The sequence below is a fragment of the Rheinheimera sp. UJ51 genome (genome assembly GCF_020819615.1).
GTDB lineage: Bacteria > Pseudomonadota > Gammaproteobacteria > Enterobacterales > Alteromonadaceae > Alishewanella > Alishewanella maricola.
On record NZ_JAJHOG010000010.1, the window covers coordinates 1 to 115,343 of the forward strand.

Here is a 115,343-nt window from a genome sequence, read left to right on the forward strand (position 1 = left end):
GGTTTCCAGCGCTTGGCTAATATGCATAAAAAAAGCCTACAGAGTTCATTCTGTAGGCCTTTATATACCAACCACTGGATCGGTCAACCGATCTGAAAAGTTCTTAACTGATCGGCATTAGGCTTTCGCCGGTTTTTTTTAGAACAATTCTTCGACTTCTTCGGTTTTTTCAACCGGCTCTTCGCCAAATTGAATTTGCGGTACACTTCCGGAAACGTATTGCGTCGGCTCCGTGCCCAACTTGAAGTATTCAAAGGTACTGCTGTCATCGGTGCGACGGCTTAACAGCCCAGTGGCCTGATCAATACGTACTGAAGAAATACCTACGGGAGTCGGTAAAGACTTTTCAGCATAAGCCGGCAATACGACTCGCATGTAGTTTAGCCAAGCTGGCAGAGCAGTACGAGCGCCAGACTCTGTGCCTGCGCTTTGATTTCTGTCTAAATTGGCATTCCACAAGGCACGGCCTAAGCTGCGGTTAGCATCATCAAAACCGACCCAACTTGTTACAACAAGTTGCGGGGTAAAGCCTGAAAACCAGGTATCTTTAGAGTCGTTGGTGGTACCGGTTTTACCCGCAATATCTCGACGTTTTAGGCTTTGTAATTGCCAAGCCGTACCATTCCAGCCTGTGCCTTGCCGCCAATCGCCACCGCCCCAAACGCTGCTTTTTAAGGCATCGGCGATTAAGAACGCATTTTGGGCAGAAATAACTTGTGGCGCATATTGTTCTGTCGCCATGGCGTTAAGGTCAGTTAATTCATCCACTGTCGCGTCGGTTAGCTCGGTTGAACTGCCAGCATTTTGCTGTTCGCCACAGGCTTGGCAAGCCAATAACGGTTGATGTTGATAAACCACTTTACCTTCGGCATTGATAACTTTATCAACAACATAAGGCTGAACCAAATGGCCACCGTTCGCAAAAACGGCATAGCCGGTAACCACTTCTAATGGCGTTAATGAGGCTGAACCCAGCGCGAGCGTTTCGTTACGTGGTAGGTCACTTTGTGCAAAGCCAAATTTTTGCAAATGGGCAATACTGGCATCAACCCCGATACCGCGCAGTAAGCGGATCGACACCACGTTTTTGGATTTAGCTAAAGCTTCACGGATGCGAATTGGCCCATCATAAACGGCGGGTGAATTCTTCGGCCGCCATGCAATACCTGCGTTATTATCCCATTGATGGATGGGAGCATCATTCATAATGCTGGCTAGGGTATAGTTTTGCTCTAACGCCGCAGAATAGATAAAAGGTTTTACATTTGAGCCGACTTGACGCTTGGCTTGTGTGACGCGATTAAATTGGCTTTGTGAGAAGCTGTAGCCACCAACCAATGAGCGGATAGCACCGTTTTGCGGATCTAATGCCACCAAAGCACTACTCACTGTTGGCACTTGGCTTAAGCGCCAGGCATTATCTTGCTGACGCACTAAAATACTCATGCCGGGGGCTAAGATGCTGGCGGCAGATTTTGGTGCTGTACCTTGGCGATCATCAGCGATAAAATTACGTGCCCATTTTAAGCCATCCCATTCCAAAGTGAGAGTTTGGCCGCCTTTTAAAATCACTTCCGCACTTTGTTGCGCCACGCTCAATACTACCGCTGGCACTAAATCTTCGATGCCCTGTTGTTGCTCAAGAAACTGCGTAAGTGCCGCTTCATCTAAACGCGCGCTTTCGCTAAACACAGGAGACTCATCATCGTTACTGACAAATTCGGCCTGCCACGCTCTGGCAACAGGGCCACGATAACCATGGCGTTCATCGTAATCGTAGATATTTTGCTGTAACGCTTGTTTGGCAGCGGCTTGTTGTTGACTATTGATGGTTGTAAAAACTTTAAAACCATCAGCGTAGGCGACTTCTTCACCAAATAAGTCAACCATTTGTTGCCGAACCATCTCAGCAATATAGGGTGCTGATGCGGTAATTTGTGCACCATGCAAGCGACTGGTCACAGGTGCCGCTATGGCTTTTTCATAAGTTGCTTGATCGATAGCGCCGGTATCGAGCATCCGGCCTAACACCACATTGCGTCTGGCGCGAGCGTTACTGGCAGAGCGTACGGGGTTGAGGATGGAGGGCGCTTTAGGTAAACCCGCGATAATGGCAATTTCGTCAACCGTCAGTTCAGTGACAGACTTACCAAAATACACTTGTGCAGCCGCACCGACACCAAAAGCACGTTGACCTAATTCAATTTTATTTAAATAAAGTTCTAAAATTTCTTGTTTAGTCAGTAGCTGTTCAATGTGGATCGCTAAAAAGATCTCTTTTACTTTACGAATGATTTTTTTCTCACGCGATAAAAAGAAATTTCGAGCTAATTGCTGGGTGATGGTACTGGCACCTTGGCTTAATTCACCCGACGTCGCTACCACACTGGCGGCACGAATAATACCAATAATATCAATACCAGGATGTTCATAAAAACGGGTATCTTCGGTAGCTAGGAAAGCCTCGAGCAATAAGGGGGGCATTTGCTCTAAGGTTAAAGGGATGCGGCGTTGCTCGCCAAACTGTGAGATCAGTTCGCCATCAGCGGTGAATACTTGCATTGGGGTTTGCAGCCGCACATCTTTTAAAGTGGCAACATCAGGTAGATCATCTTTTACAACAACATAGGTAATACCGATAGTGGCGACACCTAAAAATGTCATCAAGACGAACAAAATAAAAAGCTTTTTAACCCACGACACCGTTGGCCCCCAATTTTTAACTCCCAATTTGACAATAACGCTGCTAGTATATATTTATTAGGTTGAGATTAAACGCTTTTTCTTGCCAAAAACCTGTGACTGGGCTAAGAATACCTAAACAAAAATCGATAAATAATAATACGGCTGCAAGGCGCTATGATTAAAAGCCTGTTTAGTAAACAATCACCCATAATGGTGGGCATTGACATCGGTTCTCACACCGTTAAGGCAGTGCTATTAAGTATGCACAGTGGCTACTACAAGGTAGAAGCCTTTGCCGTGGAGCCCATGGTAAAAGGCGCAATGGCGGATCGTGAGATCCAAGACATTGAAGCTGTTGGTAATGTGCTGGCGAAAATTCGTAAAAAAATTCCACGCGGTGTTAAGTTCGCGGCTGCAGCTATTTCTGGTTCTACCGTTATCAGTAAGGTCATTTTCATGGATGTGTCATTAACTGACGCTGAACTTGAAAGCCAAATTGAAGTTGAAGCGGATACCTTAATCCCTTATCCATTAAATGAAGTTAGCCTCGACTTTGAAAAGCTTGATGTTAATGAAGCCGACCCCTCTAAAGTTAACGTGCTATTGAGCGCCGCTCGTACGGAGAGTTTAGAAGCACGAGTCGCTGCCCTAGCCGATGGTGGCTTTACCGCAAAAGTGGTCGATGTTGAAAGCTATGCGTTAAGTCGGTCAGCAGAGTTATGTTTAGGTCAGTTACCTGCGGATGCCGGCAATAAAGTGGTTGCCATGATAGATATTGGCGCAACCATGACGTTATTAAGCATCGTTGAAGGCGGCAAAACACTCTATACCCGTGACCAAGTATTTGGTGGCGAACAATATACTCGCAGTATTTTGTCTTACTACAATAAAAGCTACGATGAAGCTGAAACTGCCAAAGTATCCGGTGATTTACCCCCAAACTATACCTTCGAAGTGTTAGCGCCTTTCCAAACCATGTTATTACAACAAATCCGGCGCGGTATTCAAATGTACTTAACCAGCAGTGGTAAAGAAACACTGGATTACATCGTGGTGTCAGGTGGTTCAGGTATGATTGAAGGTATCGATAAGTTATTAATTGACGAGTTAGGCATTCATACCGTGATTGCTGATCCTTTTAGCAGTATGGAAGTGGCGTCGTCAATTGATCGCGATCTTTTAGATAAGCATGCTCCACAATTAATGGTAGCCAGTGGGTTAGCCTTAAGGAGTTTTTCGCCATGGCACATATAAACCTACTGCCGTGGCGTGATGCGGCTCGAAAGGAACGTCAGAAAAACTATGTGATGGTATTGGCTTTTACCGCATTAATGAGTTTTTTGGTATTTTTCTTAATTAATATGATTTACAACGCCCGTTTAGAAGGCCAAGCGAAGCGTAATCAGTATCTGCAAAGTGAAATTAGCATCTTAGATCAACGTATTGCTGAGATTAAACGTTTAAATGAAACCAAACGCAGCTTGCAACAACGTTTAACATTGATTGAGCAGTTACAAAGCAGCCGAAATTTAGGTACGCAAGTGATGTCTGAAATTGCGACCATCATTCCAAACGGTGTTTATTTGACGCAATTGGAGAAAAAAGGCTCAATGTTACTGTTAGTGGGGAAAAGTGAGTCAAATAACCGACTGTCTAATATGCTGCGTGAAGCGGAGCAGTCAGAATTATTAGCAGAGCCTTACCTCGAGTTTATTCAAGCTGCTAAAGAGCGCTCAAGTTTATTAAGTGATTTTAAAATGCACTTAAAAATTGTCGGCTTTGAAGCCTTAGACAATAGCAACGAAGAGACAAAAACCAATGCTCAGGGAGGCCGGAAATGAGCCTCAACATGAAGTTATCTGATATTGATGTCAATGATTTAGACCTAGACAATATGGGTTCTTGGCCTGTATTGGTCAAAGCGATTTTTGCCGCTATTTTAGCGGCCTTGGTCTCAGTTATCAGTTATTACTTATTAATCGACAGTAAAATTGACGAGTTGGCGAGCGCAAAACAAAAAGAAACCGAGCTGATGCAATTGTATCAAACCCGCTATGCGGTTGCGGTGAACCTAGAAGCGTATCGCGAGCAAATGAAAGAAATGCAAGATTCATTAGCTTTCTTATTAAAACAACTACCTACCACGTCTGAAACGCCTGGTTTGTTGGATGACATTACTTATGTTGGCACCACAAGCGGTTTAGTTTTTTCCAAAATTAACTGGGAGCCGGAAGTCGAAAAAGAATTCTACACCGAGCTGCCAATTAAGATTGATGTAACCGGCGATTACCATCAATTCGGTAACTTTGTCAGCGAAGTGGCTAAATTACCGCGTATTGTCAGTTTGCATGACTTTAATATTCAAGCTGAGAAAGACGGTAAACTACGTTTTAACGTGGTCGCAAAAACCTATCGCTATAAGGAGAACAGCCAATGAGAGCCATACTGCTAGCCGGTACCTCAGTGCTGCTACTCAGCGGTTGTTTTGACAGCGTCGACCATATTCAAGCGCATATGGATAATGTAAAAGCCAATACTCGGCAACGTATTGAACCGTTACCGCAAGTAAAAGAGTTTTCGCATATCAGTTATGCGGCGGCAAATGAGCGCAGTCCTTTTGCAGAGCCTACGCCAGAAGCAATTCAGGAACGACTCTTGCAACAACAAGATTGTTTGTATCCGGATCCTAATCGGCGCAAAGAACTGCTGGAAAGATTTGCGTTGGAAAATCTGACAATGCGCGGTACTTTAGGTGATGGCGATAAACTCTGGGGCTTGATTGAATCTGCTGACAAGTCTTTATACAGAGTAACAATTGATAATTATTTGGGCTTATTCAGCGGCAAAGTAACCAATGTAGAGCCAACTTATATCGATTTACTGGAATTAATTCCTGATGGTTCTGGCTGCTGGGTGGAACGTGAAACACGGATCCAGATGTACGATGCTGCGACTGCAGGTAACTAGGTGTGCGAGTGAATCATGGATAAATTAATAAAAATTAAAAATGTAGGACGCAAAGTTAGCAGACTTGGTTTGTTATCGTGGTTATTGCTTGCTTTACCTGCTAGTGCAGCGCCCTTGCTCTACGAGGTTCGTTTCAATCCATTGCTGAATGGTGAAACTGAGATCGAGTTCGTGTTTGATGAGCCGTTGCTGCAAGAGCCAGACATCAGCTTGTTAAATGAGCCATCTCGTTTAAACGTGCGCTTTGCTGAAGCTGAGCTAGAACAGCGTATTGCCGATGTGGCGATTAATAATGCCGGCGTTAGCCGAGTGAAGTCTACCTTGTCTGAAGGTGGCATTAATGCTGTTATCAGCATGGATTCCTTAAAAGTCTACCGCACCAGACTTGATGGTAATGTCTATGCTGTGCATCTCGCCGATTCACCGCAAATTGTTAAAGCGGGTTCGACATCTGAGCTTAATCCAAGCTTTATTAATAAATTACAGGCGATTGATTTTCGTCGTGGTGATAAAGGCGAAGGCCGAATTTTAGTATTTTTAAAAGAAAATGCAGCGGCCGTTGATGTGCAAGAGCGTCTTGGCAAATTAGAAATCGAATTCTATAACACCGATATTCCCGATGAGTTACTTTATCAGCTTGATGTCGGCGATTTTGCGACTGTCGTTAAAGGTATTGAAACCTTTAAAACTAAAACCTCAACGCGTTTAGTGATTGATGCCACAGATCAGTTCACCTTTAACTATCAGCAAATCGACAATATTTTTACGGTTACTATGCAACGTGATTTGACCAGCCGGAGTATTTTAGGCGGTGGTCGTGATTATAAAGGCCGTGCTATTTCTTTGAACTTCCAAGATATTCCGGTAAGAACCGTACTGCAAATTATTGCCGATTATAACGGCTTTAACTTAGTCACCAGCGATTCTGTTGTTGGCAATATTACTTTGCGCTTAGATGGTACTCCGTGGGATCAGGCCTTAGATATCGTGATGCGTGTTAAAGGCTTAGATAAGCGTATGGAAGGTAACATTCTGTTGGTGGCGCCAACGGAAGAGTTAGCCGCGCGTGAAGCGAAAGAATTAGAAGTATTACAGCGGGTGGAAGAGTTAGAGCCACTGTATTCAGATTTCTTACAAATTAATTATGCAAAAGCCGTTGATTTAGCCCTGTTGCTATCTAACAAAGACGCAACCTTACTTTCACCTCGCGGCAGTGTCGTCGTGGATGAACGCACCAATACCATCTTAATCAAAGATACAGCCCGTAACATTGAAAACGTCCGCAGATTAATTGAACGCTTAGATATTCCTGTACGCCAAGTCTTAATCGAATCGCGTATTGTTACGGTAAATGATAGCGTAACGGATGAGCTTGGTATTCGTTGGGGCTTTAGTGATCAACAAAGCACCAGTGGCGGTGATCGCGGTGTCTCAGGTAATGCCACCGGCGCTAATGGTATTTCAACGGGTGGTTTCCCAGCGTTAGATGATCGTTGGAACGTAAATCTGCCCGTTTCTAGCCCTGCTGGCAGTATTGCCTTTCACGTTGCTCGGTTAGCTGACGGTACTTTGTTAGATCTTGAATTATCGGCGTTAGAGCAAGAGAACAAAGGTGAAGTGATTGCCAGTCCACGCATCACAACCTCTAATCAAAAAGAAGCGAGTATTGAGCAGGGTGTTGAAATCCCATACGTGCAAGCGGCTTCCAGTGGTGCGACAACGGTAGAATTCAAGAAAGCGGTGTTGAGCTTAACGGTGACACCGCAAATCACCCCAGACAACAAGATTATTTTAGACTTAGTCATTACCCAAAATACCCGTGGTGAGACAGTACAAACGCCTACAGGCCCAGCTACGGCTATTGATACACAGCAAATTAAGACGCAAGTGTTAGCCGACAATGGTGAAACTATCGTGTTAGGCGGTATCTACCAGCAGCAAGTGGTATCAACGGTCACTAAAGTGCCGTTACTAGGTGATCTGCCTTACATGGGTGTGTTATTCCGCAACAAAAGCGAACTAAACGAGAAAAGTGAGCTGTTAATTTTCGTTACACCGCGCATTTTGACTGAAGGCCAGCCTTAATTCAGGCACAAGCGATGGTCGCTGACCATCGCTTGTGCTGATGACGCTGTCAGAATTAACTTGCCAATGAAAGGGCATTCCTGACATAATTCAGCGCTTCAAATTTTCGTGGGAGCCTAGTGGTCCTTGAATTCAACTTTTCTTTGAGTTAGCTGATTTAGCAATACGACATATGGCAGAAAAACGTAATATCTTCCTTGTGGGGCCAATGGGTGCAGGTAAAAGCACAATCGGCCGCCATTTAGCAGACATGCTGCATCTTGATTTTTATGATTCTGATCAGGAAATTGAACGACGCACTGGTGCCGATATCGCCTGGGTTTTTGACCTTGAAGGCGAGGAGGGTTTTCGGGTGCGTGAGGAAAATGTCATTCAGGATCTAACTGAATTACAAGGAATAGTATTAGCGACCGGTGGTGGCTCAGTTATCAGTAAAGAAACGCGCAATAGGTTATCTGCCCGCGGTATCGTGGTCTATTTAGAAACACCTATTGAAAAGCAAGTGGCCAGAACACAACGTGATAAAAAGCGGCCATTATTGCAAACAGAAGAAGAGCCAAAAGAAGTTTTAGAACGTCTGGCCGCTGAACGCAACCCGTTATATACGGAGATTGCTGACTTTACTGTTCGTACCGATGAACAAAGCGCCCGCAATGTAGCTAACCAGATTATTGAGCAACTGGGTTTTTAATCGTTAAAGGAGAACTGCATATGCAAGAAGTTGCTGTACAACTTGGCGAGCGCAGTTATCCCATCATCATCTCCGATACCTTTCCTGCATTACTACCTGAGCTAGCGAAAGCGACTCAGGTAGTGATCGTTTCAAATCCTACTGTTGCTGAACCTTATCTGGCCGCTGTCAGCGCGTTATTCCAGCAACCGGTAAAACATTTCCTTTTACCAGATGGTGAAGCCTATAAAACGCTGGCATCGTTTGAGCAAGTGCTATCCTTTTTGTTAGAGCAAAAAATGTCACGGGATGTGGTGCTTGTCGCATTAGGTGGCGGCGTAATTGGTGATATGACCGGTTTTGCTGCAGCGTGTTTCCAACGTGGTGTGCGCTTTGTACAAATTCCGACCACCTTATTGGCGCAAGTTGATTCATCTGTCGGTGGTAAAACCGCAGTTAATCATCCGTTGGGTAAGAATATGATCGGTGCGTTTAAACAGCCCGAGCAAGTGTTAATCAATACCAGTGTGCTTGGCACCTTACCTGATCGTGAATTTGCTGCAGGCATGGCAGAGGTGGTGAAATACGGTTTATTAGGCGATGTTGCTTTTATTCAGTGGTTGTTAGCTAATGCGCCGGCTATTCAACGTAAAGAGCCGCTAGTGTTAGCGCAAATGATTAAACATTGCTGCCAAATGAAAGCCGATATTGTTAGTCGTGATGAAACCGAGCAAGGCGACCGTGCCTTATTAAACCTTGGTCATACTTTTGGTCACGCTATTGAAGCCTTTTTGGGCTACGGCGAGTGGTTGCATGGTGAAGCGGTTGCCGTTGGTATGGTGATGGCGGCTAAACTTGCGCAGAGTCGAGGTTGGTTAAGCGATAACGACCTCACTCAAACCATCGCATTATTGCAGGCTTTTAACTTACCTACTGTTGCACCTGCACAGATGAGCATTGCAGACTTTCTGCCGTATATGAAAACAGATAAAAAAGTGAAAGAGGGCAAGATGCGTTTTATTCTGCCAACGGCGTTAGGTGCCAGTAAAGTGGTTGCGGATGTAACCGAGCACGAACTTAGCCAAGTTTTTGCCTGATGAAAGTACGCGGCCTCCAACAACAGCTGGCCAATTCTGGATATTTGCTGCCCTCGCAACGTGATGTGCTATCGCGCTTATTATTTCAATTAGCCTTTAATGATTTTTCCCGCCTCGCCATTATTGGTGCTTCAGGCAGTGGTAAATCGACATTGGCTCTCGCCTTAGCTGAGTTATTTTCTGAAGCTGAAGAAATCTCGGTCAATGTTGCGATGCTCCAAGCACCGATTGCTGAGGCATTATTAGCTTCGCAGCTCGGTAAGCAATGGTTCGCGACCAGTGATTTAACCGAGCAAAATCTATTGCAGCGTTTGCAAAACGTTGACGCCGATACCCGTTATATTTTAATTACCGATAACCCCGAGCTATTAAGTGCTGAGCAATATGCTTGGATCTTAAGTTTATCGGTGACATTATTTGTCTTCACGACGCAAGCGGATAGTCAGATGCAGCTTAATTTGACGATCCCAGGGCTTACTTTAGCGGATTGCGAGCAGTTGTTACAGGCAGAACAATTAGATCCATTAGCGTTAGCAGAACGCTTTGCCAACTGTCAGAATAACCTGCATAAATTAATTAGCCCAGCGCCTGCACGAACGGCGAGGGCGGCACGTGAGGCCGTGGTCAGCAGACCCAAAGCCCCCTTAATTGCTGCAGGCGTAGGCGCGGCACTGATCTTATTGTTTATCCTCACTAGCTGGTTAAATTCAACACCTTCTGCAGATCAGGCAAAGCCTGCTACAGAGATGGCCATTGTCCCCATGCCGCAAGTGCAATCAGCTACAGCAAGCCCTGAAACGATTGGAGTAGCGAGTGAATCGGCGCAGCTTGACTTACCTAATGACGCCAAGTTGCCAGAGTTAGCTGAAGTAGAAGCCGAAACCGAGCCAGCTATAGTCGCCATGCCCAGCAACGCTGAGAACATTAAGGCTGCTGTTATTGACGAGGCCAAAACGGTAGTTGCAGAACCGACAGTAGCAACCACATTAAATAATGTGCAGCCATTACCCGATAAGTTATTACAAGAATCAGTGCTTACCCCTGAGCCCGAAGTGAAACGCGAACAAGACTCGCCGAAGGTGCATCAGCACGGCGCATTACTTGCCACGCCTGCTCAACACTTTGTTGTGCAAATCGCGGTATTATCGAGTGAAAACGCGTTAAGCCGATTTAAGCGTAACTATCCAAAATTATCGATACAAGTGTATCAACGCAGTTGGCAAGGCCGAGGTCAATGGGTCATCGTCAGCCAAAGTTTCGCCAGCAATACCGCCGCTAAACAGTATGTGCAACAATTACCCAGCGCGCTGAGCTCAGCTGGGCCTTTTATTAAAAGTGTGGGTGCTGTCCAGCAAGAGATCAAAGCTTGGCAACGATTGCATCTGGCCCAAAGTAGTCAGGATAATTAAGTGGTACAGAAAAGAAGTCGTGCCTTTTTAAAGTGGGCGGGTGGTAAATATAATTTAGTCGAGCAATTGCAGCGGCATTTGCCCGCAGCTGATTGTTTGGTTGAGCCTTTTGTCGGTGCGGGCTCCGTTTTTTTGAACACGCATTATCCGTCTTACAAGCTAAACGATATTAATGCTGATCTGATTGAATTATATAAGATTGTTCAGCAGCAGCCGGAGCGTTATATTGCAGACGCCCGTCAACTTTTTGTGCCCAGTGCCAACGAGCGCACGAGCTATATCCGCTTTCGGCAGCAGTTTAATGAGCAACAAGATACCTATCAACGTGCTTTGTTATTTTTGTATTTGAATCGCCATGGTTACAACGGTTTATGTCGTTACAACCTGTCTGGCAAATTCAACGTGCCTTTTGGTAGTTATAAAAAGCCTTATTTCCCAGAGGCTGAGCTGTATTTCTTTGCGGAAAAAGCACAACTCGCCGAGTTTACCTGCAGCAGCTATCAAGATGTCTTTCAGCAGTTAACTGCTGGCGCCTCCGTGTATTGCGATCCTCCTTATGTCCCTTTAAGTAAAACGGCCAGTTTCACCAGCTATGCGCGGCAAGGCTTTACTTTGGATGATCAGGCGCAGTTAGCGATTTTAGCCGAGCAAGCGCAGGCCAATGGGCATAGCGTGTTGATCAGTAATCATGATACGACTTGGACGCGCAAGATTTATCAGCAAGCAGAGCTGCACACCATAAACGTTAGTCGTTCGATCAGTCAAAAGGGCAGTGCCCGGGGTAAGGTTGCAGAATTATTTGCGTTATATCTGGCCGAGCAAAAAAGCAGTTAAGGGACGACGAAGCTAACGATCAATAATAAGACACCCACAAATAGCGCTGCCATCAGAATGCCTGTGACAATGTAAGGTACGGCGCTGTCGCTTTGAAAATCTTGTAAGCGTTGTTTTTCAGACTGTACGCCAATAAAAGCGCCCAGCACGGCTTTGATAATTTGCCATGTACTTGCTTTGGTGTGGCTCATACTAAGAAACTAAGAAGGGTTATTGTTGCTAGGAGACATACGGCTTAAAAGCTCTAGAAAATCAACAAAATGGAACTGTACAGAGCGACTATCGCCAGACAACCAACTCACCCAATTACGTTGAGTTTCTTTACAGCCAGCAAGGTTGTCAGCAGAGCATTGCGACAAACTATCTATTTGCCAAAGCGCAAAAGCAAACAACACGCCACTGATGGCAAGCATTGATTTGCTGGTTTTAGTTAGTTTCATGTTAAATCCTGTTAACGACGCATAACTTCCTTATATTAGTAGATTACACCACCAGATACAAGCTGATTATTTATTAAGCACTGTATCGGTGGCGTAGGCTAGCGATGGAAACGGAAATTAGAAGCTTTTTGATACGCCAAAAATCACACGGCTATCACACAGGTAACAATCTTTAATATCGGTATCGATATAGGCTAATGATAAACCAAGACCCAATACCTCAGTACTGACCGTGACACCGTAGTCTAGGTAGCTTAATGAGCTATCGTCTGAATATTCGTTTTGACCAACATGAAAATCAACAGCCAGATTATCGGTTAATGCTAAGCTGTAACCGGCATAGACATAGTAGTAATTACCACTGTTGCCGTAGTAATCATCGCTGTAAGCCAAACCTAAGCTGAAGTCTTTGTAAGCCACAGAGCCGTATAATTCCCAGAAGTTAGAGCCTTCGAACTCGGTGTTTGGGTAGCCATAACGCATAATACCCACGTCGGCCGACCAACCTTCAGCAATATCACCGCTCCAACCTAACATAACGTCTAGCTCTAAAGTGCCAGTACCACCGAAATCAACGCTTGAGCCCCATACTGATAAATAGATGCCTGACTCATCACTTAAAGTTAAACCACCTTGTAAGGCTGCCGCTTCGTCCGTTTGTGAAATACCACGGAAGGCATAGTCAGAAACAAAGGTGACATCGCCACTCACTTCTACCGCGTGGCTCTGCATGCTGGCCGCGCTCATGGCTACAAATAAGGTGCTATAAGTTGCTACAGATAGTTTTTTTAATAATGTCATTGTTGTTTCCCCTCATATTGGATTCATTTAATTGTTTCCAAGATATATGCCATGTGGGAATTCTCATTAATAAACAGCAGTTTAGTTTTTTTAAGCGATTTAGCTTACTAAGCTTTGCGACATCTTGGTGCAGCTATGCTTGTATTTTGTGCAGCACGGCTTAAGCCGTTGATGCATTCTGTTGAATAATTCAGTAAAGTCGGTGTTTTTCCAAGGAGAACACTGATGCAACCATTTTTAATCGCGCCGTCTATTCTGTCTGCTGACTTTGCTCGCCTAGGTGACGATGTAGCCAAGGTGCTCTCTGCTGGAGCGGATGTGGTGCACTTTGATGTGATGGATAACCATTATGTCCCCAATCTCACCATGGGGCCGATGGTCTGCCAAGCGTTACGAGATTACGGTGTAACGGCCCCCATCGATGTGCATTTGATGGTTGAGCCCGTCGATAGCATGGTGCCGCAGTTTGCTAAAGCCGGCGCCAGTATTATTACTTTTCATCCGGAAGCCTCTCGGCATATCGACCGTACTTTACAGCTGATCAAAGAACACGGTTGCCAAGCCGGCTTGGTGTTTAATCCGGCGACACCGCTTAGTTATCTGGATTACGTCATGGATAAAATTGATGTGGTGTTATTGATGTCGGTGAATCCCGGTTTTGGTGGCCAGAAGTTTATTCCTGCTACGCTCGATAAGTTACAAGAAGCACGGCAACGTATTACGCAAAGTGGTCGGCCAATCCGTTTAGAGGTTGATGGTGGCGTTAATTTAGATAATATCGCTGACATTGCTCGTGCGGGTGCTGATATGTTTGTCGCTGGCTCGGCTATTTTTAACACGCCCGATTACGCGGCAACGATACAAGCGATGCGAGCTGAATTAGCAAAAGTCTGCTGTTAATGGCTTTTTTGCTGCGAGCTTAGCCGACAACAGCGTATAATAACGCGCTTACATGGTTTTAAAACAGGATACTGCAAAGAATGAGTCGTAAACCGATAGTGCTTAGTGGCGCACAACCTTCAGGACAATTGACGATTGGTAATTACCTTGGGGCATTGCGTCAATGGGATGAAATGCAAAATGATTACAATTGCTTGTATTGTATTGTCGATTTGCATGCCATTACGGTGCGTCAAGATCCTACGGCGCTGCGAAGTGCTTCCTTGGATAGTTTGGCACTGTACTTAGCCTGTGGGATCGATCCGGCTCGTTCTGCGGTCTTTATGCAGTCACATGTGCCTGAACATAGCCAATTAGCCTGGGTATTAAATTGTTATACCCAGTTTGGCGAATTAAGCCGTATGACACAGTTTAAAGATAAATCAGAGCGGCATAACAATAACGTTAATGCCGGTTTGTTTACTTACCCGGTGTTAATGGCGGCCGATATTCTGCTGTATCAAGCGAATCAAGTACCTGTAGGTCAAGATCAAAAGCAACATTTAGAATTAGCTCGTGATGTTGCCAGCCGCTTTAATGCGTTGCATGGTGATATTTTTACGGTGCCTGAGCCCTTTATCCCAGCGGTAGCCGCGCGGGTTATGAGCCTACAAGAGCCGCAAAAGAAGATGTCAAAGTCAGATGAAAACCCTTGGAATTTCGTTGGCTTATTAGAAGATCCCAAAGTGATCAGTAAAAAGTTTAAAAAAGCGATGACGGACTCTGAAGATCCACCACGCGTTTACTTTGATCAAGAAAATAAACCTGGTGTAGCAAACTTATTGAATATTCTCAGTGGTGTAACTGGTAAAACGGTAACAACCTTAACCAATGAATACGAAGGTAAGATGTACGGCCATTTAAAAACAGATGTGGCCGATGCCGTGATTGGTTTATTAGAACCGGTACAGCAGCGCTTTAAAGAAATCAGAGCGGATCAAACCTATATGCAGCAAGTCATGCGAGCTGGTGCTGCCAGTGCTCGTGAGCATGCTTGCAAAACGTTAGAGCAGGTGAATGCCGCTGTTGGTTTTGTCACGCCTTAAGTTGGTTTGGGTCTGGAGTTAATCCCCTATGCTGCTGATGATCGACAACTATGATTCTTTTACTTGGAATCTGGTGCAATATTTTGCTGCCTTAGGGCAGCAAGTTGTGGTGCGCCGCAATGATGACATCAATGTCGAACAGATCCGCAGCATGGCTCCGCGTTATCTGGTGATTTCACCGGGGCCGGGTAATCCTAGTCAAGCGGGCATCAGTTTAGCCGCTATTGAGGCTTTTGCCGGTCAGATCCCCATTTTGGGGGTTTGCTTAGGACATCAAGCGATAGCACAAGTATTTGGGGCTAAAGTGGTGCGGGCGCCCCGCGTGATGCACGGTAAAAACTCGATTATTCAACATCAGCACCAGTCGGTGTTTCAGCAGTTACCCTCACCACTGAGTGTGACGCGTTATCATTCGTTGTTGGTAGAGGCCGCAAGCTTACCGGCAAATCTGCAAGTCAGTGCCACAACTATCCCGCTTAATGAAAACGAGCCGCCTGAAATTATGGGCCTGTTCGACCCGGCTTTAGCACTTCATAGTGTGCAATTTCATCCGGAAGCGATTCTCAGTGAGCAGGGACAACGTATGCTTGCAAATTTTTTAGCAGTGACTATTTAAGCTTTTCATAAAAATAACGCGGTTTACCGCTAAGGCAAAGGCTGCTGCATCTCGCCGAGCATTTCGCTTTCATTGAATATTCTTAAGAAGCGCTTGAATATTCATTTCCACTGCAAATCTATCTGTATCCCTTGTTTTTTCAGGTGTTGCTACAGATGTAGATGCAAGACAACGTCAGTTTAATCTGTAATAATGGCGCTATCACGATGTCAATACTGACACCCATACGTGCAAGCTATTCCCTACAAATAAGCAAAAGAGGAACACGAATATGACCGCAGAGATCCAAGTAACCCGAGCTTTGTTCGATGACGTAATGGTACCCAATTATGCTCCGGCAAAATTGATACCGGTAAAAGGGCAAGGCGCTCGCGTTTGGGATCAAGAAGGTCGGGAATATATCGACTTTGCAGGTGGTATTGCGGTCAGTAGCTTAGGTCATTGTCATCCGGCGTTAGTCAATGCGTTAAAAACGCAGGCTGAAAAACTGTGGCATTTAAGTAATGTACTCACTAACGAGCCCGCGCTGCGTTTAGCGAAAAAGTTAGTCGACGCGACCTTCGCCGAAAAAGTGTATTTTTGTAACTCGGGTGCTGAAGCTAACGAAGCGGCCTTTAAATTAGTGCGTCGTTGGGCTTTAGACAATTTTGACGAGAGCAAGCAAGAAATTATCTCGTTTGGAAAGAGTTTCCATGGCCGGACATTCTTCACCGTCACGGTCGGCGGCCAGGCGTCCTACTCTGACGGTTTTGGTCCAAAACCCGGTGCCATTGTGCATGCTGAATTTAATAACTTAGACAGCGTGAAAGCGCTGATCTCGGATAAAACCTGCGCCATCGTTGTTGAGCCCATTCAAGGTGAAGGCGGCATTATTCCCGGCGATGCAGCGTTTTTAAAAGGGTTACGTGAGCTGTGTGATCAGCACAATGCCTTATTAGTTTTTGATGAAGTACAAACAGGCGTTGGTCGTACAGGCCAGTTATATGCGTACATGAACTACGGTGTCACGCCCGATATATTAACCACGGCAAAATCGCTTGGTGGCGGTTTCCCAGTGGGCGCTATGTTAACCACCACGGCGATTGCACAACATTTAAAAGTGGGTACCCATGGTAGTACTTATGGCGGTAACCCCTTAGCTTGCGCCGTTGCTGAAGCCGCAATCGACACCATCAATACCCCTGAAGTATTAGAAGGGGTATTGAAAAACGAAGCCATTTTCCGTGAGTGTTTAGCCACGATCAATGCCGAGCACAAGGTGTTTGCCGAAGTGCGTGGTAAAGGCATGTTGTTAGGTGCGGTATTAAACGAGCAATACAAAGGCCGGTCACGTGAGTTTTTCTTAGCAGCAGCTGAGCATGGTTTATTTGCTTTAGTTGCTGGCACCGATGTTGTGCGCTTTGCACCCTCTCTGGTCATTACCGAAGCTGAAATTCGTGAAGGTATGAAGCGTTTTGCGGCTGCCGTGGCTCAAGTTGTCAAAGGCTAAGCGGTTTACGCGTTTTTGCTTGTCGATAAGCGTTAATTCAACTGCATGCTCAGTCAAACTCGGGGCTTTTAGCCCTGAGTTGCGACCGCGGCCTGTATCAGAATGGAGTAAGCTAGCATGATGGTGATTCGCCCGATCCGAGCGAATGATTACCCCGCACTGTACCAAATGGCGGTAGAGTCAGGACATGGCTTTACCTCGTTGCCGGTTAATGAAGAGCTGCTGATGCGTAAAATCAGCCGTTCAATGGCGTCTTTTAATAAGACCGTCAGTTCGCCCGGAGACGAAGGTTATTTGTTTGTGCTGGAGGATACGTCGAGTGGCCAGGTGTGTGGTACCAGCGCGTTAGAGGCCGCCGTAGGGCTAGAAGATGCGTTCTATCATTATCATCTTGGTAAGGTCGTGCATAGCTCGAAAACCTTAGGCGTGTACAAAACGGTCGATATCTTGACGTTATGTAATGACTACACGGGCGTGAGCGAATTATGTACTTTGTTTTTGCGACCGCCGTTTCGCCAGAAGTTTAATGGCCGCTTGTTGTCTAAAATGCGCTTTTTGTTTTTAGCTGAGTTTGCTGAACGCTTCTCAGATAAAATCATTGCCGAGTTACGTGGCGTATCTGATGCCCAGGGTAACTCACCATTTTGGCAATGGTTACAAGCTCACTTCTTTTCAGTTGATTTTCCAACGGCAGATTACCTAACCGGCATTGGTCAAAAAGAGTTTATTGCCGAACTGATGCCAAAATACCCAATTTATGTCAGTTTGCTGAGCAAAGCCGCACAGCAAGTGATTGGTCAGGTGCACGAACAAACCCGCCCGGCGCTAGCTTTGTTAGAGTCTGAAGGTTTTTCTTGTCGTGGTTACGTCGATATTTTTGATGCAGGCCCAACGGTAGAAGCGCGCATTTCACAGATCAGAGCCATCCGCGACAGCCAGCGTTTGCAAGTGCGCATTGCTGAGGCAACTGGAAGTGGTGAGGCCTATATGATTTGTAATACGACGCTAAGCGAGTTTCGAGCTTGTTGGGCAGAGTTGCAACCGCAGGCCAATAGTACAGAAATTAGTATTCCCGCCGAACTCGCTACTGCCTTGCAGGTCAATGCTGGTGAGTGGGTACGGATCAGCAAATTATAATAATAGGAGAGACAGATGAGCCAAGCAGTGCAGTTTATTAACGGTCAATGGCAGGCAGGTGAAGGTCAAGCTTTTCACTCTATCGATCCCGCAAAAAATAAGGTTATTTGGCAAGGCCAAGCGGCCAGTGCCACGCAAGTTAAGCAAGCGATCCTCGCCGCGCGTCAAGCACAAATTGCTTGGGGAGACTTGGGTTTTGCAGAGCGTGTGGTGTTCGTCAAACAGTTCGCCGCCCAACTAAGCAGCCATAAAGAACAACTGGCGGCCTGTATTGCTGAAGATACCGGTAAAGCGTTATGGGAAAGCCTAACCGAAGTGGGCGCCATGATCGGTAAAATAGACATTTCAGTGCGCGCCTATGAAGAACGCACCGGCACCAAAGAAAACCCGATGCCACAAGGACGAGCGTTTTTACGTCATAAACCACATGGTGTTGTGGCGGTATTTGGCCCGTATAACTTTCCTGGCCACTTGCCTAATGGCCACATTGTACCTGCACTTCTCGCAGGTAATACCGTGGTGTTTAAACCGTCGGAATTAACGCCAAAAGTAGCAGAATTAACCGTTAAATTATGGCAACAAGCCGAACTTCCCGCCGGTGTGTTAAACCTAGTGCAAGGTGAAGTTGATACAGGTAAAGCCTTGGCCAGTGATGATGGCATTGATGGTTTGTTCTTTACCGGGAGTTCTCGCACCGGCCATTATTTACATCAACAGTTTGCCGGCCGACCAGAAAAAATTCTGGCACTGGAAATGGGCGGAAATAACCCCTTAATCGTGCAAGATGTGGCAAATATTGATGCTGCGGTGCACGATATTGTGCAATCGGCCTTTATTACCTCAGGCCAGCGCTGTACTTGTGCTCGTAAGTTATTTTTACCTGTAGGCGTTAAAGGTGATGCGATTTTACAGCGCTTGTTAGAGGTGAGCCGCAACATTCAAGTGGGTGAATACGATGCCCAGCCGCAGCCATTTATGGGGGCCATGATCTCCGTCCAAGCGGCGAAAGGGATGTTAGCCGCGCAGCAGCAGCTGGTGGCGTTAGGCGGTGAGATCTTACTGCCGTTAAGCCAACCTTATGCCGATAAAGCCTTGGTCACGCCAGGTATTATTGAGTGTACGAACATTAGTGATTTTCCAGATGAAGAGCACTTTGGTCCTTTGTTAAAAGTGTTCCGCTTTAGCGATTTTGATGCCGCCATTGCTGCTGCGAATAACACTAGCTTTGGTTTGTCAGCGGGCTTGTTAAGCGACAGTCATGAACTCTATCAACACTTCTACAAGCATATTCGTGCGGGTATTGTAAACTGGAACCGGCCTATCACAGGTGCCAGCTCAGCGGCGCCTTTTGGTGGTATAGGTAAAAGTGGTAATCATCGTGCTAGCGCTTACTATGCCGCCGATTATTGCGCTTATCCCGTGGCGTCGGTGGAGTTAGAGCAAGTGGTGTTACCTGAACAATTGTCACCCGGCTTACAGTTTTAAGTGAGTCAGTTCATCGGCGCTTCGGCGCCGATTTGTTTTTCATGACATTGTTTGCTTAAATAAAGAGAGCTGATAACACAACATTTTGGCTGTTTATCAGCAAAACTCGCCGCACTATGACAATATAGGTACAGTATGGTTATTGATAAAGTCGGTTATGAGCATCTTATTCAGTTTTTAACTGAACATTTAGATTTATTTACAACTCAAGGCCCCGCAGATGCGTCGGGTAAATCGATAGGCGCTTTATTAGAAGAGCATATTGCAGAGCAAATTATTACCTTATGCACGCAACATCAAGAACTCGAAATGAATCATCGCGCACTGATTATCCGTGAGGTTGACGGTATCATGTATGATTTCCAAGAAATTCTTGCCTCGGTATTAGACAATCCCGCCACGCCACAACAAGTCGAATTAATTAACGAGATCGCGCTGTTAATTAAAAATTTATTTGATAACGCCATTGCCGCATTATTTGATTAACAATTGCTGATATTGCCCGCGCAAAGGTTATGGCTGCTTGGCAGCCAATGTGCGATTTTACTGGCGGCACACGGGGCTTTTACGTAGAATATCCACCCTTATTTTCAAGCTGAGATACGATGATGAAAGCCAAGGTCAGTTGGGTCAACGGGTTAACCTTTTTAGGTCAATCTGAGAGTGGTCATGCCGTAGTATTCGATGCCGATCGGGACAGTAATACTGCACCGACACCCATGGAAATGCTATTGATGTCAGCCGGCGCATGTTCTTCGGTTGATGTGGTCAGTATTTTAGAAAAAGCACGTCAGCAAGTGTCTGCTTGCCGGGTTGAATTATCCGGTGTGCGCGCTGAGACCGTGCCTAAAGTCTTTACTGAGCTGCATTTACATTTTGTTGTTAGCGGTAAAGCCTTAAGCGAAAAGCACGTAGAGCGAGCCGTGAGCTTGTCTGCTGAGAAGTATTGCTCAGTGTCTATTATGTTATCGCAAAGCGTAAAAGTAACTCACTCATTTAGTGTTGAAGACGCTGAGTGAATCAATTGTCTGCACGGTCGGGCTGAAAGTTAACTACGGCGTATTTGGGCGTCGTTAGCGGAGAGCAAAGAATTGGTTAAGCCTTTTGAAAAACTGAAACTGCACGGATTTAATAACCTGACTAAAAGCTTAAGTTTTAGCATTTATGATATTTGTTATGCAAAAACAGAACAGCATCGTCAAGAATATATTGAGTATATCGATGAGCAATACAACGCTGATCGTTTAACCGATATTTTGACCGAGGTGGTGGATATTATTGGCGCCAATGTTTTGAATATTGCCCGGCAAGATTATGATCCTCAAGGTGCCAGCGTGACCATTTTGGTCAGTGAAGAGCCGGTACTGGTTGATCCGGACAATACTGAAAACCCTGGGCCATTACCTGAAGCGGTGGTTGCGCATTTGGATAAGAGCCATATTTGTGTGCATACTTATCCTGAAGTACACCCGCATGCCGGTATTTGTACGTTTCGAGCTGATATTGAAGTATCAACCTGTGGCATTATTTCACCGTTAAAAGCGCTGAATTATTTGATCCACAGTTTTGAATCGGATGTGGTGACCATCGATTATCGCGTGCGGGGTTTTACGCGTGATATTAGTGGTACTAAACATTACATCGACCATCCGATCACGTCGATCCAAAACTTTATGGATCACGATACCAAGAAAGCCTTCCAAATGATTGATGTCAACGTTTATCAGGAAAATCTATTCCACACCAAGATGATGCTAAAAGAAGGTGATTTAAACAATTACTTATTTGGTATGGGCACGGATTCGATGACCGCCGATGAACAAAAAGACATCAGTAGTAAGGTGTTTCGCGAAATCCGTGAAATTTTCTACGGTCGCAATTTGCCAGAAGTAAAATAACGGCAATGTCAGACAGTACGGGCAACAGCAGAGGGGGCGCTGTTACCCGTACCGCTGTGTTACTTGGCTTTCGGTCTTACCGCAATCACTTCAATTTCCACTAACATACCTGGTCGCACTAAGCTGGCAATTTGTACCGTTGAGCGCGCAGGTAAATTAGGTTGTTTCGCGGCTTCACCAAAATAGCGGGTATAACCGCGCATAAAACCCTCGAAATCCATTTTGCCTTCTAACGCTGGATCACCGACTAAAAATGCGGTCATTTTCACGATATCAGCAATACCCATACCTTTAGATTCCAGAGAGTCTTTAATACGCTCCATCACGCTGATGGTTTGTGCTTCGGTATCACCCCAGTACGCGGCGCTAAATTTTTCAGCATTCACATCTTTTGGCTCAGGCACCTTGCCGCTTTCATAGACAATACCATCTACTTCTACTGCCGCTGCAATCGGAAAGCTACCGCCGCCATAACGTGTGATCTCTGCGGCTAACGTAGTATTACTTAAACCGAGTAAAAGTGAGGAGATTAACAAAGTCTTTTTCATGGTGTATTCCTTATGAAACATGATTAAAGGTTAACGGTATTCAAACTATTTATGTAACTAATGACATCTAACATATCTTGTTCTGTGGTCAGCAAGGCCACGCTTTGACGCATCAACTGGCCTGAACTATCGTCTTTAGCCGCGCCGCGTTGGCCTTGTTTAAAGCTGATTAACTGTTTATGCAAATACCAATCATTCTGACCAAGCAGTGGCGGTGCTTTTAAACTGGCGTTACCTTCAGCTTGTTGGCCATGACAGGCGGCACAGGCTTGATATAACTGCTTGCCATGCTCTTTGTTGCCGGCCAGCCTTGGCTGGGCTTGTTTTGGCGGTAAGTTTTTAATAAAGCGAATGGCCATTTCGATATCTTGCTCATTCATACTATTGGCAATCATCTGCATTTCTGAGCTGTAACTATCTTGGGGGTGTTTACCGCGCCAGCCATGTTGAAAGCCTTGCAGCTGAGCCCGTAAATACCAATCGGGTAGTACTGATAAGTTCGGGCCGCCAATCACCTCACTGCCTTGGGCATGACCACCGTGGCAGACCAAGCAATAACGGCCATCAGGTTGATTATTGCTGGTTGAGGCCGCAATGCTGACGGCGCTCTGTAAGCCTAAAACAATCAATCCTAACGTTTTAAGTAAGTGTTTCATGCGTTTTTAGCCTCCGTTTCACGACGTTGAATATCATTTAAAGCAAACCATGCTGATTGCACGGCGCCTTCTTGCCAACCTGAGTGATAACTGATCTGATCGCCTATCATGTAGTGACGCCCTGCGGGTGCTTGGATTAATTTAAAGTTGGCATCGCGATCTTCTTCAGGTAAGCCCGCGCTACAGCCAAGCATATGGTTCATGCGGTGCCAGCAGACTCCGACACCGTTTTCAATTTGCTCAGGATAGTTGGGGTGAATGGCTTTACCTTGTTCAATAGCGAGCGCGACACGCTGCTCGTTATTTAATGCCGATAAGGTTTCACCTTGCTCTCTAGAGTAGGTGTAGGCACTGAGTAACACACCTTTCGCTTTAAACACGCCATGACCGGGATACCAGATTTGGGTAATCAGCTGTGTGGTCCAACTGATACCGGCATAAATATTTTCTTGTTCCCAAAAGCGCGTTTTCGCCTGCAGGCCAATTTTCGATAAATAGCCACGTCGAAATTTAGTCAGGACATTTTTATATGCCGCCGGAAAATTATTTTCGATGCCTGGCATCAGCTGAGCGGGGATACAGTTTAAGCAATAATCTGCGGTAGCGGTTTGTTGCTGACCTTGGTGTAAGTAAGTTACTGTCACCTTGGAGGGGTCTTGCTGGATCTTGGTGACCTGAGCATTTAACAGCACAGCATCTTCTAAATGCTGCATAAAGCCACTGACAATTTTGTCCATGCCGCCTACTGGGGTAAACATGGCAGGGGCTTGGTCAACGCTATATTGAAAATGCATAGCTTGGCGCCAGTAACGGCTTTGGATCAGTTCGGTCAAATCGCGTGGTTTTTTCAGTTCACCATGCGTTAAAAAACCACCACTTAAATAGCCCGCGCGATCAGAGCCTTGGTATTGATAATTATCATCTAAATCACCCAATCCTTTAATAAGTTGTAATAATTGCTCTTGTGATAATGGCGCAGCAATCTCAGGCTGGGATAATACGCTTTTGGCGAAGATTTCTTGAATAAAGCCGTGTAAGTCGGTTTCAAATTCTTTGATCCGCACCGGTTTACCGGCAAAAGCATTAACATCATGGGTATAGCAATTGCGGTTGTAATTACAAAACTGCTCTAGCTCAACACCGAGTTCTTGGCAATAATGCATAATACTCGTGTGTTCTGCTGGCAGTCGAGCTGGGCCAGCATTGAAATATAAATGCGGTTCGTTATCAAATTTACAGTAATGCGGATTGCCTAATTCATCAATAAAATCACCATGACGAATAGTAATATTACGCCCTCCCGCTCGGTGCGAGGCTTCTAAGATTTTGACATGGTAACCGGCTTTACGTAACTCATAGGCGGCGGTTAAACCGGCGATACCGGCTCCTAAGATCAGGACTGTTTTTCCGGTTTTTGCGGTGGGTTTAAGTTTTAATGTTTCTGCTTGTACATGTGCCGTACTTAATCCCAGCAAGCCAGCGGCATGCATCACTGCGGTCAAGCCGCCCGCTTTGCCAGCAAGTTGTAAAAATTGGCGACGGTTAAGTGATGGTAACGGTATCTTTGGCATTCGGTGTTAACTCCAGTACTTTTTTACATACTCAAAAGAGCAGCCTGCGCGCTCAGGCGCAGGCTGCTTTGCCTTAAAACGTGGCGGAGAAACGCATATAGTAGTAACCACCTTGCCAGTCGACGACGGTGGCAGAGGAGTAAACACGGCCACAACAGGCATCGTATTCACTCTTTTGTGGGTAGTTATCAAAGATATTGCGTGCGCCAACGGCCATCGTCACGATATCGGTGATGGGATAAGACAGCTCTAAATCGAAAAACCATTCTGGGTCGAACTTTTGAACCGCGTAAATGACACCACCACTGGCATCCGAGTTGTAATAAGAGCCATAGTAATTAGCACGCGCTAAGATAGTGAGGTCGGCTACCGTGTGTTTAGCGGAAAACACGCCTCGCACCCGCGGGGTTCCTCGCTCGTAGTCATATCGATCTTCTGCACTGGTCAGGTATTGGCTGGGATCTGAATCAAATTCAGTTTTGTTGTAGTTAAACGAGCCGGTAAGCGTTGTTAAGCCCCCATCCCATGGCAAGCTGTAGTTACCAACAATGTCCACACCGGTTGTGATCGAGTCAAAAGCGTTTTGGAAGTAGTAAACGCCACCGATATTTCGAGCATCCACTTCTGGTAAGCCCGCGCCTAATAATTTGAGGTAATTGTCATAACCTGACGCCCCGGCAACGGAAGACACATTCATGGTAGAGATGCTGTAGAACAGATCTTGTAACTCGATACGGTAAAAATCGGTGGTTAAGGTAAAGCTGCCGTAATTTGCGGTAACCCCAAGGGTGTAGTTCGTCGATAACTCTGGTTTCAGCTCTTCTGCTCCGAGCGCCTGTGCAATAGCGCTAGAGGCTGGGAATAAGCCCGTAGCGACCGGAAAGCCGTTTGGTAAGCGTGTTGAAACGTTAGTCGTGCCTTGCTGTCCTGGGGTGGGTGCCCGGAAACCGGTGCCAATAGAGCCCCGTACGGCGTAAGTGTCGGTTAAGTCATATTTAAATGCGCCTTTCCAAACTAATTCAGAACCAAAATCTGAATAGTCTTCGAAACGTAAAGCACCTTGTAAAAATAGCGCTTCGGTAACGTGTGAGCTCACATCAACATAAACGCCGTAAGAATCACGGGTATATTTAGATGAGTTCGCTGGCGCGTAACCCGGAAAGCCGTTAGATCCCACACCCACAGTGCGATAAACCGGATCGGCTGAGTTATTACAATCTAAGCCGTTGGCGATGGCATTAGCGAGGTTAACTGCAGAAGCCGCTGTACCGGTCCAGCTTCCGATACCACAGAATCCCCACGGATCGGGCAGCGCATAAGGGCCTTGTGAATATGAGCTTTCATCGGCAGCCGCTACGATTTCGTAGCTTTCGTCCAGATAACTGGCACCAAAGGCGAGCACTAATGGGCTGTCTAAACCGCTGATGGTGAAATCTTTAACAAAGTCGGCTTGCAGTTGAAATTCTTCGTTAATTAAGTCACCCGGTTTGAATGAAGTAGGCGAGGCTGAACCCAATGACGGGTTAATGGTGTTATTCAGGCTGTACTGAATTTCACTATGGCCCATACGTGCCGTAACATCGTAAGAAATGTCATTTGCCAACATGCCTTCTAGGCCGGTGGTGAACGAGTAGTCGTAAACTTCACCGGTAAAACGTGGGGTAAATCCGCCGGGGAACTTTTCTAAAGGTGAGTAAATTGTGCCATCTTCTTCCCTGAGGTTTTCAATAGTACCGTTGCCTGGGTAGCGATAGAAAAATACCCCTGTGGCTTCACTTTTTGAGTAGTTACCAAAGGCATAAATCTTGGTGTCATCATTGATATCATAGCCAGAGTTAAAAAAGATGCGGGTGGCTTCTGATTCAGGTTGGCCCCAAGGTTGAACCACACCTAAACCGGCTTCATTTGCCGCGGCAACGCCAGCTAAAAAAGCGGGGTCGTTTAAATACTGTGCATAACTGGCGTTAGGGTTAAAAACAGGGTTGTCGGTATCTAAACAAAAATAACTTTCACAGTATTGCTCTGAACGACTGGTGGCGTCGGCATTAGCCAGCTCTGCTGATAAGCTAAAAAAGCCTTTATCGCCTAAAGAAAAACCGATGTTGCCGGCAACCGTGATACTTTCACCATCTCCCTCAAAGTATTGGCCATAGTCAACCGACAGACTGCCACCTTCGCTATTGTCTTTTAAACGAAAGTTGATCACACCCGCAATCGCATCTGAACCGTATTGTGCCGCTGCGCCATCGCGCAATACTTCAACACCTTTTAAAGCAGAAACGGGGATCGTTGCGATATCAGGGCCTTGTGTGCCTGAGCCACCGGTTGATACTACGGCAGAGCGATGTCGTCTTTTGCTGTTCACTAGCACTAGCGTTTTATCTGTGGGCAAACCGCGCAGTGATGCGGGTCTAACAAAGGTGCCACCATCAGAGATCGGCTGACGTGACAAAGAATAAGACGGTACCAGTGTTTTTAACACATCGTTGGTATCGGTAAAGGCAACGCCGCTCAGATCCTCTTCTGAAAACACGTCAATAGGTACAGGTGAATCGGCTACCGTCCTTGGTGCACCCCGAACGCCGGTCACAATCAGTTTTTCAATTGGTGCACTTTGCATGGCAACCGCCACCACACTTTCGTCGGCATAAGCGGCATGATTAAAACTGATGGACAAGAAAGTTGCACTGGCCGTAACGGGCAAGGCAATTCGAATGGCACGAGTTATTTTATTAAACATTGTCATGGTAGCACCCCAGATATCATGTTATGGCGTAAGTAAAACGGTGCTGCAGGGCAGCCTTATCTGTCTGGAATGTCTAAAAAAATGTCAGCATCTATTGTTTTTATTGTGTTCGTTTTTGTACTTTTTATCGGAACGAACTGTGCTAACTCATTTCATCCTAACGAATGAATTTTCGCTGCGGAAACATTTAAAATATGGAGGGGGTATAGCATTTTCTTATAGCTCATGCTGGGTAACATTATGGTTTAACTGTGTTTTTTAGGTAACGAATTGTTAATAACCTGCTGAAGGCGATTGCACCAAGATAGCGCTTAATTAGCTGGGCCTGAAATTTGCATATTTAGGGTACAACGCATGATGAGCGGAAAAGTGTATGGCAAAACCAGCCTTATTTGCACACATGCAGTGAACTTGCGAAAGAGAGAAAAGCAGTGAACCTGAAGCAACTTCGCTATTTTATCGTCACTGCCGATTACGGCAGCATTGCCAGTGCCGCTCGCGCGCTTGATGTAGCGCAGCCCGCTGTCAGCCAACAATTAGCTAATTTAGAGCATGAGTTAAAATCCACTTTATTGATGCGCAACTATCGCGGCGTAACGCTAACCGCGAGCGGTCAGGTGTTTTATGACTATGCCACTGAAGTACTACAGCAATTTAATAGCGTGCGCTTACAAATTCATGAATTAGAGCAGAATTTACGTGGTGCTATTGTCATCGGCATGACTCAGGCGGTGTGTAATATCCTTGCCGCGCCGTTACAGCTGGCTTTGCAGCAGCATAATCCTGATATTGAGCTCATTATTAATACGGCACAATCTAGCACGTTACAACGCTGGTTAGAGCAAGGCGAAGTGGATTTAGTTATCAGTTATCCAGCCTTAGATAATCACAAAAGTTGCCGAACGGTGCCGTTGCTTGAAGAGCGGTTCTTTTTGGTGTTCAGTGGCCAAGTTAAAGCGCAGCACCGTTTTTTAGCCCGCAATAAACTGCTACCGTTTCAACGCTTGGCTGAATTTGAAATCTCTGTGCCGAACCAACGTAGTGCATTATGGGAGATATTGCACAGATATGAAGCAGAAACAGGTGTTAAACTTATGTATAAAAATTCGGTTGGCCAACTGATTACCGGCTTGCCACAGATGATTGAACAAGGGCAAGTGTTCATCCTACCTTCACCGGCGTTCTATCAGTTAGTGGGTAAACAGCTGCTGTATGCCTTGCCCATAGCCGATCCTGACGTGACCGCAACCATTGCGCTGCTCAGTTCATTAAATCGGCCTTTCACTCCGATCATGGAGCAAGTGCAGCAATTGATCGTCACCGAAGTAAAAAATTTACACAATAAGGGGCACTGGCAGGGCAACTTGCTATGCTAAAGCCGCATTAAGCGGCAAGTTTTAGTACAAAAATTGTGAATTACGGCGCTTTTGCATCAACGCTTCAATCAGCGGCGTTAATATTAACTCCATCGCTAAGCCCATTTTGCCGCCTGGCACCACTAAGGTGTTAACCCGAGACATAAAAGAGCCATCAATCATTTTCAAATAATAGGGAAAGTCGACATGTTTGATACCGCGAAAGCGGATGACCACGAAGCTTTCATCTAATGATGGGATATCTTTGGCACTAAAGGGGTTAGACGTATCAACCGTCGGCACGCGTTGAAAGTTAATGTGGGTGCGAGAAAACTGCGGAGTAATGTGGTTAAAATAATCTTCCATACTCCGCACGATACTGGCTTGTACTGCTTCGCGGCTGTGCCCACGTTCGGATGTATCGCGAATAATTTTCTGGATCCACTCTAAATTAACGATCGGTACCATGCCGATCAGCAAATCGACATGCTGGGCGACATTCTGTTGTTCGGTGACGGCACCACCATGCAGCCCTTCGTAAAATAACAGATCGGTATTCGCGCGTAACTCTTGCCACGGCGTAAAAGTGCCTGGCAGTTGGTTATAGGGCACCGCCTCATCGAAGGTATGTAAATAGTGGCGAATTCGTCCGGTACCGGTTTCAGCATAGCTAGCGAAAAAGCTCTCTAAAGCCGCAAAATCGTTGGCTTCTGGGCCAAAATAGCTAATGTGTCGGCCATCTTCACGTGCTTTACGTACCGCTAAATCCATTTCAGGTCGGCTAAAACGATGAAAGCAATCACCTTCAACAAAGGCCGCATCGATACCCAGTGTCCGGAAAATATGTTTAAAGGCATTGGTCGTAGTCGACGTGCCTGCACCCGACGAACCGGTAACCGCAATAATAGGATTTTTGTGCGACATAGTGTCACCCTGTAACTTAAATTAGCCTCACCTTATCGGATTTGGCCCTAGCGGCGCAACTATTATCCATTCAGGTTTGTGTCGCATGACCGTTTAAACTTTTGGGCTTTGCTGCGGTTAAGCTAGGCAAAGGCAGCGTACCGCTCGGGCAAGCGACTGGGTTATGTTAAGTGCCGCAAATAAGCAACGGCGCGAGATTTAACTGATCCGAAATGAGCTGAACGAGTACAAAGCCACAGTAGGTTTAATACGATATTTTTGGAGAATGCCATGGCAGATATGCTGCTAACCTTATTAATTGTTGCGGTGATGCCTTATTTAGCCAAGGCGCCTTTGGTGTGGGCAATGCAACAAGCCGGGGGCTATGACAATCATTATCCTCGGCGGCAACAAGCATTATTAAAAGACTTTGGGGAACGTTGCACTGCGGCGCATTACAACAGTTTTGAAGCCTTAGGGTTATATATTGCGGCGATGGTATTTGTGGTTGCCGCGGGGAACGTCACAAGCTCAATGCTCATCGCTGCCTGGTTGTTTGTGGTTTGTCGGCTGGGCTATTTATTATGCTACTGGTTAAATTGGGCGGCCGCGCGCAGTTTAATTTGGCTTGGCTCGATAGCGGCAGCCATCAGCTTAATGCTGATGGCGTTAGCCGAATTACCTTAAAAGCGGAAGGTAGCAATAATCGGATCGTGGTCAGAAGAGCGATAGGGTGTTGGCGCATATAATTGTTGCTGCTGCGCCGCTGATTTAAAGCGTAAGCTGTAATCCAATAACACCGGTTCATCCGCATTAATGGGCCAGTGCTGAAAATGGCTCAGCTGTTGTGCCAAGGCTGGGCTAGCTAACATGTGATCTAAGGATCCGGCTCGGCCTCTGAATACAAATGAGTAGGAGGCGTGTTTATTCTCATCTAAATATTGCCAGCCTTGCTGTTCTAAATAGGTAATCGGATCTTCAAAACGATAGGCATTTAAATCACCTAGCACCACTTGATAGGGTGTGGCCATGCCAGTGGGCGTGGTCGTTAACCATTGCTGTAGCGCGGTCACGGCTTCTACTCGAGCCGCATTCCAACACGCTTGTCCATCAGCTTGATCTTTTTGCAGTGCATAATCACTGGCATTGGCGCGAGGACAACTGCCTTTCGATTTTAAATGTCCCAAGGCTAACGTGACTTGCTGGTTTGAGGCGATATGCCGAAAACTTTGCGCTAGCGGTGGCCGATGTAAACGGGTAAATGGCGCTGCGGTATTAACTGCGGTTTGTCCAATGGCTTCAATACGCTCTGAGCGGTAAAACATACCCACTTTGATGGCATCTGAGCCGGGTGCAACTGCCGTGGTGATCATCTGGTAAGGTGAGGCACTGCGCGCATTAACAGCGGCTAATAACGTCGCAATAGCGCTGCCCTCGTCGTAGCCGTTATTTTCTAGCTCAAGCAGGCCAATAATATCAGCATCTAGCGCGACTAATGCTTCAACCAGTTTGGCTTGTTGTCTGGCTAACTCAGCGGGTGAACGAGCTCCTCGGCGTGTTGGGAAAGGCTTATCTTGGCCATGGCCGGTAAAGAAATTCAGCACATTATAACTGGCAATTCGCAGTTCGTTCTGTTGCACCGGCGTCGGTGCAGCAGGCCGCGGATTAGCACTGACAAACTGCGCTTGTGACGTGGGCAAAATGCGATAGCCGCGCTCATCTTGATGTACTATACCGGCAACATTTAATACCTGATCGCCAATACGCAAAGTGCTGTTGGCGCTTAAGCCGGTATTAGGATACGGCAGAGGGTCGGGGTTTTGTTGCCAATGGCCATCATCTAACCAGATTTCTTGGCGGTATTGTTGCTCTGCCAGTTTTGCGGCCGCCTCACCCGGAGTGACCACTTGCGTCGGCACCATTAAACGTTCATTCGCCAGTAAAATTTCGCCATAACGACCTAAAGGATAGGTATCGGCGACTAACAGCGGTTGGCTAAATGCCACCCACATCCCTTCATAAGCTTCCCAACTTTGCTCTGCTGCCAGCGGTAAGCTCAAGGCTAAAGGCTGTGTGCTGCTCTGGCCGCAGGTGTTAAGCACGGTAGCATCCACTAGGCTGGTCTGCTGTTCAATTTCAGCGACTGTGCCTTGTACCGTTAAGATCTGCCCGACTTGATAATTTGCCGCATCCGCGAGGCTGAGTAAAATCCCTTCAGCGGTAAGTGGATCATTATCAGGCTCGACACTTTGTAACATGAGCCCTGGCATAGGCCCATCGAGGTAGACGGGGGCTAATACCACACCTTGCAGTGTAACGTGTTGTCCAAGCAGTGGGCTGATTTCTGCCGTGCCTTGAACTTGCGCAATGCTATGAGTGGTTTCACCACAAGCGGTGAGCGGTTGCTGACATGCTGCTAGACATAAACTGATAAAACCGAGTGCAATAATTCGCATAATCTATCCTATGAAAGCCGATAAAAAAGGTGCCGAAGCACCTTTTAACACCCTTTAATTCGGGCAAAGCTAATTAGCCTACTGGCTAATAAAAGCGTTAAGCTTGTTGCTCACGCGCAATCGCGCGATAGCCAATATCATGGCGATAATACACATTATCCCAATGAATTTTTGTCACAAGCTGATAAGCCGCTTGTTGTGCCTCGGTAACGCTGTTACCCAATGCGGTGGCACATAACACGCGGCCACCATTCGTCACGACATCGTTGCCAACCAGTTCGGTACCGGCATGAAACACTTTACCCGCAAGGGCTGCGGCATCGTCTAAACCATGGATCACGGTGCCTTTAGCATAGGCATCAGGGTAACCCCCAGCAGCCATCACCACACCTACTGCCGCTTTAGGGCTAAATTGAATGTCGGTTTGGGCTAATTGACCTTGCACCGCACTTTGACATAAAGCCACTAAATCTGACTCTAAGCGCAGCATAATCGGTTGTGTTTCTGGATCACCAAAGCGGCAGTTAAACTCTAGCACTTTAGCCGAGCCATCCGGTGCAATCATTAAACCTGCATATAAAAAGCCGGTAAATACATTACCTTCAGCGGCCATACCTTTAACGGTAGGCGCAATCACCTGCTGCATAACCCAATCATGCACCGCAGGGGTGACTACGGGAGCAGGAGAATAGGCACCCATACCACCCGTATTTGGGCCTTTATCGCCGTTATCACGCGCTTTATGATCCTGCGAAGAGGCAAAAGCCAAGGCATGGCTGCCATCCACCATCACAATAAACGAGGCTTCTTCACCGGTCAGGAATTCTTCAATGACCACGCGACTGCCAGCATCACCAAATTTATTACCCGCCAGCATATCGTCGATAGCAGCAAAAGCCTCTGCCTCGGTTTGCGCGATAATGACACCTTTACCTGCGGCTAAGCCGTCGGCTTTGATCACTATCGGCGTGCCGAGGCTTTTTACATAGGCTTTTGCCGGCGCAATTTCAGTAAAGTTTTGGTAAGCGGCGGTAGGGATGTTGTGCCGTGCCAAAAAGTCTTTGGCAAAAGCTTTTGAGCTTTCTAATTGTGCCGCAGCTTGAGTTGGGCCAAAAATGGCTAAACCTGCTGCACGAAAGCGATCGACTACGCCTTTGGCTAAAGGCGCTTCAGGGCCAACAATCGTCAGATCAATCTGTTGTTGTTGGGCAAAAGCCAGTAAACCTGCCACATCATCGGCAGCAATAGCGACATTTTGCAACGCCGCTTCGCGAGCGGTGCCCGCGTTGCCTGGTGCGACAAATACTTCGGTTGCCAGTGGAGATTGTGCTGCTTTCCACGCTAGGGCGTGTTCACGACCACCGCCGCCAATTACCAATACTTTCATCAGTTTGTCCGTTTGCTCAGTTAGTTAAGGGGTTTGCGGAATTTTAACGTCATGCGATCGCTTTCGCCGATAGCTTGATATTTTGCTCTATCTTGTTCACCTAAACGTAAAGTGGGTGGCAAAGTCCACACACCAGAAGGGTGGTTGGCAGTATCTTTGGCGTTGGCATTGATTTCGCTGCTGCCTTCAAATACAAAACCCGCTTGCTCGGCCAAACGCACCGCCATGCTTTGTGGCATGTAACCGCTGCGTGTCCATTCGGTGTTTAATTGGCTTTCAGGTAAGCGGTGTTCAACCACACCTAATACGCCACCAGGTTTGAGTGCAGTAAAAAATTGCTTATAGGCTGCAACCAGTGCGTCTTCACCACCGCCAATATACCAATTGTGTAAATTACGGAAGGTTAATACCACATCGGCTGAGTTAGCAGGAGCAATGGTAACACCGCCAGCAGCGGAAAACTCGGTGACCTGAACTTTACTGTATTGTGGTTGGCTCGCCATTTTTTCGATAAAGGCTGTGCGGCTACGCTGACCATATTCTGACGAGTTGGCTGGAAAATGTGCCGCATAGTACATGCCTTTTTCAGCAACGAGTGGCGCGATAATTTCCGTGTACCAACCGCCGCCGGGAGAGATTTCAACAACGGTGCTTTGTGGCGTAACGTCAAAAAAGGCCAAGGTAGCGACCGGATTGCGGTATTGATCACGCTGTATATATTCAGGTGTACGTAGCGGATTTTTTACGGCGGTTTCTAAAGCTTCATTTGCGGCAAGTGGCAAGCTGCATAATAAAGCAGTCAGGCTTAATATTTTGCTGAAACGTAACATAATGGTGAGCTCCTTTTAGGGGTGGCTGTAGTTTAGCAAAGCAACTGCAGAATTGCAGCGTCTTTCGTTGCCCAATAAATAGGCACTTTTGTTTTTTTAGGTGGCTAGACTGCTAATTTTCAAGCTACAATCTGCCGTGGCTATGCTAGAATAGCCACCTTTTTTAGTGTGGGTTGCATTATGTTAGATCAGATTAAAGTGGTATTGGTGGGCACGACACATACGGGTAACATGGGTTCGGTTGCTCGAGCTATGAAAACGATGGGTTTGTCACAGCTTTGTCTGGTTGCACCGAAAACCGCCCCTGACGGCCAAGCCTATGCCTTAGCTGCGGGCGCCAGTGAAATTTTAGCTAACGCGCAAACGTTTGAATCTTTAGCCGAAGCCGTGGCCGATTGCAGTTTAGTGGTCGGCAGTAGTGCGCGTTCTCGCACCTTAAGTTGGCCCATGTTATCACCGCGTGAATGTGGCTTAAAAGCGGTAGCAGAAGCTACGGCAGCGCCGGTGGCGTTAGTGTTTGGCCGAGAAAGCAGCGGCTTAAGTAATGAAGAGCTGCAACTGTGTCAGTACCATGTGTGTATTGATGCCAATCCAGAGTACAGCTCGCTTAACTTGGCGATGGCCGTACAGATTATTTGTTACGAAGTGCGAATGGCGCATTTAGCGGCCAAGCCGGTACCTGAGGTCGCGGATGATGAAAAATACCCAAGCTCAGCGCAGATGGAAAACTTTTATCAACACCTAGAAACCGCCTTGCAGCACACGGGCTTTATTATTAAGCAGCATCCGGGTGTGGTGATGACAAAACTGAAGCGCTTGTTTACCCGCGCTCGACCTGAAGAGGCGGAATACAACATTTTACGCGGCATTTTAACCTCGATGCAGCGTCTTGAAAAAATTGATCACACGAGTCACAAGGAATAATAGGCATGTTCTCCGGCATCAAAGAAGATATCCGAAGTGTATTTGAGCGCGATCCGGCAGCACGCAGTGCCTTTGAAGTTCTCACAACTTACCCTGGCCTACATGCCATTTGGTTACATCGCTTAAGTCATCGTTTATGGCGTGCACAGTGGCGTTGGTTAGCACGTTGGCTCAGCACCCTCGGCCGCTGGCTAACGGGGGTGGAAATTCACCCCGGCGCTAAAATTGGCAGACGGTTTTTTATCGATCATGGTATGGGCGTGGTCATAGGTGAAACGGCTGAAATTGGCGATGATTGTACGCTGTACCATGGCGTGACCTTGGGCGGTACGAGCTGGAATCCGGGTAAACGGCATCCTACTTTAGGAAATGGCGTGGTCATTGGTGCCGGTGCCAAAGTACTCGGGCCGTTAATGGTGGGCGACAATGCCCGTATCGGTTCCAACGCGGTCGTGGTTAAAGATGTGCCGAAGGCAGCAACGGTTATCGGTATTCCAGGGCGCGTTGTATCTAAGCCCGATGCCGATGTATCCAAACAGCGACAACATTTAGCCAAGAAATATGGCTTTGATGCCTACGCGGTAGCGGCAGATAACCCGGATCCGGTTGCCAATGCGATTGGCAGTTTGTTGGATCATATCCAAGTGCTCGACAATAAGGTCGCTGAACTCTGTCACAGTGTTAATGCGCTGGGGGGCAATGTGTGTGAAGAAGTGCCCACGGTCAATATTGAAGAAAGTGATTTTCGGGAAGCAGAGCAACGCGCTGCCGAGCAGCGCTGTAAAGATGAAGAAGTGTTTGATCCGCGGGTCTAACGGCTAAACGCGAATACCGATAAGTTTAGGCTTTAGCATGACGCGGTTTGCTCAGCTTAATACGCCTTGAATCATCCCTGAGGCGCGATGATGAACTGCATTGCCGCAGTTCACCCTTAGCCTGTAAAGGTTGATTTAGAGCAAACAAGCCATGCTGAAAGGCGGGTGTTCGGTTAATACCTGACTAAAACACTAGGGTTAATACTTGACTAAAATAGTCAGGAATGTAAAATGGACCCCATTCTGAAATGGGAGCCAATTATGCGATTAACTTCAAAAGGCCGTTATGCCGTGACTGCAATGTTAGACGTTGCTTTACACGCAGTACAGGGACCTGTACCTCTTGCAGATATATCAGAGCGACAAGGGATCTCACTTTCTTATCTTGAACAATTATTCGCTCGTTTACGCAAGCACGGGCTAGTAAGCAGTGTACGTGGCCCCGGCGGCGGTTACCAATTGGGTATGGCAGCAGCGGCAATCTCTATCTCTGCCGTGATCGCTGCGGTAGATGAGTCCGTAGATGCCACACGCTGCCAAGGCAAATCAGATTGCCACGGCGGAACTCGCTGCTTAACCCATACGCTGTGGAGTAATTTAAGCCACCGTATAGAAGACTTTCTGACCAATATTTCGTTAGAAGAACTGGTCAATCAACAAGAAGTGCGGCAAACCGCTCAGCAACAAAGCCGTAAGTTAAAGAATCCTGCCACTGATATCGACGTCAGTTGTCAGCTGTAAGCGCAACGGAGCAAACCATGAAGCTACCAATATATTTAGACTATGCTGCAACAACCCCGGTTGACCCGCGGGTTGCAGAAAAGATGATGCAATTTTTGACAATGGATGGCCAGTTTGGTAACCCAGCGTCACGCTCGCATCGTTTTGGCTGGCAAGCTGAAGAGGCGGTAGAAATTGCACGCAGTCAGATCGCCGACTTAGTCAATGCTGATCCACGTGAGATCGTGTTTACCTCTGGTGCCACTGAATCAAATAATCTAGCCATTAAAGGTGCGGCCGAGTTTTACCATAAAAAAGGTAAACACCTGATCACGGTCAAAACAGAACACAAAGCGGTATTAGATACTATGCGCCAATTGGAGCGCGATGGCTTTGAAGTGACCTATCTAGATGTTGAAGCTAACGGTTTAGTCGATTTAGCGAAGCTAGAACAAGCCATCCGCCCTGACACCACACTCATCAGCATTATGTTTGTCAACAACGAAATTGGTGTGGTGCAAGATATTGCGGCTATCGGTGAATTATGTCGCAGTAAAGGCATTATTTTCCATGTTGACGCGGCGCAAGCAACCGGCAAAGTAGCGATCGATTTACAAACCTTAAAAGTCGATTTAATGGCCTTCTCTGGTCATAAAACTTACGGCCCGAAAGGCATTGGTGCTTTGTATGTGCGGCGCAAACCACGCATTCGTTTAGAAGCACAAACGCACGGTGGTGGTCATGAGCGTGGTATGCGTTCTGGTACTTTAGCCACGCACCAAATCGTCGCGATGGGCGAGTCTTTCCGCATTGCTAAAGAAGAAATGGCTTCTGAAAATATCCGGATCACCGCGTTACGTGATCGCTTATGGAATGGCATTAAAGATATTGAACAAGTTTTCTTAAATGGCGATGCGGAACATCGTGTGCCAGGGATCACTAACATCAGCTTTAACTATGTTGAAGGTGAGTCTTTAATCATGGCATTAAAAGACATTGCGGTATCGTCAGGTTCTGCCTGTACGTCGGCCAGTTTAGAGCCATCTTATGTGCTGCGTGCACTGGGCTTAACTGACGAACTGGCGCACAGTTCAATTCGTTTTAGTATCGGCCGTTTCACTACGGAAGAGCAAGTTGACCACACTATTAAGATCGTGCATGCCGCTATCGATAAATTACGTGAAATGTCGCCGTTATGGGATATGTATAAAGACGGTATCGATTTAAACACTGTGGCCTGGGTGGCGCACTAAACACTAGGCGCTATCGCCACAACAGAGGGTATTAACATGGCTTACAGCAATAAAGTTATTGATCACTACGAAAATCCACGCAACGTTGGCGCTTTTGCTAAAGATGATCCAACCGTTGCCACCGGCATGGTGGGTGCGCCGGCTTGTGGTGACGTAATGAAACTACAAATCAAAGTCAATGAGCAAGGCATCATCGAAGATGCGAAGTTCAAAACGTATGGTTGTGGTAGTGCTATCGCTTCAAGCTCACTGGTTACTGAGTGGGTAAAAGGTAAAACCTTAGACGAAGCACAGCTAATTAAAAACACCGATATTGCGCAGGAACTCGCTTTACCACCGGTAAAAATTCACTGCTCAATTTTAGCTGAAGATGCTATTAAAGCCGCTATCGCAGATTACAAACAAAAGCACGGAGGCTAATGCCCGATGGCGATTTCAATGACAGCAGCGGCGGCCGAGCGGGTCAGTAGTTATCTGCATAATCGCGGTAAAGGTGTTGGCCTGCGCGTAGGGATAAAAACCACCGGCTGTTCTGGATTGGCATATGTACTGGAATTTGTTGATGAGTTGAACGACGATGATCAGGTGTTTGAAGATCATGGTTTAAAACTTATTGTGGATGGCAAAAGCTTGGTATATATCGACGGCACGCAGCTTGATTTTGTTAAAGAAGGCCTGAATGAAGGTTTTCAATTTAACAATCCGAACGTCAACGGCGAATGCGGTTGTGGCGAAAGCTTTACAGTGTAATGCAGACCCTGAGGTAGCATGAATTACTTTCGGTTGTTTGATTTACCTGAGACATTTGAACTGGATCTAACCGAATTAGGTTCGCGTTATTTGTCGTTGCAAAAGCGTTTTCACCCCGATAATTTTGCGGCCGGCTCTGAGCGTGATCGCTTGATGTCGGTGCAGCAAACGGCCAACATTAACGATGCTTATCACAGCTTAAAGCAGCCTTTGCTGCGGGCTGAGCATATGTTAGCGTTACGTGGTTTGAAAATTAGCAATGAACAGCGCAGTTTTACCGACCCGCTGTTTTTAATGCAGCAAATGGAATTGCGCGAGCAACTAGCAGAATTACAAGACGAGGCCGATCCAGAAGCGGCCTTGTTTGCTATTGAGCAACAGATCCAGCAGCAACGCAAACAGCTGTTAAAGGCGTTAAGCGAAGCCCTCGTTGAGCAGAGCGCTGAACAAGATCAGCTCGCCGCCGAGTTGGTACGTAAATTAAAATTCTTTTATAAACTGCAGCAAGAGCTGGAGTTAATCGAACAGCAACTACAAGACTAATTTCACTATGGCTTTACTACAAATTGCAGAGCCGGGCCAAAGTGCGGCCCCGCATAAACATCGGTTGGCCGCAGGCATTGATCTGGGCACCACTAATTCCTTAGTTGCAACAGTACGCAGTGGTGAAGCAAAAACTTTGCTGAACCAAGCGGGCGAAGCGATGGTTCCTTCCGTGGTTCGTTACACTAAAGACGGTGTGCAAGTCGGTAGTGCTGCCGAAGCCGCTGCCGTTAGCGATGCTGAAAATACGATTGTTTCGGTTAAGCGTTTAATGGGCAAGGGCTATCAAGAAACCGTGGCTTTAGCCAATGCGCTACCTTACCGCTTAGTGGAGCAAACCGGCTTAGTCGCTATCGAAACGGTACAGGGTATCAAAAACCCGGTAGAGATCTCTGCTGAAATTCTGGCTACTTTAGCGAATACCGCCAGTGAAACACTTGGTGGCGAACTGAATGGCGTAGTCATTACCGTACCGGCTTATTTTGATGATGCTCAGCGCCAGGCAACCAAAGATGCCGCTAAGTTAGCCGGTTTAACCGTGCTGCGCTTATTAAATGAGCCAACAGCGGCAGCCTTAGCTTATGGCCTCGACAGTGGCCAAGAGGGCGTCATTGCCGTTTACGATTTAGGCGGCGGTACCTTTGATATCTCCATCTTACGTTTGCGTCGCGGCGTGTTTGAAGTACTGGCGACCGGAGGGGACTCAGCACTCGGTGGTGACGATTTTGATCAAGCCATTGTTAACGAATTAAAAGAACGTAGCGGCCAAACTGATTTATCCTTTAGTGCGCAGCGCCAATATCAGCAGCAAGCTCGGGCCTTGAAAGAAGCATTAACCGATAAGGCTCGTTGCGATTATCATTTTACTGCCGATCAACAAGAGGTGAAGGGAACTTTAACCCGTACTGAGTTAGATCAGTTAATCCTGACGTTGGTGAAAAAAACCATCCGGGCTTGCCGTCAAACCCTTCGCGATGCTGACTTGACCACCGATGAAGTGTTAAAAGTGGTCATGGTTGGTGGGTCTACCCGAGTCCCCCTTGTCAGGCAGCAAGTGGCAGAGTTTTTTAATACCGAGCCATTAACCAGTATCGACCCTGATAAAGTGGTGGCCTTAGGCGCGGCTATTCAAGCCAATGTGCTGGTGGGTAATAAAGCAGACAATGAAACCTTGTTGCTTGATGTGATCCCACTGTCGTTAGGCATTGAGACCATGGGCGGGTTAACCGAAAAAATTATTCCACGCAATACGGTGATCCCGGTGTCGCGTGCCCAAGAGTTTACCACCTTCAAAGATGGTCAAACGGCGATGGCGATTCATGTCGTGCAAGGTGAGCGCGAATTAGTCGAAGATTGCCGTTCTTTAGCACGCTTTGAATTACGCGGTATTCCTCCGATGCCTGCCGGTGGCGCTCATATTCGCGTAACCTTTCAGGTTGATGCCGATGGTTTACTCAATGTTAGTGCCGAAGAAAAATCGACCGGTGTGCAAGCCAGTATTCAAGTGAAGCCGTCTTATGGTTTAAGTGATGATCAAATTGCTAGTATGATCAGTGGCTCGATGCAGCACGCCAGACAAGATATGCAGCAGCGCTTGTTGCGTGAACAGCAAGTTGAAGCAGAACGAGTCATTGAAGCCGTTAGTGTAGCGTTAGCCTCTGATGCGGCGTTACTTGATGAGCAGAAGCAAGCCGACATTAAGCAAGCGTTAGCCACCTTAAGTGAGTTACGTCAGCAACAAGATACCGCGGCCATTAAAGCTGCCATAGAACATACCAACCAGTTAACAGATGAATTTGCAGCTCTTCGCATGGATAAATCTATTCGTTTAGCGCTGCAAGGTCATAAGGTAGATGAGGTCTAAGTTATGCCACAAATCGTATTTTTACCCCATGCCGAATTATGCCCTGAAGGCGCGGCTCTCGACGCTAAAAGTGGCGAAACGGTATTAGATGTTGCACTGCGCAACGGTATTGCCATTGAACATGCTTGTGAAAAGTCTTGTGCCTGTACTACCTGCCATATTGTGGTACGTGAAGGTTTTTACTCGTTAAACGAAAGTGACGAGTTAGAAGAAGACATGCTGGACAAGGCTTGGGGTCTAGAGCCGGAATCTCGCTTAGGTTGTCAGGCGCGAATTGCCAATGACGACTTAGTGGTTGAGATCCCGAAATATACCCTGAATATGGTCAGCGAAGGGCATTAAGCCCCGCTAGCGCTCTGCGCTGCCTAGTCGCAGCACAGAGCGCAGTAAGTGTGTTACCTCCCTAGGCAATCTTTTCTTCAAGCTAGGTTTTTTATAACTTTTAGCGTATAATTTGCCGCCCAAATTTTTTAACCCTTTATTAGATTAATAGGAGCCAGACATGGCCTTAGAACGTACTTTCTCTATCGTAAAACCTGATGCCGTAGCCAAGAACCACATCGGTGCTATCTACAGCCGTTTCGAATCTGCAGGTTTACGCATTGTTGCTGCCAAGATGTTACACTTAAGCCAAGAACAGGCTGAAGGTTTCTACGCTGAGCACAAAGAGCGTCCATTCTTCAATGCATTAGTTTCTTTCATGACCTCTGGCCCAGTAATGGTTCAAGTGTTAGAAGGTGAAGATGCCGTTCGTAAAAACCGTGAAATCATGGGTGCTACTAACCCGAAAGATGCTTTCGCGGGTACTTTACGTGCAGATTTCGCTGCTAGCATTGACGAGAACGCGGTACACGGTTCTGACGCTGCGGCTTCTGCTGCGCGTGAAATCGCTTACTTTTTCACTGAAGCTGAGTTGTGCAGCCGCACACGTTAATTTTCAGCGTTAAGTGAATAAACAAAGGGGGCGCGAGCCCCTTTTGTGCATTAATGCCCTCACTGCGGTGAGCATGACGACAATAGCGTAAGTTATTGTTCTGAATAGATAGTTATATTGGTTAGCAGGAGTATCCTGGAATGAGTAGCTCATCCACTTTAGTTAATTTGTTAGATCTTACCCGATCGCAGATGCAGGAATTTTTTGTCACGCTTGGCGAAAAACCGTTTCGTGCCGATCAGGTAATGAAGTGGATATACCATTACTGTGTCGATGATTTCGACAAGATGACCAATATTAACAAAAAGCTACGCGATGTTTTAAAAACGCGCTGCGAAATTAAAGCCCCAGTCGTGGCGACGCGGCAAGATAGTGCCGATGGCACCATCAAGTTTGTGATGGCCTTAGCGGGTGGTCAAGAAGTTGAAACCGTTTGGATCCCCGAAAAAGATCGCCGTACACTTTGTGTTTCTTCACAGGTGGGTTGTGCGCTAGATTGTTCATTTTGCTCTACTGCGCAGCAAGGGTTTAACCGTAATTTATCTGTCTCAGAAATCATCGGTCAGGTTTGGCGTGTTTGCCAAATTATCGGCAGCTATGGCGATACTGGTGTAAAACCCGTTACCAATGTGGTGATGATGGGCATGGGCGAGCCACTGCTAAATTTGAATAACGTTGTGCCTGCGATGGAACTGATGATGGAAGACTTCGGTTTTGGTTTATCTAAACGTCGTGTCACTTTAAGCACCTCGGGTGTTGTGCCCGCGTTAGATTTATTACGTGAGCGTATTGATGTCGCTTTGGCCATTTCGTTACACGCCCCCAATAATGCTTTACGGGATCAGTTGGTTCCAGTCAACAAAAAGTACCCCATGGAAGAGTTTTTAGCGGCTTCGCGGCGCTATGTTGCGCAATCAAAAGCCAACGATAAAGTCACCGTAGAGTACGTTATGCTCGATGGCATCAATGACAGCATGGAGCAAGCGCATCAACTGGCTCTCGCTTTAAAAGAAACCCCTGCTAAGATTAACTTAATTCCATTTAATCCTTACCCTGGATCGCCTTATAAGCGTTCGAGCAATTCTAGGATTGATCGTTTTAACAAGGTCTTACAAGAACATGGTTTTACTGTTATGGTACGTAAAACCCGAGGCGATGATATTGATGCGGCTTGCGGGCAGCTGGTTGGTGATGTTATCGACCGAACTAAACGTTTAATGAAAAAGCAGCAGAAAGGTGAGTCAATCACAATAAAAGAGCTGCAATAACAAAAGGGAACGCCAGTGGTAATGCAGAGATTTCCTGTTGTCACCGCGCTTACGGCATTGTTAATACTCTCAGGATGTGTTTCTGAGAGCACTTATGTTGCGAATGAGCGCCAGGTTAGCCAGCGCAGTGTGGATAACACCGAAGCTGCTAGAACCCGAATTTCGCTAGGTTTAAACTATTTGCGTCGTGGCGATACGACGCAAGCGCTTTATAATCTTGAGCGTGCCAAAACGATGGCACCTAATTTGCCAGAAGTGTTTAACGCCCTGGCTTATTACTACCAAACGGTGGGCGAACATACTCAGGCTGAAAACGCTTACAAGCAAGCCATTGCTAAAGATTCAAACAATGCGGATGCTTACAATAATTATGGTGCTTTTCTTTGCCAAATAGGAAAGTACGCCGAGGCTGAACAGCTGTTGTTATCGGCCATTTCCAAGCCCGGTTATATCCGCGTGGCGGAAAGTTACGAAAATTTAGCCCTGTGTCAGTTAGAACAAAACGGTTTTGAACAAGCCCGAACCTATTTAGGGTCTTCTATCTCACACAATGGCACGCGGATTAGTGCCTTAATCAACAGTGCTTCGGTTAATTATGCCATGGGTAACTTAATTGATGCCAAAGCTGATTTGCAGCGCATTCAACGTGTAGGTCGTGTCTCTGCGCGCAGCACTTTATTAAATTATTTGGTGTCTGAAAAGCAGGGTGATATGGCAACCATGCGCCATGCCGAGCAGCTATTGCTGACACTGTATATTGATACGGCTGAAGCCAAATTGCTGTTACAGCAACGCACATTGGATAGCGAGTTTGAGCAGTTGCGTGAACGCTACAAGCAAAAACTTCTGGCTAGCATTCAACCTGTGGTTACTGATACACCTGCCGCCAAACAACAGCGGCAACCGGTGGCTAACCCGCAGTTGCGGATACGACGCAAATCGACCGAAGCCGAGCCGGTTAACGATACGCCTGTAGCGAATACGCCTGCTGCTGCGCTAAGCCATAACCCTACACCGTCCACTGCGGCGGTACCGCGTCAGCCAGAGCCGACGCATTCGGTGGTGGATATTGCTAACAGCTTTAGTGCGCAACAAACCAAGCCGGCTGAACTTCCACCGGCTTTACCGGTTGAGCATGTGCTGTTAAACGACGAAACCGTGAATGCTGCCAACAATACAGCGGCTGCCACAGCAGAAGAACTCAGTGCTCAAGCTGCGCTCATCACACAAAATGAGCTCAGCAACAAGACCATAACACAGCGCAGCGACGCGGCGCTGCAAGCAACAAAACCGCAAAGCGCCGTTACAGCGCAACAAAGGCTAAGCCCTGTTACAACCACCAGCGCTGCACCTGAAGCGCAACTTACCGCTGTGTCTAATACCCCCACCGCGAGCACCCAGCTAACGGCACAAGAGCCGTCAGCGGTTACGCCTGCGCTTGAGACCAAGAAGGCATTAGAAGCATTAACAACAGCAGCTGTGGATAGCGCTGCGCCCAGCATGATGTCAACTGAACCAGCCGCCGCGCTGACCGTTCAGCCTGAGCCTTTAACCAGACAAACCGTGGCAAATACTGCAGAAGCCGCCGTTACAGCGAATTTACCTGCCGGGCCTGATGCTGTTGCGCCAGGGCAACCTATCTCTTCTGCAAAGCCAACCATAACGATGCCACAAAGCAATAACGAGCTTATTGCTGATATCAGTGATGTGCCTTTTCATAAAGTCGCCGAGGGCGAATCACTTCACAGCATCTCGGTAAATTACAATATTTTATTAACCCGCCTGCAAGAGTGGAACGCCTTAACGCCAACCTCTAAATTGCGGGTAGGACAAAAAATCTGGTTAGCTCCGAGTGATGCCCCGCCAGATTCGGGTGCACCGCCAGTGCGATTGGCCAATGCGCAGCCAGTCGATGAATATTTTCATCTGGTTGCTGAAGGTGACACTATGTTTGCCATTTCGTACCGCTATAATATTCGTTTAGAGCGGTTCATGGCCTGGAATGCGTTAACGGAACAAAGCCGTTTAACCATCGGGCAAAAACTTTACATTGTGGATCCGGCATCAATTAATCATGACTAATGACGAACAACTTGAAGCGAGCTCAGCACCAGAATTGACGGTCGGTCAGATCTTACGGCAAACACGTGAGAAACGCGGCTTATCTTTAAAGGATGTGGCACAACAGCTAAATTTAAAAGCGGAAGTGTTGCAATGCATTGAAGCCGATGAACCTGATAAAAACATCCTGCCGACCTTTATGCGTGGTTATGTTCGTGCCTATGCGCGGTATTTAAAATTACCTGAGTTGCCACTACTGAAACAGTTTGAACAGGCGCACCATGTCAATAGTGCGCCGGTTAAAACCATGAAAACCTTTTCTAATCGGCAGGCCAAGCAGCAAACTGAAGCTCGTTTTATGTGGCTGACTTATTTGATTGCCGCTATTTTACTGGCTTCGTTAGCCATTTGGTTTTGGCAGGGCTCGCGTGATTTTGTCACTAGCGATAGCCTACCGACCAGCAGCACAACGCCCGCGCTGACAGAATCAAGCGGGACTATTCCACTTACGCAAACCGTTACACAGCCTAGCAGCTGGGAGTCACCACCAGCGGCCAATAACACAGCAGATAACAGCAATGAGCCAGCAAGCTCAGTGAGCGAGTCGGTAACGCAAAGCAATTCGTCTGCATTACCCAGCAGTGTGCCCGTGGTTGAGTTGCCAGCGCCAAGTACTGACACGCTGCTTGCCCCAGAAAACAGCGAACTGACCACAGAATCTTTTGGCGACAGTAACGACAGTGGTTTAGATCGGTTAAAAATGACGTTTGCCGAAAACTGCTGGATTGATGTCGTGGATGCCAGTGGCGAACGAGTCGCTTATGGCACCAAGCAAGCTGGCTACATTATGGAACTGAATGCCAAGGCACCGTTTGTGATTACCTTAGGCAACCCCAGCGTGGTCGCCATCGAATTAAACCAACAGCCTTATGATATGTCGAAATATCCTGGAGGCCGTGTTGCCAAATTTACTTTGTCAGGACAGAACGAATAATGTTTGCAGAAAATCCGATTAAACGTCGGCAATCTACTCAAATTAAAGTAGGAAATGTATTAATTGGCGGTGATGCGCCAATCGCCGTACAGTCAATGACCAATACTCGCACCACGGATGTTGACGCGACCGTCGCACAAATTCGCGCCATTGCAGCTGCTGGTGCTGATTTAGTGCGTGTTTCAGTGCCAACCATGGAAGCTGCCGAAGCCTTTAAGCTGATTAAACAGCAATCGCCAGTACCTTTAGTTGCCGATATACATTTTGATTATCGAATCGCTTTAAAAGTGGCTGAGTATGGTGTTGATTGTTTGCGCATTAATCCGGGTAACATTGGCAAAGAAGATCGTATTCGCGCGGTGGTCGATGCTGCTAAAGATTACAATATTCCCATCCGTATTGGTGTGAATGGCGGTTCCTTAGAAGCGGATATTCAAGAGAAATACCGTGAGCCAACGCCCGAAGCGCTAGTAGAATCAGCCATGCGGCACGTCGATATTCTGGATCGCTTTAACTTCGACAATTTTAAAGTCAGCGTAAAAGCCTCCGACGTGTTCTTAGCCGTCGGCGCTTATCGTTTACTGGCAAAGCAAATTAAACAACCACTGCATTTAGGCATTACCGAAGCAGGTGGCGCAAGAGCCGGCGCAGTAAAATCGGCTATTGGTTTAGGGATGTTATTGGCAGAAGGTATCGGCGATACACTGCGCATTTCATTAGCGGCCGATCCGGTTGAAGAAGTTAAAGTGGCGTTTGATATTTTGAAATCACTGCGGATCCGCTCGCGTGGTGTTAATTTTATTGCCTGCCCCAGTTGTTCACGCCAAGAATTCGACGTGATTAAAACCATGAATGAGTTAGAGCAACGTTTAGAAGATATTGTTGATCCTTTAACGGTGTCCGTGATTGGTTGTGTCGTCAATGGCCCGGGTGAAGCGTTAATTTCAGATCTGGGTGTGGCCGGCGCCAATCGTAAAAGTGGCTTTTATATCAACGGCGAGCGGCAAAAGTTGCGGTTGGATAACGGGCAAATTGCTGAACAACTCGAGTTTCAAGTACGGCAGTATTTGCAACAACGTATCGCAGTAAAACAACTCTAAGAGTAGGATGCTTGGTGTTTTGCGGCGCAGGCTCTATAATCCCTGCTTTTGCAGACACCTTAGCGGTGCTCTTTGCGTAATAGTTAAACGGAAGCATTATTTTGGCTAAGCAAATTCAGGCAATTCGTGGCATGAACGATTGCCTGCCGCAGGATTCTGGTCTGTGGCAATATGTAGAACAAGTCCTTCGCGACACCGCGGCTAGCTATGGTTACAGTGAAATTCGCTTTCCCATTGTGGAGATGACCGAGCTGTTCAAACGCTCTATTGGCGAAGTTACCGATATCGTTGAAAAAGAAATGTACAGTTTCAATGATCGCAATGGCGACAGCTTAACCTTACGACCAGAAGGCACTGCCTGCTGTGTGCGTGCGGGTAATGAGCACGGCTTACTGTATAACCAAGAACAACGCCTGTGGTACACCGGCCCAATGTTTCGCCATGAACGGCCGCAGAAAGGCCGCTATCGCCAATTTCACCAATTTGGCTTAGAAGCTTTTGGTATTGGCAGTGCTGATATTGATGCGGAAGTGATCATATTAAGTGCGCGTTTATGGCAAAAGCTGGGTTTAACCCCTTATGTGAGCTTAGAGCTGAACTCATTAGGCTCGAATGACGCGCGCGCGGCCTATCGTGATACCTTGGTAGCCTATTTAGAACAGCATAAAGATCTGCTGGACGAAGACAGCTTGCGCCGTTTGTACAGCAACCCTTTACGGGTGCTGGATAGCAAAAACCCTGCTATGGCCGAGATGCTGGCCGCTGCACCAAAGCTAGCCGATCATTTAGATGCCGAGTCAACAGCGCATTTTAATCAATTACAAGCACGCTTAACCGCGGCGGGCATTAGTTTTACCATTAATCCACGCCTTGTGCGCGGCTTAGACTATTACAATCGTACCGTGTTTGAGTGGGTAACCACAGAGCTGGGTTCGCAAGGTACAGTGTGTGCCGGTGGCCGTTACGATGGTTTAGTCGAACAGCTTGGCGGCAAACCTACGCCGGCCGTTGGTTTTGCTTTAGGCTTAGAGCGCTTGATTTTATTACTGCAAACATTAGAGTTAGCGCCAGTATTAGCCCCAACCGCAGATATTTATCTGATGGCAATGGGTGAGTCTGCGGAACTTGCAGCCGTTAGCGTTGCCGAAAGGCTGCGTAGCGATTTGCCGACCAAACGTGTTATCTTGCATTGCGGTGGCGGCAATCTAAAAAAACAATTTAAAAGGGCTGATAAATCAGGTGCCGAATTAGCACTGATTTTAGGCGATGAAGAACTGGCCCGTGGCGAAATCACCTTAAAATGGTTACGTCAGGATCAGCCACAACAAACCTTGAAACTGAGCGAATTGGCTCAGCATCTGGCCTGAGAGCATAACGGAGTAGTTAGGTGGAAATTTACACAGACGAAGAACAACAGGTTGAAGCCCTTAAACGGTTTTGGAATGAATACGGCAAAGCCATCTTAGGCGGTGTGGTGATCGGTTTAGGTTCCCTGTATGGCTGGCGCTTTTATCAGGCTGAACAGCGAGCGAGTGCTGAAGCATTATCTAACAGTTATGCTCAATTGGTGCAAAAGCAAGCCAGTGAGGATGATTTCTTAGCAGAAGCGCAAGCTTTTATTAGCGAGCAAGGCAATAATAATTATGCCGTGTTCGCGGCGTTATTAGCGGCGAAAGATGCGGTGACCGCTGAGAATTTTGCCGAAGCGATTAAGCAGTTAAGCTGGGTGCAGCAAAACAGCAAAGACGCTAGCGTTAAGGCGATTGCTCAGTTACGTTTAGCACGTGTACAACGTCAAACAGGTGACTATACCGGCGCTTTAGCAACCTTAGAGCAAGCTGTACCATCAAGTTTTGTTGGGCAACAAGCAGAGCTGAAAGGCGATGTGTTACAAGCCACGGGTGATTTAGTTGCGGCGAAAGCGGCTTATCAAGTCGCCTTTAGCAACGCCGGCCAAAATACGCAATTATTGCAGATTAAACTTGATGAGCTGGCGCACATCACCGCTGCGAATTAAGGGGCCGATATGAAATTTGCCTTAAAACATGCGGCGTTAGCGTTGATTTCGCTAACGTTGATTGCTTGTTCTAGCAAAGAAAAATTAGTACTGCCCGATATCGAAAATCGAATTAGCCCGAAGAAAGTGTGGTCGATGCAAGTCGGTGACGGCGTGGGCCATTACGAATCAGGCTTAAAACCCCTGATTTTAGATGACAAAGTGTTTATGGCCAGCCGTGAAGGCATTGTGGTGGCAGCAGATCTGGCCACAGGCAAGCGCTTATGGACCTTTGATTTACGCCAAGACGCGCAAGTGTCTGCTTGGCAAAAATTAAACTTAAGCTGGTCTGAAGGTAATGCCCGCATTGCTGGTGGTATTAGCCAAGGTTACGGTAAGCTTTTTTTAGGTACTGAAAATGGCGAAGTGGTTGCGCTCGATGCGGTCACGGGCACTTTAGTTTGGCGTGCGCAAGTGCCGGGTGAAGTGTTAGTGAGCCCTGCGGTCGGCGATGGCTTTGTGGTAGTTAAATTAGGTACCGGTACGCTTTTGGCATTAAGCCCCGATGATGGCGAGCAGCGTTGGGTGTTTGAAAACGAACAGCCTCCTTTAACGATCCGCGGTGTCAGCGAGCCGGTTATTGAAAGCGGCGGCGTTATATACGGTACAGCGAATGGTCGTGTCGGCGTATTGTTAGTCGATCGTGGTTTCCAAGCTTGGGAAGAAACGGTTGCGACACCAAAAGGCAGTACCGACTTATCACGTTTGGTCGATGTGGATGCTAAGCCATTGGTCGTTGGGGGCACAGTTTATACTATCGCCTTTAACGGTGAGTTATTTGCATTAGATCTGCGTTCGGGTCAGCAATCTTGGAAGCGCGATTACGCCAGTTTCCGCAATATGGCGATCAGCGGCTCAGTGATTTATCTGGTCGATTCTGAAGGTCGTATTTATGCGGTAGACCGTCGTAACGGCTCGGAGATCTGGAGTCAAACCGGTTTACATAAACACTTTTTAACGGGCCCTACCGTGTATAAAGACTACCTGGTTATCGGTGATAGCAAAGGTAATTTGCATTGGTTTGATCGCAACACCGGTGACTTTGTTGCCAGACAAAGCTTTGATGATTCAGGCTTTTATCGTGAAGCTGTTGCCAATAATGACTATATAGTCGTCACAACTCGTGATGGTGAGCTAGTATTATTACAAACGCCTTAAACTGCGTATTAATCTACTTAACAGAAAACAGGCCTAAACTGAGGCCTGTTTTCTTATTTTTGAGGTTGACTAAATGTTACCTGTAGTGGCCCTGGTTGGGCGCGCCAATGTTGGCAAATCAACACTGTTTAACCGTTTAACCCGCACCCGCGATGCGCTTGTTGCCGACTTTCCGGGATTAACACGTGATCGCAAATATGGCTCGGTCAACTTCGAAGGCATGGAGTTTATTGTGGTGGATACCGGTGGTATCGACGGCAATGAGCACGGTATTGAAGTCGAAATGGCCGATCAATCGTTAAAAGCCATTGCTGAAGCCGATGTTGTGCTGTTCCTTGTCGATGCACGCGCCGGTTCAACGGTGGGCGATCAAGCGATTGCGGCTCATATTCGTCGGGTGGAAAAGCCCGTCTTTTTGGTCGCCAATAAAACCGATGGTCTAGACGCAGATACCGCCGTTGCCGACTTTTACAGTTTGGGCATAGGCGAAGTTTACCCCATCGCGGCCGCACATGGCCGGGGAGTCTCTTCTTTGTTGCAACATGCCTTATTGCCGTTCTTGCAACAACAAAAAGACGAAACAGCTAGCGAAGATTCCGTGATCAGCGATTACACGGATGTCTCTGAAGAGGACGCTGCCGCAGAAGCGGCCAGACTGCGCTCTGAACATATCAAGTTAGCCATTGTTGGCCGGCCTAATGTGGGTAAATCGACACTGACCAATCGTATTCTGGGTGAAGAGCGGGTAGTGGTGTTCGATATGCCGGGTACCACTCGTGACTCAGTGTATATTCCGATGCAGCGTAATGAGCGTGATTACACCTTGATTGACACTGCGGGTGTTCGTCGTCGCGGCAAGATTGATGATATGGTCGAGAAGTTCTCGGTTGTTAAAACATTGCAAGCGATTGAAGATGCCAACGTAGTCATTTTGGTATTGGATGCCCGTTTAGGCATTTCAGATCAAGATTTGAGTATCTTGGGCTTCGTATTGAATGCTGGGCGTTCCTTAGTGTTAGCGGTGAACAAATGGGATGGCTTAAACGACGGTGTGAAAGACGAAATTAAACGCGAGTTAGATCGTCGCCTTGGTTTTATCGACTTTGCCCGCTTACATTTTATTTCTGCTCTGCATGGTTCTGGCGTGGGTAATCTATTCGACTCGGTTGAAGAAGCCTTTGATTCTGCCACGAAACGCGTTAGTACCTCGTTATTAACCCGCATCATGAAAATGGCGCAAGAAGATCACCAGCCACCGATGGTGCATGGTCGTCGCGTTAAATTGAAATATGCGCATGCCGGTGGTTATAACCCACCGATTATCGTCATTCACGGTAACCAAGTGAAAGATTTGCCAGACTCGTATAAGCGTTATTTGATGAACTACTACCGAAAAGCGCTGCAAATGATGGGTACGCCAGTGCGTATTGAATTCCGTGAGGGTGAGAACCCCTATACGCCCACCAAGAAAAATACTGAGACTGCGCTGCAAAAGTACAAGCGTGAGCGCTTAATGAAAGCCCGTCAAAAAGTGGCTAAAAAAGATTAACAGCAAGGACTAACAGATGAAATTCCGTTTTCCGGTTATTGTAATAGACGAAGATTTCCGCTCAGAAAATATTTCAGGTTCGGGGATTCGTGATCTCGCCCAAGCGATTGGTGGCCATGGTTTTGAAGTCGTGGGTTACACCAGCTATGTCGATTTAACCGCTTTTGCCCAACAAGCGAGCCGCGCATCTTGTTTTATTTTGTCGATTGATGACGAAGAGTTTGGCAGTGGCAGCAACGATGATGTGAATAAAGCGCTGATTGAGCTGCGTGCTTTCGTCAAAGAAGTGCGTAAGCGCAATGCCGATATTCCGATTTTTTTGTACGGTGAAACCCGAACCAGTCGGCATATACCGAATGATATTTTGCGCGAGCTACATGGTTTTATTCATATGTTCGAAGATACGCCTGAGTTTGTCGCGCGGCATATTATTCGTGAAGCCCGTAAATATTTAGACGCCTTAGCGCCACCATTTTTCAATGCGCTGATGGATTATGCCCAAGACAGTTCATACTCATGGCACTGCCCAGGTCACTCTGGTGGTGTGGCATTCTTAAAAAGCCCGGTGGGCCAAATGTTTCACCAATTCTTTGGTGAAAACATGCTTCGGGCTGATGTGTGTAACTCGGTAGATGAATTAGGCCAACTGCTTGATCACACTGGGCCTGTGGCCGAAAGTGAAGCGAATGCGGCGCGTATCTTTAATGCCGATCATTTATTCTTTGTGACAAACGGGACCTCCACCTCGAATAAGATGGTGTGGCACTCTGTGGTGGCACCCGGTGATATCGTGGTGGTGGACCGTAACTGCCATAAATCGATTTTACACTCGATCATTATGACCGGTGCTATTCCCGTGTTTTTAATGCCCACCCGTAACCATTACGGCATTATTGGGCCTATTCCGAAAAGTGAGTTTTCGCCCGAAGCCATTGCCAAAAAGATTGAAGCCAATCCGTTTGCTCGCAATGCCAAGAACAAAAAGCCGCGTATTTTAACCATTACTCAAAGTACCTATGACGGTATTTTGTATAACGTGGAAGAAATTAAGCAAGAGCTAGGCTCAACAATCGACACCTTGCACTTTGATGAAGCGTGGTTACCGCATGCCAGCTTCCATGAGTTTTATCATGAAATGCATGCTATTGGTAAAGATCGGCCGCGCTCGGAAGAAACGCTGGTATTTGCTACGCAATCTACCCATAAATTGTTAGCTGGTTTATCTCAAGCTTCGCAAATTTTGGTACAAAATGCCGAAAAGCGTAATTTAGATACCCACCGCTTTAATGAATCTTATTTGATGCACAGCTCGACTAGCCCGCAATATGCCATTATTGCCAGCTGTGACGTGGCTGCGGCGATGATGGAAGCACCCGGCGGCACGGCGCTGGTGGAGGAGTCGTTGTTGGAAGCCATCGATTTTCGTCGGGCGATGCGCAAAGTCGATGACGAATTTGGCGATGATGATTGGTGGTTTAAAGTATGGGGCCCCGATATTCTGCCAGACGAAGGCATTGGCCATCGCGAAAAGTGGGTATTACATGCTACTGATAGCTGGCACGGTTTTGGTGATATCGAGTCAGGCTTTAATATGCTGGACCCCATCAAAGCCACTATCATCACACCGGGGATGAACTTGCATGGCCAGTTTGATGAAACCGGGATCCCGGCGGCGATTGTCAGTAAATACTTGTCTGAGCACGGTATTATTATCGAGAAAACCGGTCTGTATTCGTTCTTTATTATGTTTACCATTGGTATTACCAAAGGTCGTTGGAACTCTATGGTGACCGAGTTACAGCAGTTTAAAGACGATTACGACCAAAACTTGCCGTTATGGCGCGTCATGCCAGAGTTTGCGGGTAAGAACAAGCGTTACGAAAAAGTCGGTTTACGCGATCTGTGTCAGCGCATTCATAATATGTATCGCAAGTATGACGTGGCCAAAGTGACCACCGAAATGTACTTGTCGCAAATTGAGACGGCGATGACACCGGCTGATGCTTGGGCGAAAATGGCTCACCGTGAAATTGAGCGAGTGTCGATAGATGAAATCGAAGGGCGGGTAACGGCCATGTTAGTGACGCCATATCCACCAGGTATTCCACTGATGGTGCCAGGCGAACGTTTCAATAAAACCATTATCAACTACCTGAAGTTTACCCGTGCGTTCAATGGCGAGTTCCCCGGTTTTGAAACCGACGTGCACGGTTTAGTGCGTGAGTTGGTCGACGGTGAAGTGAAGTACTTTATTGATGTGGTAAAAGAAGCTTAAGCAAAACCGCTATTGCGTTATTTAAATCAAAGGTCGCCTAGTGCGACCTTTTTTACGCGTTTGATTTAAACTCGCAGGTTTATGTTAATACATGGTATCTCACGCTAGCAGGTTTAACAGTTCTCGCTCTATCGCAAATACATGCTCATCATGTTCACCCAACTCACGAAGTGCTGCGGCCAGTTGCAGTAAATACTCGCTATTCGGGCCACTTGGACCAGCACTTACCGCAATATGTGCCGCAATGGCCGCATCACTGTCTGGGCCTAGATAAGCTTCATTATCGGCGCTGGCTAAATATACCAAGCCCGCCGTTTGGCCGGGCTCATCTTGCCAATGTAATTCAGTAAAAAAGCGCAGATAACCATTCTTTTCACGATGGTCTAAGTGAGTAAAAGTTTGAGGTGTCACCTGATAGGCCATACCGGCACAGCGCTCACCAGGGGCTTCAATTAGCGTTAAAACACGACCAGGTGCCTCTGGTGTACCACGATGATCATGTGAGCCTTGCCAAAAACGGCGCTGCCAGCCATAAATACAGGCAGGCTTGCGCTGTAGATAAGGAAAATCCGCCTTATAAATCAACGAGCCATAGCCAAACAGCCACACCGAGTCGAGGTGATCAAGCGGTTGGCGTTGCTGATTTAAAGCGATGGTATTGTGTGACATAGCACTCCGTACAGCTGAAATTTAAAATGATTCTTAATCATTAAGCGTAACAATACGCCGCTCATAAAATGATAATGAGTATTCAAGAATATCACAAAGCAGCCTGCTTCGAGTTTTTGTCAGAAAGTCGTTTTTGGATTGCACCCTGCAATAAAATGGATTTTAGTGAAAAATAAGTAAATTTATTTAATTATTTTATTCTTTATGGTTGCCATTTTGGGTTTTAGAGCCTAATGTTTAATCAGGTTTTTTATTGATAAGGATTGAAGATGAAGAATTTTAATAAGCATTTATTATTAACCGGCTTAGTGGTTTTGCCTTTTTTGTTTCCCTTACAAGTGCATTCAAATACTCAGGTTTCAACTCACTTACTGTGTAGCGATGATCAGTGTGAAAGTGAAATTGTTAAACTACATAAAATGGCGCGTCACAATAACTACCCTGCAATGACATTACTCAGTATGATCTACGCGACAGGCGACGGCCGTGAGGTTGATCACAAAAAAGCGTTAAGCTACTTAGAGCGTGCAGCGGCGAGTCAACACCCGATGGCCGTGTTTACCTTATCGGAATGGTATCGAGAAGGGTTTGTTGTAGAACAAAATTTAGCACAAGCTGATGCATTATTAGCGCAAGCGGTATCACTTGGACACGTGTCTGCACAGTATAAAAAGACTTTATTGTTATTACAGCAGGCTGATGCCGCCAATGCCGATGAAGCCAACGTTTTTGCAGATGAAGCTATCAAATTATTACAACAAGCCAGTGACCAGCGTTCCGTTGAAGCGATGTTTTTGCTAGCGAGGTTGAAACAGCAAGGTCTCTTTACCCAACTTGATTTAGAAGGCGCTGCTCAGCTTTTTAAACGCCTAATGATATCGGGCCATGAAGCCTCTAGACCTTTTTTACAAGAAACGATTGCCATGCTGGCAACGAAACCCGACACCGCAGGGTTAGTGGCCGATTTACAGCAAGCTTATGCAGTAGAGGTGATTAAGGTATCAACCAATGACCACAATCCCGATTCCATATTATCTGATGTGATTGCACAACTTCAGCGTAAAGGTGTTTACTCTAAAGGCAGTGCATCAATGGTGACTACCGCTTGTGGTGTAAGTTTTAGCTGTAATACTTTTGCCGCAGAAATGGGGCCTAAGTTAACTAATCAAGTTATAACCGGTGAACCGAAGCGTTAACGTTTTCGCCGTTGGCGAGGTACTTCCTTTTGCGTCGCCAAAAGAAAATACCTAAAGAAAACGCGACCACTTCCGCTCGAAAGCCCGGCTGCTCCTGCTATAGCCCAAGGCGAAAACGTTACTCGTGCGGCGCAGCAACGCCGCACTCAAACATCCGTTAAGACCTTGACCAAGGATGTACAGTCGGCTCGCTGCAGACGGGGGAAACCTTTGAGGTCAGATACAAATCTTTTCGCAAGGGTTGCCCGGCTTGTAAACTAATGGGATTAACAGCAATAAACTGTGATGGCTTTTGAAATACATTTGGGTTGGAACTGAACGAGTTAACAGCGAAGTCAACGTTGGCTGGGGACGTCTTTTTCATGGATGAAAAAGAGGAGCGTACAGGGACGTATTTACCGCGTGCTCCAGCCGACGATTTACGCAGCGTTTAACGTTTTGTAAGCTTCAAACTTTAAGTCAGATACCGAAATACTTCGTTTTCGCCATTGGCGAGGCACTTTCTTTTGCTGTTCTAGATGAATATTTCTTTAAAACAAAGAGCATAAGTGAAACTTCTTAATAATTTGGTCAATTTAATAACTAATTATCTTTTCAATATGTTGATTTTCGGTAAACTCCTAAGTATAAATTTATTTAGCCTTTTGGATGCAGCTAAGAGGTCTACTTAATAGCAGTTAGGCATTTAAAAGGAACTTAAAGAAATGAGATGTTTATTAATAATTTTTTCGTTAGCCATATTCACAGGGTGTGCCACATCACCAGCATTAACCACATCCGACACGATGCAAATAATACAAGCCGCTGCAGACTCTGCCCCAGCTGGCGTTTATGGAAAATACACCTTATTAATTCAATCTACTGGCACGCAAATTGGCGATGATCGAATCTTTCTAAACACAGAATTAGATTACAGAGACCAAAGAAATATCACTATTGCTCTGTCCCATGATGCTGTAAAAGAATTAAATGACCATACTGGGCAAGCTGCTATTGAGCTTTTTAAAGGAAAACAGATTCAGGTTATTGGTGATGCGAACCGGGTTAGAATTGACTTTACATCAAGGGGGCAACCTACAGGTAAATACTATTACCAGACGCATATTCGTGTAACTCAAGCGTCTCAAATTAAAGTGTTATAAAGCCATGCCTAACAAGGCGCTGTTGTCGCTGCTACCATGGCTTGGACGGCTTACGCTGCGTTCCTGCCGCCCCAAGGCTTTGCGCAACGAATAAAAGGAGTAAGTAGATGGGCCAACTTAAAAATAGAGCAATCGCTGTTGTGCTGGGTATTGCACTAGCTTACGCGTCAATTGTTATTGCTGGGATTGGTGCCGCGGCAGCCATACCTGCTGACATTCTTAAACCTGTGGCACAAGTATCAGGCTTGCTTGCATTTACACTGGTCGACTTATTCACCATTGCGGTGCCGTTGGCGGCAGCTTTTTTAGTGTTCGCTTTCGCCAGTAAGGTCGTAATCAGAAAGCCAGATATCACTATCTATGCTTTGTTGCTCGCGCCTCTAGTGTTATTGCAGCTTTATTTTGTGGTGCAGACAAAGCCAGAGGTACTCCATAGCTTAGTCACAACCTTACCGCGTTACCTATTGTTAGCCGTGTGTTTTTACTTATTAGCTCGAAGTACAAAGCCGGCCAATGCCTAACAAATACATATTATCGTCAGCAAAAAACGCTTGTTTTGATGTCAATATACTGTGCGGCTTTCCACGCTAGATTTGGGCGTTAAACTCAAAGGTAACTCATGCGTAATCGATTCATATTCAGGTTAGCAGTAATTGGGCTTTTGCTGTTTGAGATAGCTATTTTTGCTGCATTGTACTTTTTTGATAATGGCGCTTTAGCGCCAGCTCGGAATGTATTGCCAGAAACAGTTGATTGGCAAACGTATTTTGACTTAAGTCCTGTGTTTTGTGGTGCAATAGGTTTATTACTGATAATACTCATTTTTGCCTCGGTGGTTGGCGTTTTATTGTTCCGTAACTGGGGCCGATGGCTGTATTTAATCGTTTCATTGCTCATTTTACCGGTATCGGTATTTACAGGGCCTGCAATATATTATGGCTGGGAAACGGCTTTGTGGGATATGCTCCAAATGGCAAATGGCGCGGTTATGTTAGCTATGTTTCTACCTCCAATTAGTAATGAATTTAACACGTTTAGCCAGCAGAACGCAGAAAGCTGTGCCGCTATTTAAAGTGTTGCTAATAAAGACCAATTAAAACAAGTTGTTGAAGATGGCTTATCTTCCCCTTATTTGTGAATCACTTCTGTCACCGTTGCCATAAAGCAGCCCTCTGCTAAACGCGTACTGATAGTATCGCCTAACTTTAGTTGTGAGCTGCTGGTAATGGCTTGCTCTGCGGCATTAAAACTTATGCTGTATCCACGAGCTAGGGTGGCGAGTGGGCTAACGGTGTGTAGTTGCGCACTAAGTTTAGCCAGTTTTTGTTGTTGCTGTTTTACCTGTTGTTGCTGCGCGTGCTGCAAGCGGCGTTGAAGTTGCTGCAACAGGTTGTGTTGTTGCTTCAAGGTTTTAGCGGGCGAGAGATGCAGCAAGCTTTGTTGTAAATAGCTGTGTTGGCGTTTAGCTTGCTTTAACTGTAGCTGCATCACCCGTTGTAAGCGCAGTTGTAACTCATCTAGGCGCTGTTGCTGTTGTTCTAAACGGCGTTGTGGGTGCAGTTGTTGTAAGCGTAGCTGTAACTGACTGAGCTTGGGTGTCAGCCTTTGCAAAAACAAGCGTTGGGCTCGAACTAAGCGGCTCGACAGTTGTTGCAGTTGCAACACAAAATGGCTTTGATCGGGTGACACCAGTTCAGCCGCCGCGGAAGGGGTTGCCGCCCGCACATCTGCTACAAAATCGGTGAGTGCAAAATCAATTTCATGCCCCACGGCACTGACAATCGGAATAGGGCACTGCGCCACGGCTCTGGCCAAGGCTTCGTCGTTAAAACACCACAAGTCTTCTAACGAACCACCACCACGGCCAATAATTAATACGTCAACCTCATCACGCTGAATGGCAGTACTGAGCATTTGCCGTAGCTGCCCAGCAGCGCTGTCACCTTGCACTTGGCATGGGTAAACGATCACCTTAATACCGGGAGCACGGCGTTGCAGCACAGTAATAATATCGCGCACGGCGGCACCGGTGGGTGAGGTAATCACGCCGACGGTGCGCGGATTAGCCGGTAGCGCTTTTTTGCGCTCGGCTGCAAATAAACCCTCGGCAGCCAGTTTATTTTTTAACTGTTCAAATTGTTGTTTTAATAAACCATCGCCGGCGGGCTCAATAAAGTCGGCTAATAATTGATACTCGCCGCGCGGTTCATAGACACTAATCCGGGCGCGTAATAAAACCTGCTGGCCATTTTGCGGCCGGATCAGTGCATTGCGGTTGGCTTGCTTAAACATCGCTACTTTTACCTGCGCTGCCTGATCTTTTAAACTGAAATACCAATGCCCGGACGCGGCCGCCACAAAATTCGACACTTCACCGCTTAACCACAATTGCTGAAACTGTAATTCGAGGGTAAGGCGTACTTCGCTATTTAAACGGGAAACGGTATAAATCTCAGACTGCTGCATGATTAACTCAACGACTTGTTCATGCCCTTAGTGTACGTTATCAAACCTTATCCTGACAAAAAGAAAAAAGCGTTTGTTCTGTTGCACTATTTCCGCTAAAATTGCACCGCAACATTCCCTATCTTTTCATCCACACAGCGAGATTGTTGCAATGCTCAGGATCATTAAAGAAGCTTTAACCTTTGACGACGTGTTATTGGTTCCGGCGCACTCAAATGTGCTACCCCACACCGCTGATTTACGCACTCAGTTAACCAAAACAATCACGCTTAGCATTCCTATGGTTTCCGCTTCAATGGACACTGTAACGGAAGCACGCCTTGCTATTGCTTTAGCGCAAGAAGGCGGCCTTGGTTTTATTCATAAGAATATGACCATCGAAGAGCAAGCAGCCAATGTACGCAAAGTCAAAAAATACGAAAGTGGCGTAGTATCCGATCCGGTTACCGCACTAGCGGATATGACGGTGCGTGATGTTCAAGCCTTAGCCGAACAACATGGCTTTTCAGGTTTCCCCGTTTTAGACAAACAAGGCGAGTTAGTCGGTATTGTTACCGGTCGCGACATGAGCTTTGAAGCAAATTTGCAAGCCAAAGTAACTGCGGTGATGACGCCACGGGAAAAACTGGTCACGGTAAATGAAAACGCGCCACGGGAAGATGCCTTAAAACTGATGCACCAACATCGGATTGAAAAGGTGTTAGTGGTCGATGATCATTTCAAATTAAAAGGCTTAATTACGGTTCGTGATTATTACAAAGCAGCCAGTAAGCCTAATGCTTGTAAAGACGAATTAGGTCGTTTACGCGTGGGTGCTGCGGTCGGTGTAGGCCCAGGTACAGATGAGCGCATCGCGGCGTTAGTTGAAGCCGGTGTGGATATTCTATTAATTGATACCTCGCACGGTCACTCTGAAGGTGTGTTAGAGCGCGTAAGACAAACGCGTGCTCAGTATCCCGATCTTCAAATCGTGGCAGGTAATGTCGCAACAGCTGAAGGCGCTAAGGCGTTAGCTGAAGCGGGTGCTAATGCTGTTAAAGTGGGTATCGGCCCAGGCTCAATTTGTACTACGCGCATTGTTACTGGCTGTGGTGTACCACAAATTACCGCTATCTCTGATGCCGTTGAAGGTGTGCAAGGTTTAGATGTGTGCATTATTGCCGATGGCGGTATTCGCTTCTCTGGTGATATCGCCAAAGCCTTAGTGGCTGGTGCAAACTGCGTGATGGTGGGCTCTATGTTTGCCGGTACTGAAGAAGCACCAGGCGAAGTTGAGCTATATCAAGGGCGTTATTACAAATCTTACCGTGGTATGGGCTCATTAGGCGCAATGGCGCAGCGCAATGGTTCATCAGACCGTTATTTCCAAGGCAGCAATAATGCCGAAAAACTGGTACCCGAGGGTATTGAAGGTCGAGTGGCTTACAAAGGCCCAATCGAAACCATCATTCACCAGCAAATGGGTGGTTTACGCTCTGCCATGGGCTTAACCGGAAGCCCAGATATCAACACGCTACGCACCAAGCCACAGTTCGTTAAAGTGACGTCTGCAGGTATGGGTGAATCGCACGTGCATGATGTGCAAATCACAAAAGAAGCACCAAACTACCGTTTAGGGTAACTGTTTTTTGCTATCAGGGCTGACTTAGGTCAGCCCCTGTACTTTTTAAAAGGTTAGTATGAACAAGAATATTCATCATCATCGCATTCTGATCCTCGATTTCGGTTCTCAATATACCCAGCTGATTGCCCGCCGCGTGCGTGAAATTGGTGTTTATTGCGAGTTGTGGGCGTGGGATGTTACTGAAGCACAAATTCGTGAATTTAATCCAACCGGTATTATTCTATCGGGTGGCCCAGAAAGCGTGACTGAGCAAAACTCGCCACGTGCCCCGCAATATGTGTTTGAAGCGGGCGTGCCCGTGTTGGGCATCTGTTACGGCATGCAAACCATGGCTGAGCAGTTAGGCGGCAAGGTGCAAGGCTCTGATCTACGTGAATTTGGTTATGCTCAGGTTGAAGTGGTTGCTCCGAATGATTTATTCGCCAAGATTGAAGATCACATTGGCGCTAACGGTAATGCCTTATTAGATGTTTGGATGAGCCACGGTGATAAAGTGGTTGAAATCCCAGCCGGTTTTGAAACTTGTGCCAGCACGGCCACTTGCCCACATGCCGGTATGGTGGATGAGGCGCGTCAGTTTTACGGTGTGCAGTTCCACCCAGAAGTCACGCATACTCGCCAAGGCCTGCGGATGTTACAGCACTTTGTTGTAGACATATGTGGTTGTGACCGCCTTTGGACACCCGCGACCATTATTGAAGATGCGGTGATCCGTTTAAAGCAGCAAATTGGTGATGACCAAGTTATTTTAGGTTTATCCGGTGGCGTCGACAGTTCTGTAGTAGCTATGTTGCTGCACCGCGCTATTGGTAAAAATTTGACCTGTGTCTTTGTTGATAACGGCTTGTTGCGTTTAAACGAAGGCAAGCAAGTGATGGATATGTTTGGTGATCACTTTGGCTTAAATATCATTAAAGTAGACGCCGAAGATCGTTTCCTAGACGCCTTAGCCGGTGAAAACGAGCCAGAAGCTAAACGTAAAATTATCGGCCGTGTGTTTGTTGAAGTGTTCGATGAACAATCACAAAAACTGGAAAACGCCAAGTGGCTAGCGCAAGGCACTATTTACCCTGACGTTATTGAATCTGCTGGCTCTGCCACCGGTAAAGCCCATGTGATTAAATCGCACCATAACGTCGGTGGCTTACCGGCGCATATGAAGTTGGGCTTAGTTGAGCCGTTGCGTGAATTATTTAAAGATGAAGTGCGTAAAGTCGGTTTAGAGCTGGGTTTACCTTATGACATGTTGTACCGCCATCCGTTCCCAGGCCCAGGTTTAGGGGTTCGGGTATTGGGCGAAGTGAAAAAAGAATACTGCGACCTACTGCGCCGTGCTGATGCGATCTTTATTGAAGAGCTGCATAAAGCCGACCTATACAACAAAGTCAGCCAAGCCTTTACGGTTTTCTTGCCGGTAAAATCGGTGGGTGTGATGGGTGATGCGCGTAAGTACGATTGGGTGGTATCACTGCGTGCGGTTGAAACCATCGACTTTATGACTGCGCATTGGGCGCATTTACCTTATGATTTACTGGGTAAAGTGTCTAACCGTATTATCAATGAAATCAACGGTATTTCTCGTGTGGTGTATGATATCAGTGGTAAGCCACCCGCGACGATTGAGTGGGAATAAGTTTTATCGTTTAAACTCTTCAGTTTAAATGGTTTAAAAGGCGCTGCGGCGCCTTTTTTGTTGGTGACAGTTTAGTGGATTGAACGTTTTCGCTGTTTGCGAGGTACTTTCTTTTGCCGATGGGGTCAGGCCTTGAGTTTTTCATACCTTTGGGGTGAGATACCGAGCTCCATGAGATCTTTACCGCGCGTTCTAGCTGAAGTTTTAAGCAGAGCAAAGCTTAACGTTTTCGCCGTTGGCGAGGTACTTTCTTTTGTTTCGCCAAAAGAAAGTACCCAAAGAAAATTCGATGTATGAGTTATAAACATAGGTAACACTTTGTTATCGATACATGGGTAACACTTTTCAGAGCCTATTCGGGGTCTGATAGCAATACTCTATTTTGTAACGATTAACGTTTTCGCCGTTGGCGAGATACTTTCTTTTGCGTCGCCAAAAGAAAGTATCCAAAGAAAATGCGACCCCACTTCCGCTCGAAAGCCCGGCTGATCATGCGTTGTCCAAGGCGAAAACGTAACTCGCGCGGCGCTACCGTCGCCGCACTCAAACACCCGTTTTCTTAAAACCTTGGTCAACGATGATCAGTCGGCTCGCTCTAAGGGGAGCTCATATTCTAAGCGGTATTCGCTTAGTTGAGCAGTTTGTATCAATTGCAACAGTGAGATTATCAGCATCATTTTTGCTGTAGTGGCAAATCAGGTTGAACGAGTTGACAGCGAAGTAAACTTTGGCTTAAGACGTCTTTTTCAGGGATGAAAAAGAGGAGCGTACACGGATGTATTTACAGCGTGCTCCAGCCTAAGCTTTACGCAGCGTTTAACGTTTTCGCCGTTGGCGAGGTACTTTCTTTTGCGTCGCCAAAAGAAAAGTACCCAAAGAAAATGCGACCCTACTTCCGCTCGAAAGCCCGGCTGATCATGCGTTGTCCAAGGCGAAAACGTAACTCGCGCTATGCTTCGTCGCCGCACTCAAACACCCGTTTTCTTAAAACCGTGGTCAACGATGATCAGTCGGCTCGCTACAAAGGGGGAATGAATATCCAAAGCGAAGATCTAGGTTCGGAGTAAAGCGAGTTAATAGCGAAGTAAACGTTGGCTTAAGACGTCTTTTTCAGGGATGAAAAAGAGGAGCGTACAGGGAGGTATTTACCGCGTGCTCCAGCCGAAGCTTTACGCAGCGTTTAACGTTTTCGCCGTGGGCGAGGTGCTTTCTTTTGTTTCGCCAAAATAAAGTGCTCAAAGAAAATGCGACGCCTACTTTAAGGTGAAAGCCCTGCTCAACCTTAGCTAGCTTACAACGTCATTGGAAAAAGGGAAATCGCTACTGTGCAAAGCTTTCATGGTATTGCAGAGAAAGGCCTTTTGCGTCATGGTATTGCTTCTGATAACCATTGGCGGTTTAACATGAAAACGATAGGTTTAATTGGCGGGATGAGTTGGGAGTCAACCATACCGTATTATCGGTTGCTTAATCAGGGTGTTAAGCAACAGCTGGGTGGGCTGCATTCGGCTAAATGTATCTTATACAGTGTCGATTTTCAGCAGATTGAACGTTTACAACATGCGGGTGATTGGCAAGGCGCTGGTGAGGTATTAGCTGAAGCGGCTGTTGCCTTGGCTGCAGCAGGTGCAGAGGTTATTGTACTTTGTACCAATACCATGCATAAGGTTGCTGCTCAAATTGAAGCTGCAGTGGCTATCCCGCTGTTACATATTGCCGATGCCACCGCAACCGCCTTGAAGCAAGCTCATTGTAGCCGTGTTGGTTTGCTGGGAACTAAATTCACCATGGAGCAGCCTTTTTATCGAGAGCGCTTAAGTGAAAAGTACGGTGTCACTGTGCTGTTACCCACTGAAGCTGAGCGGGATAGTTTGCATCAGATTATTTATCAAGAGCTCTGTCAGGGAATACTTAAACCGGAATCAAAGCAGTTAGTGCGGCGGATGATGGCCGGTTTAGCCTTGCAAGGTGCTGAGGGAATTATCTTGGGTTGCACTGAAATAGGTTTATTGGTTAGCCAAGCCGATGCCGCTGTGCCGTTGTTTGATACCACGGTACTGCATGCAAAAGCGGCTGTAGCATTCGCGTTAGCCGATACGGTGAGTTAAGCTGATAACACTACGCGGCTACTAGGTCGAACCACATAAAAAATAGACAGTATGAATTACCTGTTTGCCATAATTCTGCTTTGCTTTAGCGCGCTATTACAGGCTAAAGAGTGCGTGATTTTATTACATGGCTTAGCGCGTAGTGCTGATGCCATGCAGGTGTTAGAAAAACGCTTACAGCAGGCCGGTTATGTGGTCAGTAATGTCGATTATCCCTCAACACAATACCCTATTGAGCAATTAGCAGCTTTGGCCATTGAGCAGGGGCTGCGTTATTGCCAGCAGCAATCCGCACAGCCAGTGCATTTTGTTACGCATTCGCTAGGTGGCATCCTCGTGAGATACTATTTAACGCAGCAACCTATCGCTCATCTTGGCCGCGTTGTCATGCTTGGTCCCCCTAATCAAGGCAGTGAGGTCGTGGATAATTTAAAAGATGTGCCCGGGTTTGAATTACTTAATGGCCCCGCGGGTCAGCAGCTTGGTACGGATGAAGCGAGTGTGCCTAGGCGCTTAGGTCCGGTCGATTTTGAGTTAGGCGTGATTGCCGGCACGCAAAGTATCAATTTATTGCTCTCGACCCTGTTGCCCAACCCAGATGATGGCAAAGTGTCACTGGAGTCAACTAAAGTTAAGGGCATGACGGATTTTATTGCCTTACCGACTACACATCCGTTTATGATGAAAAACGATGCGGTGATCGCGCAAACGCTGTATTTTTTGCAACACGGCGAGTTTGAAGCGCTTGAATCAAAATGACGGTTTTTTAACTGATTAAATACGTGCTTAACGTTTTCGCCGTTGGCGAGGTACTTTCTTTTGCGTCGCCAAAAGAAAGTACCCAAAGAAAATGCGACCCCACTTCCGCTCGAAAGCCCGGCTGATCATGCGTTGTCCAAGGCGAAAACGTAACTCGTGCGGCGCTAGCGTCGCCGCACTCAAACACCCGTTTTCTTAAAACCTTGGTCAACGATGATCAGTCGGCTCGCTACAAAGGGGGAATGAATATCCAAAGCGAAGATCTAGGTTCGGAGTAAAGCGAGTTAATAGCGAAGTAAACTTTGGCTGGAGACGTCTTTTTCAGGGATGAAAAAGAGGAGCGTACACGGATGTATTTACAGCGTGCTCCAGCCTAAGCTTTACGCAGCGTTTAACGTTTTCGCCGTTGGCGAGGTACTTTCTTTTGTTTCGCCAAAAGAAAGTACCCAAAGAAAATGCGACCCCACTTCCGCTCGAAAGCCCGGCTGATCATGCGTTGTCCAAGGCGAAAACGTAACTCGCGCTATGCTTCGTCGCCGCACTCAAACACCCGTTTTCTTAAAACCTTGGTCAACGATGATCAGTCGGCTCGCTACAAAGGGGGAATGAATATCCAAAGCGAAGATCTAGGTTCGGAGTAAAGCGAGTTAATAGCGAAGTAAACTTTGGCTGGAGACGTCTTTTTCAGGGATGAAAAAGAGGAGCGTACACGGATGTATTTACAGCGTGCTCCAGCCTAAGCTTTACGCAGCGTTTAACGTTTTCGCCGTTGGCGAGGTACTTTCTTTTGCGTCGCCAAAAGAAAGTATCCAAAGAAAATGCGACCCCACTTCCGCTCGAAAGCCCGGCTGTTCATGCGTTGTCCAAGGCGAAAACGTAACTCGTGCTATGCTTCGTCGCCGCACTCAAACACCCATTTTCTTAAAACCTTGGTCAACGATGATCAGTCGGCTCGCTCTAAGGGGAGCTCATATTCTAAGCGGTATTCGCTTAGTTGAGCAGTTTGTATCAATTGCAACAGTGAGATTATCAGCATCATTTTTGCTGTAGTGGCAAATCAGGTTGAACGAGTTGGCAGCGAAGTAAACTTTGGCTTAAGACGTCTTTTTCAGGGATGAAAAAGAGGAGCGTACACGGAGGTGTTTACAGCGTGCTCCAGCCGAAGCTTTACGGAGCGTTTAACCTTTTAGCCGCGGTCGAGAGGCTTTCTTTTTTTCGATAAAAAAATATCTCACTACAAGGCCAGATCTTTACTCGCCGGTGAGACTGCTAGGAATGACCCTAGCAGTCAGCTTGTTCGGTTAGCTTTGAAATACCGGCTCGAGTAAGCGTAGGGTGCCGGCATTGGCATCCAGTTCTACTTTTGCGCCTACCGGCAGAATAAATTGCTTGGGAATATGGCCAATCATCGCGCCGCGATAAGCTGGAATACCTAGTGGTTTAATAAAGTCGGCAAAAATCTCATCCAGCGTTAAGCTGCCCCAGCCATTGCCTGGGGTGCAGCGGTTACAATCGCCAAACACAAAGCCTTTGATTTTATCCAGCGCACCCATCAATTTTAGCGTGCTCATCATGCGGTCAATGCGGTAGGGCTGCTCTTCAATGTCTTCTAAAAAAAGAATTTTATCTTGAAAATCTGGTAGGTAAGGCGTGCCAGCCAAGGAGGTCAAAACCGTTAAGTTACCGCCCATCAGCTCGCCTTGCGCCTGACCTGGGGTAATCACGCGGATACGGTTTTCGCGGTTAACCAGTTCACCTTTGCTTTCTTGTTCGTTTTGGTAAGTGAGCAATTCTTGTTGGAAAAACACTCGTTCGAATTGATCCACATTAAAGGCATTCCAACTACCAATACCATTGGGGCCATGAAAACTCACTAAACCGGCTTTAGCCAGCAAGGCATTATGCAGCGCAGTGATATCGGAATAACCGAGTAACGGCTTAGGGTTGCGCCGGATCATCTCATAATCAAGCAGCGGCAGAATACGCGCGGCACCTGAACCACCACGGGCACAGATAATGGCTTTTACCTCGGGATCGGCAAACATGGCGTTCAGATCGCTGGCGCGATCCGCATCACGGCCAGCTAAATGACCATGACGCTTTGTATAAAAACGGCCGGCTTTAACGTTAAAGCCCAGCGCCTGCAGTACTTCAGTGGCGATAACTAAATCTTCTTGGTCGGCAACGGCGGCGGACGAGGCAATTAAGCCAACGGTATCGCCTTTTTGTAACCGTTTCGGCAAGATACGGCCATTAGTGGCTAAGGTTGTGCTGGCCGCTTGTGCCGTGAGGCTACAACCGACTAATGGCAATACGCTAAGTGCGGCTGCACTGCTTTTTAGAAATTGACGTTTATCCACCGACCGCTCCGCTAATAATAATTTATTCCTATTGATAGCATGCTTTTGGAATAATTACAGCGGATTTGACTAAAATTTGCGTTGATGCGTTGGGCTAAAAAGATAAAAGAGAGTGGGGCAACGAACCTGGTGTTAAAAAGTATTGAGCGAGGGGAAGAAGGCCAATAAGTGCGATTACCTATTGGCCAGAAACAACGTAGCTATTATTTTTTAGGCGCTTTTTTTGCCAGTTTTTTGGCCGCTAATTTACCTGGCTTTTTCTTTTTACTTGCGACTTTCGCTTCTTTATTTTTGGCGCGAAGCCCTTCAATGTTTCGACGTTTAAGTTTTTGCTCAGTATAACGTTCTACTTTGGCAACAATACTCATATCGTGTGCTTCGACTAGCGAGATCGCCGTCCCTTTTTTACCGGCGCGACCTGTGCGGCCAATACGGTGCACATACACATCGGCGCTACGTGGCATATCAAAGTTAATCACATGGCTGATGTCGTCAATATCCAAACCGCGCGCCGCTACGTCAGTCGCCACTAAGATGCGTACTTGGTTATTGGTAAAACGCGCTAAAGCTTGCAGCCGTTTATCTTGTGGCATTTCACCTTGTAACCAGCAACAGCGTAAACCGGCCGTTTCTAATTGCCCCGACAACGTGGCTAAACGCTCACGGGTTTTCACAAAAACGATCGCCTTGGTCACGTCTTCTTGCTGCAAAATATGAATTAACATGGCGAGCTTGTGGTTAATGTCATCGGCTAAATGACACCATTGCAGTATTTTGGCTTTTTCTTTGCGCGATGGGTGCGCTTCAATCCGCTCTGGCTCTTTTAACGAATGACTGGCGAAGCGCTCTAACGTGGCGCCTTCTAAAGTAGCAGAAAACAGCATCGTTTGCCGGCGGCGGCGCGCTTCTAACACGATACGGTTCATCTCGCCAACAAAGCCCATATCGAGCATCCGATCCGCTTCATCGAGGATCAGCACTTCCACTTCATCCGCTTGAAAGCTTTCTTCATCGAGATATTCAATCAGTCGCCCAGGGGTGGCGACTAAGATGTCATTGTTTTTTTCAAGCGTATCTTTATGGCTACCATAGTTCACACCGCCGGTAATTAAACCGATGTTCAGAGTAGTATGTTGGCTGAACTGACGGAATTCATCATACACTTGGTAAGCGAGTTCGCGGGTAGGCGTCATCACTAATACCCTTGCAAAACCGGGATCGCGGCGCGAGAAATCTAATAAATATTGAATAGCGGGTAACACAAACGCCAACGTTTTACCCGTGCCGGTAGGGGCAGACGCCATAATATCGCGGCCTTCTAACGCCAGTGGCAGCGCCAGTTGTTGGATCTGAGTGGGCTCGCTAAAACCGGCCGTTTCGAGTGCGCGATTAAGGGCGTCGTCGAGTTGAAACTCGGCAAATGACATGGGTAGTACCTCAAAGTTATGCTGTTTCCTTATGACATCGGCTGGCACTCAGGCTAAACTGGCGCGCGGAGGACGTATGTCAGCAGGTTTTCAATGTAAACAATTTACTATTGCGCATCAGCATTGTGCGATGAAAGTCGGCACTGACGCGCTGCTATTAGGGGCCTGGGCCCGGCTGCCAGCCAAGGGTGCTATGTTAGACATTGGCGCGGGCAGCGGTATTCTTAGTTTAATGTTAGCGCAGCGCAGCCAGGGTAAACAGGCAATTACTGCCATCGAGCTGGATGCTGCCGCGGCGGCACAGGCTGCAGATAATGTGCAACACAGTCCGTGGCCATCGGCCATCACGGTGATAAAGGGCGATATTCTAACCTATCAACGCGCGCAACGTTACGCTTTAATCGTGTCTAACCCACCTTTTTTTCAAGCGGCTTTGCCCAGTATAGATCCATTACGACAACAAGCCCGACATACCGATAGCTTGCCCTTTAGTGCCTTGTTACAACAAGCGGCAACGTTATTAATCCCCGAGGGGGAATTTTGTTTAGTGTTACCTGCGGTAAGTCAGCCGGCTTTTGATGCGGCAGCAACAGCGGGAGGCTGGCATTGCTTGCGCCGCTGTGCCGTGCAAAGTAAAGCGAACAAGCCGGTCAGTCGTTACTTACAAAGCTGGCGCTTTGCTGGTGAGAGGCAAGCGGTTGAGCTAAGCAGCTTACTGATCCACGCTGAAAACGGCGCTTATTCAGCTGAATATCGCGCTTTGTTGCGGGATTTTTATTTGAAGTTTTAACCCGATGCTTAGCCAATGGTGGCGATTTCGGTTAACACCTGTTCGACCCAGCTTTGCAGCCGGGTATCTGTTAACTCATACTGATTTTCATCATCCAGTGCTAAGCCATAAAACCATTCGCCATCTGGCGTAAGCGCTTTTGAGGCGATAAATTCATAACCACTGTTTGGCCAGAAACCTACTCGGGTGATGGCTTGTGGTGCCAGTGCCTCATGTAACATGCCCAGCGCATCTTGAAACCATTCGGCATAACCAATTTGGTCGCCCATACCGTAAAGGGCGATTATTTTTCCGCTTAAATCAACTTGGCTGATCTCAGGCCAGCGTGCTTCCCAGTCTTCTTGAATTTCGCCGAAGTCCCAAGTCGATAGGCCTAATATCAAGATGTCGTAATCTTGCATGGCGGCCAAACCGGTATCTTTTAAGTTGTGTAACGTCACCAACTCGGGGCCGAGTAGGGCTTGAATTTTCTCTGCCACCATTTCGGTGTAGCAGGTGGTAGAACCATAAAAAAGACCAATGTTCATCTGATAGCACGTGTAGTGAAACATGGCGGTATATTATCAGACTTGCCTGCGCTCGCCCATACACTATGCCTTGATGGCTAAATCCGCTACTATTGGCACACCTGAGATCGTTAAGCTTGCTATGAGCCAAACAATACATGCTGCCTTGACAGCCGATACGCAGCAGCGTATTCAACAATTTTTGGATCAGCTTTATTTAGAGCAAGATGCCAGCCCGCACACGTTAAGTGCTTACGGCTCGGATCTGCGGCATTTTGCGCTGTTTTGTCAGCAGCAAAATATCGAACTGCTCAGTGTTAGCGGTGATGATGTGAATGCGTATTTAGCCACACGCTACGATCACGGGATCAGCCCGCGTTCTGCCTCTCGGGTGTTAAGTAGTTTACGGCGTTTTTATCGTTACTGGCAGCAGTTGGCGTTGATAAGTACGAATCCGCTGGAGCATTTATTAAATCCAAAAATTGGCAGTAGCTTACCGAAAACCCTATCAGAAGCCGATGTTGATGCTTTGCTAGGTGCACCCGATTTAAGCGAGCTGATCCAATTTCGTGATAAAGCCATGTTAGAGTTATTATATGCCACCGGCTTACGCGTGACCGAGTTGGTTAGCTTAACCATGCAGCAACTGTCTGTGCAACAAGGTGTGGTGCGGGTGCTGGGTAAAGGTCGTAAGGAACGCTTAGTGCCTATGGGGGAAGAAGCACAGCATTGGCTAAGTCGTTATTTACGCGAAGCACGGCCACAGCTGTTAGGGAGTGCGCAAGATGTGCTGTTTCCGAGTAATCGACAACAAATGATGACCCGACAGACCTTCTGGCACCGTATCAAATTTTATGCAACAGTGGCGGGCATTAAGGTAACCTTGTCACCTCATACTTTACGACATGCGTTTGCCACGCATTTACTGAACCATGGGGCCGACTTAAGGGTCGTACAGATGTTATTGGGCCACAGTGATCTGTCGACAACACAAATTTACACGCATGTTGCGCAAGTACGCTTGCAGCAACTGCATCAACAACATCATCCGCGGGGTTAGTGCGGAACAAGGAACACTATGACATTCGGTTTAAAAACTTTAGCGGCATTATTTATCGCCAGTAGCCTACCGCTGACCGCTTTAGCAAATGAGGCTAAAATTACTGAATCGTTGGCCCAAGTTGGGCTAACGGTGCAACAAGTCAGCCCTTCGCCAATGACTGGCGTATCGCAAGTACTGACCGATCGTGGTTTGTTCTTTATGTCAGACGATGGCCGGTTTTTGGTTGCCGGTAATGTGCTGGATATGCAAAATTGGCAGCAAGTTCGTGGTCAACAAGTACCGACTAACTTAAAAGAACAGTTAATGGCTCCGATAATTGTTAAAAAGCTGGCCGAGCAAAAAGACAACGTTATTGAATATAAAGCCCCGAAAGAAAAATATGTGGTGCATGTGTTCACCGATCCCAGTTGTGGTTATTGCCGCAAATTACACTCAGAAATGAAAGAGTATTTAAAAGCCGGTATTACGGTGCGTTACTTGGCCTATCCCCGTGCTGGTGTTGCTTCAGAAGTGGGTTTACAAATGCAGCACATCTGGTGTGCCAAAGATCAACGCGGTGCCATGGACAATGCCAAGGTGGATAAATCGGTGGCTAAAGCCATGTGTCAAAACCCTGTAGCCACGCATTACGAGCTGGGACAGTTTATCGGTGTTACCGGCACTCCTGCGGTGATCCTGCCTGATGGTCAGTTGATCCCAGGTTATATGCCCGCAGAAGCCATGATTAAAGAACTTAGCGCAGGTTAGAGCAAAATTAGCCATTACTTAGCAGATATTGTGCGCTATGGGTTGCCCAACACGGCAACCCCCCTAGCAAAGGTCAACACGCTCTAGGAGTTACGCTTGCAGCAAAAACAGATCCTGCGCCGCGCCTTACCCACGGTAGCAGCCGAATTAGATAGCAGTTTGCATCCGGTGTTACGTCGGTTGTATTTAGGCCGAGGGGTACAGCATGCCGATGAATTGCAACGGCATGCCGCTGCCCTGTTGCCGTTTAATTTATTAAAGGGTATCGATACTGCTGCTGCACTGTTAATTGAAGCACTTGTCCAGCAACAACGTATTGTTATTGTCGGTGACTTTGATGCCGATGGTGCTACCAGTACGGCAGTGCTGATGAGCGGTTTAAAAGCGTTTGGCTTTAAATACCTCGAGTATATGGTGCCGAATCGCTTTGAATACGGCTATGGTTTAACGCCAGAGCTGGCTGAGATCGTGGTGGCGCAGGGCGCAGAGCTGATCATTACCGTCGACAACGGTATTTCGGCAATAGAGGGCGTTGCCTTAGCTAAAAAAGCCGGTGTGAAAGTGCTCGTCACCGATCACCATTTACCCGGTGCCGAATTGCCCCAAGCGGATGCGATTGTTAATCCGAATCAACCTGGCTGTACTTTCCCCAGTAAAGCGTTGGCCGGTGTCGGCGTGGCCTTTTACTTATTGTTGGCCCTGCGCGCGACCTTACGGCAACAAGGTTATTTTCAACAACAGGGCTTAACGGAACCGAATGTGGCGGAACTGCTGGATTTAGTTGCCTTAGGTACGGTGGCCGATGTGGTGCCACTAGATACCAATAATCGTATTTTGGTGCATCAAGGCTTAATGCGCATCCGTGCCGGTAAATGTCGGCCGGGTATCCAAGCGTTAATTGATGTGGCCAATCGCACGGCCTTAAAACTTACAGCAGCAGATTTTGGTTTTGCGCTAGGGCCGCGCTTAAATGCCGCCGGGCGTTTAGATGATATGGCGTTGGGTATCAGCTGTTTACTGGCGCCGTCGATTGGTTTAGCCCGGCAATATGCGGCAGAGCTAGACGCGTTAAATGCTGAGCGACGCAACATTGAACAAAGCATGCAGCAAGAAGCGCAGGCGTTTTTAAGCCAGCTGTCTTTTGATGGTAGCGAGTTACCAGAGTGTTTATGTTTATACCGCGCCGATTGGCATCAGGGCGTGATCGGTATTTTAGCCGGCCGCATTAAAGAGCAATTTAACCGGCCAACCATCGCTTTTGCTCAAGGTGATAACGGTGAATTAAAAGGCTCGGCGCGTTCGATACCCGGCTTACATATGCGCGATTTATTAGAAGAAATTGCCAGCCAGTACCCTGGGTTAATTAAAAAATTTGGTGGCCATGCCATGGCCGCCGGTTTAACTATTGCTGAAGAGCGTTTAGACACCTTTAAGGTGGCGCTGAGTTTTACCGCGAAAAAATATTTAACACCCGAGCAGTTAACCGCCGTGATCATGAGTGATGGCGAATTAGAACGTGATTGCTTTGAGCTCGATTTTGCGCAGTTACTGCAAAATGCCGGGCCTTGGGGCCAGGCCTTTCCTGAGCCGGTCTTTGATGGTGAATTTAAACTGCTCAGTCAAAAGATGTTAGCCGACCGCCATTTAAAAATGCTGCTGCAAGGCCCCGGCGGCAAGTTAGTGGATGCCATTTGGTTTAATGCCGATAACAAGGCGTGGCCCAATGTGAATATTCAGCAGGTACGCTTGGCTTATCAGTTAGATATTAACGAATATCGCGAGCAACAAAACTTGCAATTAATTGTGCGGCATATGGATGCCGTAAGCTAAGTTGCAGCTTGTTAAGCGCTTACGCTAATTTTCCAGATAATAACTGCCCTAAGTGGCAGTTTTTTTGTTATAATCCGCGCCAATTTTTTGGTCGAATTACAGGTTTAACCACAGCATGTTTGAAGTAAATCCGGTTTATAACAGTATTAAAGATCTGACTGAACGCACTAATGTGCTTCGGGGGTATCTTTGACTACGATGGCAAAAAAGAACGCTTAGAGGAAGTCTCGCGCGAACTGGAAGACTCTGCCATTTGGAACACACCGGATAAAGCTCAAGCATTAGGTAAAGAACGCTCGGCACTGGAGCAGGTGGTGGGCACTATCGACAGGCTAGATCAAGGCTTAGAAGATGTCGCGGGTTTAGTGGAATTAGCGGTAGAAGCTGAAGATCAAGCGACCTTTGATGAAGCGATAGGCGAATTAGCCGACTTAGAAAAACAATTGGCCTTACTAGAATTTCGCCGGATGTTTTCAGGTAAAAACGATGAGAACCATTGTTACCTCGACATTCAATCAGGTTCTGGTGGTACGGAAGCGCAAGATTGGGCCAGCATTCTCATGCGTATGTATTTACGTTGGGGTGAAGATAAAGGCTTTAAACCTGAACTTTATGAAGTGACCGATGGCGATGTGGCCGGTATCAAAGGGTGTACCATTAAATTTACCGGTGATTATGCTTATGGATGGTTACGTACCGAAACGGGTGTACACCGTTTAGTGCGTAAAAGCCCATTCGACTCGGGTAATCGCCGCCATACGTCGTTCGCTTCGGTGTTTGTGTCGCCGGAAATTGATGATGATATTGAAATCGATATCAACCCAGCCGATTTACGCATTGATACCTATCGCGCCTCGGGTGCGGGTGGTCAGCACGTTAACCGTACCGATTCTGCCGTACGGATCACGCACTTACCGACCAATATTGTGGTGCAGTGTCAAAACGATCGCTCGCAACATAAAAACCGTGACAACGCCTATAAGCAATTACGCGCTAAGTTGTACGAGTTTGAACTACAAAAACAAAATGCCGAGAAACAAGCACTCGAAGACACTAAGTCGGATATCGGCTGGGGCAGCCAGATCCGCTCTTATGTGTTAGATGACTCGCGCATTAAAGATTTACGCACCGGCATTGAAACGCGTAATACGCAAGCCGTGCTAGACGGCGATCTGGATAAATTTATCGAAGCCAGCCTAAAAGCTGGTTTATAAACTATAACTGACTTATTTATAAACTCACTCAGGAATCAAAAAATGTCTGAACAGCATACTCAACATGAAGAAATTCAGGATGTTAACAAACTGATTGCTGAGCGAAAACAGAAGTTGGCTGCGATCCGCGAGCAAGGTAATCCCTTTCCTAACGATTTTCGTCGCGCCCATATTTCTGATGAAATTCATGCTAAATATGATGCGTTAAGCAAAGAAGAGTTAGAAGCGGCCAAGGTTGAAGTGAGCCTTGCCGGTCGTATTATGACGCGCCGTATTATGGGTAAAGCCAGTTTTTGTACGCTGCAAGATATGGGCGGCAAGTTTCAGGTGTATGTGGCGCGTGATAGCCTGCCAGAGGGGCTGTACAACGAGCAATTTAAAAAGTGGGATTTGGGCGATATCGTTGGCGTAAAAGGCCATTTATTTAAAACGCAAACGGGCGAGTTAACCGTGTGGTTAAGCGAAATTCGCTTGCTGACGAAAGCGTTACGTCCGCTACCAGATAAATTTCACGGTTTAACCGACAACGAAGCGCGTTACCGCCAGCGTTATTTAGATCTGATCTCGAACGATCAATCTCGTAAAACCTTTTTAGTGCGTAGCAAAACGGTGTCTTATATCCGCCGTTTCTTTAATGAAGAAGGCTTCTTAGAAGTTGAAACACCGATGCTACAAGCCATCCCTGGTGGTGCCTCGGCACGGCCATTCGAAACACACCACAATGCTTTAGATATGCAGATGTTTTTGCGTATCGCCCCAGAGTTGTATTTAAAGCGCTTAGTGGTCGGTGGTTTTGAAAAAGTATTCGAGTTAAACCGTAACTTCCGTAACGAAGGCGTTTCAACGCGGCATAACCCAGAATTCACTATGTTAGAATTTTACTGGGCCTATGCTGATTACAACGATTTAATGGATTTAACGGAGAAGCTATTCCGTGGTTTAGCATTGGATGTACTGGGTAGCACCGAAGTGCCGTATCAAGGTGAAGTATTCGATTTTGGTAAGCCGTTTGCGCGTATGTCGGTTACCGAGTCTATTTTACATTACAATCCAGAGCTGACGCTTGAGCAGTTAACCACGCGTGAAGCGGTAGCTGAGTTAGCGAAGTCGCTGAAAATTGACGTTAAACCTAACTACGGTCACGGTCGTATTTTGATGGAAGTGTTTGACGAATTAGTTGAAACCAAACTGCGTCATCCTACTTTTATCACCGAATACCCCGCAGAAATATCGCCACTGGCGCGCCGTAACGACGACAATCCAGAAATTACCGATCGTTTTGAGTTCTTTATTGGTGGTCGCGAATTAGGTAACGGTTTTAGCGAGTTAAATGACGCTGAAGATCAAGCCGAACGTTTCCGTGAGCAAGTCGCACAAAAAGACGCCGGTGATGATGAAGCGATGTTCTACGACGAAGACTTTGTGACTGCGTTAGAGCACGGTTTACCGCCTACAGCAGGCCAAGGCATTGGTATTGACCGCTTGGTGATGTTACTGGCCGATGCCGCGTCTATCCGTGATGTGATCCTGTTCCCGCATATGCGGTTACATCACGAAAAGTAAGCGCAAGATACACAATAACGATAAGCCAGGTTAAGCCTGGCTTTTTTATGCGTTGAACAAGGACTTCCTTGCGTTAAATCCCCCCTGAGCTAAGCAAACTAACTGCTAAGCTAAAGCGTAACTTATCATTGAAAGCTTCGGCTGATGTCGCACTGTGCTCAAAGGTACATTGCAGTAGCCTGTCGCGAGCTGTTGCCCTGAGGTAACACTGCAAATAAGAATAACCTTTATCTACAGGAGAGCCTTATGCCTCGTTTAACCGCGGCCGATTTCAGCCCCGAATTGCTAGAACTGTATGATTTTTATGTGCATGGCCAATTAACCCGGCGTGATTTTCTAGAAAAAGCCACCAAATATGCTATTGGCGGTATGACAGCCTTAAGCATTTTATCGGCACTCACGCCTAATTATGCGCTGGCCGAGCAAATCTCCTTTAACGATCCAGAAATTAAAGGCAGCAACATTACTTACCCATCACCTAACGGCCACGGCTCAGTGCGCGGTTATATGGTGGTGCCTGCAAATCATAGTAAACCAGTAGGCGGCGTTTTAGTGGTACATGAAAACCGCGGTTTAAACCCTTACATTGAGGATGTGGCAAGGCGCTTAGCCAAGGCGGGTTTTGTCGCGCTGGCGCCAGATGGTTTAAGCTCGGTGGGCGGTTATCCGGGAAACGATGAAGTGGGACGCGAGTTACAGCGCCAAGTTGATCCAGAAAAGCTGATGAATGACTTCTTTGCCGGTATTGAGTTTTTGCGTGACAGCGCACTCACCACCAAAAAAATTGGCATCACCGGTTTTTGTTACGGTGGAGGTGTCTCAAATGCTGCTGCAGTGGCTTACCCAGAATTAGCGGCGGCGGTGCCATTTTATGGGCGGCAAGCACGCCCAGAAGATGTGCCTGCTATTCAAGCGCCGTTGCAGCTACACTTTGCTGAAACCGATCCACGGATTAATGAAACCTGGCCGGCCTATGAAGCCGCATTAAAAGCCGCGGGCAAAATCTATGAAGGGCATTTTTACCCTGGCACAAACCATGGTTTTCATAACGACTCAACACCACGTTATGACGAAGCCGCTGCTAATTTAGCGTGGCAGCGCACCCTAGGCTGGTTTAACCGCTATTTAGCTGATTAGTTCGGTCAAAATACTGGCAATAAAAAACGCGATTGGCATCCTGGCTAATCGCGTTTTTATCTTGTTTTATGTTAGCGCTGTGAGTTTAGTAAGCGCCGGCACTGTAGATTAATTCATAGCTGTGGCTATAAATTTCTAAAATATTCCCAAACGGGTCTTCCATATAGATCATGCGATACGGCTTTTCGCCCGGATAGTAATAACGTGGCTTCGGCATGCGCTTTTTACCCCCAGCTGCAACAATACGTTCTGCCAATTCTTCAACGTTTGGATCTTGCACACAAAAATGGAAAATACCGGTTTTCCAGTATTCAAAGTTGTTTTCCGGGTTTTGCTGATTGGTGAATTGAAATAACTCTACGCCAATGCGATCGCCGGTGGCTAAATGGGCGATGCGAAAACTGCCCCAGCCGGCACCAAACACGTCAGTACACATTTCACCAATGGCACTCGTGTCTTCTGTGATCTCAGTGGGCGTCATAATCAGATACCAGCCGAGTACCTCAGTGTAAAACTTTACTGCCGCTTCCAGATCAGGCACTGAAATACCGATATGTGAAAAATTTCTTGGATAAGTATTGCTCATCATTTAGCTCCTTTTTAACAGTGATCACAGTATATAAAGGCGCTATAATTATTTGAAATTATCATTTTTAATTAAAATAAGTATAAAACGTAATGATTAATCCGCAATGGTTACGCAGTTTTTGTACCCTAGTTGAAGTAGGGCACTTTACCCAAACCGCACAACGCTTGCATATGACGCAATCGGGTGTGAGCCAGCATATGCATAAATTAGAACAACAGCTTGGCGTGACGCTGTTAGATCGCCATGGTAAACAATTTACCTTAACGGATGCGGGGGAACGGCTGTATGTTGAGGCGCGTGAGTTGGTCGCGGCTTTGTCGAGTTTGCCGCAGCGCTTGGGGCATGATCCCGCTTTTCAGGGGGAAGTGAGACTGATGTCGCCGGGCAGCGTGGGCTTAAAGCTGTATCCGCATTTACTGAGCTTACAACAGCAGCATCGACAACTGATAATTGATTACCGTTTTGCGCCTAATCGCAGTATTGAACAGGCAGTCGCCAATGGCGAAACCGATATCGGCATTATGAGTTGTGCCGCCACACTCAGCAACGTTAGTTATGAAACCTTAACCACGGAGCCATTATTGTTGGTCACTCCGGCAGGTTGTACTGATCTTAGCTGGTCCCATTTGCAACAACTTGGTTTTATTGATCATCCCGATGGCGCTCACCATGCGGCGCTGTTACTTTCGGCTAATTACCCAGAGTTTCAAGGCGTATCATTTATTGCAAAACACGGCTTTTCCAATCAAATTGCTCTGATTTTAGAGCCTGTCAGTCGGGGGTTAGGCTTTACAGTATTACCGGCTTATGCAGTAGAAATGTTTGCGCAGCAAAGCCTCATTCAAGTTCACTCCCTGCCGCAGCCAGTCAGTGAAACCTTGTATTTAGCCACCCGTGCTCAGCAACCGTTGGCGAATAGAGTGCATACGGTAATCAAAGCGACTCAGGCAGGTTTAACCTGTCCATAGCGTGAATGTAAAGTCGTGATGTGAAGCGCCAGCGTGTATCATGCGCTCAGATCTTTAATTTAGCCTCATTCGGGCATTGCAGGGGCAACTGTTAGTAGTAAAAAATAAGCTCTGCATTTTAGACCTGATGTAGCGATGCGATCGCTAGATGGCGTCTCAGGTACGGCAAGCGTACCGGAGACGGGAGCGTTGTAGAGGGAGAGATCAAGGGAGTAGGTCTTGCTTTGGCTGCTCAAAGCATTTTTATCGCGTGCCTAACAATGAAGACTATCCCTTGAAGAGGCATCGTAATTAACGGATTACTTAGAACGATTGTGGCTGGCGCTTATCACGCACTAACCACCATACCAAATAGCCTAAAATCAGCAGGGGTAATACGGTGACGGCTAAGCTAATACCAATACCGATAATGGCAGCGATAACACCCACGACAACAGTAAATACCGTGGCTAAGATAGCGAGCAATGTAGGTAAGCAGTAAATACCGATAGCAATAATTAGTATGGTCGCGAGTGTTCTGTTCATGAGTCATTCCTTTTGATTAAGTGGTTTACCGCTGGGTTCAGCATGTTCCTTGTATAACAATCAAAAGTTATGCCAGAAAATAAATTAATTTATTTCAATGACTTATAATTTAAGGTTGGAGGTTGTGACAGGTTAATCATACAGATGTAGTGATTTTGACTAAGAGTTGGTCAAAAATTTAAACGCTAAAATATTAGCTCAAACAAAAACGCCGATAATCATATCGGCGAGTGAACTAGTGCTGGCAACATGCACCTTTACCTTTGGGGGCGGGTGCTAGAGTTTATTGATTTTTTCTTTTAACTGATAGCTAGGCTCGGTGACAATACTTTCGAGGGTGGCCACGCGATTTTTTAGTTTAGCAATCTCATTTTGTAACGCGCTAACATCTTCGTTGTTATGTTTTGCTTTGCCTTCCATATAGGTTTTATAGCCGGAAACGGCACAGCCACAAACGATAGCGATGGCGGCAATTTCAAAAGGTCCCATTAGTCACTCCTTTAACGATTTAAACGATTAATTTCTTCACTTAACTGATATTTCTTATCAGTGACGATACTTTCTAACGCGGCAAGCCTAGCTTTAACATGTTGTAGCTCTTCACGTATTTCTTTATCACCTTTGCCTGATGCTAAATGTTGATACTTGTAACGCATTTTCATTGCATCATAAAAGCAGCCACCGACAATCGCGACGACGACAATAACCACCACTCCGATATCCACTTTTTTGTTCTCCTATGCGTTTGCCTAAGCTTTATGTTAACGAGGCTAATCTGTTGACTGATTCATTGGCTGTGTAAAAAACTAAAAACATTGCAAACAAAATGCCAAAGTTTAAATTGTTTAATATCAATGTGTTATGTTTTGTTATTTTGCAAGGGTAGTGTATTCCCCAAAATAATGGTCAGCCTGACTTCAGTCTAGTGGTAAAATTCGCCAACGATAGCAAAACTTTGTAAAACTTTATGACTGATGAAGATTGGATGCGCCACGCCTTAATGTTAGCCGCTCGAGCAGAAGCCGCAGGCGAAGTACCGGTGGGGGCCGTGCTGGTTAAAGATCAGCAAGTGGTTGCTGAAGGCTGGAATCAGATGATCAGTTCACACGATCCGTCGGCACATGCTGAAATGTTAGCCGTGCGCCAAGCGGGCCAATTACTGCAAAACTATCGGCTACCAGCGTGTACCTTGTATGTCACGCTAGAGCCGTGCAGCATGTGCGCCGGTATGTTGGTGCATAGTCGTATTAAACGGCTGGTGTTTGGTGCCAGCGATTATAAGACGGGAGCGGCCGGCTCGATCATGGATTTGGTGTGTCATCCCAAGTTAAACCATCAATTAGAGGTGACCGCTGGGGTGTTGGCTGAAGAGTGTTCGATGATGTTATCGACGTTTTTCCAGCGGCGTCGCGCTGAGCAAAAGAGGCTTAAACAGCAGAAGGGGCCGTTGGGAATTGTTGAAAAGACGTTTGGTAATGACGGCGACGTCGATTTAACTTAACGGTCTTCACACTGCGTTTTAGGCGTCGCCGACTTGACGAGACGGTCAGTAAACGCCGCCGCCGTTTTAGCGACGGTCTTTTTTTATTTAGCATAGGGTTACCTAAAGTGTTTACGATTTTGTTAATAGTATGACTGCGTAAGCTCAGTTACAAGCAGCCGGTATGAATTTATTATGAAGAGGGTGGTGCTAAGGCAGACGACTCTTCAGATCCATTCGTTTCTTCGACCAGTTTTTGACGTTGTTGTTCCATTCTATCTTCCAGTTGCTGCCGTTCGTCCACGCCCACAAGGGTGTCGTAATAGCGACGAATATTTTCGACATACATTACCGCTTCATCACCGCGGGCAAAGCCAAAACGCGTATGTTGATACACCGATTTTTTGCGTAATAAAGGTAAGCGCTGTTTCACTTCAAGCCATTTATCCGGATCGGCGCCATCTCTCTGGGTTAAACGTCGCGCATCTTCAACATGACCCCAGCCAATGTTATATGAGGCTAAGGCAAACCATAAACGGTCTGGCATCGGGATCCGCTCTGGGATACGCGTTAATAACAGTTGCAGATAACGACTGCCCCCATCAATGCTATCTTGTGGGTCTAGCCGACTGTCTACGCCCATTTGCCGAGCCGTGGGCATGGTTAGCATCATTAAGCCGCGCACACCCGTGGGGCTGCGGGCTTTCGGGTTCCAGTGCGATTCTTGATAGCTTAACGCTGCCAATAAACGCCAATCCAATTCACCGGCATGTTGAAGAAACAGTGGTTTGAACTTCGGTAAGGTGTGGTCAATAGCCTGAATAAATTTAATGGTATCAACGTAATCAAACAGCTCAACATGGCCAAAATAACGATCCTCTAATGTCACTAAGTCGCCATTTTGATAAACGTGACCAAAATATTCGATCAAGACACTGTATAGGCTGTCATCTTGGCCTTTTTGAAGTAGCCAACCCACCGGCAAATTTTCATTGAGAGTAAAGGCAATACTGAGTTGCGGAAACAAACGGCGGTTTACCGCCAGTTGGTTTGAATCGGTCAGGGTATAGTTGATACTGCCGTCGATGACTTTTTGCAGTAATTCATCGGCATCTAATTCGGGATCTTCTACATACTGAAAGTCAGCGTTTTCTTGTTGTAAAATGGCCAGGCTTTCGGCATGGCTACTGGCTTTCATCACCACAACCGGCCCGGCTAGATCGGCAAATTCACGCGGCCAAGTTGCTCCTTGTCGGTACACCACTACTTCATTGATCCAGCGATAAGGCGGTGCGGCACGAAAGCGTTCAGTACGTGAGGGCGTTAAGGTTAGACCTCCGGCGATAAAGTCAACTTGGCCGGTTTCCAGTTTATCGAGTAACTCATCCAGGTGAAAACTGGGGGCTAAACTCAGCTCGACACCGAGGCGGTCGGCCAGTGCTTTGGCCAGTTCGTATTCAAACCCAGTAGGGCCATCTACCCCAATATAATAACTTGTCGGGCCATGTAAAATACCCACTCTCAAGCTGTTGCGCTGATAAATGTCGGCCAATTGCCCGGTTGTCTCGACCGCCGGTGGCGTGCAAGCAAACAGTAAGCAACAGCAGAGTAATAACAGCGTTTTGTGCATAATGGCGGTCCAACCTCTTTGATGAATGGCTGTTATAGCAAACTTCTTGCCGTCAGTCAGGTTTTTCGCATATCCCTCGACGCGAATTTTCTTTATAATATGCCGCCTTTTAGGGTGTAAACGCCCTAGGTTCCACTGTCGTTCAACCAACGGAAATAAGCCTATGTTGATCCTGCGTGGTGCGCCTGCACTGTCCGAATTCAGAATTCAAAAGTTACTCGATCTTTGTGCCCAGCAAAATTTACCGGTAAGCGGAATTTATGCTGAATATATGCATTTTGCTGATCTTGCTGCACCGTTAAGTGCAGAGCAACAGGACACATTAGATAAATTATTGAGTTACGGCCCCACGGTCACCAGTCATCAACCGACCGGTCAGTTGTTACTCGTGACGCCGCGGCCGGGTACCATTTCGCCATGGTCATCAAAAGCGACCGATATTGCCCATAACTGTAACTTACCGCAGGTTAAACGCCTGGAGCGCGGTGTGGCGTATTATCTCCTAGCTGAGGCCTTAACTGCAACGCAGTTAACGCAGGTCCAAGCCTTATTGCATGATCGGATGATGGAAACCGTGTTTACTGAGCTTCAGCACGCAGAGGCATTGTTTGCTAAAGCTGCGCCAGCGGAGATGAGCTCAGTTGATATTTTAGCCGGTGGTCGCGAAGCGTTAGTGCTAGCCAATCAGCAAATGGGTTTAGCGCTGGCGGAAGATGAAATTGACTATCTGGTCACTAACTTTCAGCAATTAGGCCGCAATCCGAACGACATTGAGCTGTATATGTTTGCTCAGGCTAACTCAGAGCATTGCCGGCACAAAATTTTTAACGCTGATTGGACTATCGACGGCGTAGCACAGCCTAAATCGCTGTTTAAAATGATTAAGAACACTTTCGAGCATTCGCCAGATTTCGTGTTATCGGCATACAAAGATAACGCGGCAGTGATGGTCGGTTCAGAAGCGGGGCGCTTCTTCCCGCAAGCGGGTAGTAATGAATACCAGTATCACCATGAACCGATCCATATTTTGATGAAAGTTGAAACGCATAACCACCCAACGGCAATCTCTCCTTACCCCGGCGCGGCAACCGGCTCGGGTGGCGAAATTCGTGATGAAGGTGCTACCGGTGTCGGCTCAAAACCCAAAGCGGGCTTAGTGGGTTTCTCGGTATCTAACTTGCGTATCCCTGGCTTTGAACAGCCTTGGGAAACCGATTTTGGTAAGCCAGACCGTATTGTTAGTGCACTCGATATTATGCTGGAAGGGCCACTGGGTGGCGCAGCCTTTAATAACGAATTTGGTCGCCCAGCGATCAACGGTTATTTCCGTACTTATGAAGAGCAAGTACACAGCCATAACGGTTTAGAAGTACGTGGTTATCACAAGCCGATAATGATTGCCGGTGGTTTAGGTAATATCCGTGAAGATCATGTACAAAAAGGCGATTTAGCACCTGGTTCTAAACTGGTGGTGCTAGGTGGCCCGGCCATGAACATTGGTTTAGGCGGCAGTGCGGCTTCATCAATGACCTCAGGACAATCGAACGAAGATTTAGATTTTGCTTCCGTACAGCGCGAAAACCCAGAAATTGAACGTCGTTGCCAAGAGGTGATCGACCGCTGCTGGCAGTTAGGCGCCGATAACCCTATTTGCTTTATCCACGATGTGGGTGCCGGTGGTTTATCCAATGCTTTCCCTGAATTAGTGAGCGATGGTGGTGTGGGCGGTAAGTTTGAGCTACGTAACGTACCGAACGACGAGCTGAGCATGTCGCCATTACAAATTTGGTGTAATGAGTCGCAAGAGCGCTATGTGATGGCCATTCCGGCTGACAAACTCGCGGTGTTTGAAGAGATTTGTAAGCGCGAGCGCGCACCTTATGCAGTCGTCGGTGAAGCCACTGCAGATAAACACTTAACCTTAAGCGATAAGTATTTTGGTAATACGCCAATCGACTTGCCGTTAAATGTGTTACTGGGTAAAGCACCGAAAATGCACCGTGACGTGCAAAGCTTACAAGCCGTTGGCAAACCGCTCGATCGCAGTGCCATTACCATTGCCGATGCAGCCGAGCGTTTACTGCGTTTACCTACCATTGCCGAGAAAACCTTTTTAGTGACCATTGGCGATCGCACGGTAACCGGCTTGGTAGCGCGTGATCAGATGGTTGGCCCATGGCAAGTGCCGGTGGCTAACTGCGCAGTTACCGCAGCAAGCTATGATACTTATCACGGTGAAGCGATGGCGATGGGTGAGCGTACGCCAGTGGCACTGCTTGATTTTGCCGCCTCTGCCCGTTTAGCGGTAGCGGAAGCCATTACCAATATCGCAGCCACTGATATTGGCGATTTAAACCGGATTAAATTATCAGCAAACTGGATGGCCGCGGCCGGTCACCCAGGTGAAGATGCCGGTTTATACGCCGCAGTTAAGGCGGTAGGCGAAGAGTTATGCCCAGCATTAAACGTGACCATCCCAGTCGGTAAAGACTCGATGTCGATGAAAACGCGCTGGCAGCAAGACGGTGAAGAAAAAGCCGTCACTGCGCCATTGTCGTTGGTCATTACCGCTTTTGCTCGCGTTGAAGATATTCGTAAAACCGTTACGCCACAGCTTCGCACTGATTTGGGTGACAGCAGCTTGTTGTTAGTCGATTTGGGCCAAGGGGCCAACCGTTTAGGTGGTTCTTGTTTAGCGCAAGTGTATAAGCAATTAGGCGATACCGCGGCGGATTTAGATAGCCCAGAGTTATTGCTGAATTTCTTCCAGGCGATGCAGCAATTAACCCGTGAGCAAAAACTGCTGGCCTATCATGACCGTTCAGACGGCGGTTTATTGGTTACGCTGGCGGAAATGGCCTTTGCCGGTAAAGCCGGTCTGCAAGCAGATATTAGCGGCTTAGGCGCTGATGCGCTTGCTGCACTATACAGCGAAGAGCTCGGTGCGGTGATTCAGGTAAAAACCGCGGATTTAGCTTATGTACAGCAAGTGTTAGCAAAGCATAACTTAGCGCCGTTAAGCCACTTATTAGGTGCAGTCAGTGCCAGCGATGAGTTTGTGATCACGCAGCAAGGTAAAACGGTCTTTAGCGATAGCCGCAGTCGCTTACGCCGCATTTGGGCGGAAACCACCTATCAGATGCAAGCGCTGCGCGATAACCCAGCTGGTGCTGAGCAAGAAATGGCGGCGAAAGCCGACCAACAGGATCCGGGCTTAAATGTAAAATTAAGCTTTGATGCTAACGTTGATGTTGCCGCGCCTTTTATTTTAAAAGGTGCTGCACCGAAGATCGCTATTCTGCGTGAGCAGGGCGTGAACTCGCAACAAGAAATGGCCGCGGCGTTTAACCGTGCCGGCTTTAATGCGGTTGACGTGCACATGAGTGATATTTTAGCTGGTCGCGTGAAGTTAGCTGACTTTAACGGTTTAGCTGCCTGTGGCGGTTTCTCGTACGGTGACGTATTAGGCGCCGGTGAAGGTTGGGCCAAGTCGATTTTGTTTAATGCGCAAGCACGGGAACAGTTCCAAGCCTTCTTCGAACGGCAATCAACGTTTGCTTTGGGTGTCTGTAATGGTTGTCAGATGATGTCGAATCTGAAGAGCTTGATCCCCGGTGCTGAGCACTGGCCGCACTTTGTCCGTAATAAGTCTGAGCGGTTTGAAGCACGTTTTAGCTTAGTGGAAGTGCAGCAAAGCCCGTCGTTGTTCTTTAGCGGTATGGCCGGTTCACGTATGCCAATTGCGGTATCGCACGGTGAAGGCCATGCGGAATTTGCCAGCGCTGCGGCCTTTGCTGCGGCCAATCAAAGTGGCAATGTGGCGATGCGTTTTGTCGATAACTACGGTCAGGTAACAGAGCAGTATCCGGCAAACCCGAACGGTTCGCCTGCCGGTATTACAGCCCTGACCACCACCGATGGTCGCGTGAGTATTATGATGCCGCACCCTGAGCGAGTATTCCGTACCGTGGCGAACTCGTGGCATCCTGATGACTGGCAAGAAGATAGCCCATGGATGCGTATGTTCCGTAATGCGCGAGTGTGGTTAGGTTAACCTTTCGCTAAATGGAAAAAACGCCAGCAAAACGTGCTGGCGTTTTTGTTTCAAGTGATGACATTTTACGATATGTGCACCCGGCGTTGCTAACTCCGTGCGACGTTATAAGCCTTAGACCCACCCAATGTAGCTTTATCTTTAGCTTCCCGGCAAAAGACGCCTCCAGCCAAAGTGTGCTCAGTACTGGCCTAAATGTTAGGTGTCGCTGCTGTTTTGCTAGTTACATCATCCCTTTTAAAAAAGCCACCACACTGCGGCCGAGGGCGCTAAGTGCATAGCCGCCCTCTAGCATGGCGACAATGCGGCCTTCGCAATGCTTATCCGCCAGTTGTTTTAACTCGGTGCCGATCCACTGGTAATCGTCTTCGCGCAACATAAAGTGCGCCATTTCATCTTCGGCATGACCATCGAAACCCGCAGACACTAAAATGAGCTGTGGCGCGAACGCATCAATAGCCGGTATCCAATGCTCAGAGACTTGATCGCGCCATTGCTGGCTACGACAGCCACCGGCAAAAGGTAAATTGATGATGTGCTCATTCTCGGTATCCGCCCCGGTATATGGATAAAGCGGATGTTCAAAAGAGGAGCAAAACAGTACCCGTGGTTCGTGCTGGAAAATATCTTCGGTGCCATTACCGTGGTGGACATCAAAATCGACAATGGCTATGCGGGATAAACCATAGTGATTGAGTGCATGTTCAGCGGCAACCGCAATATTGTTAATTAAACAAAAGCCCATGGCTTGCTCACGGGTGGCATGATGGCCGGGTGGACGTACGGCACAAAATGCTTGTTCATTATTGCCCGCCATAACACGGTCGACCGCATTGATACCACTTCCTGCGGCATGCATGGCGGCTTCAAGGCTTTTCGGGCTCATCACGGTGTCAGGATCTAACCAAATATGCCCCTCGGTCGGCGCTTTGGCAAAGAGTTCATCCACATAATGTTTACCATGGGCTAAATACAAACTTTCACGACTGGCTGGGGTGGCATCAAACTGCATAACCACATATTCCATTCCCGAGCGGATGATTTGATCATTAATGGCCGACAGCCGTTCACCACACTCGGGGTGTTCGACGCCGTTGTCATGGTAATAGCAACTTGGATGACTAAAAATGGTAATAGCCATCAGTTTTCTCCTTTACCTAGGATGGTTAATTTTAAATAGACTTCTGTGGGGTCGTCACTTTTTAAACGCACAAAACCGGCATTTTCAAACACTTTTAGCATGGGTTTATTTTCAGAACGAACAAAAGCCTGCATGGAGTTAAGGCCTCGGCTGGTTGCAATATTGATCATCTCGGCCAATAAGCGTTTAGCCATACCGCGGCCTTGTAATACTTCGCGAGTCACGAAGGCCACTTCGCAGCTATTTTCATTTGGGATCAAGTAATAACGTCCCACCGCTTGGATCTCCACCACCGAGCCTTTTTGTTTCACAATACACAGAGCCAAGTCTTTTGATTGATCAACGCTCACTAAGGTACAGGATTTTTCTCTGCTCATTTGTGTTGGCACAGAGTTGTAGCGCATTTGCAGCGTTTCTTTGGTGTGTGAATAAAAGAACTCTTGCAAACGCCGTTCATCAGACGGGTTTAGCGGCCGAATATCAAATTTTTCGCCATTAAAGGTTAACTCTTTAAAGCCGACTGGGCCAAGCTCAGGCACATCAACCGGTGTTTGTAATTGATAATGCGGGACCCAATAATTTTTGCGAACTTCGGCTAATAACTGATTCCGAAACTTTGGGTGTGCCACTCGAATTAACTCAAGCGCGCGCTCACGAATACTTTTACCGCGCAGTGAAGCAACGCCAAACTCGGTGACCACATAATGCACATGCGCACGGGTGGTAACTACGCCGGCGCCTTCTTTGATATGTGGCACTATGCGCGAAATGGTGCCGTTTTTCGCGGTAGAGGGCAGGGCAATAATTGGTTTACCGCCTTGGCTCATGGAAGCACCGCGGCTAAAATCGACCTGCCCACCGACGCCACTGTAAAACATATGGCCAATCGAATCAGAAACAATCTGACCGGTCAGATCCACTTCAATCGCGCTGTTAATCGATACCATGCGATCGTTGCGGGCAATATTAATCGGTGAGTTAACATATTCGCTGGGATAAAAACCGATATGAGGGTTTTTATCGACAAAGTCGTATAACCTTTTTGTGCCCATACAAAAGCTGGTGACGCTTTTGCCCGGGTGAAAGGTTTTACGCCGATTATTAATCACGCCTTTTTTAATCAAATCTAAAGCGCCATCAGTTAATAACTCGGTATGTAAGCCTAAATCTTTGTGATTGCTTAAATAACGTGTGACCGCCGCGCAAATTTTGCCGACACCAATTTGAATGGTGGCGCCATCTTCGACCAGTAGTGATACATATTGGCCGATCCGCTCGGTGCGCGCATCTAATTCGGGTGGTTCGATTTCCGGTAAGGCTTGTTCGGCATAGAAGAACGCATCAATGTCATCTTTATGAATAAAGGATTGGCCATAGGTTGTTGGCATCGCTGGGTTAACTTGCGCGATGACTATTTTGGCGGCTTTCGCTGCCGCCGAAATGACATCGACTGCCACCCCTAACGAGTGATAACCGTGCTCATCAGCAGGGCTGACCATAATTAATGCCGCATCTAAAGGTAAAATACCGTCCGTGAACAACGCCGGGATGTCTGTCATAAAGCAGGGGGTATAATCGGCACGCCCTTCTGCGACCGCTTGGCGAATAGTATGACCGCCGATAAATAGGGTATTTACTTTGAACAGATGCTGAAATTCGGGAGAGGCCCAACGGTTGTCAGAGAAGGTCACCAATTGCACAATTTCAATATCGTGCAGACTTTTGGCATTAGCAATTAAGTCATCAATTAATAACGTGGGGACAGCAGCATGCGAGCCAATAAAAATACGGCTGCCAGATTTTAATAACTGTTGCCAATTCAATGAAATGGTTTTTTGCGCCATGTGAACTCCGCAGCGAAAATGCTAGACCTTACTGTAGTCTAGATTGTGCAGCGGGAACAGACCCAACTTTGGTCGGATGCAGCTGGCTGCAGCCTTTGGTAAACCTGCTGGCAAGCGCCAGCAGGAGAGATTTAGCGCTTGAAAGTATTATAAGGTCCAGCGTAAGCCAATCATCGCAACAAAGGGATCAATATTGACATCCACTTGTTGAATGGTATTACCTTGTACTCGAACTTGCGCATCGGTATCGATGTCCATTTTACTGATCATCAGATGCAGCCCTAAGTTTTCGGAGAACTTGACATTAACGCCGGCTTGCGCCGCTAAACCCCAAGAGTTTTTCAGTTTGATGGTTACCGCATCACCACTGTTCGCTGCACCTAAAGCCACCAAGGTTGACACTAATTGTTGATCGGCTTCGGTATTAAAAAAGTTAGTGTAATTTACCCCTAAACCAACAAAGGGTTGAATGTGATCGCTACCTATATCAAAGTGATATTGCGCTAATAGCGTCGGGGGTAAATGTTTGGTTTTACCAATGTTTAGACCGTCTAAGGCGCCATCACCGCTGATTTTATGTGTAAAAGGCGTAGCCGCAATCAGTTGCACTGCCCAATTGCTTTCAAAGGTATAATCGAACGTTAAGCCAAGTTGGGTATTGTTGTTAACTTTAACGCCGGTAGAGCCTGCAGGTAAACCGGCAACGCTTTCCACAACATCAAGATGGCTGCTGCTATCTTTTGGCTGCACGCTAATTGCACCCAGATTGACAGAAAAATCAGCTAAGGCGGTGCCACTAAACAGGGTTAAACTTAAGGCTGCTGCGGTAAAGATTGCTTTCATGGTGTTCTCCAGATAATTAACTGGCGCCATTGTGCGCTGTTCGTCTGCAGATACTTTGGGCTGGATCAAAAAAGCCTGTCGGTAGACAGGCTTTTTGGTTGGCAGTTTGTTTTAAATCAATAAAAAGGCCGCCGCTAGTTAAGTTGTTGTTGACGAGATGAATTGGCCTCCACTCGGGCAGACTGATTAGTATCTGGGCGCTGCCGGATCCGTTGTTCTTGCACGGGCCGTGCGCGTTGTTCTTGCGCTGGACGTGTTACAGGTTGAACACGCTGCTCTGGCGCATTGCGATTAACCGATTGCATACGTTGTTCTTGCACTGGACGTGTCACCGGTTGTACGCGTTGCTCAGGTGCATTGCGATTAACGGATTGCATACGTTGTTCTTGCACTGGACGCGTCACCGGTTGTACGCGTTGCTCTGGCGCATTGCGATTAACCGATTGCATACGTTGCTCTTGCGCTTGACGCGTCACCGGTTGAACGCGTTGCTCTGGCGCATTGCGATTAACCGATGGCATACGTTGTTCTTGCACTTGGCGTGTTATCGGCTGTACCCGTTGTTCTGGCGCGTTGCGGCTTAAGACACTTTTAATGCGTTGTTCCTGTTCAGCGCGGTTAACGGGCGGGATGCGTTGCTCAGGTGCATTTCGGCTCATCGATTGCGGCTGTTGTACGGTAGATGTGGCACGCTCAATCGGTTGGATCCGCTGTTCGCTTTGGCGATTAAAGGGTTGTATGCGTTCAGAGCCGACTCTGTCTTGCTGGCCTTTGTCCTGAGAGGTCACAGGCGCAGGGATCGGTTGGGTCCGTTGCTCATTCTCTGCCCACTTCTCAGCAATCCGGCCAGTGTTGCGTTCTCGCTCATTCGGTCGGGTTGTCGACGCATTGCTGCGCTGCGCTTGTCGAGCCGCTTCTTGTTCACGTCTTACATTACTTTGACGTAAACGACTGTCGGCAGGGATAAAGCTTCCGCTGTTGCGTTCAGGCTGTACATTCGGACGATTCGAATGCTTACGCTCGTCACGCCAGTGGTTATTGCGGTGTACGATCTGGGGTTGACGATAATACACACCCCGGCGATGGTATTGATCATGTTGCCAGCGGGGGGCTTGGTGGAAATGCTGGCGCTTAGGGTAATAGCGTGGCGGTTGATAATAGTAATTATGTTGCACTACGACATGGCGATGCTGCCAATCGAAGATGCTGAAATAAAATGATGGCCGGATCCGAAAACCCGAGCCCCAGTAAAAGCTCACTTGATTACGGTATGCAGCAGGGCCATGCCAATAGACCGGTGGATGGGTAGGCCACCACCAGTTACCATAGACAACGCGGGTGTCGTAGTAGGGCACATAAATCACTTCGCGCCGCGCCGGTTCAATCACAATCACCTCACGCTGACGTTCTACGATGACATGTTCACTATTACGCAGTGAACCTTGCGCATAGGCGCGTTCACGTAAACGTTGGATACTGGCTAATAAGGCTGCTTCGTCGGTTAAAAAGGCTTCACCAAGTTGCTGTGTCCACTGCAGATCTTCATTTAAGCGGTTTAGCAATTGAGGAAAGGCCGTTAACGCTTGAACGCTAGGATCCCAATCTTGTAAGCTCGCCGCTTCAACCGCCATTTCTGCCGTAAGGTTGGGGTTTTGTTCTAACCAACGTGCCGCTTGCACCACTTCTAATGGATAGGTGGCGGCGATCAGCACATGCGTCAGTACACTGTCGGGATACAGGGCCACTGGGGCCAGCATTTGATCAAATTCTGCATCACTGATTTGTACAGTGGCATTGTTACTTTGCGTTTGCGAAGCACAGCCGGTGCTCACTAATAGCAGGGTGAGCAATAACACCGATTGCAAAGCTCGATAGACTTGCATAATTCCTCCTCAGTGCTGCGTTTGGCAACTGGCCCACAACACTCTTTGGTGTAGCATACACTCAGGTTATAAAGGAGGATGGCTGAATCTTGGCTGAACTTTACACAATCTTGGCACTAGTCTAGATAGCGAGCGCGTTTAGTTGCTGTTACTAAGGATAAATCGACTAACACTAAGCCATCAACACAATTGGCAAACTCAGGATCAACGCCAAAAGCTAAAAACGTTGTGCCACCCGGGGTGCAAAGCTCACTGTATTGCTTATAAAGCGTAGGTACACTGACTTTCATATTCGCTAGTAAATGTTTTAATTGGCTAAAGTCTGCAGCATAGTCGTTACCTGTAAAATGTTGGGCTAATTGCTGCACCGTTGGCGCCGCTAATGGGTAAGGGCGTTTTGCTTCAGCGCTTGGCATAGCCGACCCAAAATACAAACCATAGAAATACACTAATAAATCTCTGGCCGGTACGGGATAGCTATTTGACAAACTCACGCCGCCAAATAAATAACGCACCTGCGGATTTTGTTTTAAATAGGCACCAATGCCATACCATAAATATTCTAGGCTGCGCTTACCCCAATAGCGTGGTTGCACAAAACTTCGACCTAACTCTAAACCCTGAGCTAAGTAAGGCTGCATGGACGGAGAAAACTGAAATAAGGTTTGGGTATATAAGCCTGTTGGCCCTTGTTCTGCTAATACCTTGTTAGTATCAGCCAAGCGGTAAGCGCCTACAATTTCTAAATCTTCGTTATCCCATAACAGTAAATGAGCATAGTGGCTGTCAAAGCGATCAATATCTCGGCGTTGCCCGGTGCCTTCCCCGACGGCTCGAAAAGCTAGCTCTCTTAAGCGTCCTATTTCCCGCATGATGGGCGAGCTTTGTTGATGTTGATATAAGTAAATTAATTTCCCATCACGGGTTTCACCCAACCGTTGGCACTGACTCATTGCTTTTTTTAATACCGCTCTTGGTTCAGGCCGCGCTATTGCGGTTTGCGTGATGAAAAGTGAGGGGCGATCGGTAGCAAGCCGGTATAGCTGCTTTTTGAACAGTTTTACTTTTACTGGGACCGGCAATGATAACTGGCTAAAGCTGTTACAGGGGATTTGTTCGCCAATACGAACCGCCATGGTTCTCCCTTTTTGTTTAAACATCTCTCTTACCAGTAACATGCTGGCTAGGGGTTTGTATAAAGCTGAGGCAGCATAAAAAACCCATGAATTTCGTGCGGTCAGATGCAGTGGGACTATTGGTGCATTAGCCTGGCTGGCTAAGCGTAAAAAGCCACTGTGCCATTTACCATCGCGAACACCTTGCGGGCGTAAGCGTGATACTTCGCCAGCGGGGAATATTATCAAGGCCCCAGCTGCGGCTAGATGCTGTTGAATCGCCTCAAGCTTGTGCCGTTCTGTACCTCCGTTAAGGTTATTAACGGGCAACAATAAGTTTTGCATTGGCGCTAAGCTCATCAGCAGTTGATTGGCCATGATTTTCAGATCTGGGCGCAACCCACTGACCAGTTTTAACAGGGCTAAACCGTCTAACGATCCTATTGGGTGATTAGCAATCAGCAACACTGGGCCGGTCGAAGGGATATGATCTAGCTCATCATCACGCACGCTATAGCTAAACTGAAAGTATTCTAATACTTGCTCAACAAACTCCATGCCTTGTAAATGTGGATAGCGAGCGGCAAAAGCTTGGAATTCCTGCTCGTGCAATAAATAGCTGAGGAGCATTTTGCCGGGGCGATACCACCAGGGCTTTGGCTGATTGGACATGAAGTGCTGTTCTAATAGTTGCTCTACGTTAAGCATGGTTTATTCCCAAGGCAAGATAGACTGGCGATCTAGACGAATCCTTGTAGACTACTCATCGCAGATGACAAATAAGTGGCAGTTTTGTGGCAGTTTTGACACAGTAAACACATGAAATGCTGTAGCTGTTTTCGCAGTGAATGGGGATATTTAAGCGCTATCTTAGCGACCCATTTAACAGTGCTATGCTAAGATAAAACATTAATAACAAGTAGCATTATAGGGGTTGTTTTGAGTATTGCGCTGATTATTCCCGATAGAAAACTAGATGATTTACAGCAACGTTTGCAGCAAGCCTTACCCACAACGCCAATTGAAATTTGGCCCGATATCGCACAGCCAGAACACGTGACGTTTGCCGTGGTATGGAAGCAACCCGCAGGCTCGGTGGCCAGCTTGCCGAATCTTAAAGCTTTACAAAGTTTTGGTGCCGGTGTTGATGGGATCCTCAGTGATGCCAGCTTACCGCGTTTACCTTTGGCTCGGATTGTCGATCCGGCGTTAACCGAGGCCATGCTCAGTTATCTGGCGGGCATTGAAGCGTATTACCGTTTAAGGCTCGATCTGTTTCAGCAACAACAGCAACAAGCCTTGTGGCGACCGAAAAGTCCGCGGCGTTTAAGCACATTGTGTGTACTTGGCTTAGGTGAACTGGGTACGGCCACGGCATTGCATTTTAAAGCTCAAGGTTATCAAGTGAACGGTTGGTCGCGCCGCCCACAACAATTAGCTGGTGTTCATTGTTTTGCGGGTACCGAGCAATTGGCTGCTGCCGTCGGCTCAGCGGATTTGCTGATCTGTTTATTGCCTTTAACTGCACAAACTGAAAACCTGTTAAATGCTGACTTTTTTGCCATGATCAAGCCTGGTGCCATTCTGATTAATGTGGCGCGAGGCGCCATCGTCGATGAGCAGGCGCTGCTCGCCGCGTTAGACAGTGGGCAACTAGCGGCCGCCTGTTTAGATGTGTTCCGTCAAGAACCCCTTGTAGCGGAGCATGCGTTTTGGCGGCATCCTGCCATTATGATTACACCGCATATTTCTGCGGTGACTAAAGTGGAGACCGTGGTGGCGCAAATTGCGGAAAACTACCAACGCAGTTGTCAGGGGCAACCGTTAGTCAATGAAGTCGATTTACAACAAGGCTATTAACCCTATTGATAATAATGACTTGAATAGTAGTATTATCTTTATTAGACTGATTCTGCTAAAGAGATTTTGCAGTACTTAGTAAAAATAGAGAATAAGAAAAAGTAATTTGAGGTTTATTATGAGTAAAGCGTCCAATCGTGGTTTTGGCTTTACCACACTCGCTATTGCCGTGGTCCTTATGGCGTTGACAGCGTTTTTTACCAAAGCTGAAGCATTCAGTTGGTTGATCTAAAAAAAACAGGGCTGGTTATCCAGCCCTGTTTTTTTATACCTGATGATCTTATCAATTCGACGCGTCGCTATTTAGTATGCCGTTCACGGTTCTCGCGCTTTTGCTCCGCATTTTTTTGCAATAACACATAGGTAGCACTGTAACCCCCATGCTGGCGCTGCGCGGTATGAGCGGCTAATACGGGGGTAAAACTGGGTAACCACTTAAAAACATAGCTGCGCAAAATAGCAGGGTGTGGCTTACTGTTTCGGCCCATACCATGCTGGATCAATAAAGTTCTGACGCCACGTTTATGGCAGTCGGTAATAAATTGCAGTAACTGACTACGGGCTTCTTGCAAGCTTTTACCAAGCAGGTTAAGCGTAGCATCTAATTGATACTTGCCTAAGCGCAGATTGCGATACACACCTTGTTGTACGCCATCTTTACAATAGGCAAATACGTCGTCGGGCTTAACTAAATCAACGTATTCCATGCTCAAATAGTGCGGATCGTACTCCATCTCTTGTTCAGCGGCTTTGCGTCTGGCCTGCTGCGCTAAGGTAGGACTGAATTCGCCATTTTGTTGAAGTACCGCATCTTGCGGTAGGGGTTTAACATCGGCCATTTCGCTCAGAAACAGCTCAAATTCGTCTTGTGACATGCCTGACTCCGATGCTTACTGCTAAGGGCCGAGTATAGCCTGTCAGGCTGCTGGAAAAAAGCCGCTTATTTTGTTTGCGCTTGTAACTCAATATTCGCCAGATCATTGGCAGTTGCTTCGGCGGCTTGGGCTTTTTTACGGGCAGCAGCAAAACGCAGCAGGTAATAAGCATTGATCAATAAAACTAATAAGTTGGAAATCACCCCTTGCGGAATGGCGATGTGGCTGTAATACACAAACAATAAGCTGCAACCGATTAATGTAGCTAATCGAAGCCAGAACACATCTTTAATAAAAAAAGCGCCGATACAAATTGTTAGGCCAATCCAGCTGATAATGTCGTAGAACAGGTTTTCCATGTTAATGCTCCGGCATAGTGTGCGCAATGGCGCGCATTATGAGCAGAGTCGAGCGATTACTCAACTAAGATAAATTACATTTTTCAGATTAGTTTATGTAATGGATTTTTTGCTGGGTTTGCCAAAGGCGATAACGCGAGTACAAAAGGAACAGCGCCGCAGCGAGCGGCGCTGATGTCACGAATTACTGACGTAAATTAACCTGACTATTGGCAATTTCACGCGTCATAATTAACCATGCTTCGAGGTTTTGCCGCAATGCAGTGGGATCAATTTTATCCAGTGTATCATTTGGGGTATGGTGATAATCAAAGTAATCCGTTCCATCCTGCATCAGGCTAGCAACGGGTACGCCTTGTGCTTTTAACATCGACACATCTGGCCCCCCTGACGCGGTGTTCGGCCCCATAGCGATACCCAGCGGTGCTAACTTTTTCTGCAGTTCACTGGCAAAGGCTAATGCTTGTTCACCCATACCGGTGTCAAAGCGCCAAATACGACCCGCGCCAAAGTCTGATTCTGAAGCAAACACATGGGTGTGTAATTGCTGATGGTGTTTAGCGGCATAAGCGCGGGCGCCAATTAAACCGCCTTCCTCATTACCAAATAACACCACGCGAATGGTACGCTCAGGTTTCTCTTGCTTTAATAAAGCGGCTGTTGCCATCACGATACCCACACCGGCGCCATCATCTAATGCGCCAGTACCTTCATCCCAAGAATCTAAGTGTGCACTGATTAGCACGATTTCATCGGGGCGTTTGCTACCCTTGATCTCGGCAATCACATTGTGGCTGGTCACAGTACCTGGGAGATTATTACTCATTTGCATGTTTAGCGTGAGCTCTGGGTTAATCGTCAGCATCTTGCTCAATTGCTGCGCATCGGGTACGGAAATGGCTGCCGCAGGAATACGTTCAATGCCTTCTTCGTAACGCATTTGACCGGTGTGGGCAAAACGGTTATTGCTGCTACCGACTGAGCGGATCACTAAGGCTTTTGCACCAAGTTTTGCCGCTTCAACTGCACCCGTGGCGCGTGCCCCCACGACTTGGCCATAAAAACCACCGCGAATATCTTTCTCTAAAGCATGATTAATAAAAACAATACGATCTTTCACTTTAGAGGCGTCCGCTTTTTTAAGCTCTTCTAAGGTATTAAACATGACAACTTGGCTGTTGATGCCATCAAACGGAGTACCGACTGAACCACCTAAAGCGGTGACCACTAAAGATTGATGAAAAGGAGCTGCCACTTTTAAGCTAGCTTGCCCACGCTCCCAGTACAGCATATCAAAGGGTTCGCGCCAGACTTTATCAAAACCCAGTTCGGTAAATTTTTGCTCTGCCCACAGCACCGAGCGCATATCGGCTTCACTGCCGGCTAAGCGCGGGCCCACTTCCACCGTTAACGATTCAACTAATTTGTAAGCTAAATCTTTATCAATAGTTACATTTTGGGCATGCACATTTAGGCTAAAAGCTGCTAGTATTGTTGTTATCCACACTTTCATGGTTTGTTCCCGCTGTTTGGTTTTGACTGATGTGGAAACGTTATCATGTTTTACGGATGAAACCTATGTAACTCGCTGGACGTCAGTTTTTGCTCGACCAGCCGAAAAATGGAGACGCTGCAAGGATGCAAGCATTTATTCAAACCTGCTATAACCCCACTCCTGTAACCCAACAGTTAACGGCGCTTGTTGTTGATGATACGGTGGCTGTGCGTGCTTACCTTAAAAGTATCTTGCAGCAACTTGGTGTAACTAAGGTGCTAGAGGCAGCCGACGGCGCCAAAGGCGAAGCCTTGTTTATGCAGCATCAACCACAATTAGTTTTTTTGGATATTCAGCTACCAGACATAAACGGTAAGGTATTGTTGCAACGTTTCAGGTGTGTTGACCAGCAATCACATATATTTATGATCTCGGCTTATTCCAGTGTCGATAACTTGAAAGCAGCTGTAGCAGGCGGAGCAAAAGCTTTTGTAGTGAAACCTTTTACTGCAGAAAGAATCTCAAGTCTGGTTCAACCCTTATTGTCGTGTAGTGTCTGATCTGGACTAGCATTATTTTGTCGTAATGAGATCAGGCTAGTATTAGTTTAATGAGCGGTGCAAAACATGAATTTAGAAGATATGCTGAAAAATTCAGCGGAAGCAGTGAAGTTACTGAAAGCGGTGTCGAATGAGCGCCGTTTAATTATTTTATGCCATTTGTTGCAAGGCGAGCTGTCGGTAGGTGAATTAAACAGCAAGTTGGATTTAAGCCAATCTGCACTTTCACAGCATCTCGCGTTATTGCGCAAAAATAAATTGGTGAAAACGCGTAAAGAATCGCAAACGGTGTTTTATCGGATCTCTAGCGATGAAGTAACCGAGGTTATTGCACTATTACACAAACTGTATTGCGCTGAGTAATTTGTCGCGCTGTGCACTGATTGTCGGCGGCTTTGTGTGGCCGAAATGAACTTACAAAAAAACCAGCCGAAGCTGGTTTTTTTGTTTTACATCGCCAATTAGGCTGCTTTTAACGCTTTTACATGGGCGTTTAAGCGAGACTTATGACGAGCTGCTTTGTTCTTATGGATCAGACCTTTGGCTGCCATACGATCAATAACAGGGACCATCTTGTTGAACGCTTCCTGAGAAGCTACTGCGTCAGCAGTTAATACTGCTGCGTAGGTTTTCTTGATGAAAGTACGCATCATAGAACGTTGACTGGCGTTTTGCTGACGACGTTTTTCTGATTGTATTGCGCGCTTCTTAGCAGACTTGATGTTAGCCAAGGTAACACTCCTAAAAACTTAAAACCGGACTCTTTAAAGGCCGCATAATATGCCTATTTACTGGCCCATTGTCAAATGCTTTAAACGAAAAGGCCCGTAATTAAATTGCAGTGAGCACTGGTAATTGATCTCAGTAACAGGTGAAAATAGCGCCGCAGCAAATAAAGGAGTCTCCTGTGTCAGGAAAATTACTAAAGTCAGGGCTGATTGTCAGCTTTATGACGTTGATTTCAAGAGTGTTAGGCCTGGTGCGGGATGTGGTGGTTGCCAATTTTGTTGGTGCGGGTGCTGCTGCTGACGTGTTTTTCTTTGCTAACCGTATTCCGAATTTTTTACGTCGACTCTTTGCCGAGGGCGCTTTTTCTCAAGCCTTTGTGCCGGTGTTAAGTGAAGTTAAAGCTAAACATGGTGATGATGCGGTTCGAGAATTAGTGGCCAAGGTGGCGGGAACGCTGGGTGTTATTGTCACTCTAGTGACGCTGGTGGGGGTGGTCGGCTCGCCGCTGATTGCTTTGCTGTTTGGTATGGGCTGGTTTATCGAATGGCTGAATGACGGGCCTGACGCGCACAAGTTTGAAATGGCCAGTGTGATGTTAAAAATTACCTTTCCTTACCTTTGGTTTATTTCTTTAGTCGCGTTATCGGGCGCGGTGCTAAATACCTATAACCGTTTTGCGGTAGCGGCCTTTACGCCCGTTTTCTTAAATATTGCGATTATAGGCTCGGCGCTGTATCTGGCCCCTGAGTTGGATGAACCCGCCATGGCATTGGCTTGGGGCGTGTTTATTGGCGGTATTGTACAGTTATTATTTCAATTACCGTTTTTAGCTAAAGCCGGTTTGCTGGTGCTGCCAAGATGGCATTGGCAAGATGAAAACGTGACAAAGATCCGTACTTTGATGCTACCAGCGCTGTTTGGTGTTTCTGTAAGCCAAATCAATCTGCTGCTCGATACCGTGATTGCCTCGTTTTTACTAACCGGGGCCGTAAGCTGGTTATATTACTCGGATCGGTTAATTGAATTTCCACTGGGCTTATTCGGAATTGCCATTGCCACGGTGATCCTGCCGAACTTATCGCGGCATCATGCCACGGCAGATACTGCGCGCTTTGCTCACACGCTGGATTGGTCAGTGCGCTTTGTGGCAATGTTTGGTTTACCGGCGATGCTGGCGTTAATGGTGCTGGCACAACCGATTATCACGGTGCTGTTTATGCGCGGTGAATTTACCCAGCAAGATGTGTTAATGGTGTCTTACAGCTTATTGGCCTATTGCTGTGGCTTGTTAAGTTATATGCTGATCAAGGTGTTAGCACCTGGCTATTATGCGCGGCAAGACATTAAAACGCCGGTGCGAATTGGCATTATCGCTATGGTGGCCAATATGGTGTTCAATCTGATGTTGGCCCCCTTTTTAAGTTATGTAGGCTTGGCTTTAGCTACGGCGATGTCGGCAAGTTTAAATGCATTTTTATTGTATCGAGGTTTAAAGCTCGCTGGGGTATATCAATTAAGCCGTTTTAGTATTGTGATGCTAGCTAAATTTGTTTTGGCCAGTGTATTGATGGCCTCAGCGCTCTATGTCGTTAGCCCAAGCTTAAGTGTCTGGGTGGCGCTGCCTTTAACGTCGCAAATTGTGCAATTATCCAGTTTGTGTCTGTTGGCTGTAATAGCGTACTTTGCCTTGCTGTTCCTGTTTGGGGTGCGTTTGGCTGATTTTAAAGCAAAAACTGTTGCTGAAAGCCAACGGTGATCGGGTTATAATCGTCAGTTGACAAGCAACCGCAGGCATAATGTAAGGCAGGCATGGAGTTAATTCGCGGCATCCACAACATATTACCGCAGCATAAAGGCTGTGTGTTAACCATCGGCAATTTTGACGGTGTGCACTTGGGGCACCAAGCCGTGTTAGCTCAAGTTAAACAACTGGCACAGTCGAAGCAGTTGCCGTCTTGCGTAATGGTGTTTGAACCCCAACCTCTGGAATTATTCGCGGGCAGTGATGCGCCGGCTCGGATCTCTCGCTTTCGTGAAAAGTATTTAGCGTTGGCGGAATTAGGCATCGACCGATTACTCTGCGTTGGCTTTAATCGTGCTTTTGCGGCACAAGCTCCAGAACAGTTTATTGAAGATTTACTGCTTGCTAAGTTAGGCGTACAGCATTTGATAGTGGGTGATGACTTTCATTTTGGCCAAGCCCGTAGCGGTAATTACGCATTATTAGAACGTGCCGCCTCAAAGTATGGTTTTGGTTTAAACAGCACCTCAAGTTTAAAACTGGAGCAGCAACGGGTCAGCAGTACGTTGATCCGCAGTGCCTTACAAGCCGACCAACTGCATTTAGCTGAAACGATGCTAGGGCGGCCTTTTGCTTTAACTGGGCGAGTAAGACATGGTCGTAAGTTAGGCCGAAACCTTGGCTTTCCCACTGCGAATGTCTGGTTGTACCGTAAAAAATTACCGGTATCAGGCGTTTATGCCATCACTGCCCGCACCTGTTTTGGGGTGTTTCAAGGGGTGGCTAATATTGGTAATCGGCCAACCGTACAGGGTGTGCGTGAACAACTAGAAGCACATTTATTTGATTTTAATCAAGATTTATATGGTAGTCAGATTGAAGTGGTGCTGCGGCACAAACTTCGAGCCGAACAGCGGTTCGACAATCTGGATGCATTGAAACAGCAAATCGCCGTCGATGAAGCGGCAGCGAAACAGTATTTTAGTCAGCAGCCTGCGCTACTGAACTCACTAACTTAACGGAATTTAAACGGATGAGCGATTACAAGCATACCCTGAATTTACCAGAAACGGCTTTTGCTATGCGCGGCAATCTGGCACAACGTGAGCCACAAATGTTGGCAAAATGGACCGAAGCCGATTTATATGGTCAGATCCGTGAGGCCAAAAAGGGTAAAAAAACCTTCATTCTGCACGATGGCCCCCCTTATGCGAACGGTAATATTCACATCGGCCATGCTGTTAATAAGATCCTTAAAGACATTATTGTTAAAGCAAAAACGTTATCTGACTTTGATGCACCCTATGTGCCGGGTTGGGATTGTCATGGTTTACCGATTGAATTGGTGGTGGAGAAAAAATACGGCAAGCCCGGACAAAAATTAACGCCTGCCGAATTTCGTGAGAAGTGTCGTGAATATGCGTTAACGCAGATTGATGCGCAGCGCACTGACTTTATCCGCTTGGGCGTATTGGGGGATTGGTATAAGCCATATCGCACCATGGACTTTCAAACCGAAGCCAATATTATCCGCAGCTTAGGTAAAATTATTGAAAACGGCCATTTGTTGCAAGGGTTCAAACCCGTGCATTGGTGTACCGATTGTGGCTCGGCCTTAGCCGAAGCGGAAGTGGAATACCAAGACAAGATTTCACCAGCCATTGATGTGCGCTTTAAGGTCGTGGATGAAACAGTCGTCGATCGCTTTGATCATCCCGAAGCGCATCGGGGGCATGGCCCGTTGGCCGTGGTGATCTGGACCACCACACCTTGGACCATTCCAGCCAACCGCGCCGTGGCGCTTAATGCCGAGCTGAGCTATTCACTGGTGCAGGTTGAGCAAGGACCACAAGGTGCTGAGCGCTTGATTATCGCCACTGATCTGGTGAAAGAGGTGATGGCGCGCGCTAATATTGAACATTATCACGCCTTGGGGTTCTGCCAAGGCAAGCAGCTAGACTTAGTCAAGTTGCAGCATCCGTTATACGATTTCCAAGTGCCGGTGGTACTGGGTGAACATGTTACGACTGAATCGGGCACAGGATGTGTGCACACGGCACCAGGGCACGGCCAAGAAGACTTTGTTGTCGGTCAAAAATACCATTTAGAAGTGGCGAACCCCGTCGGTGCCAATGGCGTTTATCTGCCGGATACACCGATGTTTGCTGGCCAGCACGTTTTTAAAGCCAATGACACTATCGTTGAAGCATTAAAGGCGGCTGGCGCTTTGTTATTGCACAAAGCATATAAGCACAGTTATCCCCATTGCTGGCGTCATAAAACACCCATTATCTTTCGCGCTACGCCGCAATGGTTTATTAGCATGGAGCAGCAAGGGCTGCGCCAACAGTCATTAGCCGAAATTGCCAAAACCCGCTGGATCCCAGATTGGGGTCAACAACGTATTGAAAACATGGTAGCAGGCCGGCCCGATTGGTGTATTTCACGGCAGCGTACCTGGGGTGTACCTATTGCGTTGTTTGTGGATAAAGATACCGGCGCCTTACATCCAAAAACCGCCAGTTTAATTGAACTGGTGGCGAAACAAGTTGAGTTGGGCGGCATTCAAGCCTGGTTTGATCTGGATGCTTCACAGTTGCTTGGCGATGACAGTGAGCGTTACACCAAAGTGACTGACACGCTCGATGTTTGGTTTGACTCGGGGATTACCCATGCTGCGGTGGTGGATGCGCGCCCAGAGTTTCATCAGCCTGAGCAGATTGATTTGTATTTAGAAGGCTCAGATCAGCATCGCGGTTGGTTTATGTCATCCTTAATGACGGGCGTAAGCATGAAACAGCGCGCACCGTATAAACAGGTATTAACCCATGGTTTTACCGTTGATGGTGAAGGCCGCAAGATGTCAAAGTCGTTAGGTAATGTGGTATCACCGCAAGATGTGATGAACAAACTGGGTGCAGACATTTTACGCTTGTGGGTAGCAACGACGGATTACACCTCAGAGATGACGGTTTCTGATGAGATCCTTAATCGTGCGGCCGATAAATATCGCCGCATTCGAAATACTGCGCGTTTCTTGTTAGCAAACCTAAACGGTTTTAACCCAGAAACTGATGCTCTGCCATTTAACCAATTGGTCGAGTTAGATTTGTGGGTGGTTAATCGTGCTGCGCAGTTACAGCAAGAGATCATCGATGCCTACGACAACTATCAGTTCCATCAGGTTAGTCAAAAGTTGATGAATTTCTGTACTGTTGAACTGGGTAGTTTCTACCTAGACGTGATTAAAGATCGTCAGTATACCGCTCACAAAGACAGCCAAGCGCGTCGTAGCTGCCAAACTGCGCTTTATCATATTGTGCAGGCAATGGTGCGCTGGATGGCACCTATCATGAGCTTTACGGCACAAGAAATCTGGGAAGCTTTACCGGGTCAACAACACGCGTTTGTGTTCACGGATGTGTGGTACAGCGGTTTCACCGAGTTACCCGCAGGGCGTTTCAGTAATGCTTATTGGCAGCAACTGCTGCAGGTGCGGGACGAGGTGAACAAAGTGTTAGAAGCGGCACGTCGGGAAGAGCGGATTGGTGCCTCTTTGCAAGCCGAAGTCACCTTGTTTGCCGAGCCCAGTTTAGCAGCAGCCTTACAGCAGTTAGGTGACGAATTACGCTTTGTACTGATCACTTCTACGGCAACCGTTAGTGCACAAGCGCCGAGCGCTGACGCGATTGCTACGGCAATTCCGGGGCTAAGTGTATTGGTCACAGCGTCTAGCGCGGCGAAGTGTGAGCGTTGTTGGCATCACCGACATGATGTGGGTATTGATCCGGCGCAGCCGGGGATCTGTGGTCGCTGTGTTGATAACGTCAGTGGCCAAGGTGAAACACGGGAATTTGCCTAATGCGTTTATTTCAAGAAACTGCATGGCGTTGGTGGTGGTTAATTGCGCTGCTGATCCTATTGGATCAGCTGACTAAGCAGTTAGTGCACCAACAAATGGCCCTATTTGATTCAATTGAGTTGTTGCCTTTTTTTAACCTTACCTATGTACGAAATTATGGTGCAGCATTCTCCTTTTTAAGTGATGCGGGAGGATGGCAGCGCTGGTTCTTCACCGGTATTGCTATCGGGATCAGTGTGGTCATTGCCGTTTGGATGAGCCGATTAAAACGCCATGAAATCAAACTAAGTTTGGCATTAAGTTTGGTGTTGGCCGGCGCCATAGGTAATTTAATTGATCGTAGCATTTATGGTTATGTGATTGATTTCTTTCATTTGTATTATCAGGATTGGCATTACCCCGCATTTAATATTGCCGACTCAGTGATCTGTATTGGCGCTGCACTGTTAATTTGGGATAGTTTTAGCAGTGATTCTGGAGCAAAAAAATGAGTATGATTACCTCAAGCAGCACCGTGGTGTTTCATTTTGATATCAAATTGACCGACGGCTCTGCCGCTGAAAGCACCCGAGTGCACAATAAACCGGCTAAAACCCAACTGGGTGATGGCAGTTTATCTCCGGCGTTTGAAGCACAATTATTAGGCTTACAGGCCGGTGATAAAAAAACCTTTACCCTAGCGCCAGAAGACGCTTATGGTACGCCAAACCCTGATAATATTTATTATGTTGACCGTAGTAAGTTTTCGGCAGACGCTCCAGCCAAGGTTGGCTCTATTATTGGTTTCGCCATGCCAGATGGCTCTGAGTTACCGGGGCTTGTGCGTGAAGTGGTGGGCGACTCGGTGACGATTGATTTTAATCATCCACTGGCTGGCCAAACCCTAACTTTTAATATCGAAATTGTACAAGTGAGCTGAAATGGACATTTTGTTAGCTAATCCTCGTGGTTTTTGTGCCGGTGTTGATCGGGCGATCAGTATTGTAGAGCGTGCGTTAGAGTTGTACGAGCATCCGATCTATGTACGACACGAAGTGGTGCATAACAAATTTGTAGTTGATGGCTTACGTCGCAGCGGCGCCGTGTTTGTCGATGAGCTAGATGAAGTACCCGATGGCCATATCGTTATTTTTAGTGCGCACGGTGTATCGCAAGCGGTGCGCGAGCGGGCTAAACAGCGTGGCTTAAAAGTATTCGACGCGACTTGCCCACTGGTGACTAAAGTGCATATGGAAGTCACCCGTGCCAGTCGTAAAGGCATCGAGTGTATTCTGATTGGGCATGCTGGCCATCCTGAAGTTGAAGGCACCATGGGCCAGTATGACAACGCCGATGGCGGCATTTACTTGGTCGAATCGGTAGAAGATGTCTATACGCTGCAAGTTAAAAATCCCGCCTTGCTTTGCTACAGCAGCCAAACCACCTTATCGGTAGACGATACTGCGGATGTGATTGATGCCCTAAGAACACGCTTCCCAGACATTGAAGGGCCACGCAAAGATGACATTTGCTATGCCACGCAAAATCGTCAAGATGCCGTGCGCGAGTTGGCATCAAAAGCGCAGTTAATGTTAGTGGTGGGAGCCAAAAACAGCAGCAATTCTAATCGCTTACGCGAGTTAGCTGAAAAACTAGGTTGTACTGCCTATTTAATTGATACCGCCAACGACATTCAACAAAGCTGGTTAGACGGTGTCACTAAAGTGGCGGTAACGGCCGGCGCGTCTGCACCAGAAGTTCTGGTGCGAGATGTGATTGCCCAATTAAAAATGTGGGGCGGCAACACTGTCACGGAAACGCAAGGTCGCGAAGAAGGGGTGGTGTTTGCTATTCCTGCTGAGCTGCGCTGAGTTAGGTTAAAGATGCATAACGCTGTCAAACACTCTTACCGACAGCCTTATCAAATACCCTCTCTATGCCGGGGTAAGATGTTATTCCGGCTACTTATTTTAGCGCAAGCTATCGCCATTCTTTTGGCTTTTTCGCCAGGCATTTCTTCTGATCCTTGGTTTAGGCTGGGGATTATATCGTTATATGTTCATTGGATCGCATTGTTAAGCCTTGCGGTACTTTGCCCACTGTTGCCCCAAATGGTGAGCCAATCGTTGGTTGTCAGATGGCTGGTCATCTGTTTAGTGTTACTGTTAATCACTGCAGGGGTATCCTTAATGGCTTGGCATTTTTCTGCAGATGTCTTAATTTATTATCATTCGGCTACTAATTTTGTTTTAGCAAACTTAGCGCTAGCGTTGGTTGTTAGCTTGTTAGTAGGGCAGTTGATGTTAATGCATGCAGAGCGCGCTCGCTTATTGGCAGCACAAAGCTCAGCTGAGTTACAGGCTTTTCAAGCCCGCATTCAACCCCATTTTTTGTTCAATAGCCTGAATGCGTTGGCCGAGTTGGTGCATCAATCACCACAGGATGCTGAACAAGCATTACTGGATTTGGCTGATTTGTTTCGTGCTGCTATGCATGCCGGCAGCTTGCTGACGTTAGAGCAAGAGTTGGAATTAGCACGCAAATACCTTGCTTTAGAACGTTGGCGATTAGGAGATCGTTTACAAGTAGCATGGCAGTTGCCAGCAGTATTGCCTGCGGTAAAGCTACCTGCCTTAACGTTACAGCCATTATTGGAAAACGCCGTGCGCTATGGCGTTGAGCCGAGTCTTGAACCCGTAACCATTACCGTTGAAGTCTCCGTGGGTAAAAAACAGTTAGCAATAATTCTTACCAATCCGCTTAACGCGCAAAATGCGCGACAGCGTGAACAAAATGGTATTGCCCTGCAAAATATTCAAGCACGTTTAGAACTACTGTTTGCCGACAAACAACAATTTTCTTGTCGCCAAGTGCAGGATACATTTCGAGTAAAGTTGGTATTACCGTTACTGGAGGGAAGTGAATCGCCATGAAAGCACTGATTGTCGATGATGAGCCTTTAGCGCGCGCGCGCTTGTTTCGTTTACTCACAGATTTACAGCAATTTAGCGAGATATTGCAAGCCGCCAATGCTGATGAAGCCTTACGATTAAATGCCGCGGCGCAACCAGAGGTGGTATTTCTTGATATTGCGATGCCTGGTTTGAATGGCCTGCAATTGGCAGAACGTTTAGCAACTCAAACACTGCCCCCTGCGGTGATTTATGTTACCGCTCACCCTGAGCATGCATTGGATGCTTACAATACTGCACCAATGGATTATTTGTTAAAGCCCGTCAGTAGTGTCCGTTTAGCCCAAGCGGTGGCTCGCCTGCATAAACCCACACTTACCGATCCGTTGCGTGGGCGAGATAGCGCTGGGGTATTGTCTTACCAGCAAGCCGGTGTGCAGCGGCAATTAGCGGTTACCCAAGTATTATATTTTCAAGCCGAAGATAAATATGTGAAGGCGGTAACAACAGAAGATGAAATATTACTAGAGCTGAGTTTACAGCAATTGCAAGAAAGCTTTCCACAATATCTCATTCGTATCCATCGCAGCACATTGATTAATAAATTGTTTTTTGACAGCATTCAACAAAAAGAACAACGGCACTTTGTCACATTAAGGCAATGTCCTGTTCAGCTTGAAGTGAGTCGTCGCTTATTAACACCATTGCGCAATGCTTTAGGTCTGTAAATCCACCGTTTTTAACAGTAAAGTCCTTCTTGCCAACCGTTTATCAGTAAAATTAACCACTAATCAGATAGTACTGTTATTGCACGGTAATTACATTAAAGTGATAGTAAGCATTTTATTTATAGGTTTGCTATGAATTCACGTTCATTTTTATCTCTTAGAAAAGCCGCCGGTTTAACCTTGGTTGAATTAATGGTCACTGTTGCGGTGTTGGCAATAGTCGTATCGATTGCCATTCCTTCTTTTAACGGTATTGTTGCCTCAAATCAACTCACTGGGCCGGCGAATGAGGTCTTTTCAATGATGCATTTTGCCCGCAGTGAGGCTATACGATTAAACCAAAATATTGAATTTTGTAAAAGCAATGCTGATGGCACTGCTTGTAATACCAGCAATGGTAAATGGCCTGGTGTTTTAGTTATGCGTCCCAATACATCAGGTACGCCAACGCTACTTAGGCAATTAATGTTTGATACTACATTCAATGTTAATAGTACGCATCCACTGCTGGTATTTAATTCGCAAGGTTTTATTCGTTCTTCAGCCAATGCCGCGATTTCTGGCACCTTACGCGTTTGCTCTTCGTCTTCATCTTTAAAAGATAATAGCCGTGATTTGGCGTTTGTTTCAGGCGGACGTGTCAGTATCAGTAAAAATAACGTAACGGGCTGTACTGAGCCTTCGCAATAGTAATGAGATTATCTAGCTAGATTTTAGAACTTATAGAGTGAAACAAATGATGAATAGACAACAGCAAAGCGGTTTTACCTTGCTCGAAGTATTAATTACCGTATTGATATTAGGCATAGGTTTATTAGGGCTTGCGGCCTTACAGAATGCCAGCGTTAAAAGTAATCAAAGTGCTTATGATCGTACTCAAGCCGTTATTTTTATGGACTCAATGCAAGAAACGATGCGCGCTTTTCGTCCGCAGGCAAGGACTGGGGTGTTCAACAAAAGCTGCACGGGGAGTATGCCAAGTTCAGGTATTGCTGGCACTGAAATGAGCTTATGGCATGCTCAATTGCAGCAAAAGTTAGGCCCAAGCGCCTGTGGTGCAATTAATTGTAATGGCAATATTTGTGAAGTCAGTATCAGATGGGATGACAGTCGAGGTTTACAAGGCAGTGAAACCATGACCATGAACACGAGGTTTTTCATATGAGTTTAGAACCTATCAAATTGCACCAAGGCTTGTCTTTAGTGGAACTGATGATTGCTATGACGTTGGGCTTGTTGGTTACCGGCGGTGTGCTGGGGATCTTTATGGCGAATCAACAAACATATCAAGTTAATCAAACTATTTCGGCTATTCAAGAAAACTCTAGAGCAGTGTTCCAGTTGATGGCACGAGATATTCGCAGTGCCGGTTTTAGTGGTTGCACTAACAGTACTGTGATGGCAAATACGCTAAATAGTAACCCTAATACAGATTGGTGGGCCAGTTGGAATAACGGTATTCGGGGTTTTGATGACGGTCAACCCACTAGTTTTAATCCGGCTCGTGTGCCAGGCACGGATGCAATACAAGTGATGTATGGCGGCGGCAGAAGTATCAATGTGGAAGCGCATACTGCAAATTCTGCCAATTTTAAAGTGAATAAAGATAATCACGGTATTAAAGAGGGTGACATCATCGTAGCTTGTGATTCTGCGCATACAGCCATTTTTCAAGTTACCAATGCCAATCAAAACAATGGCACTATAGTTCACAACACCGGTAAAGGCACGCCGGGCAACTGTACAAAATTATTGGGCTTTCCGGTTTTGTGTGACGGTACTGGTTTAAAAGGCACCCCTTATGAATTTACTTCTAATGCCATGATGATGTCATTGCAATCACAAGCTTGGTATGTCGGTGTAAATCCACGTAATACAAATTCTTTATATCGTGTAGACATTCAAGATGGTAATCCAATTTACGAAGAAATTATCGATGGTGTTGAGGAATTAAATTTCCGTTATTTACGCTCAGGCAATACGGCTTATCAAACTGCAAATGATATCAATAACATCGGTGTAGATGAATGGGCTAATGTGATTGCAGTAGAAATTGAATTAATTCTGTTAGATGACCCTAAAATTAAGTTGCTCAAAGATATGCGACGAATGCGTCAGGTTGTCGCTATTCGGAATAGGGTGGAGTAGCCGTTATGCAAAAATCTTTTCGAACACAACAAGGTGTTGCTTTAATTGTGGGTTTGCTTTTGTTGTTAGCCATTACCTTATTGGCGATATCGAGTATGCGTGGTACTGCTTTACAAGAAAAAATGGCCGCCAATTTGTATGACCGTGAACTGGTGTTTCAACTTGCTGAAGCAGGGATTAGAGATGCAGAAGCGATTTTGGAGGGCGCGGCAAGTGTCAATGCTTTGTTGGCGCTACCGGGCTTTTATCCTGTGCCCGTTGCAAGCAACACTGAGCGTTGGTTAGATCCTCAAACAATATGGGCAACTTCATCAATGAATTTACAGCAAATGGGAGGAGGTAGTCCGCAATATATCGTTGAATATATGGGCTTTAGCCCTTCGCCTCCAGGCTGTGACCGTGCGACAACGATCCCACAAAACTGTTTAGCTGAAACTTTTCGCGTAACATCTCGAGTTAATCTTACAGACCGAGCCAATGTTACGATTCAAACCCTTTACCGGCGTTGAGGTTGGTATGAACAAAATGATGATGAAAAAAACGAAATTAAAGTTGTTTTTACTGGCGTTAACTTTTGGTATTGCTTCTGCTGAAGCGGCGGTGAACTTAGGTAATGTGCCGCTGCAAACCGGCAGTTCAGTTGAACCCAATATTTTATTTGTCTTAGATGATTCTGGCTCTATGCGCTGGGGTTTTATGCCAGATGAATTAGCCATTAGATTAACATCCGATGGACGTAATTTAGGGAGTTGTAGTTCTACAGTTTCTTTCGCGGGTTACTCCAACCTTTGTGCGTTGAGTAGTTCTAGTCTTACAGTTGATCGGGCTTATTTGGCTTCTAGCCATTTAAATAAAGCCTATTTTGATCCAACTAAAACATACAGCCCACCGTTCAAAGCCGATGGAAGCCGTTTTCCGCAAAGCGACTTTAATGCAGCATATGTAGATGGTTATGCTCAAAGTGGGACAAAAGTTGATTTAGATAAAGATTACAGAGCTTTAATGGATGATTTTTACTATTACGGGCAGAACGGCGGTTCAAATCGATTTGGTTTTACCATTAGCCCGTCAGCAGATAAGGGCAAAGCATTCTATTATGATTTCAATCCCACTTTATGTTTGAATCAATACAGTAATCTTTGCTACAAATATGAAACGGTATCGAGCAGTCAGAAAAACAACTTCGCTAACTGGTTTTCTTATTATCGCACTCGTATTATGGGGGCGAAAGCTGGTATCGGTGTTGCCTTTATGGAACAAAAAGATGGTATTAGAGTGGGCTACGGTACACTTAATAGTAGTGGTACGGTTATTAGCGGCGTACAAAAATTCGGTACTACGCGTAAACAAGCGTTCATGACTTGGCTTAATACCGCGAGTGCGAATGGAGGCACGCCTCTTCGTAAAGCATTAGTTGATGCTGGAGAGTACTATAAAACCAGTTCGCCATGGCGTGAGGATCCAACTAATCAACAGTCTGCCATTGTTTCTTGTCGTCAAAGTTTTACCATTTTAATGACCGATGGCTATTGGAGTACAGAGACAATCAGTGTTGGCAATAATGACAATACCGCAGGGGCAACGATTAATGGCAAAAACAATACTACTTATCGTTATCAACCTGGCCCCCCTTTCTCAGATTCTGTGAGCAATACTTTAGCCGATGTGGCAATGAACTATTGGAAAAACGATTTACGTCCAGAGCAAGAAAACAATGTACCGACTTCAACGATAAATCCGGCGTTTTGGCAGCATATGGTCACATTTGGTGTCGGTTTAGGGGTCAGTGGTTCTATCAACCCTGTTTCAGCTTTTGAGGCAATAGCTGCAAAATCTGCTATCAACTGGCCTAACCCATTTAATGATCCCTCATCGGCAAAAATTGATGACTTATTACATGCTTCAGTTAACGGTCGTGGTGGCTTCTTTAGTGCGGCAGATCCGTTAACCTTTGCCACTGAATTAAGCAAAACATTAACGCAAATTGTGGCGCGAGTAGGTTCGGCATCAAATTTAGCCGGGGCCACCAGCACTAGAGAAAGTGCCAAGCAGGTGTTTCAAGGGCGTTTCTTTTCTGGCGATTGGACCGGCGATTTATGGGCCTACAGTTTAGATAACAACACAACGCCGACATGGAAAGCCAGTCAACAATTGGATAGTCAGGATTGGACCACTCGAAAAATTTTCTACTCAGATGATGTTGGCAAAGATAAAGGCAAAGCTTTTGAGGGGAATAAGGTTGGGTCTTTAACCTTAGATCAAGTTAATTATCTTCGCGGTGATCGTAGTAAAGAGCTAAACAAAACGGGTGGCATCTTTCGCGTTAGAAACTCTATATTAGGAGATATCGCTTACTCAACACCCTTTTATGTGGGTGAACCTGATAATCGTTTTTACGAACGTTATAGTGGCTGGGACAAAGACGAGCTACAAGATTACGCACCATTTTTAACGGCCTATAAAAATCGGACTAAAGCAGTCTATGTTGGTTCTAATGATGGCATGTTACATGGCTTTAATGCGCTGAATGGTCAAGAGTTGTTTGCCTATGTACCTTTTGAAATGTTACCAAAATTACCTGCGTTGACTAGTAAAGACTATCAGCATCAGTTTTATGTTGATGGTTCACCTACGGTTGCCGATGCTTATGTTAATGGTAAATGGCGCAGTATATTAGTGGGCACCAATGGTCGTGGCGGTAAAAATGTGTTCGCTTTGGATGTTACACAGCCTGCCTCATTCACCAAAGACAGCGTGTTATGGGAGAGAAGCATTCCTGAGTTAGGTAATTATACTGGTGAAGTGGTGATTGCTAAACTGGGTTCACCAGCCAAAGATGCTAAATGGTATGCTATTTTAGGTAACGGCGTTAATAGCCAAAATCATACGGCATCTTTGATTTTGCTGCCTTTGAATGGCGATTCACCTACAGTATTAACCGTTGATACCGGTACAGCGGCCAGTCCAAATGGCTTGTTTCAACCTGTTGGGTTTGATGCAGACAATACCGGTGCTATTACTAAAGTGTTTGCTGGTGATTTAAAAGGAAATGTTTGGCAGTTTGATTTCTCTGGGAAAAATGCCAGTGACGGTAAAGTTGCATACAGTGGTTCGCCGTTATTTACGGCTAAAGACGCTTCTGGCAACAGACAATCAGTAACCGGTGGATTGAGTATTGGCTTTGACAGTACGACAGGTAACTCTTGGTTATTTTTTGGTACAGGTAAATATTTAGAGCAAAGTGATCAATCTTCTACCAGTGTGCAGTCATGGTATGGATTAATCCTACCTTTTGAAACGGACGGTAGTAGCAGCAATGGTAATAGTAATAAGAATAAAAACACGGTAATTGAAACGTCGGTAATTAGTGGACGTAGTGACCTTGCACAGCGCACCATCACTAATGTTGGTAATGCTAGATCAGTGAATGAGGTTGGCTCATTGGATGGCAAACGTGGTTGGTATATGGATTTAC

104 protein-coding genes (1 of these 104 running past the window's edge) are annotated in these 115,343 nt (G+C 46.8%); 73 read left to right on the forward strand and 31 right to left on the reverse strand.

Features of this window, described 5'->3' with window-relative positions; translation table 11 throughout:
* Positions 1 to 138 precede the first annotated feature (138 nt).
* The gene (locus tag LMJ53_RS12510) at positions 139 to 2,703 is read right to left on the reverse strand and encodes a penicillin-binding protein 1A (protein WP_229586481.1); all 2,565 of its coding nucleotides are present in this window, start codon (positions 2,701 to 2,703) and stop codon (positions 139 to 141) included.
* A 156-nt stretch (positions 2,704 to 2,859) separates the two neighbouring features.
* On the opposite strand from LMJ53_RS12510, the gene LMJ53_RS12515 reads away from it, so the two are divergent.
* From LMJ53_RS12515 to LMJ53_RS12555, 9 genes are all read left to right on the forward strand, one after another.
* A complete protein-coding gene (locus LMJ53_RS12515) occupies positions 2,860 to 3,939 on the forward strand; it encodes a pilus assembly protein PilM (RefSeq protein ID WP_229586483.1) in 1,080 nt (359 codons plus the stop codon).
* Complete coding sequence (locus tag LMJ53_RS12520; RefSeq protein WP_229586485.1) at positions 3,927 to 4,526, forward strand: PilN domain-containing protein; 600 nt, start codon at positions 3,927 to 3,929, stop codon at positions 4,524 to 4,526. The genes LMJ53_RS12515 and LMJ53_RS12520 overlap by 13 nt, the downstream gene beginning before the upstream one ends.
* An 8-nt stretch (positions 4,527 to 4,534) precedes the next feature.
* Positions 4,535 to 5,122: a type 4a pilus biogenesis protein PilO gene (locus LMJ53_RS12525; protein ID WP_229586487.1), complete on the forward strand. Its 588-nt coding sequence runs from the start codon at positions 4,535 to 4,537 to the stop codon at positions 5,120 to 5,122.
* Positions 5,119 to 5,652 (forward strand): pilus assembly protein PilP, encoded by a 534-nt coding sequence (locus LMJ53_RS12530; protein ID WP_229586489.1) that lies wholly within the window; start codon positions 5,119 to 5,121, stop codon positions 5,650 to 5,652. Before LMJ53_RS12525 ends, LMJ53_RS12530 begins: the two co-directional genes overlap by 4 nt.
* 15 nt (positions 5,653 to 5,667) lie before the next feature.
* Positions 5,668 to 7,737, forward strand: a complete 2,070-nt coding sequence (locus LMJ53_RS12535) for a type IV pilus secretin PilQ (protein WP_229586491.1) — start codon at positions 5,668 to 5,670, stop codon at positions 7,735 to 7,737.
* 172 nt (positions 7,738 to 7,909) lie between these two features.
* Entirely contained in the window at positions 7,910 to 8,428 is a 519-nt protein-coding gene (gene aroK, locus LMJ53_RS12540; RefSeq protein ID WP_226751065.1) for a shikimate kinase AroK, read from the forward strand.
* Positions 8,429 to 8,448: 20 nt separating this feature from the next.
* Complete coding sequence (aroB, locus tag LMJ53_RS12545; RefSeq protein ID WP_229586493.1) at positions 8,449 to 9,504, forward strand: 3-dehydroquinate synthase; 1,056 nt, start codon at positions 8,449 to 8,451, stop codon at positions 9,502 to 9,504.
* Positions 9,504 to 10,913 (forward strand): SPOR domain-containing protein, encoded by a 1,410-nt coding sequence (locus tag LMJ53_RS12550; protein ID WP_229586495.1) that lies wholly within the window; start codon positions 9,504 to 9,506, stop codon positions 10,911 to 10,913. The genes aroB and LMJ53_RS12550 overlap by 1 nt, the downstream gene beginning before the upstream one ends.
* Positions 10,914 to 11,747, forward strand: coding sequence for a Dam family site-specific DNA-(adenine-N6)-methyltransferase (locus LMJ53_RS12555; RefSeq protein ID WP_226751068.1), 834 nt, complete (start codon positions 10,914 to 10,916; stop codon positions 11,745 to 11,747).
* Here the strand turns inward: LMJ53_RS12555 and LMJ53_RS12560 are convergent.
* From LMJ53_RS12560 to LMJ53_RS12570, 3 genes are all read right to left on the reverse strand, one after another.
* Positions 11,744 to 11,938 (reverse strand): DUF2970 domain-containing protein, encoded by a 195-nt coding sequence (locus LMJ53_RS12560; RefSeq protein ID WP_229586497.1) that lies wholly within the window; start codon positions 11,936 to 11,938, stop codon positions 11,744 to 11,746. The genes LMJ53_RS12555 and LMJ53_RS12560 overlap by 4 nt on opposite strands.
* A 9-nt stretch (positions 11,939 to 11,947) precedes the next feature.
* Positions 11,948 to 12,187 carry a hypothetical protein gene (locus LMJ53_RS12565; protein WP_229586499.1) on the reverse strand — a complete coding sequence of 80 codons (240 nt, stop codon included), beginning with the start codon at positions 12,185 to 12,187 and terminating at the stop codon, positions 11,948 to 11,950.
* A gap of 117 nt (positions 12,188 to 12,304) precedes the next feature.
* Positions 12,305 to 12,988 carry a TorF family putative porin gene (locus LMJ53_RS12570; RefSeq protein ID WP_229586500.1) on the reverse strand — a complete coding sequence of 228 codons (684 nt, stop codon included), beginning with the start codon at positions 12,986 to 12,988 and terminating at the stop codon, positions 12,305 to 12,307.
* Positions 12,989 to 13,210: 222 nt separating this feature from the next.
* On the opposite strand from LMJ53_RS12570, the gene rpe reads away from it, so the two are divergent.
* The 9 genes from rpe (at position 13,211) to speD (ending at position 21,598) form a co-directional block, all read left to right on the forward strand.
* Complete coding sequence (gene rpe, locus LMJ53_RS12575) at positions 13,211 to 13,888, forward strand: ribulose-phosphate 3-epimerase (RefSeq protein WP_229587000.1); 678 nt, start codon at positions 13,211 to 13,213, stop codon at positions 13,886 to 13,888.
* Positions 13,889 to 13,968: 80 nt separating this feature from the next.
* Positions 13,969 to 14,973 (forward strand): tryptophan--tRNA ligase, encoded by a 1,005-nt coding sequence (trpS, locus tag LMJ53_RS12580; protein ID WP_229586502.1) that lies wholly within the window; start codon positions 13,969 to 13,971, stop codon positions 14,971 to 14,973.
* 28 nt (positions 14,974 to 15,001) lie between these two features.
* Positions 15,002 to 15,589, forward strand: a complete 588-nt coding sequence (locus LMJ53_RS12585; RefSeq protein WP_229586504.1) for an anthranilate synthase component II — start codon at positions 15,002 to 15,004, stop codon at positions 15,587 to 15,589.
* A gap of 271 nt (positions 15,590 to 15,860) precedes the next feature.
* Complete coding sequence (locus LMJ53_RS12590) at positions 15,861 to 17,078, forward strand: aspartate aminotransferase family protein (protein WP_229586506.1); 1,218 nt, start codon at positions 15,861 to 15,863, stop codon at positions 17,076 to 17,078.
* A 117-nt stretch (positions 17,079 to 17,195) separates the two neighbouring features.
* Positions 17,196 to 18,215: an arginine N-succinyltransferase gene (gene astA / locus LMJ53_RS12595; RefSeq protein ID WP_229586508.1), complete on the forward strand. Its 1,020-nt coding sequence runs from the start codon at positions 17,196 to 17,198 to the stop codon at positions 18,213 to 18,215.
* A 15-nt stretch (positions 18,216 to 18,230) separates the two neighbouring features.
* Complete coding sequence (gene astD / locus LMJ53_RS12600) at positions 18,231 to 19,700, forward strand: succinylglutamate-semialdehyde dehydrogenase (RefSeq protein ID WP_229586510.1); 1,470 nt, start codon at positions 18,231 to 18,233, stop codon at positions 19,698 to 19,700.
* Positions 19,701 to 19,835: 135 nt separating this feature from the next.
* A complete protein-coding gene (locus LMJ53_RS12605; RefSeq protein ID WP_229586512.1) occupies positions 19,836 to 20,186 on the forward strand; it encodes a DUF3802 family protein in 351 nt (116 codons plus the stop codon).
* A 122-nt stretch (positions 20,187 to 20,308) separates the two neighbouring features.
* Positions 20,309 to 20,719, forward strand: coding sequence for an OsmC family protein (locus LMJ53_RS12610; RefSeq protein ID WP_226751078.1), 411 nt, complete (start codon positions 20,309 to 20,311; stop codon positions 20,717 to 20,719).
* Between the two features lie 72 nt (positions 20,720 to 20,791).
* Complete coding sequence (gene speD / locus LMJ53_RS12615; protein ID WP_229586514.1) at positions 20,792 to 21,598, forward strand: adenosylmethionine decarboxylase; 807 nt, start codon at positions 20,792 to 20,794, stop codon at positions 21,596 to 21,598.
* A gap of 59 nt (positions 21,599 to 21,657) precedes the next feature.
* On the opposite strand, the gene LMJ53_RS12620 is transcribed toward speD, so the two are convergent.
* From LMJ53_RS12620 to LMJ53_RS12635, 4 genes are all read right to left on the reverse strand, one after another.
* Positions 21,658 to 22,146, reverse strand: coding sequence for a RidA family protein (locus tag LMJ53_RS12620; RefSeq protein WP_229586516.1), 489 nt, complete (start codon positions 22,144 to 22,146; stop codon positions 21,658 to 21,660).
* A 23-nt stretch (positions 22,147 to 22,169) separates the two neighbouring features.
* Positions 22,170 to 22,802 (reverse strand): c-type cytochrome, encoded by a 633-nt coding sequence (locus LMJ53_RS12625; RefSeq protein WP_229586518.1) that lies wholly within the window; start codon positions 22,800 to 22,802, stop codon positions 22,170 to 22,172.
* Positions 22,799 to 24,373, reverse strand: a complete 1,575-nt coding sequence (locus LMJ53_RS12630) for a flavin monoamine oxidase family protein (protein WP_229586520.1) — start codon at positions 24,371 to 24,373, stop codon at positions 22,799 to 22,801. The genes LMJ53_RS12625 and LMJ53_RS12630 overlap by 4 nt, the downstream gene beginning before the upstream one ends.
* Before the next feature lie 73 nt (positions 24,374 to 24,446).
* Positions 24,447 to 27,119: a TonB-dependent receptor plug domain-containing protein gene (locus LMJ53_RS12635; RefSeq protein ID WP_229586521.1), complete on the reverse strand. Its 2,673-nt coding sequence runs from the start codon at positions 27,117 to 27,119 to the stop codon at positions 24,447 to 24,449.
* Between the two features lie 431 nt (positions 27,120 to 27,550).
* Between LMJ53_RS12635 and LMJ53_RS12640 the strand changes: the two genes are divergently transcribed.
* Positions 27,551 to 28,495, forward strand: a complete 945-nt coding sequence (locus LMJ53_RS12640; protein ID WP_229586522.1) for a LysR family transcriptional regulator — start codon at positions 27,551 to 27,553, stop codon at positions 28,493 to 28,495.
* Positions 28,496 to 28,516: 21 nt separating this feature from the next.
* Here the strand turns inward: LMJ53_RS12640 and LMJ53_RS12645 are convergent, their stop codons facing one another.
* Positions 28,517 to 29,398, reverse strand: coding sequence for a phosphoribulokinase (locus LMJ53_RS12645; RefSeq protein ID WP_229586524.1), 882 nt, complete (start codon positions 29,396 to 29,398; stop codon positions 28,517 to 28,519).
* A 270-nt stretch (positions 29,399 to 29,668) separates the two neighbouring features.
* On the opposite strand from LMJ53_RS12645, the gene LMJ53_RS12650 reads away from it, so the two are divergent.
* A complete protein-coding gene (locus tag LMJ53_RS12650; protein ID WP_229586526.1) occupies positions 29,669 to 30,064 on the forward strand; it encodes an MAPEG family protein in 396 nt (131 codons plus the stop codon).
* Here LMJ53_RS12650 and LMJ53_RS12655 read toward each other — a convergent pair.
* The 3 genes from LMJ53_RS12655 to LMJ53_RS12665 form a co-directional block, all read right to left on the reverse strand.
* Positions 30,061 to 31,833: an ExeM/NucH family extracellular endonuclease gene (locus LMJ53_RS12655; RefSeq protein WP_229586528.1), complete on the reverse strand. Its 1,773-nt coding sequence runs from the start codon at positions 31,831 to 31,833 to the stop codon at positions 30,061 to 30,063. The two genes, LMJ53_RS12650 and LMJ53_RS12655, sit on opposite strands and share 4 nt — an antisense overlap.
* Positions 31,834 to 31,930: 97 nt before the next feature.
* On the reverse strand, positions 31,931 to 33,220 hold the full coding sequence (purD, locus tag LMJ53_RS12660) for a phosphoribosylamine--glycine ligase (protein ID WP_229586530.1): 1,290 nt from the start codon (positions 33,218 to 33,220) through the stop codon (positions 31,931 to 31,933).
* A 20-nt stretch (positions 33,221 to 33,240) separates the two neighbouring features.
* Positions 33,241 to 34,050 (reverse strand): class I SAM-dependent methyltransferase, encoded by an 810-nt coding sequence (locus LMJ53_RS12665; RefSeq protein WP_229586532.1) that lies wholly within the window; start codon positions 34,048 to 34,050, stop codon positions 33,241 to 33,243.
* A 180-nt stretch (positions 34,051 to 34,230) separates the two neighbouring features.
* On the opposite strand from LMJ53_RS12665, the gene trmJ reads away from it, so the two are divergent.
* The 19 genes from trmJ to LMJ53_RS12760 all read left to right on the forward strand — a co-directional run bounded on the left by trmJ (position 34,231) and on the right by LMJ53_RS12760 (position 54,314).
* The gene (gene trmJ, locus LMJ53_RS12670) at positions 34,231 to 34,974 is read left to right on the forward strand and encodes a tRNA (cytosine(32)/uridine(32)-2'-O)-methyltransferase TrmJ (protein ID WP_229586533.1); all 744 of its coding nucleotides are present in this window, start codon (positions 34,231 to 34,233) and stop codon (positions 34,972 to 34,974) included.
* 5 nt (positions 34,975 to 34,979) lie between these two features.
* Positions 34,980 to 35,789, forward strand: coding sequence for a serine O-acetyltransferase (cysE, locus tag LMJ53_RS12675; protein ID WP_229586535.1), 810 nt, complete (start codon positions 34,980 to 34,982; stop codon positions 35,787 to 35,789).
* A gap of 261 nt (positions 35,790 to 36,050) precedes the next feature.
* On the forward strand, positions 36,051 to 36,530 hold the full coding sequence (gene iscR / locus LMJ53_RS12680; protein WP_226751086.1) for a Fe-S cluster assembly transcriptional regulator IscR: 480 nt from the start codon (positions 36,051 to 36,053) through the stop codon (positions 36,528 to 36,530).
* A gap of 17 nt (positions 36,531 to 36,547) precedes the next feature.
* Positions 36,548 to 37,762 carry an IscS subfamily cysteine desulfurase gene (locus LMJ53_RS12685; protein ID WP_229586537.1) on the forward strand — a complete coding sequence of 405 codons (1,215 nt, stop codon included), beginning with the start codon at positions 36,548 to 36,550 and terminating at the stop codon, positions 37,760 to 37,762.
* Between the two features lie 36 nt (positions 37,763 to 37,798).
* A complete protein-coding gene (iscU, locus tag LMJ53_RS12690) occupies positions 37,799 to 38,182 on the forward strand; it encodes a Fe-S cluster assembly scaffold IscU (protein WP_226751088.1) in 384 nt (127 codons plus the stop codon).
* Positions 38,183 to 38,188: 6 nt separating this feature from the next.
* Positions 38,189 to 38,512 (forward strand): iron-sulfur cluster assembly protein IscA, encoded by a 324-nt coding sequence (gene iscA / locus LMJ53_RS12695; RefSeq protein ID WP_229586539.1) that lies wholly within the window; start codon positions 38,189 to 38,191, stop codon positions 38,510 to 38,512.
* 18 nt (positions 38,513 to 38,530) lie between these two features.
* The gene (hscB, locus tag LMJ53_RS12700; RefSeq protein WP_229586541.1) at positions 38,531 to 39,055 is read left to right on the forward strand and encodes a co-chaperone HscB; all 525 of its coding nucleotides are present in this window, start codon (positions 38,531 to 38,533) and stop codon (positions 39,053 to 39,055) included.
* A 7-nt stretch (positions 39,056 to 39,062) separates the two neighbouring features.
* Positions 39,063 to 40,919, forward strand: a complete 1,857-nt coding sequence (gene hscA / locus LMJ53_RS12705; RefSeq protein ID WP_229586552.1) for a Fe-S protein assembly chaperone HscA — start codon at positions 39,063 to 39,065, stop codon at positions 40,917 to 40,919.
* A gap of 3 nt (positions 40,920 to 40,922) precedes the next feature.
* Positions 40,923 to 41,261: an ISC system 2Fe-2S type ferredoxin gene (gene fdx, locus LMJ53_RS12710; protein ID WP_226751092.1), complete on the forward strand. Its 339-nt coding sequence runs from the start codon at positions 40,923 to 40,925 to the stop codon at positions 41,259 to 41,261.
* 160 nt (positions 41,262 to 41,421) lie between these two features.
* Complete coding sequence (gene ndk / locus LMJ53_RS12715; RefSeq protein ID WP_226751093.1) at positions 41,422 to 41,853, forward strand: nucleoside-diphosphate kinase; 432 nt, start codon at positions 41,422 to 41,424, stop codon at positions 41,851 to 41,853.
* Positions 41,854 to 41,993: 140 nt separating this feature from the next.
* A complete protein-coding gene (locus LMJ53_RS12720) occupies positions 41,994 to 43,121 on the forward strand; it encodes a bifunctional tRNA (adenosine(37)-C2)-methyltransferase TrmG/ribosomal RNA large subunit methyltransferase RlmN (RefSeq protein ID WP_229586554.1) in 1,128 nt (375 codons plus the stop codon).
* A 21-nt stretch (positions 43,122 to 43,142) separates the two neighbouring features.
* On the forward strand, positions 43,143 to 45,203 hold the full coding sequence (gene pilW / locus LMJ53_RS12725) for a type IV pilus biogenesis/stability protein PilW (RefSeq protein WP_229586556.1): 2,061 nt from the start codon (positions 43,143 to 43,145) through the stop codon (positions 45,201 to 45,203).
* Entirely contained in the window at positions 45,196 to 46,176 is a 981-nt protein-coding gene (locus LMJ53_RS12730) for a RodZ domain-containing protein (RefSeq protein ID WP_229586558.1), read from the forward strand. The genes pilW and LMJ53_RS12730 overlap by 8 nt, the downstream gene beginning before the upstream one ends.
* Positions 46,176 to 47,276: a flavodoxin-dependent (E)-4-hydroxy-3-methylbut-2-enyl-diphosphate synthase gene (ispG, locus tag LMJ53_RS12735; RefSeq protein ID WP_226751097.1), complete on the forward strand. Its 1,101-nt coding sequence runs from the start codon at positions 46,176 to 46,178 to the stop codon at positions 47,274 to 47,276. The genes LMJ53_RS12730 and ispG overlap by 1 nt, the downstream gene beginning before the upstream one ends.
* A gap of 101 nt (positions 47,277 to 47,377) precedes the next feature.
* On the forward strand, positions 47,378 to 48,643 hold the full coding sequence (gene hisS, locus LMJ53_RS12740; protein ID WP_229586560.1) for a histidine--tRNA ligase: 1,266 nt from the start codon (positions 47,378 to 47,380) through the stop codon (positions 48,641 to 48,643).
* A gap of 20 nt (positions 48,644 to 48,663) precedes the next feature.
* The gene (locus tag LMJ53_RS12745; protein ID WP_229586561.1) at positions 48,664 to 49,293 is read left to right on the forward strand and encodes a YfgM family protein; all 630 of its coding nucleotides are present in this window, start codon (positions 48,664 to 48,666) and stop codon (positions 49,291 to 49,293) included.
* A gap of 9 nt (positions 49,294 to 49,302) precedes the next feature.
* Positions 49,303 to 50,490 carry an outer membrane protein assembly factor BamB gene (gene bamB, locus LMJ53_RS12750; RefSeq protein WP_229586571.1) on the forward strand — a complete coding sequence of 396 codons (1,188 nt, stop codon included), beginning with the start codon at positions 49,303 to 49,305 and terminating at the stop codon, positions 50,488 to 50,490.
* 73 nt (positions 50,491 to 50,563) lie between these two features.
* Positions 50,564 to 52,039, forward strand: a complete 1,476-nt coding sequence (der, locus tag LMJ53_RS12755) for a ribosome biogenesis GTPase Der (RefSeq protein WP_226751101.1) — start codon at positions 50,564 to 50,566, stop codon at positions 52,037 to 52,039.
* 16 nt (positions 52,040 to 52,055) lie between these two features.
* On the forward strand, positions 52,056 to 54,314 hold the full coding sequence (locus LMJ53_RS12760) for an arginine/lysine/ornithine decarboxylase (RefSeq protein ID WP_229586574.1): 2,259 nt from the start codon (positions 52,056 to 52,058) through the stop codon (positions 54,312 to 54,314).
* Positions 54,315 to 54,413: 99 nt separating this feature from the next.
* Here LMJ53_RS12760 and LMJ53_RS12765 read toward each other — a convergent pair whose 3' ends face one another.
* On the reverse strand, positions 54,414 to 54,983 hold the full coding sequence (locus LMJ53_RS12765; protein WP_226751103.1) for a gamma-glutamylcyclotransferase: 570 nt from the start codon (positions 54,981 to 54,983) through the stop codon (positions 54,414 to 54,416).
* 269 nt (positions 54,984 to 55,252) lie between these two features.
* On the opposite strand from LMJ53_RS12765, the gene LMJ53_RS12770 reads away from it, so the two are divergent.
* The 4 genes from LMJ53_RS12770 to LMJ53_RS12785 all read left to right on the forward strand — a co-directional run bounded on the left by LMJ53_RS12770 (position 55,253) and on the right by LMJ53_RS12785 (position 58,393).
* Positions 55,253 to 56,179, forward strand: coding sequence for a tetratricopeptide repeat protein (locus LMJ53_RS12770; protein ID WP_229586582.1), 927 nt, complete (start codon positions 55,253 to 55,255; stop codon positions 56,177 to 56,179).
* A gap of 704 nt (positions 56,180 to 56,883) precedes the next feature.
* Positions 56,884 to 57,321 (forward strand): hypothetical protein, encoded by a 438-nt coding sequence (locus LMJ53_RS12775; protein ID WP_229586584.1) that lies wholly within the window; start codon positions 56,884 to 56,886, stop codon positions 57,319 to 57,321.
* Between the two features lie 107 nt (positions 57,322 to 57,428).
* A complete protein-coding gene (locus tag LMJ53_RS12780; RefSeq protein WP_229586587.1) occupies positions 57,429 to 57,842 on the forward strand; it encodes a hypothetical protein in 414 nt (137 codons plus the stop codon).
* A gap of 140 nt (positions 57,843 to 57,982) precedes the next feature.
* Entirely contained in the window at positions 57,983 to 58,393 is a 411-nt protein-coding gene (locus LMJ53_RS12785) for a hypothetical protein (protein WP_229586589.1), read from the forward strand.
* A 56-nt stretch (positions 58,394 to 58,449) separates the two neighbouring features.
* On the opposite strand, the gene xseA is transcribed toward LMJ53_RS12785, so the two are convergent.
* Entirely contained in the window at positions 58,450 to 59,787 is a 1,338-nt protein-coding gene (gene xseA / locus LMJ53_RS12790) for an exodeoxyribonuclease VII large subunit (RefSeq protein WP_229586591.1), read from the reverse strand.
* A gap of 151 nt (positions 59,788 to 59,938) precedes the next feature.
* On the opposite strand from xseA, the gene guaB reads away from it, so the two are divergent.
* The 4 genes from guaB to LMJ53_RS12810 all read left to right on the forward strand — a co-directional run bounded on the left by guaB (position 59,939) and on the right by LMJ53_RS12810 (position 65,911).
* Complete coding sequence (gene guaB / locus LMJ53_RS12795; RefSeq protein WP_226751108.1) at positions 59,939 to 61,408, forward strand: IMP dehydrogenase; 1,470 nt, start codon at positions 59,939 to 59,941, stop codon at positions 61,406 to 61,408.
* Between the two features lie 58 nt (positions 61,409 to 61,466).
* On the forward strand, positions 61,467 to 63,044 hold the full coding sequence (gene guaA / locus LMJ53_RS12800; protein WP_229586598.1) for a glutamine-hydrolyzing GMP synthase: 1,578 nt from the start codon (positions 61,467 to 61,469) through the stop codon (positions 63,042 to 63,044).
* A gap of 1,325 nt (positions 63,045 to 64,369) precedes the next feature.
* Positions 64,370 to 65,152 carry an aspartate/glutamate racemase family protein gene (locus LMJ53_RS12805; RefSeq protein ID WP_324295610.1) on the forward strand — a complete coding sequence of 261 codons (783 nt, stop codon included), beginning with the start codon at positions 64,370 to 64,372 and terminating at the stop codon, positions 65,150 to 65,152.
* Between the two features lie 51 nt (positions 65,153 to 65,203).
* Positions 65,204 to 65,911 carry a lipase family alpha/beta hydrolase gene (locus LMJ53_RS12810; protein ID WP_229586600.1) on the forward strand — a complete coding sequence of 236 codons (708 nt, stop codon included), beginning with the start codon at positions 65,204 to 65,206 and terminating at the stop codon, positions 65,909 to 65,911.
* Positions 65,912 to 67,212: 1,301 nt separating this feature from the next.
* On the opposite strand, the gene LMJ53_RS12815 is transcribed toward LMJ53_RS12810, so the two are convergent.
* Positions 67,213 to 68,271, reverse strand: a complete 1,059-nt coding sequence (locus LMJ53_RS12815; protein WP_229586608.1) for a S66 peptidase family protein — start codon at positions 68,269 to 68,271, stop codon at positions 67,213 to 67,215.
* Positions 68,272 to 68,474: 203 nt separating this feature from the next.
* Positions 68,475 to 69,698: an ATP-dependent RNA helicase SrmB gene (gene srmB / locus LMJ53_RS12820; protein WP_229586610.1), complete on the reverse strand. Its 1,224-nt coding sequence runs from the start codon at positions 69,696 to 69,698 to the stop codon at positions 68,475 to 68,477.
* Between the two features lie 76 nt (positions 69,699 to 69,774).
* On the opposite strand from srmB, the gene LMJ53_RS12825 reads away from it, so the two are divergent.
* Positions 69,775 to 70,488, forward strand: coding sequence for a tRNA1(Val) (adenine(37)-N6)-methyltransferase (locus LMJ53_RS12825; protein ID WP_229586612.1), 714 nt, complete (start codon positions 69,775 to 69,777; stop codon positions 70,486 to 70,488).
* An 8-nt stretch (positions 70,489 to 70,496) separates the two neighbouring features.
* Here the strand turns inward: LMJ53_RS12825 and fldB are convergent, their stop codons facing one another.
* The gene (gene fldB / locus LMJ53_RS12830; RefSeq protein WP_229586614.1) at positions 70,497 to 71,015 is read right to left on the reverse strand and encodes a flavodoxin FldB; all 519 of its coding nucleotides are present in this window, start codon (positions 71,013 to 71,015) and stop codon (positions 70,497 to 70,499) included.
* A gap of 145 nt (positions 71,016 to 71,160) precedes the next feature.
* Between fldB and xerD the strand changes: the two genes are divergently transcribed.
* The 6 genes from xerD to yghX all read left to right on the forward strand — a co-directional run bounded on the left by xerD (position 71,161) and on the right by yghX (position 78,548).
* Positions 71,161 to 72,054 (forward strand): site-specific tyrosine recombinase XerD, encoded by an 894-nt coding sequence (xerD, locus tag LMJ53_RS12835; RefSeq protein WP_420778859.1) that lies wholly within the window; start codon positions 71,161 to 71,163, stop codon positions 72,052 to 72,054.
* Between the two features lie 18 nt (positions 72,055 to 72,072).
* Complete coding sequence (dsbC, locus tag LMJ53_RS12840) at positions 72,073 to 72,804, forward strand: bifunctional protein-disulfide isomerase/oxidoreductase DsbC (protein ID WP_229586652.1); 732 nt, start codon at positions 72,073 to 72,075, stop codon at positions 72,802 to 72,804.
* A gap of 96 nt (positions 72,805 to 72,900) precedes the next feature.
* Positions 72,901 to 74,634 (forward strand): single-stranded-DNA-specific exonuclease RecJ, encoded by a 1,734-nt coding sequence (gene recJ / locus LMJ53_RS12845; protein WP_229586661.1) that lies wholly within the window; start codon positions 72,901 to 72,903, stop codon positions 74,632 to 74,634.
* Between the two features lie 115 nt (positions 74,635 to 74,749).
* Positions 74,750 to 75,848 (forward strand): peptide chain release factor 2 gene (gene prfB, locus LMJ53_RS12850; protein WP_229586663.1). Its coding sequence is split into 2 segments (ribosomal slippage): positions 74,750 to 74,824 and positions 74,826 to 75,848, totalling 1,098 coding nucleotides; the frame shifts between segments, so codons are not numbered across the junction.
* Between the two features lie 42 nt (positions 75,849 to 75,890).
* Positions 75,891 to 77,411 carry a lysine--tRNA ligase gene (gene lysS / locus LMJ53_RS12855; protein ID WP_229586665.1) on the forward strand — a complete coding sequence of 507 codons (1,521 nt, stop codon included), beginning with the start codon at positions 75,891 to 75,893 and terminating at the stop codon, positions 77,409 to 77,411.
* 246 nt (positions 77,412 to 77,657) lie between these two features.
* A complete protein-coding gene (gene yghX / locus LMJ53_RS12860; protein ID WP_229586675.1) occupies positions 77,658 to 78,548 on the forward strand; it encodes a YghX family hydrolase in 891 nt (296 codons plus the stop codon).
* Positions 78,549 to 78,633: 85 nt separating this feature from the next.
* Here yghX and LMJ53_RS12865 read toward each other — a convergent pair whose 3' ends face one another.
* Entirely contained in the window at positions 78,634 to 79,137 is a 504-nt protein-coding gene (locus LMJ53_RS12865; RefSeq protein ID WP_229586677.1) for a lactoylglutathione lyase family protein, read from the reverse strand.
* A gap of 89 nt (positions 79,138 to 79,226) precedes the next feature.
* On the opposite strand from LMJ53_RS12865, the gene LMJ53_RS12870 reads away from it, so the two are divergent.
* Positions 79,227 to 80,105, forward strand: coding sequence for a LysR family transcriptional regulator (locus LMJ53_RS12870; RefSeq protein WP_229586679.1), 879 nt, complete (start codon positions 79,227 to 79,229; stop codon positions 80,103 to 80,105).
* A 303-nt stretch (positions 80,106 to 80,408) separates the two neighbouring features.
* Here the strand turns inward: LMJ53_RS12870 and LMJ53_RS12875 are convergent, their stop codons facing one another.
* From LMJ53_RS12875 to LMJ53_RS12885, 3 genes are all read right to left on the reverse strand, one after another.
* A complete protein-coding gene (locus LMJ53_RS12875; RefSeq protein ID WP_229586694.1) occupies positions 80,409 to 80,630 on the reverse strand; it encodes a hypothetical protein in 222 nt (73 codons plus the stop codon).
* 276 nt (positions 80,631 to 80,906) lie between these two features.
* Complete coding sequence (locus LMJ53_RS12880) at positions 80,907 to 81,119, reverse strand: hypothetical protein (protein WP_226751123.1); 213 nt, start codon at positions 81,117 to 81,119, stop codon at positions 80,907 to 80,909.
* 11 nt (positions 81,120 to 81,130) lie between these two features.
* The gene (locus LMJ53_RS12885) at positions 81,131 to 81,355 is read right to left on the reverse strand and encodes a hypothetical protein (RefSeq protein ID WP_229586696.1); all 225 of its coding nucleotides are present in this window, start codon (positions 81,353 to 81,355) and stop codon (positions 81,131 to 81,133) included.
* A gap of 242 nt (positions 81,356 to 81,597) precedes the next feature.
* Between LMJ53_RS12885 and tadA the strand changes: the two genes are divergently transcribed.
* The gene (gene tadA / locus LMJ53_RS12890; RefSeq protein WP_229586698.1) at positions 81,598 to 82,131 is read left to right on the forward strand and encodes a tRNA adenosine(34) deaminase TadA; all 534 of its coding nucleotides are present in this window, start codon (positions 81,598 to 81,600) and stop codon (positions 82,129 to 82,131) included.
* 172 nt (positions 82,132 to 82,303) lie between these two features.
* On the opposite strand, the gene mltF is transcribed toward tadA, so the two are convergent.
* Positions 82,304 to 83,740, reverse strand: coding sequence for a membrane-bound lytic murein transglycosylase MltF (gene mltF, locus LMJ53_RS12895; RefSeq protein WP_229586707.1), 1,437 nt, complete (start codon positions 83,738 to 83,740; stop codon positions 82,304 to 82,306).
* Between the two features lie 163 nt (positions 83,741 to 83,903).
* Here mltF and purL point away from each other — a divergent pair, with 163 nt between their 5' ends.
* Positions 83,904 to 87,794: a phosphoribosylformylglycinamidine synthase gene (purL, locus tag LMJ53_RS12900; protein ID WP_229586709.1), complete on the forward strand. Its 3,891-nt coding sequence runs from the start codon at positions 83,904 to 83,906 to the stop codon at positions 87,792 to 87,794.
* A gap of 223 nt (positions 87,795 to 88,017) precedes the next feature.
* Here purL and LMJ53_RS12905 read toward each other — a convergent pair whose 3' ends face one another.
* From LMJ53_RS12905 to LMJ53_RS12925, 5 genes are all read right to left on the reverse strand, one after another.
* A complete protein-coding gene (locus tag LMJ53_RS12905; RefSeq protein ID WP_229586711.1) occupies positions 88,018 to 88,935 on the reverse strand; it encodes a histone deacetylase family protein in 918 nt (305 codons plus the stop codon).
* Positions 88,935 to 90,779, reverse strand: coding sequence for a bifunctional acetyl-CoA hydrolase/transferase family protein/GNAT family N-acetyltransferase (locus LMJ53_RS12910; protein ID WP_229586713.1), 1,845 nt, complete (start codon positions 90,777 to 90,779; stop codon positions 88,935 to 88,937). Before LMJ53_RS12910 ends, LMJ53_RS12905 begins: the two co-directional genes overlap by 1 nt.
* Before the next feature lie 147 nt (positions 90,780 to 90,926).
* Positions 90,927 to 91,622 (reverse strand): OmpW/AlkL family protein, encoded by a 696-nt coding sequence (locus tag LMJ53_RS12915; protein ID WP_229586715.1) that lies wholly within the window; start codon positions 91,620 to 91,622, stop codon positions 90,927 to 90,929.
* A 134-nt stretch (positions 91,623 to 91,756) separates the two neighbouring features.
* On the reverse strand, positions 91,757 to 93,505 hold the full coding sequence (locus LMJ53_RS12920) for a DUF3300 domain-containing protein (RefSeq protein WP_229586717.1): 1,749 nt from the start codon (positions 93,503 to 93,505) through the stop codon (positions 91,757 to 91,759).
* A gap of 116 nt (positions 93,506 to 93,621) precedes the next feature.
* Positions 93,622 to 95,328 (reverse strand): lysophospholipid acyltransferase family protein, encoded by a 1,707-nt coding sequence (locus LMJ53_RS12925; RefSeq protein ID WP_229586734.1) that lies wholly within the window; start codon positions 95,326 to 95,328, stop codon positions 93,622 to 93,624.
* A gap of 231 nt (positions 95,329 to 95,559) precedes the next feature.
* Between LMJ53_RS12925 and LMJ53_RS12930 the strand changes: the two genes are divergently transcribed.
* Positions 95,560 to 96,480 carry a 2-hydroxyacid dehydrogenase gene (locus LMJ53_RS12930; RefSeq protein WP_229586737.1) on the forward strand — a complete coding sequence of 307 codons (921 nt, stop codon included), beginning with the start codon at positions 95,560 to 95,562 and terminating at the stop codon, positions 96,478 to 96,480.
* Between the two features lie 299 nt (positions 96,481 to 96,779).
* Here LMJ53_RS12930 and smrA read toward each other — a convergent pair whose 3' ends face one another.
* The 3 genes from smrA to LMJ53_RS12945 form a co-directional block, all read right to left on the reverse strand.
* Positions 96,780 to 97,355 (reverse strand): DNA endonuclease SmrA, encoded by a 576-nt coding sequence (gene smrA / locus LMJ53_RS12935; RefSeq protein ID WP_229586745.1) that lies wholly within the window; start codon positions 97,353 to 97,355, stop codon positions 96,780 to 96,782.
* A 65-nt stretch (positions 97,356 to 97,420) separates the two neighbouring features.
* Positions 97,421 to 97,714, reverse strand: a complete 294-nt coding sequence (locus LMJ53_RS12940) for a hypothetical protein (protein WP_229586747.1) — start codon at positions 97,712 to 97,714, stop codon at positions 97,421 to 97,423.
* A gap of 184 nt (positions 97,715 to 97,898) precedes the next feature.
* The gene (locus LMJ53_RS12945) at positions 97,899 to 99,227 is read right to left on the reverse strand and encodes a M20/M25/M40 family metallo-hydrolase (protein WP_229586749.1); all 1,329 of its coding nucleotides are present in this window, start codon (positions 99,225 to 99,227) and stop codon (positions 97,899 to 97,901) included.
* Between the two features lie 125 nt (positions 99,228 to 99,352).
* Between LMJ53_RS12945 and LMJ53_RS12950 the strand changes: the two genes are divergently transcribed.
* Together LMJ53_RS12950 and LMJ53_RS12955 are read left to right on the forward strand one after the other, a co-directional pair.
* Positions 99,353 to 99,769 carry a response regulator gene (locus tag LMJ53_RS12950; protein ID WP_229586757.1) on the forward strand — a complete coding sequence of 139 codons (417 nt, stop codon included), beginning with the start codon at positions 99,353 to 99,355 and terminating at the stop codon, positions 99,767 to 99,769.
* 66 nt (positions 99,770 to 99,835) lie between these two features.
* Entirely contained in the window at positions 99,836 to 100,132 is a 297-nt protein-coding gene (locus tag LMJ53_RS12955) for an ArsR/SmtB family transcription factor (RefSeq protein ID WP_226751138.1), read from the forward strand.
* A 98-nt stretch (positions 100,133 to 100,230) separates the two neighbouring features.
* Here LMJ53_RS12955 and rpsT read toward each other — a convergent pair whose 3' ends face one another.
* A complete protein-coding gene (gene rpsT, locus LMJ53_RS12960; RefSeq protein ID WP_226751139.1) occupies positions 100,231 to 100,500 on the reverse strand; it encodes a 30S ribosomal protein S20 in 270 nt (89 codons plus the stop codon).
* Positions 100,501 to 100,676: 176 nt separating this feature from the next.
* On the opposite strand from rpsT, the gene murJ reads away from it, so the two are divergent.
* The 13 genes from murJ to LMJ53_RS13025 form a co-directional block, all read left to right on the forward strand.
* A complete protein-coding gene (murJ, locus tag LMJ53_RS12965; RefSeq protein WP_229586773.1) occupies positions 100,677 to 102,254 on the forward strand; it encodes a murein biosynthesis integral membrane protein MurJ in 1,578 nt (525 codons plus the stop codon).
* 53 nt (positions 102,255 to 102,307) lie between these two features.
* On the forward strand, positions 102,308 to 103,258 hold the full coding sequence (ribF, locus tag LMJ53_RS12970) for a bifunctional riboflavin kinase/FAD synthetase (RefSeq protein WP_229586775.1): 951 nt from the start codon (positions 102,308 to 102,310) through the stop codon (positions 103,256 to 103,258).
* 14 nt (positions 103,259 to 103,272) lie between these two features.
* Complete coding sequence (ileS, locus tag LMJ53_RS12975; protein WP_229586784.1) at positions 103,273 to 106,101, forward strand: isoleucine--tRNA ligase; 2,829 nt, start codon at positions 103,273 to 103,275, stop codon at positions 106,099 to 106,101.
* Positions 106,101 to 106,592 carry a signal peptidase II gene (gene lspA / locus LMJ53_RS12980; RefSeq protein ID WP_229586792.1) on the forward strand — a complete coding sequence of 164 codons (492 nt, stop codon included), beginning with the start codon at positions 106,101 to 106,103 and terminating at the stop codon, positions 106,590 to 106,592. Before ileS ends, lspA begins: the two co-directional genes overlap by 1 nt.
* Positions 106,589 to 107,020, forward strand: a complete 432-nt coding sequence (fkpB, locus tag LMJ53_RS12985; RefSeq protein WP_229586807.1) for an FKBP-type peptidyl-prolyl cis-trans isomerase — start codon at positions 106,589 to 106,591, stop codon at positions 107,018 to 107,020. The genes lspA and fkpB overlap by 4 nt, the downstream gene beginning before the upstream one ends.
* A gap of 1 nt (position 107,021) precedes the next feature.
* Complete coding sequence (gene ispH, locus LMJ53_RS12990; RefSeq protein WP_229586809.1) at positions 107,022 to 107,951, forward strand: 4-hydroxy-3-methylbut-2-enyl diphosphate reductase; 930 nt, start codon at positions 107,022 to 107,024, stop codon at positions 107,949 to 107,951.
* A gap of 12 nt (positions 107,952 to 107,963) precedes the next feature.
* Positions 107,964 to 109,013: a sensor histidine kinase gene (locus LMJ53_RS12995; RefSeq protein ID WP_229586828.1), complete on the forward strand. Its 1,050-nt coding sequence runs from the start codon at positions 107,964 to 107,966 to the stop codon at positions 109,011 to 109,013.
* A complete protein-coding gene (locus LMJ53_RS13000; RefSeq protein ID WP_229586830.1) occupies positions 109,010 to 109,720 on the forward strand; it encodes a LytR/AlgR family response regulator transcription factor in 711 nt (236 codons plus the stop codon). Before LMJ53_RS12995 ends, LMJ53_RS13000 begins: the two co-directional genes overlap by 4 nt.
* 132 nt (positions 109,721 to 109,852) lie before the next feature.
* Positions 109,853 to 110,410 carry a GspH/FimT family pseudopilin gene (locus LMJ53_RS13005; RefSeq protein ID WP_229586832.1) on the forward strand — a complete coding sequence of 186 codons (558 nt, stop codon included), beginning with the start codon at positions 109,853 to 109,855 and terminating at the stop codon, positions 110,408 to 110,410.
* Between the two features lie 46 nt (positions 110,411 to 110,456).
* Positions 110,457 to 110,885 carry a type IV pilus modification protein PilV gene (gene pilV, locus LMJ53_RS13010; RefSeq protein ID WP_229586834.1) on the forward strand — a complete coding sequence of 143 codons (429 nt, stop codon included), beginning with the start codon at positions 110,457 to 110,459 and terminating at the stop codon, positions 110,883 to 110,885.
* Complete coding sequence (locus tag LMJ53_RS13015; protein WP_229586843.1) at positions 110,882 to 111,868, forward strand: PilW family protein; 987 nt, start codon at positions 110,882 to 110,884, stop codon at positions 111,866 to 111,868. The genes pilV and LMJ53_RS13015 overlap by 4 nt, the downstream gene beginning before the upstream one ends.
* Positions 111,869 to 111,873: 5 nt before the next feature.
* The gene (locus LMJ53_RS13020) at positions 111,874 to 112,377 is read left to right on the forward strand and encodes a pilus assembly PilX family protein (protein WP_229586845.1); all 504 of its coding nucleotides are present in this window, start codon (positions 111,874 to 111,876) and stop codon (positions 112,375 to 112,377) included.
* Positions 112,346 to 115,343 carry the 5' portion of a pilus assembly protein gene (locus LMJ53_RS13025; RefSeq protein WP_229586847.1) on the forward strand. It continues 380 nt past the right edge of the window, so 2,998 of the gene's 3,378 nt are visible here — the first part of the coding sequence; it begins with the start codon at positions 112,346 to 112,348; its stop codon lies off the right edge, out of view. Before LMJ53_RS13020 ends, LMJ53_RS13025 begins: the two co-directional genes overlap by 32 nt.

Bases quoted from the DNA above. Each gene is read 5' to 3' on its own strand.
- LMJ53_RS12955 (WP_226751138.1), top strand. From the start codon at position 99,836: ATGAATTTAGAAGATATGCTGAAAAATTCAGCGGAAGCAGTGAAGTTA.
- LMJ53_RS12630 (WP_229586520.1), bottom strand. From the start codon at position 24,373: ATGCCAAAGATACCGTTACCATCACTTAACCGTCGCCAATTTTTACAA.
- LMJ53_RS12880 (WP_226751123.1), bottom strand. From the start codon at position 81,119: ATGGGACCTTTTGAAATTGCCGCCATCGCTATCGTTTGTGGCTGTGCC.
- LMJ53_RS12525 (WP_229586487.1), top strand. From the start codon at position 4,535: ATGAAGTTATCTGATATTGATGTCAATGATTTAGACCTAGACAATATG.
- ribF (WP_229586775.1), top strand. From the start codon at position 102,308: ATGGAGTTAATTCGCGGCATCCACAACATATTACCGCAGCATAAAGGC.
- LMJ53_RS12825 (WP_229586612.1), top strand. From the start codon at position 69,775: ATGTCAGCAGGTTTTCAATGTAAACAATTTACTATTGCGCATCAGCAT.
- LMJ53_RS12905 (WP_229586711.1), bottom strand. From the start codon at position 88,935: ATGGCTATTACCATTTTTAGTCATCCAAGTTGCTATTACCATGACAAC.
- LMJ53_RS12950 (WP_229586757.1), top strand. From the start codon at position 99,353: ATGCAAGCATTTATTCAAACCTGCTATAACCCCACTCCTGTAACCCAA.
- pilV (WP_229586834.1), top strand. From the start codon at position 110,457: ATGATGAATAGACAACAGCAAAGCGGTTTTACCTTGCTCGAAGTATTA.
- LMJ53_RS12565 (WP_229586499.1), bottom strand. From the start codon at position 12,187: ATGAAACTAACTAAAACCAGCAAATCAATGCTTGCCATCAGTGGCGTG.
- srmB (WP_229586610.1), bottom strand. From the start codon at position 69,698: ATGTCATTTGCCGAGTTTCAACTCGACGACGCCCTTAATCGCGCACTC.
- tadA (WP_229586698.1), top strand. From the start codon at position 81,598: ATGACTGATGAAGATTGGATGCGCCACGCCTTAATGTTAGCCGCTCGA.
- LMJ53_RS12775 (WP_229586584.1), top strand. From the start codon at position 56,884: ATGAGATGTTTATTAATAATTTTTTCGTTAGCCATATTCACAGGGTGT.
- LMJ53_RS12915 (WP_229586715.1), bottom strand. From the start codon at position 91,622: ATGAAAGCAATCTTTACCGCAGCAGCCTTAAGTTTAACCCTGTTTAGT.
- ispG (WP_226751097.1), top strand. From the start codon at position 46,176: ATGTTTGCAGAAAATCCGATTAAACGTCGGCAATCTACTCAAATTAAA.
- astA (WP_229586508.1), top strand. From the start codon at position 17,196: ATGATGGTGATTCGCCCGATCCGAGCGAATGATTACCCCGCACTGTAC.
- LMJ53_RS12770 (WP_229586582.1), top strand. From the start codon at position 55,253: ATGAAGAATTTTAATAAGCATTTATTATTAACCGGCTTAGTGGTTTTG.
- LMJ53_RS12585 (WP_229586504.1), top strand. From the start codon at position 15,002: ATGCTGCTGATGATCGACAACTATGATTCTTTTACTTGGAATCTGGTG.
- LMJ53_RS12925 (WP_229586734.1), bottom strand. From the start codon at position 95,328: ATGCTTAACGTAGAGCAACTATTAGAACAGCACTTCATGTCCAATCAG.
- guaB (WP_226751108.1), top strand. From the start codon at position 59,939: ATGCTCAGGATCATTAAAGAAGCTTTAACCTTTGACGACGTGTTATTG.
- LMJ53_RS12520 (WP_229586485.1), top strand. From the start codon at position 3,927: ATGGCACATATAAACCTACTGCCGTGGCGTGATGCGGCTCGAAAGGAA.
- LMJ53_RS12635 (WP_229586521.1), bottom strand. From the start codon at position 27,119: ATGACAATGTTTAATAAAATAACTCGTGCCATTCGAATTGCCTTGCCC.
- LMJ53_RS12620 (WP_229586516.1), bottom strand. From the start codon at position 22,146: ATGAAAAAGACTTTGTTAATCTCCTCACTTTTACTCGGTTTAAGTAAT.
- LMJ53_RS12870 (WP_229586679.1), top strand. From the start codon at position 79,227: ATGATTAATCCGCAATGGTTACGCAGTTTTTGTACCCTAGTTGAAGTA.
- trmJ (WP_229586533.1), top strand. From the start codon at position 34,231: ATGTTAGATCAGATTAAAGTGGTATTGGTGGGCACGACACATACGGGT.
- LMJ53_RS12515 (WP_229586483.1), top strand. From the start codon at position 2,860: ATGATTAAAAGCCTGTTTAGTAAACAATCACCCATAATGGTGGGCATT.
- LMJ53_RS12570 (WP_229586500.1), bottom strand. From the start codon at position 12,988: ATGACATTATTAAAAAAACTATCTGTAGCAACTTATAGCACCTTATTT.
- LMJ53_RS13015 (WP_229586843.1), top strand. From the start codon at position 110,882: ATGAGTTTAGAACCTATCAAATTGCACCAAGGCTTGTCTTTAGTGGAA.
- guaA (WP_229586598.1), top strand. From the start codon at position 61,467: ATGAACAAGAATATTCATCATCATCGCATTCTGATCCTCGATTTCGGT.
- LMJ53_RS12920 (WP_229586717.1), bottom strand. From the start codon at position 93,505: ATGCAAGTCTATCGAGCTTTGCAATCGGTGTTATTGCTCACCCTGCTA.
- fdx (WP_226751092.1), top strand. From the start codon at position 40,923: ATGCCACAAATCGTATTTTTACCCCATGCCGAATTATGCCCTGAAGGC.
- LMJ53_RS12650 (WP_229586526.1), top strand. From the start codon at position 29,669: ATGGCAGATATGCTGCTAACCTTATTAATTGTTGCGGTGATGCCTTAT.
- LMJ53_RS13005 (WP_229586832.1), top strand. From the start codon at position 109,853: ATGAATTCACGTTCATTTTTATCTCTTAGAAAAGCCGCCGGTTTAACC.
- purL (WP_229586709.1), top strand. From the start codon at position 83,904: ATGTTGATCCTGCGTGGTGCGCCTGCACTGTCCGAATTCAGAATTCAA.
- LMJ53_RS12610 (WP_226751078.1), top strand. From the start codon at position 20,309: ATGAAAGCCAAGGTCAGTTGGGTCAACGGGTTAACCTTTTTAGGTCAA.
- LMJ53_RS12865 (WP_229586677.1), bottom strand. From the start codon at position 79,137: ATGATGAGCAATACTTATCCAAGAAATTTTTCACATATCGGTATTTCA.
- aroB (WP_229586493.1), top strand. From the start codon at position 8,449: ATGCAAGAAGTTGCTGTACAACTTGGCGAGCGCAGTTATCCCATCATC.
- hscB (WP_229586541.1), top strand. From the start codon at position 38,531: ATGAATTACTTTCGGTTGTTTGATTTACCTGAGACATTTGAACTGGAT.
- iscU (WP_226751088.1), top strand. From the start codon at position 37,799: ATGGCTTACAGCAATAAAGTTATTGATCACTACGAAAATCCACGCAAC.
- fkpB (WP_229586807.1), top strand. From the start codon at position 106,589: ATGAGTATGATTACCTCAAGCAGCACCGTGGTGTTTCATTTTGATATC.
- bamB (WP_229586571.1), top strand. From the start codon at position 49,303: ATGAAATTTGCCTTAAAACATGCGGCGTTAGCGTTGATTTCGCTAACG.
- LMJ53_RS12530 (WP_229586489.1), top strand. From the start codon at position 5,119: ATGAGAGCCATACTGCTAGCCGGTACCTCAGTGCTGCTACTCAGCGGT.
- yghX (WP_229586675.1), top strand. From the start codon at position 77,658: ATGCCTCGTTTAACCGCGGCCGATTTCAGCCCCGAATTGCTAGAACTG.
- cysE (WP_229586535.1), top strand. From the start codon at position 34,980: ATGTTCTCCGGCATCAAAGAAGATATCCGAAGTGTATTTGAGCGCGAT.
- LMJ53_RS12665 (WP_229586532.1), bottom strand. From the start codon at position 34,050: ATGTTACGTTTCAGCAAAATATTAAGCCTGACTGCTTTATTATGCAGC.
- LMJ53_RS12875 (WP_229586694.1), bottom strand. From the start codon at position 80,630: ATGAACAGAACACTCGCGACCATACTAATTATTGCTATCGGTATTTAC.
- smrA (WP_229586745.1), bottom strand. From the start codon at position 97,355: ATGTCACAAGACGAATTTGAGCTGTTTCTGAGCGAAATGGCCGATGTT.
- LMJ53_RS12810 (WP_229586600.1), top strand. From the start codon at position 65,204: ATGAATTACCTGTTTGCCATAATTCTGCTTTGCTTTAGCGCGCTATTA.
- trpS (WP_229586502.1), top strand. From the start codon at position 13,969: ATGAGTCGTAAACCGATAGTGCTTAGTGGCGCACAACCTTCAGGACAA.
- LMJ53_RS12655 (WP_229586528.1), bottom strand. From the start codon at position 31,833: ATGCGAATTATTGCACTCGGTTTTATCAGTTTATGTCTAGCAGCATGT.
- LMJ53_RS12550 (WP_229586495.1), top strand. From the start codon at position 9,504: ATGAAAGTACGCGGCCTCCAACAACAGCTGGCCAATTCTGGATATTTG.
- astD (WP_229586510.1), top strand. From the start codon at position 18,231: ATGAGCCAAGCAGTGCAGTTTATTAACGGTCAATGGCAGGCAGGTGAA.
- LMJ53_RS12940 (WP_229586747.1), bottom strand. From the start codon at position 97,714: ATGGAAAACCTGTTCTACGACATTATCAGCTGGATTGGCCTAACAATT.
- ispH (WP_229586809.1), top strand. From the start codon at position 107,022: ATGGACATTTTGTTAGCTAATCCTCGTGGTTTTTGTGCCGGTGTTGAT.
- dsbC (WP_229586652.1), top strand. From the start codon at position 72,073: ATGACATTCGGTTTAAAAACTTTAGCGGCATTATTTATCGCCAGTAGC.
- LMJ53_RS12590 (WP_229586506.1), top strand. From the start codon at position 15,861: ATGACCGCAGAGATCCAAGTAACCCGAGCTTTGTTCGATGACGTAATG.
- ileS (WP_229586784.1), top strand. From the start codon at position 103,273: ATGAGCGATTACAAGCATACCCTGAATTTACCAGAAACGGCTTTTGCT.
- LMJ53_RS12910 (WP_229586713.1), bottom strand. From the start codon at position 90,779: ATGGCGCAAAAAACCATTTCATTGAATTGGCAACAGTTATTAAAATCT.
- LMJ53_RS12685 (WP_229586537.1), top strand. From the start codon at position 36,548: ATGAAGCTACCAATATATTTAGACTATGCTGCAACAACCCCGGTTGAC.
- purD (WP_229586530.1), bottom strand. From the start codon at position 33,220: ATGAAAGTATTGGTAATTGGCGGCGGTGGTCGTGAACACGCCCTAGCG.
- LMJ53_RS12720 (WP_229586554.1), top strand. From the start codon at position 41,994: ATGAGTAGCTCATCCACTTTAGTTAATTTGTTAGATCTTACCCGATCG.
- iscA (WP_229586539.1), top strand. From the start codon at position 38,189: ATGGCGATTTCAATGACAGCAGCGGCGGCCGAGCGGGTCAGTAGTTAT.
- iscR (WP_226751086.1), top strand. From the start codon at position 36,051: ATGCGATTAACTTCAAAAGGCCGTTATGCCGTGACTGCAATGTTAGAC.
- pilW (WP_229586556.1), top strand. From the start codon at position 43,143: ATGCAGAGATTTCCTGTTGTCACCGCGCTTACGGCATTGTTAATACTC.
- der (WP_226751101.1), top strand. From the start codon at position 50,564: ATGTTACCTGTAGTGGCCCTGGTTGGGCGCGCCAATGTTGGCAAATCA.
- aroK (WP_226751065.1), top strand. From the start codon at position 7,910: ATGGCAGAAAAACGTAATATCTTCCTTGTGGGGCCAATGGGTGCAGGT.
- fldB (WP_229586614.1), bottom strand. From the start codon at position 71,015: ATGAACATTGGTCTTTTTTATGGTTCTACCACCTGCTACACCGAAATG.
- LMJ53_RS12780 (WP_229586587.1), top strand. From the start codon at position 57,429: ATGGGCCAACTTAAAAATAGAGCAATCGCTGTTGTGCTGGGTATTGCA.
- LMJ53_RS12535 (WP_229586491.1), top strand. From the start codon at position 5,668: ATGGATAAATTAATAAAAATTAAAAATGTAGGACGCAAAGTTAGCAGA.
- LMJ53_RS13000 (WP_229586830.1), top strand. From the start codon at position 109,010: ATGAAAGCACTGATTGTCGATGATGAGCCTTTAGCGCGCGCGCGCTTG.
- LMJ53_RS13020 (WP_229586845.1), top strand. From the start codon at position 111,874: ATGCAAAAATCTTTTCGAACACAACAAGGTGTTGCTTTAATTGTGGGT.
- LMJ53_RS12760 (WP_229586574.1), top strand. From the start codon at position 52,056: ATGAAATTCCGTTTTCCGGTTATTGTAATAGACGAAGATTTCCGCTCA.
- LMJ53_RS12625 (WP_229586518.1), bottom strand. From the start codon at position 22,802: ATGAAACACTTACTTAAAACGTTAGGATTGATTGTTTTAGGCTTACAG.
- LMJ53_RS12765 (WP_226751103.1), bottom strand. From the start codon at position 54,983: ATGTCACACAATACCATCGCTTTAAATCAGCAACGCCAACCGCTTGAT.
- lspA (WP_229586792.1), top strand. From the start codon at position 106,101: ATGCGTTTATTTCAAGAAACTGCATGGCGTTGGTGGTGGTTAATTGCG.
- xseA (WP_229586591.1), bottom strand. From the start codon at position 59,787: ATGCAGCAGTCTGAGATTTATACCGTTTCCCGTTTAAATAGCGAAGTA.
- LMJ53_RS12995 (WP_229586828.1), top strand. From the start codon at position 107,964: ATGCATAACGCTGTCAAACACTCTTACCGACAGCCTTATCAAATACCC.
- lysS (WP_229586665.1), top strand. From the start codon at position 75,891: ATGTCTGAACAGCATACTCAACATGAAGAAATTCAGGATGTTAACAAA.
- mltF (WP_229586707.1), bottom strand. From the start codon at position 83,740: ATGCACAAAACGCTGTTATTACTCTGCTGTTGCTTACTGTTTGCTTGC.
- hscA (WP_229586552.1), top strand. From the start codon at position 39,063: ATGGCTTTACTACAAATTGCAGAGCCGGGCCAAAGTGCGGCCCCGCAT.
- ndk (WP_226751093.1), top strand. From the start codon at position 41,422: ATGGCCTTAGAACGTACTTTCTCTATCGTAAAACCTGATGCCGTAGCC.
- LMJ53_RS12605 (WP_229586512.1), top strand. From the start codon at position 19,836: ATGGTTATTGATAAAGTCGGTTATGAGCATCTTATTCAGTTTTTAACT.
- LMJ53_RS12730 (WP_229586558.1), top strand. From the start codon at position 45,196: ATGACTAATGACGAACAACTTGAAGCGAGCTCAGCACCAGAATTGACG.
- LMJ53_RS12645 (WP_229586524.1), bottom strand. From the start codon at position 29,398: ATGTCGCACAAAAATCCTATTATTGCGGTTACCGGTTCGTCGGGTGCA.
- LMJ53_RS12560 (WP_229586497.1), bottom strand. From the start codon at position 11,938: ATGAGCCACACCAAAGCAAGTACATGGCAAATTATCAAAGCCGTGCTG.
- LMJ53_RS12945 (WP_229586749.1), bottom strand. From the start codon at position 99,227: ATGAAAGTGTGGATAACAACAATACTAGCAGCTTTTAGCCTAAATGTG.